The organism is Streptosporangium sp. NPDC049248 (assembly GCF_040678965.1).
In the GTDB taxonomy this organism is placed as follows: Bacteria; Actinomycetota; Actinomycetes; order Streptosporangiales; family Streptosporangiaceae; genus Streptosporangium; species Streptosporangium fukuiense.
This window is the reverse complement of sequence record NZ_JBFAQY010000002.1, coordinates 231518-346860: the sequence shown is the minus strand read 5'-3', so window position 1 is coordinate 346860 and position 115343 is coordinate 231518. Positions and strand designations below refer to the sequence as shown.

Annotated in this window: 75 protein-coding genes and 1 pseudogene (2 of these 76 running past the window's edge); 42 read left to right on the top strand and 34 right to left on the bottom strand. The window is 71.6% G+C overall.

Annotated features, from left to right (window positions below):
• Positions 1 to 497: the 5' portion of a hypothetical protein gene (locus AB0K21_RS05360; protein ID WP_343963153.1), read on the bottom strand. It extends 496 nt beyond the left edge of the window; 497 of the gene's 993 nt are visible here — the first part of the coding sequence; the start codon lies at positions 495 to 497; the stop codon falls past the left edge of the window.
• 324 nt (positions 498 to 821) lie between these two features.
• Between AB0K21_RS05360 and gntD the strand changes: the two genes are divergently transcribed.
• The 6 genes from gntD (at position 822) to AB0K21_RS05330 (ending at position 28082) form a co-directional block, all read left to right on the top strand.
• Entirely contained in the window at positions 822 to 1850 is a 1029-nt protein-coding gene (gene gntD, locus AB0K21_RS05355) for a guanitoxin biosynthesis L-enduracididine beta-hydroxylase GntD (RefSeq protein ID WP_343963151.1), read from the top strand.
• Between the two features lie 41 nt (positions 1851 to 1891).
• A complete protein-coding gene (locus AB0K21_RS05350) occupies positions 1892 to 11488 on the top strand; it encodes an amino acid adenylation domain-containing protein (RefSeq protein WP_364147991.1) in 9597 nt (3198 codons plus the stop codon).
• 32 nt (positions 11489 to 11520) lie between these two features.
• A complete protein-coding gene (locus AB0K21_RS05345; RefSeq protein ID WP_364147988.1) occupies positions 11521 to 23946 on the top strand; it encodes an amino acid adenylation domain-containing protein in 12426 nt (4141 codons plus the stop codon).
• Positions 23947 to 23948: 2 nt separating this feature from the next.
• Positions 23949 to 25319 (top strand): serine hydrolase domain-containing protein, encoded by a 1371-nt coding sequence (locus AB0K21_RS05340; RefSeq protein ID WP_343977592.1) that lies wholly within the window; start codon positions 23949 to 23951, stop codon positions 25317 to 25319.
• A 7-nt stretch (positions 25320 to 25326) separates the two neighbouring features.
• A complete protein-coding gene (locus AB0K21_RS05335; RefSeq protein WP_364147985.1) occupies positions 25327 to 26601 on the top strand; it encodes an MFS transporter in 1275 nt (424 codons plus the stop codon).
• Between the two features lie 152 nt (positions 26602 to 26753).
• The gene (locus tag AB0K21_RS05330; protein WP_364147982.1) at positions 26754 to 28082 is read left to right on the top strand and encodes a glycoside hydrolase family 6 protein; all 1329 of its coding nucleotides are present in this window, start codon (positions 26754 to 26756) and stop codon (positions 28080 to 28082) included.
• A gap of 133 nt (positions 28083 to 28215) precedes the next feature.
• Here AB0K21_RS05330 and AB0K21_RS05325 read toward each other — a convergent pair whose 3' ends face one another.
• Entirely contained in the window at positions 28216 to 28719 is a 504-nt protein-coding gene (locus tag AB0K21_RS05325) for a MarR family transcriptional regulator (RefSeq protein WP_343977583.1), read from the bottom strand.
• A gap of 79 nt (positions 28720 to 28798) precedes the next feature.
• Between AB0K21_RS05325 and AB0K21_RS05320 the strand changes: the two genes are divergently transcribed.
• Both AB0K21_RS05320 and AB0K21_RS05315 read left to right on the top strand, forming a co-directional pair.
• Positions 28799 to 29221: a DoxX family protein gene (locus tag AB0K21_RS05320; RefSeq protein ID WP_343977580.1), complete on the top strand. Its 423-nt coding sequence runs from the start codon at positions 28799 to 28801 to the stop codon at positions 29219 to 29221.
• Between the two features lie 96 nt (positions 29222 to 29317).
• Positions 29318 to 30133 (top strand): hypothetical protein, encoded by an 816-nt coding sequence (locus AB0K21_RS05315; protein ID WP_343977578.1) that lies wholly within the window; start codon positions 29318 to 29320, stop codon positions 30131 to 30133.
• On the opposite strand, the gene AB0K21_RS05310 is transcribed toward AB0K21_RS05315, so the two are convergent.
• From AB0K21_RS05310 to fxsA, 3 genes are all read right to left on the bottom strand, one after another.
• A complete protein-coding gene (locus AB0K21_RS05310; RefSeq protein WP_364147978.1) occupies positions 30069 to 32054 on the bottom strand; it encodes a tetratricopeptide repeat protein in 1986 nt (661 codons plus the stop codon). The two genes, AB0K21_RS05315 and AB0K21_RS05310, sit on opposite strands and share 65 nt — an antisense overlap.
• Positions 32051 to 32929, bottom strand: coding sequence for an SIR2 family protein (locus AB0K21_RS05305; protein WP_343977574.1), 879 nt, complete (start codon positions 32927 to 32929; stop codon positions 32051 to 32053). Before AB0K21_RS05305 ends, AB0K21_RS05310 begins: the two co-directional genes overlap by 4 nt.
• 78 nt (positions 32930 to 33007) lie before the next feature.
• On the bottom strand, positions 33008 to 33184 hold the full coding sequence (gene fxsA / locus AB0K21_RS05300) for an FxSxx-COOH cyclophane-containing RiPP peptide (protein WP_343977571.1): 177 nt from the start codon (positions 33182 to 33184) through the stop codon (positions 33008 to 33010).
• A 279-nt stretch (positions 33185 to 33463) separates the two neighbouring features.
• Between fxsA and fxsT (AB0K21_RS05295) the strand changes: the two genes are divergently transcribed.
• Positions 33464 to 36001 (top strand): FxSxx-COOH system tetratricopeptide repeat protein, encoded by a 2538-nt coding sequence (fxsT, locus tag AB0K21_RS05295; protein WP_364147974.1) that lies wholly within the window; start codon positions 33464 to 33466, stop codon positions 35999 to 36001.
• A 76-nt stretch (positions 36002 to 36077) separates the two neighbouring features.
• Here the strand turns inward: fxsT (AB0K21_RS05295) and AB0K21_RS05290 are convergent, their stop codons facing one another.
• Positions 36078 to 38552, bottom strand: a complete 2475-nt coding sequence (locus tag AB0K21_RS05290) for an FxsB family cyclophane-forming radical SAM/SPASM peptide maturase (protein WP_364148382.1) — start codon at positions 38550 to 38552, stop codon at positions 36078 to 36080.
• 229 nt (positions 38553 to 38781) lie between these two features.
• Here AB0K21_RS05290 and AB0K21_RS05285 point away from each other — a divergent pair, with 229 nt between their 5' ends.
• Positions 38782 to 40029: an FxsB family cyclophane-forming radical SAM/SPASM peptide maturase gene (locus AB0K21_RS05285; RefSeq protein WP_343977565.1), complete on the top strand. Its 1248-nt coding sequence runs from the start codon at positions 38782 to 38784 to the stop codon at positions 40027 to 40029.
• Complete coding sequence (locus tag AB0K21_RS05280) at positions 40026 to 41330, top strand: HEXXH motif domain-containing protein (protein WP_364147970.1); 1305 nt, start codon at positions 40026 to 40028, stop codon at positions 41328 to 41330. The genes AB0K21_RS05285 and AB0K21_RS05280 overlap by 4 nt, the downstream gene beginning before the upstream one ends.
• Before the next feature lie 11 nt (positions 41331 to 41341).
• On the opposite strand, the gene fxsT (AB0K21_RS05275) is transcribed toward AB0K21_RS05280, so the two are convergent.
• Positions 41342 to 43873 carry an FxSxx-COOH system tetratricopeptide repeat protein gene (gene fxsT / locus AB0K21_RS05275; RefSeq protein WP_343977561.1) on the bottom strand — a complete coding sequence of 844 codons (2532 nt, stop codon included), beginning with the start codon at positions 43871 to 43873 and terminating at the stop codon, positions 41342 to 41344.
• A gap of 203 nt (positions 43874 to 44076) precedes the next feature.
• Between fxsT (AB0K21_RS05275) and AB0K21_RS05270 the strand changes: the two genes are divergently transcribed.
• The 3 genes and pseudogenes from AB0K21_RS05270 to AB0K21_RS05260 all read left to right on the top strand — a co-directional run.
• Positions 44077 to 44235, top strand: coding sequence for a hypothetical protein (locus tag AB0K21_RS05270; protein ID WP_343977558.1), 159 nt, complete (start codon positions 44077 to 44079; stop codon positions 44233 to 44235).
• A 210-nt stretch (positions 44236 to 44445) separates the two neighbouring features.
• Positions 44446 to 45336: an SIR2 family protein gene (locus AB0K21_RS05265; RefSeq protein WP_245651495.1), complete on the top strand. Its 891-nt coding sequence runs from the start codon at positions 44446 to 44448 to the stop codon at positions 45334 to 45336.
• Positions 45333 to 47066: pseudogene (locus tag AB0K21_RS05260) on the top strand (hypothetical protein); the annotation flags it as partial. The gene AB0K21_RS05265 and the pseudogene AB0K21_RS05260, both read left to right, overlap by 4 nt.
• Positions 47067 to 47169: 103 nt before the next feature.
• On the opposite strand, the gene AB0K21_RS05255 reads toward AB0K21_RS05260, so the two are convergent.
• The 5 genes from AB0K21_RS05255 to AB0K21_RS05235 all read right to left on the bottom strand — a co-directional run bounded on the left by AB0K21_RS05255 (position 47170) and on the right by AB0K21_RS05235 (position 53899).
• The gene (locus tag AB0K21_RS05255; protein WP_343977555.1) at positions 47170 to 48639 is read right to left on the bottom strand and encodes an MFS transporter; all 1470 of its coding nucleotides are present in this window, start codon (positions 48637 to 48639) and stop codon (positions 47170 to 47172) included.
• A gap of 452 nt (positions 48640 to 49091) precedes the next feature.
• A complete protein-coding gene (locus AB0K21_RS05250) occupies positions 49092 to 50756 on the bottom strand; it encodes a hypothetical protein (protein ID WP_364147966.1) in 1665 nt (554 codons plus the stop codon).
• Positions 50757 to 50820: 64 nt separating this feature from the next.
• Positions 50821 to 51771 (bottom strand): sugar kinase, encoded by a 951-nt coding sequence (locus AB0K21_RS05245; RefSeq protein WP_343977549.1) that lies wholly within the window; start codon positions 51769 to 51771, stop codon positions 50821 to 50823.
• 7 nt (positions 51772 to 51778) lie between these two features.
• A complete protein-coding gene (locus tag AB0K21_RS05240; protein WP_343977546.1) occupies positions 51779 to 52720 on the bottom strand; it encodes a pseudouridine-5'-phosphate glycosidase in 942 nt (313 codons plus the stop codon).
• Between the two features lie 123 nt (positions 52721 to 52843).
• On the bottom strand, positions 52844 to 53899 hold the full coding sequence (locus AB0K21_RS05235; protein WP_343977543.1) for a putative sulfate exporter family transporter: 1056 nt from the start codon (positions 53897 to 53899) through the stop codon (positions 52844 to 52846).
• Positions 53900 to 53969: 70 nt separating this feature from the next.
• Here AB0K21_RS05235 and AB0K21_RS05230 point away from each other — a divergent pair, with 70 nt between their 5' ends.
• The 8 genes from AB0K21_RS05230 to AB0K21_RS05195 all read left to right on the top strand — a co-directional run bounded on the left by AB0K21_RS05230 (position 53970) and on the right by AB0K21_RS05195 (position 66595).
• Entirely contained in the window at positions 53970 to 54896 is a 927-nt protein-coding gene (locus AB0K21_RS05230) for a LysR family transcriptional regulator (RefSeq protein WP_343977540.1), read from the top strand.
• Between the two features lie 249 nt (positions 54897 to 55145).
• Entirely contained in the window at positions 55146 to 56660 is a 1515-nt protein-coding gene (locus AB0K21_RS05225) for an NAD(P)/FAD-dependent oxidoreductase (RefSeq protein ID WP_343977537.1), read from the top strand.
• A 73-nt stretch (positions 56661 to 56733) separates the two neighbouring features.
• On the top strand, positions 56734 to 57441 hold the full coding sequence (locus AB0K21_RS05220) for a response regulator transcription factor (protein WP_343977534.1): 708 nt from the start codon (positions 56734 to 56736) through the stop codon (positions 57439 to 57441).
• Positions 57438 to 58826 carry a HAMP domain-containing sensor histidine kinase gene (locus AB0K21_RS05215; RefSeq protein ID WP_343977531.1) on the top strand — a complete coding sequence of 463 codons (1389 nt, stop codon included), beginning with the start codon at positions 57438 to 57440 and terminating at the stop codon, positions 58824 to 58826. The genes AB0K21_RS05220 and AB0K21_RS05215 overlap by 4 nt, the downstream gene beginning before the upstream one ends.
• A gap of 447 nt (positions 58827 to 59273) precedes the next feature.
• Positions 59274 to 61313 carry a hydantoinase/oxoprolinase family protein gene (locus AB0K21_RS05210; RefSeq protein WP_343977528.1) on the top strand — a complete coding sequence of 680 codons (2040 nt, stop codon included), beginning with the start codon at positions 59274 to 59276 and terminating at the stop codon, positions 61311 to 61313.
• On the top strand, positions 61310 to 63172 hold the full coding sequence (locus AB0K21_RS05205; RefSeq protein WP_343977525.1) for a hydantoinase B/oxoprolinase family protein: 1863 nt from the start codon (positions 61310 to 61312) through the stop codon (positions 63170 to 63172). The genes AB0K21_RS05210 and AB0K21_RS05205 overlap by 4 nt, the downstream gene beginning before the upstream one ends.
• Positions 63173 to 63308: 136 nt before the next feature.
• A complete protein-coding gene (locus AB0K21_RS05200) occupies positions 63309 to 64505 on the top strand; it encodes a bifunctional glycosyltransferase family 2/GtrA family protein (RefSeq protein WP_343977522.1) in 1197 nt (398 codons plus the stop codon).
• Positions 64502 to 66595, top strand: a complete 2094-nt coding sequence (locus AB0K21_RS05195; protein ID WP_364147959.1) for a glycosyltransferase family 39 protein — start codon at positions 64502 to 64504, stop codon at positions 66593 to 66595. The genes AB0K21_RS05200 and AB0K21_RS05195 overlap by 4 nt, the downstream gene beginning before the upstream one ends.
• A 308-nt stretch (positions 66596 to 66903) precedes the next feature.
• On the opposite strand, the gene AB0K21_RS05190 is transcribed toward AB0K21_RS05195, so the two are convergent.
• Complete coding sequence (locus AB0K21_RS05190) at positions 66904 to 67722, bottom strand: helix-turn-helix transcriptional regulator (RefSeq protein WP_343976503.1); 819 nt, start codon at positions 67720 to 67722, stop codon at positions 66904 to 66906.
• A gap of 160 nt (positions 67723 to 67882) precedes the next feature.
• On the opposite strand from AB0K21_RS05190, the gene AB0K21_RS05185 reads away from it, so the two are divergent.
• Together AB0K21_RS05185 and AB0K21_RS05180 are read left to right on the top strand one after the other, a co-directional pair.
• Positions 67883 to 68608 (top strand): alpha/beta fold hydrolase, encoded by a 726-nt coding sequence (locus AB0K21_RS05185; RefSeq protein WP_343976506.1) that lies wholly within the window; start codon positions 67883 to 67885, stop codon positions 68606 to 68608.
• Between the two features lie 123 nt (positions 68609 to 68731).
• On the top strand, positions 68732 to 69385 hold the full coding sequence (locus AB0K21_RS05180) for a TetR/AcrR family transcriptional regulator (protein WP_343976509.1): 654 nt from the start codon (positions 68732 to 68734) through the stop codon (positions 69383 to 69385).
• 35 nt (positions 69386 to 69420) lie between these two features.
• Here the strand turns inward: AB0K21_RS05180 and AB0K21_RS05175 are convergent, their stop codons facing one another.
• From AB0K21_RS05175 to AB0K21_RS05125, 11 genes are all read right to left on the bottom strand, one after another.
• Positions 69421 to 69690, bottom strand: coding sequence for a hypothetical protein (locus AB0K21_RS05175; protein ID WP_343976512.1), 270 nt, complete (start codon positions 69688 to 69690; stop codon positions 69421 to 69423).
• Positions 69691 to 69757: 67 nt separating this feature from the next.
• Positions 69758 to 70609, bottom strand: coding sequence for a helix-turn-helix transcriptional regulator (locus tag AB0K21_RS05170; RefSeq protein WP_343976515.1), 852 nt, complete (start codon positions 70607 to 70609; stop codon positions 69758 to 69760).
• Positions 70610 to 70721: 112 nt separating this feature from the next.
• On the bottom strand, positions 70722 to 70946 hold the full coding sequence (locus AB0K21_RS05165) for a hypothetical protein (RefSeq protein WP_030908087.1): 225 nt from the start codon (positions 70944 to 70946) through the stop codon (positions 70722 to 70724).
• A gap of 118 nt (positions 70947 to 71064) precedes the next feature.
• Positions 71065 to 72090, bottom strand: a complete 1026-nt coding sequence (locus AB0K21_RS05160; protein WP_343976522.1) for a phosphotransferase family protein — start codon at positions 72088 to 72090, stop codon at positions 71065 to 71067.
• Positions 72091 to 72204: 114 nt separating this feature from the next.
• Positions 72205 to 73941, bottom strand: a complete 1737-nt coding sequence (locus AB0K21_RS05155) for an acyclic terpene utilization AtuA family protein (protein ID WP_343976525.1) — start codon at positions 73939 to 73941, stop codon at positions 72205 to 72207.
• Positions 73942 to 73975: 34 nt separating this feature from the next.
• Positions 73976 to 74788 carry an enoyl-CoA hydratase-related protein gene (locus tag AB0K21_RS05150; protein WP_343976528.1) on the bottom strand — a complete coding sequence of 271 codons (813 nt, stop codon included), beginning with the start codon at positions 74786 to 74788 and terminating at the stop codon, positions 73976 to 73978.
• Positions 74789 to 74846: 58 nt separating this feature from the next.
• Positions 74847 to 76874 (bottom strand): biotin carboxylase N-terminal domain-containing protein, encoded by a 2028-nt coding sequence (locus AB0K21_RS05145; RefSeq protein WP_364147952.1) that lies wholly within the window; start codon positions 76872 to 76874, stop codon positions 74847 to 74849.
• Between the two features lie 2 nt (positions 76875 to 76876).
• Positions 76877 to 78409, bottom strand: coding sequence for a carboxyl transferase domain-containing protein (locus tag AB0K21_RS05140; protein WP_343976655.1), 1533 nt, complete (start codon positions 78407 to 78409; stop codon positions 76877 to 76879).
• Between the two features lie 47 nt (positions 78410 to 78456).
• The gene (locus tag AB0K21_RS05135) at positions 78457 to 79116 is read right to left on the bottom strand and encodes a TetR/AcrR family transcriptional regulator (RefSeq protein ID WP_343976535.1); all 660 of its coding nucleotides are present in this window, start codon (positions 79114 to 79116) and stop codon (positions 78457 to 78459) included.
• Between the two features lie 424 nt (positions 79117 to 79540).
• Positions 79541 to 81412, bottom strand: coding sequence for a protein kinase (locus AB0K21_RS05130; protein ID WP_364147948.1), 1872 nt, complete (start codon positions 81410 to 81412; stop codon positions 79541 to 79543).
• 186 nt (positions 81413 to 81598) lie between these two features.
• Positions 81599 to 82960, bottom strand: a complete 1362-nt coding sequence (locus AB0K21_RS05125; RefSeq protein WP_343976541.1) for an FAD-linked oxidase C-terminal domain-containing protein — start codon at positions 82958 to 82960, stop codon at positions 81599 to 81601.
• Between the two features lie 291 nt (positions 82961 to 83251).
• On the opposite strand from AB0K21_RS05125, the gene AB0K21_RS05120 reads away from it, so the two are divergent.
• Positions 83252 to 86032: an immune inhibitor A domain-containing protein gene (locus AB0K21_RS05120; protein ID WP_343976544.1), complete on the top strand. Its 2781-nt coding sequence runs from the start codon at positions 83252 to 83254 to the stop codon at positions 86030 to 86032.
• A gap of 85 nt (positions 86033 to 86117) precedes the next feature.
• Positions 86118 to 87056: a diacylglycerol kinase family protein gene (locus tag AB0K21_RS05115; protein ID WP_343976547.1), complete on the top strand. Its 939-nt coding sequence runs from the start codon at positions 86118 to 86120 to the stop codon at positions 87054 to 87056.
• Positions 87057 to 87181: 125 nt separating this feature from the next.
• Here AB0K21_RS05115 and AB0K21_RS05110 read toward each other — a convergent pair whose 3' ends face one another.
• Positions 87182 to 88771, bottom strand: a complete 1590-nt coding sequence (locus tag AB0K21_RS05110; protein ID WP_364147943.1) for an NERD domain-containing protein kinase family protein — start codon at positions 88769 to 88771, stop codon at positions 87182 to 87184.
• Between the two features lie 366 nt (positions 88772 to 89137).
• On the opposite strand from AB0K21_RS05110, the gene AB0K21_RS05105 reads away from it, so the two are divergent.
• From AB0K21_RS05105 to AB0K21_RS05045, 13 genes are all read left to right on the top strand, one after another.
• On the top strand, positions 89138 to 89536 hold the full coding sequence (locus tag AB0K21_RS05105) for a phage holin family protein (protein WP_364147941.1): 399 nt from the start codon (positions 89138 to 89140) through the stop codon (positions 89534 to 89536).
• Complete coding sequence (locus AB0K21_RS05100) at positions 89533 to 90189, top strand: DUF3618 domain-containing protein (protein ID WP_343976557.1); 657 nt, start codon at positions 89533 to 89535, stop codon at positions 90187 to 90189. The genes AB0K21_RS05105 and AB0K21_RS05100 overlap by 4 nt, the downstream gene beginning before the upstream one ends.
• 403 nt (positions 90190 to 90592) lie before the next feature.
• A complete protein-coding gene (locus AB0K21_RS05095) occupies positions 90593 to 91162 on the top strand; it encodes a hypothetical protein (protein WP_343976560.1) in 570 nt (189 codons plus the stop codon).
• Between the two features lie 9 nt (positions 91163 to 91171).
• Positions 91172 to 91642: a VOC family protein gene (locus tag AB0K21_RS05090; protein ID WP_364147938.1), complete on the top strand. Its 471-nt coding sequence runs from the start codon at positions 91172 to 91174 to the stop codon at positions 91640 to 91642.
• 103 nt (positions 91643 to 91745) lie between these two features.
• On the top strand, positions 91746 to 92999 hold the full coding sequence (locus AB0K21_RS05085; protein WP_343976566.1) for an acyl-CoA dehydrogenase family protein: 1254 nt from the start codon (positions 91746 to 91748) through the stop codon (positions 92997 to 92999).
• Positions 92999 to 93826 carry a CoA ester lyase gene (locus AB0K21_RS05080; protein ID WP_343976569.1) on the top strand — a complete coding sequence of 276 codons (828 nt, stop codon included), beginning with the start codon at positions 92999 to 93001 and terminating at the stop codon, positions 93824 to 93826. The genes AB0K21_RS05085 and AB0K21_RS05080 overlap by 1 nt, the downstream gene beginning before the upstream one ends.
• Before the next feature lie 4 nt (positions 93827 to 93830).
• On the top strand, positions 93831 to 94268 hold the full coding sequence (locus AB0K21_RS05075; RefSeq protein ID WP_343976572.1) for an HIT family protein: 438 nt from the start codon (positions 93831 to 93833) through the stop codon (positions 94266 to 94268).
• A gap of 317 nt (positions 94269 to 94585) precedes the next feature.
• On the top strand, positions 94586 to 95785 hold the full coding sequence (locus AB0K21_RS05070) for a histidine kinase (RefSeq protein ID WP_343976575.1): 1200 nt from the start codon (positions 94586 to 94588) through the stop codon (positions 95783 to 95785).
• 224 nt (positions 95786 to 96009) lie between these two features.
• On the top strand, positions 96010 to 96771 hold the full coding sequence (locus AB0K21_RS05065) for a LytTR family DNA-binding domain-containing protein (RefSeq protein ID WP_343976578.1): 762 nt from the start codon (positions 96010 to 96012) through the stop codon (positions 96769 to 96771).
• Positions 96768 to 97253 (top strand): hypothetical protein, encoded by a 486-nt coding sequence (locus AB0K21_RS05060; protein ID WP_343976581.1) that lies wholly within the window; start codon positions 96768 to 96770, stop codon positions 97251 to 97253. Before AB0K21_RS05065 ends, AB0K21_RS05060 begins: the two co-directional genes overlap by 4 nt.
• A 49-nt stretch (positions 97254 to 97302) precedes the next feature.
• Positions 97303 to 98802, top strand: a complete 1500-nt coding sequence (locus AB0K21_RS05055) for a cation acetate symporter (protein WP_343976584.1) — start codon at positions 97303 to 97305, stop codon at positions 98800 to 98802.
• 168 nt (positions 98803 to 98970) lie between these two features.
• On the top strand, positions 98971 to 99330 hold the full coding sequence (locus AB0K21_RS05050) for a DUF485 domain-containing protein (protein WP_364148377.1): 360 nt from the start codon (positions 98971 to 98973) through the stop codon (positions 99328 to 99330).
• Complete coding sequence (locus AB0K21_RS05045) at positions 99327 to 101000, top strand: cation acetate symporter (RefSeq protein ID WP_343976589.1); 1674 nt, start codon at positions 99327 to 99329, stop codon at positions 100998 to 101000. Before AB0K21_RS05050 ends, AB0K21_RS05045 begins: the two co-directional genes overlap by 4 nt.
• A gap of 70 nt (positions 101001 to 101070) precedes the next feature.
• On the opposite strand, the gene AB0K21_RS05040 is transcribed toward AB0K21_RS05045, so the two are convergent.
• Positions 101071 to 101994 (bottom strand): aldo/keto reductase, encoded by a 924-nt coding sequence (locus AB0K21_RS05040; RefSeq protein WP_364147931.1) that lies wholly within the window; start codon positions 101992 to 101994, stop codon positions 101071 to 101073.
• A gap of 102 nt (positions 101995 to 102096) precedes the next feature.
• Here AB0K21_RS05040 and AB0K21_RS05035 point away from each other — a divergent pair, with 102 nt between their 5' ends.
• Positions 102097 to 103194, top strand: a complete 1098-nt coding sequence (locus tag AB0K21_RS05035) for an alpha/beta hydrolase family protein (RefSeq protein WP_343976595.1) — start codon at positions 102097 to 102099, stop codon at positions 103192 to 103194.
• 148 nt (positions 103195 to 103342) lie between these two features.
• Positions 103343 to 104716, top strand: coding sequence for an aldehyde dehydrogenase family protein (locus AB0K21_RS05030; protein WP_343976598.1), 1374 nt, complete (start codon positions 103343 to 103345; stop codon positions 104714 to 104716).
• 28 nt (positions 104717 to 104744) lie between these two features.
• Here AB0K21_RS05030 and AB0K21_RS05025 read toward each other — a convergent pair whose 3' ends face one another.
• The 8 genes from AB0K21_RS05025 to AB0K21_RS04990 form a co-directional block, all read right to left on the bottom strand.
• A complete protein-coding gene (locus AB0K21_RS05025; RefSeq protein WP_343976602.1) occupies positions 104745 to 106244 on the bottom strand; it encodes a wax ester/triacylglycerol synthase family O-acyltransferase in 1500 nt (499 codons plus the stop codon).
• A gap of 268 nt (positions 106245 to 106512) precedes the next feature.
• Positions 106513 to 107751, bottom strand: coding sequence for a sulfite oxidase (locus AB0K21_RS05020; protein ID WP_364147926.1), 1239 nt, complete (start codon positions 107749 to 107751; stop codon positions 106513 to 106515).
• A 90-nt stretch (positions 107752 to 107841) separates the two neighbouring features.
• Positions 107842 to 109527 (bottom strand): DNA polymerase/3'-5' exonuclease PolX, encoded by a 1686-nt coding sequence (gene polX / locus AB0K21_RS05015; protein WP_343976608.1) that lies wholly within the window; start codon positions 109525 to 109527, stop codon positions 107842 to 107844.
• Positions 109528 to 109594: 67 nt separating this feature from the next.
• Complete coding sequence (locus AB0K21_RS05010; RefSeq protein WP_364147923.1) at positions 109595 to 110263, bottom strand: cupin domain-containing protein; 669 nt, start codon at positions 110261 to 110263, stop codon at positions 109595 to 109597.
• A gap of 18 nt (positions 110264 to 110281) precedes the next feature.
• On the bottom strand, positions 110282 to 111121 hold the full coding sequence (locus AB0K21_RS05005; RefSeq protein WP_343976614.1) for a PmoA family protein: 840 nt from the start codon (positions 111119 to 111121) through the stop codon (positions 110282 to 110284).
• On the bottom strand, positions 111112 to 112143 hold the full coding sequence (locus tag AB0K21_RS05000) for a Gfo/Idh/MocA family oxidoreductase (RefSeq protein WP_343976617.1): 1032 nt from the start codon (positions 112141 to 112143) through the stop codon (positions 111112 to 111114). Before AB0K21_RS05000 ends, AB0K21_RS05005 begins: the two co-directional genes overlap by 10 nt.
• 43 nt (positions 112144 to 112186) lie before the next feature.
• Positions 112187 to 113554, bottom strand: a complete 1368-nt coding sequence (locus tag AB0K21_RS04995; protein WP_364147920.1) for a glycoside hydrolase — start codon at positions 113552 to 113554, stop codon at positions 112187 to 112189.
• An 82-nt stretch (positions 113555 to 113636) separates the two neighbouring features.
• Complete coding sequence (locus tag AB0K21_RS04990) at positions 113637 to 114650, bottom strand: LacI family DNA-binding transcriptional regulator (protein ID WP_343976623.1); 1014 nt, start codon at positions 114648 to 114650, stop codon at positions 113637 to 113639.
• Between the two features lie 179 nt (positions 114651 to 114829).
• Here AB0K21_RS04990 and AB0K21_RS04985 point away from each other — a divergent pair, with 179 nt between their 5' ends.
• Positions 114830 to 115343, top strand: partial view of an extracellular solute-binding protein gene (locus tag AB0K21_RS04985; RefSeq protein ID WP_343976626.1) — the beginning only. Its footprint extends 782 nt past the window's final position; only the first 514 of its 1296 coding nucleotides appear in the window; its start codon is at positions 114830 to 114832; its stop codon lies off the right edge, out of view.

The following is a 115343-nucleotide window of genomic DNA, read 5'->3' as shown; positions in this document are numbered from 1 at the left end:
TGGACCAGTCGCACGGCGGCGTGCCTCTGCTGCACGGTCAGTCCCGAGGTCACTCCGACGAGTGCCGCGTAGACGGCGTTGGCCGTGCGCTCGCGCCGGGAGAAGTCGGTCCGGCCCTTCAGCCACTGGGAGAGCACGACCAGGAGGGCGAAGGTCAGGTAGATGATCCCCGCGGCCGGCCGGTAGAAGTAGTCGGTCGTCTGGGTGACGAACTTGCCGACCTCATCGACGAACAGCCCGAACCCGACCCCGCCGAGGACGGCACCCCAGGTCCGCGCGGCCTGGCCGAGGAACGCGAGCGTGACGCCCATGCCCACCGTCATCAGCAGGCCGCCCCACAGGACGTGGGCGATGTGCAGGCTCCCTCCGCCGAGCTGGGGATAACCGGCCCGTTGGAGATAGGCCCTGGTCAACAGCACCGCGCTGATCCCGGATATCGCGAAAACCTGCAGATGCGCGGCGGCGCTGGTCACCCGGGTGAGGCCCGATAGGCGCAATGTAGTTCTCCCTAATGCTGCCGATGGCGTTCTGGGAAACTGCCGGCCGCGAAGGTGACGGCCTCGGCTCCGGAGATGCCTGACCTACGGTGTCCCGCGTCGGCGGATCGACAGGGCGGCGACCTGGAAAAGGCCGGTCCGGAGGATTAGAACCAAATACAACGTTAGCACGAAGCCCGCTCTGACTGCGCTGTTTAGCCCCTAAGTCAAAGACGTTGAACCCGGCCCCGGCATGTCGGAGGCTCGATTAGGGCCGGGGGCGAATGGCCGCCCCGGGCACGGTGATTCCGAGGAACCGATTGCCGTTGGCAGAGGGAGTTAAGCGTGCTGTCAATACATCTGCTGGACGACGACGTCATGGTGATCGAAGAAATCGTCCGGGATCTCTCCCAGCGTTACCAGACCGTCGAGTCCGCTGATTTCCAGCGCGAGAGCCGGACGTATGCCGAGGAACTTCCGCGACGTCTCCGCAGGGCGCTCAACGAGTTCCGCCTCGCGGAGCCGTCCGGAATCCTGCTGATCTCCGGGCTTCCGGTGGACGACGCGAGCATCGGCCCGACCCCCGCGGACTGGAAGAACAAGCCGGTGCCCTCGCCCACCATCGGGCACGACATCGCGTTCTTCCTCATCGCGTCCTTGCTGGGAGACCCCATCGGATGGGCCACGCAGCAGGGCGGCTACATCATGCACGACGTCTTCCCGATCAAGGGCTACGAACACGAGCAGATCGGCTGGAGCAGTGCGGAAACACTCGTCTGGCACACCGAGGACGCCTTCCATCCGTTGCGCACCGACTATCTCGGCCTGCTGTGCCTGCGCAATCCCGACGAGGTCGAGACGACCTATGCCGACGTTTCCGACGTGCGTATCGACGATGCCGCCAGAGCCATTCTGTCGCAGGAACGCTTCTACATTCTTCCAGACGACTCGCATCGCCCGGAGAATCGGGCCGCGGTGACCGACGAGGATACGAAGGTCGCGGATCTAAGGAAACGCAGTTACCGGCAGGTCGACCTGGCCCTGGACACTCCCGAGCCTGTCGCGGTCCTTTTTGGCGATCCTGACGACCCGTATATCCGTATCGACCCGCACTACATGGACGGGATCCAGGAAGAGGACGCGGGTAAAGCGCTTGCCGCATTCGGGACGGCGCTGGACTCCGCGATGACCGGGGTCGTCCTCAAGCCGGGTGACATCTGCCTCATCGACAACTACAGGGCCGTCCACGGGCGCAGCCCCTTCAGCGCCCGCTTCGACGGGACGGACCGCTGGCTGCGCCGTCTGAACGTGGCGAGGGACCTGCGCAAGTCCAGGGAGTTCAGGCTGGGCGCCTCCTCCCGCGTCATCTACTAGCCGAACCGTCATCGGACACGTCCTCGAAGGCAGGAGTCAGCGTGACCCACGACGCACCGTACGTACCCGCGCCCGAGGGCGCCGCCACACCGCCGTTCGGTAAGGGTGCCGAGTCACCGGGGGACCGGTGCCTGCTCGAACTGTTCGCCGAGCGGGTGCGCCGTGCCCCCCGGGCGACGGCCGTCGCCTCGGCTGGGGAGACACTCGACTACGGGCGGCTCGACGCGCGGGCCAACCAGCTGGCGCACCACCTTCGCGCCTGCGGCGTCGGCCCGGACACGCTCGTCGGCGTCTTCGCGGAGCGCGGCGTGGAACTCGTCGTGGCGCTGCTGGGAGTGCTCAAGGCCGGCGGCGCCTATCTGCCGCTGGACCCGGACAACCCGGCCGGCCGCCTGGCCTTCGCCATCGGAGACGCGGGCGCGGCCGCCGTCGTGACCCGGGCGCACCTGCGAGCTCGGCTGCCCGCGACGGCCGCGCGGGTGGTCTGCCTGGACGACGAGGGGCCGATGATCGCGGACCGGCCGGTCACCGCGCCCGACCGCCAGGCGGGCCCGATGAACCTGGCATACGCGATCTACACCTCCGGCTCCACGGGCCGCCCCAAGGGCGTGCTGGTCGAGCGGCGGCAGCTCGCGAGCTACCTGGCCTGCTGCGAGCGCGACTACCCGGGGCTGGCGGGGGTCGCGCTGCTGCACTCGTCGATGTCTTTCGACCTGACGGTGACCGCGCTGTGGGGCACCCTCGCCGCGGGCGGCCGGATCGAGGCCGGCGAGCTGGACGGCGGCTCCGGAGACCGGCCGTCGTTTCTGAAGATCACCCCCAGTCACCTGTCGATCCTGGAGAACCTGCCGGAGGACCGCTCGCCGACGGCGGAACTGGTGATCGGCGGGGAGGCGCTCCAAGGCGAGGTGCTCGACCGGTGGCGGGCACGGCACCCCGGGGTGGCGGTGGTCAACGAGTACGGCCCGACCGAGGCGACGGTCGGCTGCGTCTCCTTCCGGGTCGAGCCGGAGGCGGGGCCGCTCCGGGGGCCCGTCGCGATCGGCCGTCCGATGCGCGGCGCCCGCGCCTACGCGCTGGACCGATCCCTGCGACCCGTCCCGGAGGGCGTACCCGGAGAGCTGTACGTGGCGGGCGCCGGGCTGGCCCGCGGCTACCACGGCAGGCCGGGAGCGACCGCCGAGCGCTTCGTCGCCGACCCGTACGGCGGGCCGGGCGAGCGGATGTACCGCACCGGAGACCTGGTGCGGCGCCTGCCGGGAGGGGACCTGGAATACCTGGGGCGCACCGACGACCAGGTCAAGATCCGGGGCCACCGCGTCGAGCCGGGCGAGGTCGAGTCGGCGCTGGCCGGACATCCCGCGATCGCCCAGGTCGCCGTGGTGCCCTCCGCCGAGGGCTCGGAGGACACGCGCCTGCTGGCCTATCTCGTCCCGGCGGGCGAGGCGGCCCCGGCGGCGGCCGAGCTACGCGGGTTCCTGGCACGGACACTCCCCGAGCACATGATCCCCTCGGTGTTCCTCACCCTGGACAGGCTGCCGCTGGCGGCCAGCGGCAAGCTCGACCGCGGGGCACTGCCCGCGCCGACCCGGCAGGACGGCACGGACGGCGGCCACCGGCCCCCGAGCAACGACGCGGAGAGGGCGATCGCCGGCATCTGGGCCGAGGTGCTGGGCGTCGAGCGGGTCGGTGTCGAGGACGACTTCTTCGAACTCGGCGGGAACTCCCTGCTCGCCTTCCGGGTGCTCCCGCGGATCAGGGCGGCACTCGGCGCCGAACTTCCCGCCCGTGCCGTCTTCAAGCTGCGCACGATCGCCGCGCTGGCGGCGTCGGTCACCCCGGCCGCCACCGCCACCGGCACCGGCACCGGGACCGACGGTGCCGTCGTGCCGGTGCCCCGCACCGGGGACCTGCCGCTCTCCTTCGCGCAGCGGCGGTTCTGGTTCTTCCACGAGTTCGACCCCGAGGCCGCCGACTACAACGTCCGGTTCGGCTACCGGCTGCTCGGCGAACTCGATCCCGCCGCGCTGGAGTCGGCCCTGCGCGAGTTCGTCGCCAGGCACGAGTCGCTGCGGACGACCATCTCCTCGACCGGCGGCGAGCCGGTCCAGATCGTCCACCCCGCGAAGGACCTTCAGGTCCCGCTGACCGTCGTGGACGCCTCCGGGCTCGGCGAGGAGGAACTGGAACGCCTGCTGCGCCGGGAGGTGAGCCTCCCGTTCGACCTGGGACGCGGCCCCGTGCTGCGGATGACGCTGCTGCGCCGTGCCGAACGCGAGCATCTGCTGGTGCTGGCCGTACACCACTCGGTGATCGACGCCTGGTCCATGAACGTGCTCGCCGACGAGCTGAGCAGGCTGTACGGCGCCGCCAGGGAGGGCGGCCGGGCCGAGCTGGCGCCGCTGGCCGTGCAGTACGCCGACTACGCCGTCTGGCAGCGCGAACGCTGGACGGAGGAGGCCATGCGGGACCAGCTCGGCTACTGGCGGGAGCAGCTGGCCGGTCTGTCCCCTCTCGAACTGCCCACCGATCGGCCGCGCCCGGCGGTGCGCTCCTCCGCCGGAGCGGCACACCGCTTAACCCTGCCTCCCGGGCTCACCGCGGCGCTCAACGGGCTCGCCGCGCGCAACGACGCCACGCTGTTCATGACGCTGGTCGCCGCCTGCCAGGTACTGCTCGCCCGCTACTCCTCCCAGCGGGACATCGCGGTCGGCACCCCCATCTCCGGGCGCGACCGCCCCGAGCTGGAACCGCTCGTCGGCTGCTTCATCAACACCCTGGTGCTCCGGTCGGCGGTCGACGGCAGCCTGTCCTTCACCGACTTCCTCGGCCGGGTGCGCGAGACCGTGCTCGGCGCCTTCGGCAACCAGGACGTCCCGTTCGAACGCCTGGTGGACGAGCTGAGCGACGGCCGCGACCCGAGCCGGACCCCGCTGGTCCAGGCGATGGTGGCGCTGCAGAACGTACCGGAGAGGCCACTGGAGTTCGCCGGCGCGCGCACCGAGGGCTTCCGGCTCCCGCACGTGTCGGCGATCTTCGACCTCACCCTGGAGTTCGTCGAGCGTGACGGGGCGCTGGACGTGATGATCGAGTACAGCACCGACCTGTTCGACCGGGAGACGGCCGAGCGGATGGCCGGTCACCTGGAAGTCCTGCTGGCCGCGGTGACCGAGGACCCCGACCGGCCGCTCGCCCGGCTGCCCCTGCTGACCGAGGCCGAGCGGCGGTCCCTGGCCGGATGGAACGGCCGGGTCAGGGACCGCCGCTCGGACCTCCCCGTGCACCGCCTGTTCGCCGAGCGGGTCCGGCGGGCACCGGACGCCGTCGCGCTGGAGTGCGGGGAGCGAAGGTGGACCTACGCCGAGCTGGACGAGCGCGCGGGCCGGGTGGCCCACCGCCTGCGCACCCTCGGCGTGGGTCCCGGCGTGCCCGTCGTGGCGTGCGCGGAGCGCGGCCCCGAGCTGGTGGCGGGGCTCCTCGGCGTGCTGAAGGCCGGAGGCGCGTACGTGCCGCTCGACCCGGACACCCCACACGCGCGGCTGGCCTACGTGGTGGCCGACACCGGAGCACCGGTCGTGCTGGCCGACGGCGTGACGGAGGTCCGGGCCCGCGGCCTGGACGCCGCGGTCGTGCCGCTGGACGCGGGCGGCCCCGGTGAGACCCGCCAGGTGATCACCGAACCGGATGTCGCCGTGGCCGGCGGGGACCTGGCCTACATCGTCTACACCTCCGGTTCCTCGGGCCGTCCCAAGGGCGTGATGGTCGAGCACCGGAACCTGTCCGACCTGTGCGCCTGGCATGTGGCGGAGTTCGAGGTGGTCAGCGAGGACCGGGCCTCGCAGGTCGCGTCGCTGGGATTCGACGCCGCCGTGTGGGAGGTCTGGCCCTACCTCTGCGCCGGGGCCCGGGTGGCCCTGCCCGACAGGGAGACGCTGGACGACCCCGCCGCGCTGGTGGACTGGTTCGCCGGGATGGGCACCACGATCTGCTTCCTGCCCACGCCCCGGCTGGACTCCGTCCTGGACGAGCCCGGCTTCGCCGCCACCGCACTGCGCGCGGTCCTGACCGGCGGGGACGTGCTCCGCCGCCGCCCGCGCCGGGGGGCGCCGTACCGGCTGGTCAACAACTACGGTCCGACCGAGGTCACGGTCGTCGCCACCGCGGGCGACGTCACCTGGCAGGACGCCGGCCGGGCCGGGGGGTCGCCACCCATCGGCTCGCCCGTCGCGGGCACCGCCGCGTACGTCCTGGACGGCTACGCCAACCCGGTGCCCGTGGGGGTCGCCGGTGAGCTGTACCTCGCGGGCACCGGTCTCGCCAGGGGCTACCTGAACCGGCCGGACCTGACCGCCGAGCGGTTCGTCGCCGACCCGTTCGGAGCCCCGGGCAGCCGGATGTACCGCACCGGGGACCTCGTCCGCCGGCTGCCCGGAGGGGAGCTGGAGTATCTCGGCCGCACCGACCAGCAGGTGAAGATCCGCGGCTTCCGGGTGGAGCCGGGGGAGATCGAGAGCGCGCTGCAGAGCCACCCGGGCGTGGCCGGCGCCGTCGTCGTGGCCACCGAGGCCAGGCCCGGCCACGAGCGCCTGGCACTGACCGGATACGTGGTCCCCGCCGGTGACGCCGAGCCGGATCCCGCCGACCTGCGAGCCTTCGTGGGCACGATGCTGCCGGACCACATGGTGCCCGCCGCGATCGTCGTCCTGGAGGAGTTCCCGCTGACCGTGCGGGGCAAGGTGGACCGCGCCGCCCTGCCGGTCCCCGGCGCCACCCGGGACCCAGGCGGCGGCTATGTCCCGCCGGGCGACTCGGTGCAGCGGGAACTGGCCGGGATCTGGGCCGAGGTGCTGGGCGTCGACCGGGTCGGTGTCGAGGACGGTTTCTTCGCCCTCGGCGGCGACTCCATCCTCGCCATCCAGCTCGTGTCCAGGGCGAGGAGGGCGGGGCTGCGGCTCACCTCCAGGGACCTGTTCCACCGGCAGACGATCGCGGCGCTGAGCCCGCACGTGACCGAGGTGCGAAGCCCCGGGAACACGGAGGGCACAGAGGGCACAGAGGGCGCGGGAACGGGCGGCCGGGCACCGCTGACCCCCATCCAGCACTTCCTCTTCGAGAGGTTCACGGTTCCCGAGGTCTTCAACCAGTTCGTCACCGTGGAACTGGCGGACGACGTCGACGAGACGGTCCTGCGGGCGGCGGTCGCGGCACTGGTCGAGCGGCACGGCGCGTTGCGGTCGCGCTTCGAGTTCACTCGGGGAGAGTGGTCGCAGCGTGTCGTGGCGGCGGGGGACGAGGTGATCCTGCGCGGGGCCGACCTGTCCGGCGTCGCCGACGCCGAACTCGACGCCGCCGTCGAGCGGGAGACGGCGGCCGCGCAGGCCCGTGTCGACTTCGGCGACGGGCCGCTGATCGCGGCGGTACTGCTCAGCACCGGTCGCGGGCCGCGACTGCTGCTGACCGCACACCACCTCGTGGTGGACGGCGTGTCGTGGCGCATCCTGCTGGAGGACCTGCGCACCGCGTACCGGCAGATCCTGCGGGGGGAGAGCGTCGACCTCGGCCCCGGGACGACCTCGTTCCAGGACTGGAGCCTCCGTCTGGCCGGGCACGTCCAGGCCGGGGGCTTCGACGACGAGCTCGGCCACTGGGCGGAGGTGAGCCGGGACGAGGCCGCGGCGGTCCTCCCCCTCGACGGCCCCCCCGGCGGACGCGGCCCGAACACCGTGGAGACCGTCCGCGAGGTGTCCGTCGAGCTCGACGAGACCACCACCCGGGCGCTGCTCCGCGAGGTTCCCGACGTCTACCGCACCGAGATCACCGACGTGCTGCTGGCCGCCCTGGCCCGGGTCGTGTCCGGATGGGCCGGGCGCGACCGCGTCCTGCTCGGCCTGGAGGGCCACGGACGGGAGGAGATCTTCCCCGACGTGGACCTCACCCGCACGGTCGGGTGGTTCACCAGCTACTTCCCCCTGGCGCTGGACGTCCCCCGCGAACAGGATCTGGGCGGCCTCCTCAAGTCGGTCAAGGAGCAGGTGCGGGCGGTTCCCCGGCGCGGTCTGGGGTACGGCGCGCTGCGTTACCGGGACGGGTCCGCGCTCGCCGGCGATCCCGTCCCCCAGATCTGCCTCAACTACCTCGGCCGGTTCGACACCGAGACCGGGGACGGGGACCTCTACCGGGAGATCTCCGGCATCGAGCTGTTCCAGGATCCGCGCGACAACCGGCCGCACGTACTCGACGTCGTCGGCTCCGTCAGGTCCGGCCGGCTCCAGGTCGCCTGGTACTACTCGCCGAACCTGCACGAGCCCGCCACCGTCGAGCGCCTGGCCCACGAGTTCGCCGCGACCGTGGAGCGGATCGTCGGGCACTGCGCGGAGCCGGGCGCGGGCGGCCGCACCCCCTCGGACTTCCCGCTGGCCCGTCTGGACCAGGCGAGCCTCGACGCGCTGGTCGGCACCGGCCGTACGGTGGCGGACGTCTACCCCCTCACCCCCACCCAGAGCGGCATGCTCTTCGACTGCCTGATGGCACCCGGCTCCGACGTCTACACGGCCCGGTTCGAGATGGTGGTCGAAGGGGTGGCCGCCCCCGAGGAACTCGGCGAGGCGTGGCGGCTCGTCGCGGAGCGGACCCCGGTGCTGCGCACCTCCGTCGCCTGGGAGGGGCTCGACCACCCGCTCCAGGTCGTCCACCACAGGGCCCGGCTGCCGATCGCCCATCACGACTGGCGTGACCTGCCGGAGGAGGAGCAGGGAGCGGAGCTGGAGCGGCTGCTCGCGCGGGACCGGCAGGCCGGGCTGGACCTCGCCGCGTCCCCGCCCACCCGGCTGGCGATCATCCGGCTCGACGACACCCGGGTGCGGGTCGTCTGGACCCTGCACCACATCCTGCTGGACGGGTGGAGCGTCCACCGGCTGCTCGCGGACGTGCTCTCCTGTTACGCCGCGCGCCGCGAGGGGCGGGCTTGGCGGCCGGCCGCCCGCCGCCCCTTCCGCGACCACGTCGAGCGGCTGCTCGGCCTGGACGACACCGACGCCGAGGCGTACTGGCGCGGGGCGCTCGCCGGGTTCACGGAGCCGACGCCCCTGCCGTACGACCGGCCGTCCGCACCGGACCACCGGCCCAGGGCGGCAGGCCGGGTGAACGTGAAGCTGCCGGCCGAGGTCTCGCGGCGGCTCGCCGAACACGCCAGGAGCGGCCGGCTCACGCTCAACACCCTGCTGCAGGGGGCCTGGGGGATCCTGCTCTCCCGCTACGGCGGCGAGCCGGACGTCTGCTTCGGTGCGACGGTCTCCGGCCGTCCCGCGGACCTGGCCGACGCGGAGTCCATGATCGGCATATTCATCGAGACGCTGCCGGTCCGGGTCGCCGTGGACGAGCGCCGCGCACTGCTGCCCTGGCTGCGCGAGCTGCAACAGGAGCAGGCACGGGCGCGCGAGTACGACGCCGGGTCGCTGCCCCAGGTGCGCTCCTGGAGCGAGCTGCGGCCCGGTGCCCAGCTCTTCGAGAGCGTCGTGGTCTTCGAGAACTACCCGGTCGACCACGCCCCGGCCGACGCCGCCGGCCTGCGGCTGCGGGACGTCGACGCCGCCGAGGTGAACGGCCACCCCCTCAACCTGGTCGTCTATCCGGGTGAGGAGCTGTCCTTCGTGCTGCTCCACGACGAGACGCTGTTCGAGGCCGCGACCGTACGCCGGCTCGGCGAGAACCTGGCCGCGCTGCTGGAGGAGATCGCGGCCGACCCGGAACGGACCATCGGGGCGCTGCCCTCGCAGACCCGGCGCGAACGGCACCGGATGCTGGTGGAGTGGAACGACACGGCCCGCGACATCCCCGCGCGGTGCGTGCACGAGCTGTTCGCCGAGCGGGCGCGCGCCGTTCCCGACGAGCCGGCCGTGGTGTCGGAGGGGGAGAGCCTCGGCTACGCCGAGCTGGACGAGCGCGCCGACCGGCTGGCGCGCCACCTGGCGTCCCTGGGAGTGACCGCGGAGTCACGGGTGGCCGTCCTGCAGGGGCGCACGGCCGACGCGCTGGTCTCGATGCTCGCGGTGCTCAAGGCCGGCGGCGCCTACGTCCCGCTGCACCCGAGCTACCCGCCCGACCGGCTGCGCTGGATCCTGCGGGACACCGCGGCGGTGGCCCTGCTGACGGACCGGGCGGCGGTCTCGACGACCGGCGGGCTCGGGACGCGGGTGCTGGTGGTGGACGGAGACGACGGAGACGACGGAGACACGACCCTGGACGGTCCCCCGCTCGCGGGCCCGGCCGCCGCGGCCGACCCCGACCGGCTGGCGTACGTGATGTACACCTCCGGCTCGACCGGGATCCCCAAGGGGGTGGCGGTCACCCACCGTAACATCGTGAGCCTGGCGGCGGACCGGCGGTGGCGCTCGGGAGGGCACGAACGTGTTCTCTTCCACTCCCCGCACGCCTTCGACGCGGCCACCTACGAGATGTGGGTCCCGCTGCTGGCCGGCGGCCGGGTGGTGGTCGCCCCGGGCGAGCTGGACGCCCGGAGCCTGCGGCGCCTGGTCGCCGGGCACGGCGTCACCGGGATGTTCCTCACCGCGGCGCTGTTCAACCTCTTCGCCGAGGAGTCGCCCGAGTGCTTCGCCGGGCTGCGCGAGGTGTGGACGGGAGGCGAGGCCGCCTCGCCGACGGCGATATCGCGGGTGATGGCGCGCTGCCCGGGGACAGAGGTGCACAACGGCTACGGTCCCACCGAGGCCACGACCTTCGCCGTCTGCCGGGAGATGACGCCGGAGCTCGCCGGGGCCGGTGCCGCGCCGATCGGCCGCCCGATGGACAACACGCGCGCCTACGTGCTGGGCCGCGATCTCGCCCCGGTACCGCCCGGCGCCCCCGGCGAGCTGTACCTCGCGGGAAGCGGTCTGGCCAGGGGCTACCTCGGCAGGCCCGCGCTCACCGCCGAGCGGTTCGTCGCCGATCCGTTCGGCGCCGGAGGCCGCCTGTACCGCACCGGGGACAGGGCCCGCTGGAACGCGGACGGCGACATCGAGTTCCTCGGCCGGACCGACGACCAGGTGAAGATCCGCGGGTTCCGCATCGAGACCGGCGAGGTCGAGGCCGCGCTGCGGGCCCGGCCGGACGTGGCCGAGGCGGTGGTCGTCGCGCGTGAGGAGGCGCCGGGGCGCGGGTACCTCGTGGGCTACGTGGTGCCGGTCGAGAAAGGCACGCGGCTCTCGTCCGAGGACCTGGCCCGGTCGCTGGCCGAGCGGCTGCCCGCCTACACGGTCCCCTCCGCGTTCGTGTCCCTGGACCGGCTGCCGCTGAACGCCAACGGCAAGGTGGACCGGCGGGCGCTGCCGGACCCGGAGAGCAGGGGAGCCGTGCGCGCCGCCTACGCCGCCCCGCGCACCCCGACCGAGGAGGCCCTCGGCCGGATCTGGGCGGAGGTGCTCGCGGTCGAGCGGGTCGGGACACACGACGACTTCTTCGACCTGGGCGGCGACTCCATCGCCAGCCTGCGGGTGACCTCCAGGGTGCGGCGCGCGTTCGACGTCGAGATCTCCCCGAGGGAGCTCTTCACCGCCCCGACCATCGGTGCCCTGGCCGAGGTGGTGCAGGAGCGGATCCTGGCGTCCTTCGAACGGGTCGCCCAGAGCCAGGGCTCGTGAACAGGCCAGTGGAACCCGGACGGGAGAACACATTGAACGCCCCCTCTTCGCGTGACGGCCGGGTGGCCGCACTGCCCGACCACCTGCGCGAGGCGATGCTCCGGCGGCTGGCCGGCGAGGCCCCCGCCTCCCCGGAGCGGGAGGAGATCCCGCGGACCCCCGCGCGGCGGACGTCGCCGCAGTCACCGGCCCAGCAGCGGCTCTGGTTCAGGTACGAGCTGGACCCCGGAAGCGCCGAGTACATCGTCCCGCTGGTGCTCCGGCTGACCGGTGACCTGGACCTGGACGTGCTCAGGGGTGCCGTCGACCGCCTGGTGGAGCGGCACGAGTCGCTGCGCACCACCTTCGACTCGGTGAACGGCCACGGCGTGCAGACCGTACAGCCGGCCGCCGAGGTGCCGATCCAGGTCACGCGGGCACGCGTGCCCGCGGACGGCGACCGCGAGGCCCCGGTGCGCGACTGGCTGCTACGGGAGGCCAAGCGCCCCTTCGACCTGCGCCGGGGCCCGGTGTTCCGGGCCGGACTGCTGCGGCTCGGGCCGGACGAGCACGTGCTGGCCCTCAGCACGCACCACATCGTCACCGACGGCTGGTCCATGGGCGTGTTCGCCGAGGAGCTGAACGCGCTGTACGCCGCGGGGGTCGCGGGCGAGCCGTCTCCGCTTCCGCCGCTGCCCCTGCGTTACGCCGACTTCGCCTCCTGGCAGCAGGACCGGGTGGCCGGTACGGCACTGGACGGCATGCTCGCCCACTGGAGCGAGCGGCTCGACGGGCTCGCCCCGCTGGATCTGCCCACCGACCGGCTGCGGCCGCCGGTCAGGACCTCCGCGGGCGCGGCCCATGTCTTCGAGGTGCCCCCGGCCGTGCTGTCGCGGCTGAGGGAGACGAGCCGAGAGCACGGCGCCACCCTGTTCATGACCCTGGTCGCCGCCGTGCAGATCCTGCTCGCGCGCTACTCCGGGCAGCGGGACGTCGCGGTCGCCACCGCGACCAGCGGCCGTGGCAGGGTCGAACTGGAGAGACTGATCGGTTTCTTCGTCAACACCCTGGTACTGCGCTGCCAGGTCGACGAGTCCCTGCCGTTCACCGCCTTCCTGGGCGAGGCGCGCTCCACGGTCCTGGACGCCTTCGACAACGACGAGGTGCCCTTCCAGCGGCTGGTGGAGGTCCTGCGGCCCGAGCGCGACCCCAGCCGGCTCCCGCTCGCCGAGGTCGCGGTCAACCTGCAGAACGCGCCGCGCGGGGCCGTCGAGCTGCCCGGCCTCCGGGTGGAGGAGATCCCTCCGCCGGTGCTGGTCGCGCCCATGGACGTCTCGTTCGACTTCTACGAGCGTGACGGCGCGCTCGTCACCCACCTCGGATACAGCACGGACCTGTTCGACGCGGCCACCGCCGGGCGGATGGCCGGTCACCTGCTGACACTCCTGACCGCGATCGCGGACGACCCGGACCGTCCGATCGCCGACCTTCCACTCCTGGACACCGCGGAACACCGCCTGCTGACCGCCACCTGGTGCGGCGAGGGCGGCGGCCCCGCGCCGCGCACGGTTCCCGAGCTGTTCGCCGAGCAGGTCGCGGCCGATCCCTCGGCGGTCGCCGTCGTCCACGCCGGGCGGAGCGTCACCTACGGCGAGCTGGACGGGCGGGCGGACCGGCTGGCCAGGCTGCTGGCCGGGCGGGGCGCGGGTCCCGAACGGATCGTGGCCGTGGCCGTTCCCCGGTCGGCCGAGACCGTCGTCGCGATCCTCGCCGTCCTGAAGAGCGGCGCCGCGTACCTGCCGCTGGATCTCGACCACCCGGCCGAGCGCGTCCGGACGATGGTGGAGGACGCCGCTCCCATCCTCATCCTGGCCACCGCGGAGGTGGCGGAGCGGCTGCCGGAGGGTGTTCCCCTGGTCACGCTGGACGAGCCGGACACCGAGGCCCCGCTCGCCGAGCGGCCCCGGCCGCTCCGCTCCGACCCCGCGCATCCCGCCTACGTGATCTACACCTCCGGTTCCACCGGGCGCCCCAAGGCGGTCGTGGTGCCCCACACCGGCCTGTACGACATGGTGCTCACCCAGCGCGAGCGGCTGGGCGCGGGGCCGGGGACGCGGGTGCTGCAGTTCGCGTCCTTCAGCTTCGACGGAGCCTTCTGGGAGCTCATGCTCGCCCTGCTGTCCGGTGGCACGCTGGTGGTCGCCACCGCGGAGGAACGGGCGCCGGGAGCTCCGCTGGCCGAGCTCATCGGCTCCGAGCGTCTCACCCACCTCACCCTGCCCCCGACCGCGCTGACCGTGCTGCCCGCCGACGCCGTCCCCGAGGGGACGACCTTGGTCGTCGCGGGCGAGGCGTGCCCGCCGGGCCTGGTGCGGGACTGGTCGGCCGGGCGGCGGATGTTCAACGGCTACGGGCCGACCGAGTCCACGATCGGCGCCACCATGACGCGGGCGCTGACTCCGGACGACGCCCGCACCGGGACGGTGCCCATCGGCCGCCCGTTCCGCAGCGTCCGCGCCTACGTGCTGGACGACCGGCTGCGTCCGGCGCCCGTCGGCGTCCCCGGTGAGATCTACCTCGCCGGGCCCCGCCTGGCCCGCGGCTACCTGCGCCGTCCCGGGCTGACCGGCGAGCGGTTCGTCGCCGACCCGTACGGCCCGCCGGGCACCCGCATGTACCGCACCGGCGACCGGGCGCGCTGGCTGCCGGGAGGCGAGCTGGAGTACGCGGGCCGCGCCGACGACCAGGTCAAGATCAGAGGTTTCCGGGTCGAGCTCGGCGAGGTCGAGGCCGTCATGTCCGGGCATCCCTCGGTGGACACGGCGGCGGCGGCCGTCAGCGGCGGCACCCGGGGCGCCCCGCGTCTCGTCGGCTATCTCGTCCCCGCCGCCTCCGGCGGACCCGACCCGGCCCGGCTGCGCGCCTTCCTGCGGGCGAGGCTGCCCGAGCACATGGTGCCCTCGGCGTTCGTCACGCTGGAACGCCTGCCGCTGACGGTCAACGGCAAGGTGGACCGGCGCGCGCTGCCCGAGCCCACCGGCGACCGCGAGGCAGGGACACGTTACGTCGAGCCCCGCACCCCCGCCGAGAGGATCCTCGCCGAGGTCTGGTCGGAACTGCTCGGCGTGGACCGGGTGGGAGCGGACGACAACTTCTTCGACCTCGGGGGCGACTCCATCCTGGGCCTGCGGGTCGTGGCCCGCGCCCGCGAGGCCGGGCTGCGGGTGACGGCCAGGCAGACCTTCCTGCGCCAGACCGTCGCCGAACTGGCCGCGGAGGCGGTCGCCGAGGAACAGCCGCGCGCCGAGCAGCGGGCGGTGTCGGGAGAGGTCCCGCTCACGCCCGTGCAGCACTGGTTCTTCGAAAACCTCGCCGACAGCGTCGACCGGTTCAACCAGGCGGTGTTCGTCGAACTCGACGAGGAGCCCGACGAGGCGGCGTTGCGCGCCGCCCTGGCCGCGCTGCCCGCCCACCACGACGCCCTGCGCCTGCGTGCCGAGCACGACGGTGGGCGGTGGCGGCAGCACAACGCCGCCGCCGAGGACGGCGAGCCGCTGCGGCGGATCGACCTGTCCAAGACCGGCGCCGCCGACCGGGAGGAGCGGATGCGTGAGGAGATCCTGGCCGCGCAGCAGGGGTTCCGGCTGGATGTCGGCCCGCTTTTCCGGGCGCTGCTCTTCGTGCTCGGCGACGGGCACCGCCCCCGGCTGTTCCTGACCGCCCACCACCTCGTGGTCGACGCCGTCTCCTGGCAGATCCTGCTGCCGGACCTGGAGACCGCCTACCGGCAGGCCGAGGCGGGCCAGGACATCCGGCTCCCCGCCAAGACGACCTCCTTCCTGGAGTGGGCCCACCGTCTCGCGGATCACGTGGCGGCGGGCGGCCTCGACCACGAGCTGGACCACTGGGCCCGCCTGGACGAGGTCGCGGCCGGGGCCGCCGCGCTGCCGGTGGACGTCGCCGGAGAGCGCGGAACCGGCGGGCACGGCGGGCACGGCGGGCACATCGAGAACACTGTCGCGTCCGCGCGTACCGTGACCGCGAGGCTGAGCGCGGAGAGCACCCGGGCGCTGCTGCGCGACGTGCCCGAGGTCTACCGATCCCAGATCAACGACGTGCTGCTCACCGCGCTGGGCAGGGTGCTGTGCGAGTGGACCGGCGGCGACACCGCCCTCGTCGAGATGGAGGGCCACGGCCGCGGCGACCTGTTCCCCGGTGTCGACCTGTCGCGGACCGTCGGCTGGTTCACCACGGTCTTCCCCGTCGCGTTGCGCCTTCCGTCCGCGCCCGGCTGGGGGGAGACGCTCAAGTCGGTCAAGGAGCAGCTTCGCGCGGTGCCGAGCCAGGGGCTGGGATACGGCGCGCTGCGCTATCTCGGCGTGCCCGGCGGCCGGCCGCCGGGCCGCGTTCCCGAGGTGGGGTTCAACTACCTCGGGCGGGTCGAGGCCGGATCCGGCGGCCGGGGCGGGCTGCTGCGCGGGCGGCTGCCTCACCCCGGCGCCGAGCGGAGCCCGGGGCAGGTCAGGCGGCACCTGCTTGAGATCACCGGGCTCGTCGACGGCGACGAGCTGGAGTTCCGCTGGACGTACTCGGCGGCCGTGCACCGCGGGGAGAGCGTCGAGGCGCTGGCGGAGCGGATGATGTCGGCGCTGGAGGAGATCGTCGAGCACTGCGCGGAGCCGGGCGCGGGCGGCTGCACCCCCTCGGACTTCCCGCTCGCCGGGCTGGACCAGGCCACGGTGGACCGGCTGGCCGGCGACGGCAGGGGAATCGAGGACGTCTACCCGCTGACGCCCATGCAGCACGGCATGCTCTTCCACTCGCTGGCCGAGCCCGAGTCGGACATCTACGCCGGCCACTACTCGATGGTCCTGGAGGGGGTCACCGATCCGGTGGCGCTGGCCGAGGCATGGCAGCGGGTCGTCGACCGCACGCCCGCCCTGCGTACGGCGGTGATCTGGGAGGGCGTCCCCGAGCCCGTGCAGGTGGTCCACCGCGGGGTGCGGCTCCCCGTCACCCACCACGACCTCCGGGACCTGCCGGAGGCCGAGCGGCGGCAGGCGGTGCGGCGGCTGTGGGAACGCCGGGCCGAGCGGCGGCTGGACCTGGCGGTCGCGCCGCTGGCCAGGCTGGACCTCGTGCGGCTGTCCGAGACCGAGGTGCGACTGCTGTGGGCGGCCCACCACATGACACTGGACGGCTGGAGTTCCTCGCACGTGCTGTCGGAGGTGTTCGAACAGTACGCCGCCCTCACCACGGGGCGGACCGGCACGGTGACGCGCCGCCCGCCCTACCGGGAGTACGTCGGGTGGCTGGCACGCCAGGACCAGGCCGAGGCGGAGCGGCACTGGCGGGGGGTGCTCGCGGGCATGACCGCGCCGACCCGGCTGCCGTTCGACAGGCCGGTGGCGCGGGCCCACGGGGCGCGTTCCTCCCGGGAGGTGCGGCTGCGGCTGCCCGAAGAACTGTCCGGGGCGCTGTACGAGTGCGCCAGGGACGCCCGGCTGACCGTCAACACCCTGCTGCAGGGCGCGTGGGCGCTGCTGCTCTCCCGCTACGCGGGAGAGCGGGACGTCTGCTTCGGCGCGACGGTCTCCGGCCGGCCGGCCGGGCTCGCCGGTTCGGAGTCGATCATCGGGCTCTTCGTCGACGTGGTGCCGGTCAGGACGGAGGTGGACGGCACCGAGCGGGTGATGTCCTGGCTGCGGCGCCTGCAGGACGCGCAGGCCGCGTCCCGCGAGTACGAGTACCTGTCGATGGGGCGGATCCACGCGTGCGCCGAGGTGCCCAGGGGCACCAACCTGTTCGACAGCGTCGTGGTCTTCGAGAACTACCCGTACGACGCCGACGCGGCGGCCGGGCACGGGCTGCGCGTGCGCGACCACCGGGGCGAGGAGCAGACCAACTACCCGCTCACGCTCACCGCCCACGCGGCACAGGAGCTGACCCTGGCGCTGGGGTACGACCCCGCCTCGTTCGACGAGCCGACGGTGGAGCGCATGGCGGGGCACCTGGAGACGGTCCTCGCCGCGATCGTGTCCGCCCCCGAGAGCCCGGTGGCGGACCTGCCGATGCTCACCGCGCCCGAGCGGGAGCGGTTCCTGGGGGAGTGGAACGGACCCGCCGTGGAGTTCCCGCCCGCCGGCTGCGTCCATGAGATCTTCACCGCGCAGGCCGGGCGTACCCCGGACGCCGTCGCCGTCAGCTGCGGTGACAGCGAGCTCACCTTCGCCGGGCTGGAGGAGCGGGCCAACCGGCTGGCCCACCGCCTGGTGGAGCTGGGGGCGGCCCCCGGCGTGCCGGTGGGGGTGTGCGTCGAGCGCGGCGTGGACGCCGTGGTCGCGCTGCTGGGGGTGCTGAAGGCGGGAGGCGCCTTCGTGCCGCTCGATCCCGGCCACCCGCCCCGGATGCTGGCGGCCATGCTGGAGGACGCGTCGGCCCCGGTCGTGGTGACCCGGCGGCGGCTGCTGGACCGGCTGGCAGGGTCCCCGGCGTCCTTCGTCTGCCTGGACCGGGACCGGGCCGTCCTCGACGGCCTGCCCGCGTCGCCGCCGGACGTCGCCGTGACCCCGGCGGACCTGGCCTACATCGTCTACACCTCGGGATCCACCGGCCGCCCGAAGGGGGTGATGGTCGAGCACCGCAACGTCCACCACATGGTGCGCGCCTGGGACGCCCGCTACGGACTGTCCGGGACGCGGCCTCGGACCCTGTCGGTGTCGAGCCTGTCGGTGGACCTGTTCTTCGGCGACTTCCTGCTTTCGGCCCTGTTCGGCGGGACGATGGCGGTGTGCCCCGCCGAGGCGGTGGCGGACCCGCCCGCCCTGCTGGAGGCGGTGGCCGGCACCCGGGCGGAGATCCTGGTGACGGTCCCGTCGCTGGCCAGGGCACTGGTCCAGGAGGCAGGGCGGCGCGGCGTGCGGCTGGATTCGCTGCGCGTCCTCATGGTCGGCTCGGAGGGCTGGCCGGTCGGCGACTCCGAGGAGGTGCTGCGCGGGGTGGGGCCGGACACCGTGGTCGTCAACGCCTACGGTGCGACCGAGACGACGGTGGACTCCACGGTCTTCCAGCTGGGCGGCGATCCGGTGGGTGAGGCGGCGTTCGTCCCGATCGGACGGCCACTGGTCAACACCCGCGTCTACGTGCTGGACGGGGAGACGCGCCCGGTGCCGCTCGGCGTCGCCGGAGAGCTCTACATCGGCGGCGACGGGGTGGCGCGGGGCTACTGGAACCGTGCCGAGCTGTCCGCGGAGCGGTTCCTGAACGACCCGTTCGCCCCCGGCGGTACGGGCCGGATGTACCGGACGGGAGACCTGGTGCGCCGCCGCGCCGACGGGAACCTGGAGTTCCTGGGACGGGCGGACGACCAGGTCAAGGTCAGGGGCTTCCGGGTGGAGCTGGGCGAGATCGAGTCGGCGCTGGCCCGCCACCCAGGCGTCGCCGCCGCCGCGGTCGCCGCCTGGGAGGATGCCCCCGGCCGCGTCCGGCTGACGGGCTACGTGGTGCCCGAGGGCGAGCCGGCGGACGCCCGGGAGCTGAGGACGTTCCTCAGCGGGGTCCTGCCGGGACACGCCGTACCTTCGGGGTTCGTGACCCTGGAGGCGCTGCCGCTGAGCCCGAGCGGCACGCTGAACCGCCGCGCGCTGCCCGACCCCGGCAGGGGGGCCGACACCGGTACGGCGTACGTCGCCCCCCGCGACGCGACCGAACGCCTGCTGGCCGCGATCTGGGCCGAGGTGCTCGGCGTGGACGCCGCCCGGGTCGGGGTGGACGACAACTTCTTCGACCTCGGCGGCGACTCGATCCTCAGCATCCAGATCGTCTCGCGGGTCCGGGCCGCGCTCGGCTCGGCGCCGCCGCCCAGGCAGCTCTTCGACACGCCGACCATCGCGACGCTCGCCCCCCTGCTCGGCGACACCGACCCGGGCGCCGACCCGGACGGCGGCCGACGCGAGATCGAGGTGGTGGACCGCGACGACGACCTGCCGCTCTCCTTCGCCCAGCAGCGGCTGTGGTTCCTCGACGCGTTCGAACCCGGGGGCACCGGATACAACACGGCCCTCGCCCTGCGGCTCCGCGGCGAGCTGGACGCCGGTGCGGCGCGGATCGCCCTGCGGCGGCTGGTAGGGCGGCACGAGTCGCTGCGCACCACGTTCGGCGACGCCGGGGGACGGGGCACGCAGACGATCCACCCGCCCTCGGAGGCGGCCTTCGAAGCGGCCTTCGAGACGGTCGACCTGGAGGGGGCACCCGCGGGCGAGCGCGAGGCCGCGATGTGGCGGCGGCTCGAACAGGAGGCGTCGCGCCCCTTCGACCTGCGGCGCGGCCCGCTGTTCCGGGCCGTGCTGATCCGCCTGGACGCCGCCGACCACGTGCTGGCGCTGCTCATGCACCACATCGTGACCGACGGGTGGTCGATGGGGGTGCTCGCCGGGGACTTCGCCGCCTTCTACTCCGCCGAGACGCGCGGCGAGCGGCGCGAACCCGCGCCGCTCCCCGTACGGTACGCCGACCACGCCGCCTGGCAGCGGGAGCACCTGGAGGGGGCGGCGCTCGACGGGCATATCGGCTACTGGAAGCGGCGGCTGGACGGGCTCGCCCCGCTGGCACTGCCCGTGGACCGGCCGAGGCCCGCCGTGCGCGCCTCCGCCGGCGCGACGCACACGGTGGAGATGCCGCCCGAGACGGTGGACCGGCTGCGGGCCGTGGCGCGCGGACACGACGCCACCCTGTTCATGGTGCTGACCGCCGCCACGCAGGTGCTGCTCGCGCGCTACTGCGGCCAGCAGGACGTCGCGGTGGGCACGGCGACCTCGGGCCGCAACCGGGCCGAACTGGAGGGGCTGGTCGGTTTCTTCGTCAACACCGTGGTGCTGCGCTCCCTGGTGGACGAGTCGTCGTCCTTCGGAAACCTGCTCTCCCAGGTCCGTGCGACGGTGCTCGACGCGTTCAGCCACGACGACGTGCCGTTCGAACGGCTGGTGGAGGTCATGCGGCCCGAGCGGGACCCCAGCCGCACCCCCCTGGTCGAGGTCATGGTGGTACTGGAGAACACCCCGGCGCGGGGCATGGACCTGCCGGGGCTGCGCGCCGAGACGCTGCCGGTCACGAGCGCCGAGGTCAGCCACGACCTGATCGTGAACTTCTACGAGCGGCGGGGCGCGCTGACCGTGGCCGTCGCCTACAGCACCGGCCTGTTCGACGAGACCACGATCGAGCGCATGACCAGGCACCTGGTGATGCTGCTCGACGCCGTGGCGAAGGATCCGGAGCGGCGGTTGTCGGAGGTTCGCCTGCTGACCAGTGCCGAGCGCGAGCGGTCGCTGGTGAAGTGGAACGACACCGGCAGGGAGATCCCGCAGGCCGACCTCTCCGGGCTCTTCGAGGACCAGGCCGCCGCCACCCCGGACACGACCGCGCTGGCCTGCGGGAACCTCACGCTCACGTACGCGGAGCTGAACGCGCGCGCCAACCGGCTCGCCCACCACCTGGGCTCGCGGGGTGTCGGCCCGGAGACACTGGTGGGGCTGGCCTTCCCCCGGATGGCGGACCTGGTGGTGGCGGTGCTCGCGGTGCTCAAGGCGGGCGCCGCCTACCTGCCGCTGGACCTCGAACACCCGCCGGAGCGCGTCGCGCTCCTCCTTGAGGACGCCGGCCCCGCGCTGGTGCTGACCGCCGGAGCCGAGATCCCGGCCGGCGTCTTCGAGGGGGTGCCCCGGATCCTTCTCGACGACCCCGAGGTGCTCGCCGCGCTGGACGGCTGCCCCACCACCGATCCCGTCGGCGGATTCCATCCGGACAGCGCGGCCTACACCATCTACACCTCGGGCTCCACCGGCAGGCCCAAGGGGGTGGTGGTCTCCCGGGGCAACCTGCGCAACTTCCTGGTGGACATGCGGGACCGGTTCGGCCTCGGCCCGCGCGACCGCCTGCTGGCGATGACGACGGTCGGGTTCGACATCGCGGGCCTGGAGCTGTTCATGCCGCTGATCAGCGGCGCGGCGGTGGTACTGGCCGGCCGCGAGCTGGTCCACGACCCCTGGCGGCTGCGGCAGGTCATCGCCGAGGAATCCGTGACCGTGATACAGGCGACGCCCAGCCTCTGGCGGGCGGTGGCCGGGGAGGCCGGCCAGGTCCTCGCGGGCGTGCGGGTCCTCGTCGGCGGTGAGGCGCTGCCGGCGGACCTGGCGGGGACACTGGCGGCCTCGGCGCGGTCGGTGACCAACCTGTACGGGCCGACGGAGACCACGATCTGGTCCACCACGGCGGCGGTCGAGGCGGGGAACGCGGTGGCGCCCCCCATCGGAGTGCCGATCGCCAACACCCGGGTGTACGTGCTGGACCGGCTCTGCCAGCCGGTGCCCCCGGGCGTGCCGGGGGAGCTGTACATCGCCGGGGACGGCGTGGCCCGCGGCTACCTGGGCCGGCCCGCGCTGACCGCCGAACGGTTCGTCGCCGACCCGTTCGGCCCCGCCGGGGCGCGGATGTACCGTACCGGGGACATGGTCCGGTGGCGGGCCGACGGCGTGCTGACCTTCCTGGGCAGGGTCGACGACCAGGTGAAGATCCGGGGGTTCCGGATCGAGCCCGGTGAGATCGAGAGCGTCCTGCTCGGCCACCCGGGCGTCGCGTCCGCGGCGGTGGTGGTCAGGGAGGACCGGCCGGGCGACCGGCGGCTGGCCGCGTACCTGGTGCCCGCGGGGGACACGCCGCCGTCGGTCGCGGAGCTGCGCGACCACGCCAGGCGTTCGCTGCCCGGTTACCTGGTTCCCGCCTTCTTCGTCCTGCTGGAGGAGCTTCCGCTGACGTCGAGCGGGAAGGCCGACCGGCGCGCGCTGCCCGCTCCCGAGGGCGACGCGGGCGCCGAGCGTGTCGCCCCGCGCGACGCGGCCGAGCGGCTGCTCGCCGGGATCTGGGCCGAGGTCCTCGGCGTCGAGGCGGCCAGGATCGGCGTACAGGACAACTTCTTCGACCTCGGCGGCGACTCGCTGCTGACCATGCAGGTCATCCACCGGGCCAGGCACGCGGGGCTGCGCCTCTCGCCCAAGGATCTCTTCCTGCACCAGACCGTGGCGCGGCTCGCGACGGCGGCCGGGCCGGGGGAGACGGTCGGCCCGCGGGTGGACGGCCCGGTACCCCTGACACCCGGCCAGCGCGAGTTCGTCGAGACCAGGGGGGCCTCCCCGCACCTCCTCGCCAGGCCGGTCCTCGTCGAGCTGGCCGAGGGGACCACGGAGGAGGGACTGCGCGCGGCCCTGACCGCGTTGGTGGCCCGGCACGACGCGCTGCGCTCGCGCTTCGGGCACGCGGACGGCTCCTGGTGGCAGCGGGCCGCGCCGCCGGCCGCCGCCGGAGACCCGCTACGCCGGTTCGACCTGCGTGGCGAGGCCGGGGTGGGAGAGGAGGCGGAGTCCGGCCTGCGGGAGGTCGTGGACAGGTTCGCGGCAGGCGAGGCGGCCCGCGGCCTCGATCCGGCAGGGGAGCCGCTCCGGGCCTCGCTGCTGGACTTCGGGCCGGGCCGGCGGTCGTGGCTCTGCCTCACCGTCCACCCGCTGGCGGCCGACACCCGGTCCTGGCGAATCCTGCTCGACGACCTGGAGCGGGCCTACCGGCAGTCGGTGGCGGGAACGCAGGTGGACCTGGGGCCGGAGCCCTCCTCCTTCCAGCACTGGGCGGGGCTGCTGGCCGGGCACGCCGCGGCGGGAGGGTTCGACGAGGAACTGGCCTACTGGACCGCGCTGCCCGACACCGCGCTGCCCGACACCGCGCCGCCCGAGGGGCCGGGTGAGGCGCCGCCGGTCGCGGGAGAGGTGTCCGTCTCCCTCGGGGAGGGCGAGAGCGGAGCGCTGCTGCGCGCGGCGCCCGCGGCGTTCCGCGCCGGGACCGGGGACGTACTGCTCGGCGCGCTGGGGCGGGTGCTGTGCCGCTGGACGGGCGCTGACCGGGTGCTGGTCGAGCTGGAGGGGCACGGCAGGGAGGAGATCTTCGACGGGGTCGACCTCTCCCGCACCGTCGGCCGGTTCGCCGGCACGTTCCCTGTCGTGCTCGGGGGCACGCCCGGCGGTGCCCCGCCCGACTGGCCCGCGATCGTCAGGGCCGTACGTGGTCGACTGCGCGCCGTTCCGAGCGCCGGTCTGGGCTATGGGGCGCTGCGCCACCTCGCCTCGCGACCGCCGGGAGGGGACCGGCCACGGGTGGCCTTCGCCTTCCACGAGCCGGTCGACCCGGGCGAGAGCGTTCTCTACCGCTCGTTCCACTCCCCGCCGCCCGCCCGCCGGGCGGAGCCGGTCGCGCCGGGCATCCGGCCCCTGGAGATCACCGCCTACCTGGCGGACGGCAGGCTGCGTTTCGACTGGCGTCACGTGGTCGGCGTGCACGACCGGGCCACGGTCGAGCGCCTGGCGGAGGACCTGCTGGAGGCGTTGCGCGCGGTCGCCGCACACATCGATCCGGCCGTCGGCCGGGCGGAGAGGGAGTGAGCGTGGACGTCGACCTTCCCGCCCGGCTGGCCCGACTGGCCCGCGAGCACCGTGTGCCGGGGGCGCAGCTGGCCGTGCACCACGAGGGTGAGACCGTCACCGCCGAGACCGGCGAGGAGACGTACGCGGCCGGCGAGCCGGTGACCCGGCGGTCCGCCTTTCCGCTCGGCTCGCTCACCAAACCCTTCACCGCGACGCTGGTGATGACGTTGGCGGCCTGCGGCGACATCGATCTCGACGCCCCGCTGGCCGAGTACGTGCCCGAGGTGGGGGCCGGACGCGGCGGGCCGGGCCCGAGGATGACGGCGCGGCGGCTGCTCAGCCATACCAGCGGGCTGGCCTCGAACCTCGACGAGGGCGGCGACCACTCCGGGGCCCGGCGGCGGTGGGTGGCGCGCCACTGCCGCGAGTCCGGCACCGCGCACCCGCCGGGGACCGTCTTCTCCTACTCCAATATCGGCTACATCCTGGCGGGCCACCTCGTCGAGGTGGTCACCGGGATGAGCTGGTGGGAGGCGATGGAGGCGGTCCTGCTGAAGCCGCTGGACATCGCGCCGGCGTTCGTCGTCGGGCCGCCGTCGGGGTTCCGGCCGGTGGTGGACGGCCACACGGTGCGGCAGCCGGGGGACCGGATGCTGCCGGTCACCTGGCAGACCCTGCCGAAGGTGGCGGCGCCGAGTGCCGGGCTCGCCCTCGGGGCCGCCGATCTGGTCACGTTCGCACTGATGCACCTGGCCCACCCGGCGCTCCAGCCGGTGCTCGACCGCGACTCCGCCCGCGAGATGCGCCGCGACCAGCTCGCGGGGGTGACGGCCGGCCCGTTCGGCATGGCCGACTCCTGGGGGCTCGGCTGGGCGGTGTACCACGACGCCGGGCCCGACTGGTTCGGGCACGACGGCACCGGGGAGGGGACCTCCTGCCATCTGCGGTTCGAACCGGCGGGCGGGACCGTCGTCGCACTGACCGCGAACGCCGCCACCGGACCGGCGCTCTGGGAGGACCTGCTGGCGGAACTCCGGTCGGTGGGGCCGGCCGTGGGAGGCCGCGGCCTGTCGGCGCCGCCGGACCCGGCCCTGCGGACGTCAGGACCACCGGAATGCGTCGGCCGGTACGTCAACGGGGAGATGGAGCTCACGGTCGTCGCGGACGGTGCGGGCGGGCTCCGCCTGACGACGGGCGAGGCCGAGCGGTTCGAGCTGACCTGCTTCGAGGGCCTGCGCTTCACGATGCGGGAAACGTCCGGTGGCCGCACCACCTACACCGGCCGTTTCCTGCGTGACCCGGAGACGGGAGGGATCGATCTCATCCAGGTCACCGGACGGCTGGCCAGGCGGGCGCGCGACGAGAACGACGCCCCCGGCGGGGAAGGCTGACGCCGCGATGAGCACCGCGCAGGCAGGTGCCGGTGACGTGGCCGGTGACGTGGCCGGCGGGCCGATCCGCCTGTCCCGCAACCGTGACTACAACATCCTGTGGACCAGCCAGCTCTTCTCCGAACTGGGCAGTGAGATCACCTTCGTCTCCTTCCCGCTGCTGATCCTGGCCATGTCGGGCTCTCCGCTGGAGATGGGCCTGGCGTCGTCGGTGCTCGCGGTGGCGCACATGGTGGCGAACGTGCCCGCCGGGGTGGTAGCCGACCGGTGGGACCGTAAGAAGGTCATGCTGCTGTGCCACGGTGCCCGTGCCCTGGCGATGGGCAGTGTGGTCGTGGCGCTGCTCCTGGACACCTACGCCTTCCCGCACATCCTGCTGGCCGCCGCGGTCGAGGGCTTCTTCAGCTCTGTCTTCCAGCCGGCCGAGCACGCCGCGCTTCCCCAGGTGGTGCCCGAGTCGCAGCTGCCGCAGGCGGTCGCCCGCAATACCGCGCGCCCCTTCATCGCCACCCTGCTAGGTCCCGCGCTGGCGGGTTTCCTGTTCACCCTGCACCACACGGCGCCCTTCGGCGCCGACGCGATCATGCTCGGCCTCTCCTTCGTCACGCTGCTCCTCCTGCGCCTGCCGCGGCGGGCGGCCCCCGTCGCGCTCCCGAGGGAGGGGGCGGCCGTGGGCGGCGTCGCCGAGGGGATCCGCTGGGTGGCGGGACACCGGGTCATCAGGGCGACGCTGGTGTGGATGGTCTCCTCCAACCTTGTCTTCAGCGCGCTCGTCATCATCGTCCTGGCGATGTCGGGGGAGGGGGTGAGCGCCGGCGAGGTGGGCCTGACGATGGCGTGCATCGGTGCGGGGGGCCTGCTGGGCGCACTGGCCGCGGCCCGCCTGCACGCCGCCCTTCCGCCGGTCCTGACCATCGTCGGCTTTCCGCTCGTCGCCGCGGTGATGACCGCGGCGATGGCGCTCGTCCCGAGCGGCATCCTCCTCGGGGTGCTTCTCGGCGGTGCCGCGTTTCTCGCGCCGGTCGCGAACACCACGGTTCTGACCTACCAGCTCACGGTCACCCCCGACCACCTGCGCGGCCGCCTGTCCGGCATCGCGGGGCTCTTCTCCGGTGGGGCCGGCGCGCTGGGACCGATGGCCGGCGGCTTCCTCATGACGGCCGGCGGCGGCCCGGTCGCCGTGCCGGTCTGCGCGGCCGGCCTGGCCCTCGTCGCGCTGGGTACGCTGCTCAGCCCGACACTGCGCCGGTTCCCCGTGTTGGCACCCACCGATCGGATGTGAGCCGCGAGATTGAAACTTTCATCCACTGTGACGGGTGTTCGCACAGGTCAGCGCGTCCTGATGTGAGCGGGCAGGGGCGCCTGCTGTATGCGGGGGCGGTCGGCCGCCTATGGTGGGAGCGCTCCCATGCATCCCCCCTAAGGAGTCGATCCATGCCAAGAAGGTCAGTTCTGGCCACGCTCTGCGCGGCTCTGGTGATCGCGTCAGGTGCCGCGGTCGCCGTCGCCTCCGGCGCCTCCGCGGCCGACTCCCCGTTCTACGTCGATCCGGAGACCGGCGCCGCCAAATGGGTCGCGGCCAACGCCGGGGACTACAGGGCGCCGGTCATCCGCGACCGGATCGCCTCCGTGCCGCAGGCCCGCTGGTACACCACCACCAACACCTCCACCATCCGCGGCCAGGTGTCGTCGTTCGTCGGGGCCGCGGCCGGTGCGGGCAAGATCCCCATCCTCGTCGTCTACAACATCCCCAACCGTGACTGCAGCGGTGCCAGCACCGGCGGGGCGCCCAACCACACGGCCTACCGGCAGTGGGTCGACGAGCTGGCCGCCGGCCTCCAGGGGCGCCCGGCGTCGATCATCCTGGAGCCCGACGTGCTCCCGATCATGACCAACTGCATGAGCTCCGCCCAGCAGCAGGAGACCAACGCCTCCATGGCGTACGCCGGCAAGAAGCTGAAGGCCGCCTCCTCCTCGGCCAAGGTCTACTACGACATCGGGCACTCGGGATGGCTGTCGGCCTCCGACGCCGCGGCCCGGCTGAACGCCGCGGACGTCGGAGGCAGCGCGGACGGCATCTCCGTCAACGTCTCCAACTACCGGTGGAGCTCCACCGAGGTCGCCTATGCCAAGAACGTCATCTCCGCCACCGGCGTCTCCCGGCTCCGCGCGGTGATCGACACCAGCCGTAACGGCAACGGCCCGCAGGGCAGCGAGTGGTGTGACCCGGGAGGCCGGGCGATCGGCACCCCGAGTACCAACGCCACCGGCGACCCGGCGATCGACGCGTTCCTCTGGATCAAGTTGCCGGGCGAGGCGGACGGCTGCATCGCCGGGGCGGGGCAGTTCGTGCCGCAGCGGGCCTACGACCTGGCCATGGCGGCTCCGCAGCCCACCCCGACCGTCACTCCCACCATCACCCCGACCCCCACCCCGACCGTCACGCCGACCGGCGGCAGGGCCTGCACGGCCACCTACAAGCTGGTCGGCTCCTGGCAGGGCGGTTTCCAGGCCGAGGTGACCGTGAAGAGCAGCGGCGCCCAGGCGATCACGGGCTGGACGGCGAGCTGGTCGTTCCCCGGTAACCAGAGCATCACCCAGCTCTGGAACGGACAGCACACCCAGAGCGGCGCCGGTGTCTCGGTGCGGAACGTGTCCCACAACGGCAACCTCTCCTCGGGCGCCTCGACGTCCTTCGGGTTCACCGGCAGCTGGTCCGGGACCAACGGCGTGCCCGCCTCGGTCAGCTGCACCGCCGCCTGACCCGGTGGTGCGGCCCTGAACCCGGTGCGGCTCGCACGGTATGCCCCCCGTGCGAGCCGTACCGGATTCTCGCGTCTTCCCCGGGGTTCCGCGGCCGAAAGCGAGAACCGGGGGTCTGGGCCCGCCCCGCGCGCTAGCCTGGTCTTTTGCCCGGCGGGGAGCCGCGGAGCGGACCGGCCGGCGCCGCCTCGATGGCCGCGACGGCCTTCGTCATGATCCGCCGCATGGTCTCGACCTCCTCGGGGGTGAGCCGGTCGATCAGGAAGGCGCGGACCACGGCCACATGCCCCGGGGCGGTCCGCTCCAGGCAGCGCGAGCCCTCCTCGGTGAGCACCGCGAACACGCCCCGCTCATCCGAGGGGCAGGTCGTCCGCGCGACGAGTCCCCGCCGCTCCAGCTGTCCGATCTGGTAGGTGAGACCACTCTTGGAAATGATCAGCCGGCGGGCGAGCTCGGTCATCCGCAGTCGCCCGTCGGGGTGTTCGGAGAGTCTCGCCAGGATCTCGTACTGGGCGTGGGTCAGACCCGAGTCGACTTTCAGCTGATCCTCGACACGGCGCTCCAGCAGATGCGTCGCGGACAGGTAGGCCATCCACATGGCCATCTCGCTCTCGCCGAGCCATCTCGTCTCGCTCACCAGAACATCCTATGGCTTGTTCAAATTTGAACTAACCACTATGGTTCAGTTCAAATTCGAATGACAACGAGGAGTCATCATGCTTGACCAAGTGCGCCCCTACGCCCTGCTGCTGGCGAGGGTCGGCATCGGCGTGGTCTTCCTGGTCCACGGGCTGCAGAAGTTCGTGACGATGGGGCTGGCCCAGACCACGGCCTTCTTCGACTCGCTGGGCATCCCGCTGGCGAACGTCGCGGCTCCGGCGGTCGCCGCCCTCGAAGTCGTCGGCGGCGTGGCGCTCATCCTGGGCGCGGCCCTGCCGGTCTTCGGCACCCTCCTCGTGCTCAACATGCTCGGCGCGATCGTCTTCGCCCACGCCGCGGCCGGCTTCTCGGTGAGTGAGGGCGGCTACGAGTTCGTCCTGGCCCTCGCCGCCGGCACCCTGGCCATCGCCTTCAGCGGCGGCGGTGCCCTCGCCGTCGACGGTCTCCGTCAGGGGCGCCGCCGGCCGGTCACGGTCTAGGACCCGTCCGCCGGGCGGAACATCGCGCGCCATGAGGTCCGGACCGCCGACAATGGGCATAGCTGTTTCGACGGTGCCGAATGGCTGGGGGTCGATGTGCGGTGGCTGCGAAGAATCGGCAGCGATTTCAAGGCTCGGCAGCACATCGACGCGTACGCTCTCACGATCGTCGTCTTCGGTTTCGCGTTCCTGTCAATCGTCAGCGACGCGCTGGACGACGACCTCAGATGGGCGGTCCTGCTCTCGGGAGTGGGATTGCTGCTCTACCGGATCACCCTTCCCGCGGAGCCCGCCGAATCTCCCGACGGGCTGCTGAACGACCGGTCGGTGTACGACAGCGCACCGCTGTCGTCGCTGCTCGCCCACGCGCGTGACGTCCGGGTGTTCGCCCCCTCCGCGGTCAACCTGCTCTCCGCGCAGACCTGCGAGATCATGCGCAACACGGTGCTCGCGCGGGAGAGGGGACGCGTCAGGATCGTCATCCTCGACCCCCTGGAGAAGGGGGCGGTCCAGCAGACCGCGAGGCAACTGGACGACTCGATCGAGTTTCCCGTCCAGAGGCTTCCCGCCGCGTTGGAGAGCACCATGGAGCGCCTCCGCCTGATGAGCGGCTGGAAGACCGTGGGCGAGTTCGAGTACCGACTCCTTTCCTACAGCCCGGGATTCAGCCTTGTGCTTCTCGACCCGGAGACCCCGCGGGGCCGGGTCATCGTGGAGATTCACGGTTTTCACAATCCCTCGACCTCGTCGCGCATGCACCTGGAGCTGACCCGCGGCCGCGACGAGCGCTGGTACACCTACTGGGTGGAGCAGTTCAACCACATATGGGAGGCGGCGAGATCCGATGTCACGCCGTTCTCCGGAGAAACTCCTCAGCCTGCTTCCGGAGATGCGGTGGAAGCCCGGGAGTGACCGCGTCGAGCGCCCGCGAGGCGAACTCCTCGGCGGTCGCGTGCTGACCCAGCAGGGCATAAACGCGCGCGGCCCGCAGCAGGACCGGCCCGCTGTCCGACTCGTCGGCGGTCGCGTCGAGGATCTCCTGTCCCGCGGCGTCGAACCGCTGGGCCAGGGCGAGGGCCAGCGCCCTGGCGGCGATCGTGGTGGGCCGCTGGTGCCGTCTCACCCGATCCAGGTCGCGCAGGGCCTCACCGGGCCTTCCGAGATCGGCGAGGATCTCTCCGCGCAGCGCCAGCGCCTCGGCGGGGGGTTCGCCGGCCAGCGCCACGGCGCCGTTGAGAAGGGCGAGTGCGGCGCGCGGCTGTCCCAGATGCCACAGGGCCTCCCCGAGCGCCAGTTGCGCGGGAAGGTCGTTGGGAACCCAGGAGAGAGCGGCCCGCAACTGCTCCACCGCCCTGGCGTACTGGCCCTGGGCCAGCCAGAGCCGTCCCTCCGCGGTCAGCGCCGAGGCCACCCCGTTGAACCGCTGGAGCGTCGCGAACACGTCGGCCGCCTCCTCGAGGAGGCGCCGCGCACTCTCCACCTCGCCTCCCACCGCCGCGACCTCTCCCAGGACGACCAGGGCCTCGGCCCGCACCCACGTCTCACCGGGCCCCGAGGCGCGGACCGCCTCCTCCGCGAGGCCGCGGGCCGTCTCCCAGCTCCGCCTGGCCAGTGCCGCCCGTGCGTCATCGAGGTAGGTCGCCGGGTGCTGCGACTGGCGCACCGAGCCGATCAGGCGGTCGTGCTGCAGCTCGTACCAGCGGATCCCCAGCCGGTGCTCGCCCCGCAGCAGGTGACGGTCCTCCAGCGCCTCGGCGATGGCGTTCGGCATGCCCGCCGTCTCACGGAGGCCCTCGTAGACGGTGTTGCGCGTCCCGTGCTCGGTGACGAAGGTCCTGCGCAGCCAGGAGCGGATCTCGCTCGACGTGACCCCCGACTCGGCCGCGACCTGCGCCAGCATCCGCTCGCAGAAACCGGTCAGGAAGTGGTCGACGTTCACGTGCAGGTTCACGTGCTCGGCGGTGATCTCGTGCAGGCCCGGCGGCAGCGAGTCCCACAGCGCGGAGCAGACGACCTGCAGCTGGACGGGCTCGACGGTGTTGAGCGTCACCGTGGTGGTCTGCCCCTCGTCGTTGAGGAAGGGGACGGTGCGCAGGTCGTCGACGAGTCGTTCGGCGGCCCCCGGGGCGAAGGACCGGCCGGTGCGCTCAAGGGGTCTCGTCGTGGCGTCGAGCGCCGCCGCGCGCGAGAGCGGCAGCAGCTGGAACCGCGCCCGCGAACCCCGGCCCAGCGGGCGCTCGTACGGCAGCACGGAGGCCAGATACTCCTCGCGCAGCGAGAGCAGCAGGTGGAGCCCGTCGTGCTCCTCGACGGCCCTCGCGAGCTGGCGCAGCAGCGCGTGACGCTCCTCCTCCCGGTCGGGCGGGCCGCCGAACAGCTCCTCCGCCTGGTCGACGGCGACCAGGGTGGGCACCGGGTCGCCGTACCGGTCCACGCGTTCCGGGCGCCGGGCCAGGAAGTCCGAGACCGTCAGCCCGGCCAGCACGGACAGCGGCTCCTCCGGCGCCCAGGACGACAGCAGCGCCAGCACGTACGGGTTGCCGGTGACCCTCGGGCGCAGCGAGACGATGCCGCGGGGCGACACGCGGGCCACGGGCAGGACGTCGGCGCGTTCGGGCTCGACGCGCGGCAGGACACCCGCCTGCAGCAGGGACGTCTTGCCGACCCCCGAGGCGCCGAACAGCACGGTGAGACCGGTGGCCTGCCAGATGGTGGCGATGTCGCGGCCTTCGCGCTCCCGCCCGAAGAACAGCACGTGCTCGTCGCGGTCATAGGGGCGTAGCCCCACGTACGGCTGGGTGGCCCTGTCGACCCTGTGAACCGCGTCCGTCATGGTGCCCGTCCCATTCTCCGCAGGAGTTCCGCGCAGAACTCCGAGGCGGTCCCCAGGAAGATCGAGATGTTCCAGCCGTCGAGATAGTGGGCGATGTAGCGCCTGGCCTTGCTCTCCGCGTCGCTCGCCGATCCGTTGACCTCGGGCATCAGCTGTACGCTCACATGCCGCCGCTTGTTACTGCGCGGCGTGCTGCGCATCAGGCCGTGGAACAGCACCCGAAACGTCCAGTCCTGCAGGCTGTAGCCGATGAAGAGCAGTGGCCGGGCGGTCATCGCCCGCAGGATCGGGGTCGGCAGTGGCTGCCTCCCGCCGGTCGCGACGACGTCCACCATGTTGACGAGGTAGGTCAGGTAGTCGGCCTCGGTCAGCACCAGCGACGCCGGTTCGGACCAGCTTCCGTGCAGATGGTAGACGAGGGGACATTCCACCGTCGGCTCTGGCAGGACAGGCGTGGCGGCGGGATCGGCCTCCCACCAGGGGGAGACGGCGACGTGGGGCTCCTTGCCCTCGGCCCGCAGCGCCTCGGCCAGGAAGTCGTCGTAGTTCGTGGTGAGGAACGTGGTCACGGGGAAGCCGGCCAGCACTCGGTGCGGCTCTTCCGGATCGCCGGGAGCAGGTCCCCCGTGAGAGCGGAGAAGCCTGCAGACCCCCTCCTTGAGATCCACCGGATCCCGCACCACCGCCGCGCCGTACTGCATCACGCGGGCGAGATTGCCCGGGTCGGAGAACGGATAGCCGTAGTGGAGGGCGTACCGGTTACTCAGGGCGGCACCGGTGGGGAGCGTCCCGGCGCAGGCACCCGCTCCGAGGAAAGGGGTGCAGTCACCCCTGTGGAGCTGGTCGATCAACCGTTGCCAGTCGAGATCGTCCACGGTCCCACCATTGTTGTCGACAGAAAGTGCCAGTCTCGCACTCCAATGTCGCACATTGGTGGGTTATCACCAAGGTTTCTATATGGAGGAGTCGAATCCGGCCACCGGCCCCGCGTCCCCGTCGGCGGTTATTCGCCGACGGACCAGGTCCAGGATGGAATCGCCGATTTTGTCAAGATCGGCCAAGTTCAGACCCGTCAGGTCGATCAGACCTTCGCCGGAATCGATGTTAGCGGTGGCGGCTTCCTCGCTCATGCGGACTCCCTTGCGCCCACGGCGAGACGCACGCGTCCCCGGATCTCCGAGCGTCCTCGCCTACGCCTTGATGATTACATCCTTTCGGTGTTCAGGCGAGTACTCGGGAAGATAATTTGGCGGGTGGAACTATATAGTTGACCGGAAAATAGACGTTTTAGGGTGTGACAGAGATCCGCTGTTGAGGTGTGGCAATGAGACTCTGACCCCTTCGCTTATGCGCTTGCGGAGGCCCGGAGCCATAAGCTGATTCCCAATCGGGCGAGTGGAGGCCGTCGCGTGCCCATTTCACAGTCTTCGGGGACTTCCCGCCTGCCGGGACGCCAGCCCCAGATCTGGGGCAGGGTCCCCCAGCAGAACAAGAACTTCACAGGTCGTGAAGGCCTCCTCGACAAGCTTCACACCGGTGTCACGTCCGAGGTCACCGCCGTGGTGCCGCACGCCCTTCACGGGTTCGGCGGCGTCGGCAAGACCCACGTCGCGATCGAGTACGCCTACCGCTTCCGGCACGAGTACGACCTGGTCTGGTGGATACCCGCGGACCAGCCGATGCTGGTGCGCTCCTCGCTGGCCGCGCTCGCCCCGCACCTGGGCGTGCCCTCCTCCGCCGCGATGGGAGTGGAGGACGCGTCCGCCGCCGTGCTGGACGCCCTGCGCCGCGGTGACCCGTACTCCCGGTGGCTGCTCATCTTCGACAACGCCGAGCAGCCGGAGGACATCAACGACATCATCCCCCGGGGCCCGGGACACGTCCTGATCACCTCACGCAACTACGCCTGGCAGAGCGTGGTCGACACCGTGCCCGTCGACGTCTTCAGCCGGGCGGAGAGCGTCGAGTTCCTCACCAGGCGGGTTCCCGGCTCGACCAGCCAGGAGGACATGAACCGGCTGGCCGAGCAGCTCGGCGACCTCCCGCTCGCGCTGGAGCAGGCCGGAGCCCTGCAGACGGAGACCGGGATGTCCGTCGAGCAGTATCTCCGGCTGCTCGACGAGCAGACGGCCCAGCTGCTCGACGCCAACAAGGCGTCGGACTATCCGCTGTCCATGACGGCTGCCTGGTCGCTGTCGGTGTCACAGCTCAAGGCGAAGCTGCCCGAGGCCGTGGAGCTCCTGCGCTGCTGCGCCTTCTTCGGACCCGACCCCATACCCCGTGACGTGTTCGGGGCACTTCCCGACGACCTCGCGGCCGGGTCGCGTCTTGGCCCGCTCCTCGACAATCCGATCCTGCTGAGCCGGGCCATCAGGGAGCTGGGCCGATACGCCCTGGCGCGGATCGACTCGGAGAACCGGACCATCCAGGTGCACCGGCTGGTCCAGGCACTGCTCCGTGCCGAGCTGGGCTGGGAGGAGCACGTGTCCTTCCGGCACGAGGTGCACCTCATGCTCGCCGCGGCGGCGCCGGGCCTTCCGGACGACACCGTCCTGTGGCCGCGCTACGCCGAGCTGCTCAGCCACATGACACCCGCGATGGTGGAGGCCGGTGAGGATCCCCGCATCCGTCGCTTCGCCCTCGACGTCGTGCGCTACCTCTACTCGTCCGGGGGCTACCAGTCGGCCAGCGACCTGGTCAAGGGCTTCATCGCCAGATGGCGGGCCGACAGCGGGGACGAGGACCAGCACGTGCTCTCCGCGCAGCGGCATCTCGGCATCGTCCTTCGCGAGCTCGGCGACTACCGGGCCTCCTTCGAACTCAACCGCGAGACCCTGACGCGGATGAGGAGGGTCCTGGGACCCGACCACGTGGAGACCCTCCTGCTCACCAACAGTCATGGCGGGGACCTGCGGATGCGAGGTGACTTCACGGCGGCCCTGGCGCACGACAGGGAGTCGCTGCGGCGGCACCAGAGCGTGTTCGGCCCCCAGCACCACCGGACGCTGCGCGCCATGAACAATCTCGCCATCGACTATCTGCTGCTCGGCGACTACGAGAAGGCGTTCGAGCTGCAGGAGACCACCTACAGGCTGCACCGCCGTCCCGACTCGGGATCCAGCAAACAGAACATCCTCACCTCGGGCAACGGTCTCTCACGTATCGTGCGGCTCAGAGGTGACTACGCCGAAGCCTGTGACCTCGGCGAGGACGCGTACGAGTTCGGGGTGCAGGAACTCGGCCCGGACCATCCCTGGACCCTGCGCACGGCGAAGGATCTGTCCATCGCCAAACGGCGGGTCGGGCAGATCGACGAGGCGTTCGACCTCGCGCAGGCGACGTACGAGCGAGAGGAGCGCATCTTCGGGCGTGACCACCACGACACGCTCGCGGCGGCACTGTGCCTGGCCAACGCGCAACGCACCAGAGGTGAGATCGCCGAGGCGCTGGAGCTGCTGCGGGACGCGACGGCTCGCTATCCCCGCATGTACGGCGACGAGCACCCCTTCACCTTCGGCTGTGACATGAACCTGGCGTTGCTGCTGCGGGTCAACGGGCAGATCGAGGAGGCGAGCCGGCTCGATCTGAGCTCCCTGGAGGGTTTCGACCGCACGCTCGGCCGCGAGCACCACTACTCCCTCACCTGTGCGATCAACCTCGCCAGCGACTTCGCGGCACAGGGGGACGCCCCCAGTGCCAGGCGGCTGGGGCAGGAGACGCTGGCCCAGCTGCGCGAGTTGCTGGGGGTGGACCACCCGCTCACTCTCGCCTGCGCGAACAACCTGGTCATCGACCTGCGGGCGGAGGGGGCCTTAGAGGAGGCCCAGGCGCTGGAGGCCGACACCTTCGAGCGCTACCAGCGGGTGCTGGGCAACGACCATCCGGACACCAGGGTCGCCATGCGCGGTGAACGGCTCGACTTCGACTTCGACCCGCCCGCTCTCTAGACCCTGTCGCCTGGATCTCCTGCCCGCCGCGGACGCCCGGCCGACACTCGCCACGGCAGGATCCGGCGGGCAGGGCCTAACCGTTGCGTTCGAGCCAGCGCGCGTAGTGGTCGTCGGCGCGTGCGCGGCCCAGGGCCCGGGCGCGGGCCGGCACGCTCTCCTGTGCCCAGCGGTCCAGGCGCAGGGCCATTCCGGTCGCGAAGTTCTCGCCGGCCGGGGTCAGCCGCCCGCTGCCGAGCAGGGTGCCGGTCACCAGGCGAGCCGCCTCGCGCCAGCGGAAGAACTCCGAACTCGCGCGCAGGGCCGCCTCCCCGGTCTCCAGGTGGCGCTGGCGCATCCAGAAGCCGGCCACGCCCAGGAAGGCGTAGGCCCCCTGGAGCAGGCCGGGGACAGGACGGGGATCCTCGCGCCAGGGAGCGTAGTAGCGCCTGCCGTCGTCGGGAAGGGTCAGCGGGATCAGGTCGAGCAGGGCCGAGAGCTTCGCGTGCTGCGTCTCGTGGGTCAGGGTGACCGCGAACGTGGAGGCGTCCGGCGGCGTCGACAGGGCCACGCAGCCGTACGTCTCGCCGGATGTCGAGCTCGACTGGCCCCGGGCCGGGGCGACCAGCGGGGTGAGGACCGTGATCGCCGTGACGACCTCATCGGCCACGGCGCGGTGGTGGCGCACCAGCAGATGCCACGCCTCCTCCAGCGTCGACTGCCAGCGCTCGGTCTCGGCCTCGGTCAGACGCCCGCCGATGTTCGTGGTCTCCGGCATCCGGTACGGGTCGAGGTCGTCGATGACCAGGTGCAGCGGCACGCCGTCCACCTCGGTGGAGAGCGATCGCAGGCCTTTCCACCCGGGGGCGTCCCGGCCGGGGTCGCGCGGGACGGTGACGATGGTCCCGTCCGCGGTGACCTCGGCACCGCCCTCGGCACACTCCACCGTGGCCCACGAGACGGTCGGCGACAGGATCGCCTGGCCCAGGGAGGGCAGCGTGACGACCCCCTCCACCGCGGGTACGTCGATGTCGCAGGCCGTGCCCGAGCGGATCGCCGCCGCGGCGGCGAGCGCGGCGAGCTGCCCCGGTGCCGCGTCCTCGGCGTGAGCGTCGAGCATCTTGACCGTCCGCCGCGCCCAGGCGCCCACCGAGGGATGGCGCAGAACGGTGTCGACGGCGCCGGGATGACGGCGCTGTACCGTGGCGAGCAGGTCGTAGGCACGACGGGTGACGGCGGCGTCCGGATGGCCGTTCGCGCGCGCGGCCTCCAGCACTCCCCGTACGAGAAGCACGTGCTTGCTGTGCTGCGCCGCGGAGAGCCTGGCGACCGCGGCGGCGCCGCCACCGCCGGCGGCGAGCTTGGAGAACACCCCGGCCGTGATCCGGTGCTCACGCAGGTTCATCGTGTCCCTTCCCCGTCGTTTCGATCGAGCCGGCAGATCGGCCTCGACAGTGCTCTTGACGTGCTTGATGAGTCGGAGCAGGTCGGGGGAGTAGACGGAGGGGTTGGCGAAACCGTGGCCGGAGCGGTAGCGGTGGGCGTACAACCCCCCTCCGCAGATCCGTGACACCGGGCAGGCCCGGCAGGTGGGACACAGGGCCAGTTCGCCGATCTGGCGGGCGGCGATCGAGGGAAGGAGCAGGGCGTCGTCGAAGGAGTCACGTGTCACGTGCAGCCCGGTCTCGGGGGCTCCCTGGTAGGCCGACTTCAGCACGTCCGACTGCTCGATGCCGCCGTCGGTCTCCACTACCACCATCCCCGCGGGGGACAGGCCTATCTGCTCGCTCGACGACGAACCGCCGAGCAGCACCTGGATGATCTCGCCGAACATCCGGACCCGGGTGGGCCTGCGTGCCGCGCCGTACCACCGGTCGAAGATCGGGATGAGCCAGTCCGCGTACGGTGTCGTCTCCTCGTGGGGAAGCCGGCCGGCCGGGGGCGCCGACCAGTTGCCGTGCGGGAGCAGGAAGTCGACGGCCGGGGGATCGAAGGCGAGGAGCGCCTCGTAGACCCCGATCGGGTCGTTTCTGAGGTCGACGGTGCACAGCAGGCCGCTGAAGAGATGCCTGAAGGTGGGCGAAATCAGCAGCCGGAGGGCTCGGGACACCTCGGCATGGCTGCCGCGGCCGCCTGCGCGCCTGCGGCTGCGGTCGTGCATCGTCTCGTCACCGTCGAGGCTCACCCCGACCCGGATGTCCAGTTCGTCGAGGAGTCGCAGGTAGCTCTCGTCCAGGCGCAGCCCGTTGGTCTGCAGGCTGGCCCTGACCCGGGTGCCGGCGGCCGCCGAACGGATCCGGGTGACGGTCTCGCGGATCGCCTCGGGGCCGGCGAGCAGTGGCTCGCCTCCGTGCAGGATGATCTCGATGTCGCGCAGGCCGTGACGGTGGGCGTGCTCGGCGATTCTCGCGGCGATGGCGGCGACGATCTCCCGTGACATTTGTTTCGGGCGTGTCAGCCACGACGAATCGGCCATTTCGTACATATAGCAATATTTGCAGGCGAGATCGCACCTACTGTGGATCTTCAAGATGAACTGCCGGAACGGCGTCGGTCTCCAGCCGTCGGCCATCAGCCTGCCGATGTCGAGAGTCGACGGCCACTCGCGCACCGCTGATCAGCCCCCTGATGAGACCACGTTATGTGATGCCCGAAAGATGCTTCCACGATAGATGATGGCCGACCGCCGTTCCAGAGACGGATGAAACCCTTCGGCCATGTCGCGGAGCCCACTGTTTGTAAGCCTGGAACTTGACTATTTGGGCAAACTCATGCCAGATAGGAAATGGCGCAAGAGAGGTGTGCCGCGTTTGCCTGAGAAACTTGACCCCATAATCCCGTCACCCAGAAGCGTGTTCCCGGCGACGCTCGATGTCAGGGGATTGCTGGAATCAGGGTGGCGACCGGCGGCTTTCCGGCAGTTCATTTTGAAGATCCACAGCAGGTGCGACCTCGCCTGTCGCCACTGCTACGTCTACGAGATGGCGGACCAGTCCTGGAGGGCACAGCCGAGGCGCATGTCGGAGGCGATCGTCGACCGTACGGCGAAGCGCATAGCCGAGCACGCGTTCACCCACGAGCTGGCCGAGGTGGAGGTCGTCCTGCACGGCGGTGAGCCCCTTCTGGCCGGGCCGGATCTCATCTCCTACGCCGTGCGCGCCATCAGGGGGGCCGCCGCCGACGTCGGGACCCGCGTCCACGTCGGCGTGCAGACCAACGGGCTGCGCCTGGACGAGAGCTATCTGCGGCTCTTCGACAGCCTGGAGATCCGGGTCGGGGTGAGCCTGGACGGCTACGCGGAGGGTCACGACCGGCACCGGCGCCACGCGGACGGCAGGGGAAGTCACGCGAAGGTGGCGGCCTCGCTCCGCAGGCTGACCGGCGGTCCCTTCCACCACCTGTTCAGTGGCCTGCTGTGCACCATCGACGTCCGCAACGATCCGCTGGCGACCTACGAGGCGCTTCTGGAGTTCGATCCCCCGGCCGTCGACTTCCTGCTCCCGCACGGCAACTGGTCCACCCCGCCGCCCTTCCGCGTTCCGGAGGCGGGGGTGACGCCGTACGCCGACTGGCTCATCCCGATCTTCGACCGCTGGTACGGATCGGTCGCCGACCAGACGGAGGTCCGGCTGTTCCGCGAGATCATGCGCCTGCTGACGGGAGGCGCCTCGCGCAGCGAGACCGTGGGACTCTCACCCGCCCGGATGGCCGTCGTGGAGACCGACGGCAGCATCGAGCAGTCGGACATTCTGAAGTCCAGCTACCACGGGGCGGCCGCGACCCGCCTGCACCTGCTCCGCGACTCGTTCGACGCCGCGCTCACCCACCCGTCCATGGCGGCCAGGCAGATCGGCGAGCTCGCGCTTGCACCCGTCTGCCTGGCCTGTGACATCCACTCGGTCTGCGGCGGCGGGCTGTACGCGCACAGGTACAGCGAGGCCGCCGGCTTTCTGGGACCTTCGGTCTACTGCCCCGACCTGTACCGGCTGATCACCCATATCCGCACCCGGCTCGCGCGGGATGTCGCCAGGCTGAAGGGAAGCCGATGAGGCACGGTTCGCAGCAGGTGTCCGACAAGACGTTTCTCACGCTGGCGGCCGGTGAGGGCGGTGCCGGCGCCGTGGCCGAGCTGCGGGCCGCGCAGCGCGCCAGGAACAGGGTGCTGGTGCGAGCTGTCGTCGGCGAGGCGCGGTCGGCCGGGCATCCCGGCGCCGATCTGGCGATGCGCGCCTACGGCCTGCTGGCCGAACTGGAGGGGCAGGCGGACGAGGAGGTCGAGCGCCTGCTGAGGTATCCGGCGGTGGGGGCGTGGGCGTGGCGGACCTACCGGTCCCTGCGGAGCGGGGACGACAGCCGCGACGATCCCGCGCAGCTGGGCGCACTGGCCGTGGTGGTCGCGGTGCGGGCCCGGGTCCGGTGCCGGGTCCGGTTGCCCGTCCGCGACAGCACGATCATGCTGCCGTCCCTGGGGCGTCTCACTCTCCCCACCGGCGCGCCGGCCACGGTCGACGTCGAGGTGCGGCCGGACGGGGACGGCGCCGAACTCGACGCAGGGGGCCTGACGGTCCGCGTCGCCCCCCCGGGCGACCGGCCCGGCTGGCAGGCGCTGCGCGGCTGGTCGGTGATCCCGGGGTTCGACCTGGTCGTCGACGACCTCGACCCGTACCGGTGGCCCGTGGAAGGGGTCGCCGAGCCGCGGCTCGGCCGCGAGCGGCTCCGCGCGTGGCGGGCGCACCTGGACGACGCGTGGCGCGTCCTGACCGCCCACCACCGGCACGTGGCGGAGGAGGTGAGCTCCACGGTGTCGGTGCTCACCCCCGTCAAGGCGCCGGACAGGGGGCAGAACAGCGCTTCGACCCGCGAGGCGTTCGGGACCGTCGCGATGTCCGACCCGTGGCACGGCCTGGGGCTCGCCGCCACGCTCGCGCACGAGATCCAGCACGCGAAGCTGACGGCGCTGACCGACGTGATCCCGCTGACCCTGCCGGACGACGGCAGACGCTACTACGCGCCCTGGCGGGACGACCCGCGCCCCGCCTACGGCCTGCTGCAGGGTTCGTACGCCTATCTCGGGGTGGCGGAGTTCTGGCGGAGGCAGCACAGGTTCGAGCGGGACGCCGAGGCGTTCCGGGCACGCGTGGAGCTCGCCCGGTGGAGGCGGGGCGCCTACCAGGTCACCGGCACGCTGCTGGCCAGCGGGAGCCTGAACGAGCGCGGAGAGGAGTTCGTGGCCTGCATGAGGAGAACCCTCGAAGAGTGCGCCGCCGAACCGGTGGACGACCTCGCGGAGGCACAGGCCCTCCGCGAGGCGGAGCGGCACCTCGACGCCTGGCGGAGGCGCAACACCTGACCTCGGCGTGGTCAGATCGGCGGGGGGTCGAAGTCGCAGTCGATGCGTCGGCCCTCACTCGCGAGGATGGCGTCGGGGTGGCCGGCCTCCAGGGGGCGCTCATAGTGCCGCATCGTGTCGTGGTACAGCAGCTCGGCCTCCTTCTCCGCGCCGGCGGCTCTCAGATCGAGGACGAGGTTGCCGGCGCAGGCCAGGCTCAGGAAGTGGTTCTCGCCGAAGAGCTTCTGCAGCCTGTTCAGCGTCTCCCTGCCGAGCTCGCACGCCTGGGTGAACTCTCCCAGGATCGCCAGGTCCGTCTGGAGGCTGATGGCGCACGTCAGCGGGTAGTGGTGATCCCTGCCGACCTTGGCGATCAGGCCGCGCACCGCCTGCTCGTTCAGCCGGCGGGCCGTTTCGACCTCGCCCCGCAGGCGGTGCAGGATCGCCAGGTTGCCGCCGCAGGCGAAGCCGTAGGGGTGCTCCTCGCCGAACACCCGGGGATACAGCGCGACCGTCCTGTTCGCTATCGCGAACGACTCCTCGAGCTCGCCGGTCACCCGCAGGGAGTTGGACAGGTTGATCGCGGCCGCCATCGTGTCGGCGTGCTCGTCTCCGAAGAGCCGCTGGAGCCGGGTGTGCGTGTCACGCGCGAGGTCCAGCGCCTCGGAGATCTCTCCGGCCCGGCGCTTCGCGATCGACAGGTCCTTGGCCGTCAGCAGGGTGAAGTGATGGTCGAGCGTCAGCTCCTGGACACCGTAGGCGTAGGCCTCCTCGCCCAGGTCGCAGGCCTCGGTGTAGTCGCCGCAGAGCCGTACCGCCCTGGCCAGGCCGTTCCAGGACAGCAGCAGGGTGCTCTTGCCGATGCCCCCCATCGCGTCGCTCATCTCCAGGTATGTCTCCTGGTGCAACCGTCGTGCCGCCTGGTAGTCACTGGTCAGCGCGTAGTCGAGGGCCAGGCTGTTGAGCACGCGCAACGTGGCGGGGTCGCTGGGCCCCCGGTTGGCGATGTGGGCGTCCCGGGACTCGCCGTCCAGCTTGCGGGCGGCGGCGAAGTCGCCACGGGCCCGCAGGGAGGCCCCGTACCCGTTGGTCGTCAGGAGCGTCTCGCGGTGGTCGGGGCCGAGGATGGCGCGCATGTCGTCGAGGGTCTGGTGGTCGACCTCGTAGGCCGCGGCGTACTGGCCGAGCGCCCGCAGGACATTGCCCAGGTGCCGGTGCGCGACGAGCACGTCCAGGTGCTTCGGCCCGCTGACCTCGCTCCATCTCCTGATGAAGCTGGTGAGGAAGGAGTGGGCCGACTGGTAGTTGCCCGACATGTACAGGTAGCGGACCACGTTGAGGGCGAACTGCCTGGCCGCGGGGTCCGTGCACTCCTCCAGACCGGAGGGGGTGACGTGCGCGACCAGCTCCTCGAAGCTGCGCCACCTGTCGGTCTCGTCGGGGTCGTTCGGGGCGCTGCCGGCCAGCAGCACGTGCACCTCGTGCCGGATGTCCGTCTGATCCTCTTCGGGCAGGTCGTCACGGAGCAGCGCCTGGATCAGCCGGTGAACCTGGATCGTGCGGGTGGTGGGCTCGATCCTGGCCAGGGCGAAGCGTCTCAGCTCGCTCAGCGCCGTGGCGAGCAGGATCGGATCAGAAAGGATCTTGCTGAGCCGGGGGACGACGGCCTTGTTGCCCCTGCGGAAGACGTCGCGCGGAATGGGCTCGGGGCCGAAGAAGGCACAGCACCGCAGGAGCGTGATGGCCTCGGGAAGGCGGTCCTGCAGGAGCGACACCGACACCTTCCAGGCCGCGGTCATCGACAGCGGATACCCCGGTGCCCTGTTGACGCCCAGCAGCCTGCTCGCCTGCTCGCCGAGCTGCTCCAGGTACTCGTCGACGGACATGCCGGTCTCGTACTGCAGCGCGCCGGCCTGCTCCAGAGCCAGCGGGAGATCGCCGAGCTGCTCGGCCAGCCGCGAGGCGTCGTCGTCGGGAACCTCCCGGCGCAGGCGTTTCTTCAGGAACGCCACGCTTTCCTCGCGGGTGAAGACGTCGACCTGGAGGGTCTCGAAGTGGTCCTCCCACTTGGGGTTGCGCGAGGTGATCAGGACGTGACCCGGCCCGCGCGGGATGAACTCCTCGACCTGTCCCGGATCCTCGGCGTTGTCGAAGATCAGCAGCCAGCGGCGGTAGGGGTTGCCGTTCTGCAGTGTCCTGCGCACGGCCTCGGCGGCCTCCTCGACACCGGTGGCGGAGGCGGGAGGCAGCCCCAGGTGGGGCGCCATCGCGGCCAGCGCGGACGGCACCAGCACGCGCTGGTCGGCGGGGATCCACCAGACGAGGTCGTAGTGCGACCGGTAGCGGTGGGCGTACTCGATGGCCAGGTGTGTTTTGCCGACACCGCCCCACCCCTGCAGTGCCTGGGGCTGGGGCACGACGGCGGTGACGGTGCTGATGCCCTGGCGGAGCCTGACGAGCAGGTCGTCCCGCCCGGTGAAGTTCCTGTTGCGGGGCGGCACCTTCTCCCAGACCTCGGGCTGCCGTTCCGGCACCGTGTTCGCCGCGTGTGAAAGCTCCACCACCTCGGGCCTCCGTTTTTTTAGCCAAAGGGATCGTACGGTCATCCTAAAGGTTGATTCGGCGGGTGGGGTATTACAGAATCGCATAGTAAGAAGAAAACGGCCTGGAGGCTTTCGAAAAGGACGTCGTTTCGCATTTTTTTAGGACGTCCCAAAACCCGGGTGGTGGTCGAGGCCGGATCCGGAGCGATGTAAGGGGAGCACGCATGCGCGATGACGGCTCAAGATCAAACATTTTCGTCGACCTCGGCGGCCTCTCCCTGGAGATGCTCGGTGAGATCGAGGACCACTCCCTGCGGAGGGCGCTGGAGCCGTTGTTTCTGGAGACGGCGGAGCCGACGGCCGGATTCACCAGCTCGATCTGAACGGTCACCCTGCCGTTTCGTGCGGGTCACGGCAGAAAGGTGATCGTGAATCATTCGCCTGCTCCGGGCGTGCCGTCGGGACAAACGTCGGCGAGACAAGAGGTGCCTTCCCTCGCCGGAGGGATTGACCATGCCAATAGAGTCGTACGGCATCGAGTCCATGATCCGATTGGACCTCTTGCCCGTGAGGTGGTGCCCTGCGTGCATGACATGGGGGAGGCCGAGTGGGAACGCCTGCTCGACCAGTTGAACAGCGGGGACTGCACGCCGTTCTTGGGGTCCGGGGCGTGCGTGGGCACTCTGCCGACCGGGACGGCGCTGAGCCGCGACATGGCGCGCCGATGGGACTATCCGTTCGACGACGACCATGATCTCCCGCGGGTGACGCAGTTCGCGGTGATGCGATATGGGGATTCGGTATATGTGAAGAGACGGATCTGCGACGAGCTCGACGCCGGGGGCGCGCCCGACTTCCTCGACCCCCTGGAACCGCACGGTCTGCTCGCGAGTTTCCCGCTTCCGGTATATCTGACGACGAACTACGACGACTTCATCCTGCGCTCGCTCGAAGCCGTGGGAAAAAGACCGAATGTGGCTGTATGTCCATGGAACAAAGGGCTGGCCTACGCCGAGGATCTGTTCAGCAGCGAGGCGGGCTGGAATCCCAGGCCCGAGGCTCCGCTCATCTACCACCTGCACGGCAGCCTGCAGGATCCGGCGTCGATAGTGCTGGCGGAGGACGACTATTTGGAGTTTCTCACCAACCTCGCGGTGGACGGTGTCGCGGGCGGCCAGCGGATGCTGCCCACCTCCATTCTCGCGGCGCTGACCAGGAGGCCCCTGCTGTTCATCGGATACAGCCTGCAGGACTGGACGTTTCGCGTGCTTTTCCATGGGTTGTTGAAAGCCGTTCCCGGAATCAACCGCCGCAGGCACGTGAGCGTCCAGCTCGCCCCCTCGCTCGCCAGCACGAAGGCGGACGTGCTGGAAGTCCAGCGCCAGCTGGCCAGATACTACGAAGACTGGCGGATCTCCATCTTCTGGGGGACGGCGGAGGAGTTCTGCCGTGAGCTGCGCCGGCGGATGGGACCGGTGCCGTGACCTCTGACGTGACCTCCGACCTTGTCCGGCCGGACGAGGCCGGCCAGCCGTACGTCGGCCTGCGGGCCTTCCGCCGCGAGGACCGAGCCAAGTTCTTCGGCCGCGACAGGGAGGCGTACGAGGTCTCCGACCTGTGGCAGGCCGGGCGCCTGACCGTGCTGTACGGACCGTCGGGCGTGGGCAAGACCTCGCTGATCCAGGCGGGCGTGCTCCCGCTGCTGGACATCGGCAGGACCGACGTCCTGCCGATAGGCAGGGTGTCGCACGGTTCGCCCTTCCCCTCGGCCGCGCTCTCCCGGCACAACCCGCACGTGTTCGCGCTGCTGTCGTCGTGGTCTCCCACCGAGACGCCCACCCGGCTGGCGGGGCTGACGATCCGTGAGTTCCTCAGCCGGCGCCCGCCGCGCCAGGATCCCTACGGCGACCCGGTCCTCACTCTGGCCGCGATCGACCAGGCCGAGGAGCTCTTCGGGGACTTCGCCCACCGCCAGCCGTACCGGGAGTGGTTCATCGGCCAGCTCGTCGAGGCGCTGGACGACGACCCGAACCTGCGCCTTCTCATCTCGATCCGCGAGGACTACCTCGCCGCGATCCTTCCCCACGAGCCGAAGCTGGCGGGCATGGCCAGGAGCCGCTTCTCGCTGACCGCCCTTGACACGGCCGCCGCGGTCCGGGCGACCGAGGGCCCGCTGGAGGGAACGGGACGCTCGTTCGCCCCGGGCGCGGCGCGCGGCCTGGTCGACGATCTCCGCATGATCAGGGTCGGCAGGGCACTGGGCGAGGAGGTCGTCGCCGACGCCAAGGTGGTCGAACCCGTCCAGTTGCAGGTCGTGTGCTCGGCCATGTGGCATTCCCTGCCCGAGGACGTGCGGGTCATCTCCCTGGACCACGTCCGCAGGTTCGCCAACGCCGATCGCTCCCTCACCGGCTTCTCCGAGCGGATGATCGCCGAGGTGGCCCACGACCACTTCGGTGACGACGTCGCCGAGCTCAGGAGCTGGCTGCGCCGCTGCTTCATCACCGAACTCGGCACCCGCGAGGTCGTCTACCAGGGGGAGACCGTCACCGCCGGCATGCCGAACGCGGTGGTCAGGGCGCTGGTGGACCGCCACATCCTGCGTGAGGACATCAAGGCGGGCACGCGCTGGTGCGAGCTGTCGCACGAGCGTCTCATCCAGCCGATCCTGCAGAACGACCGCCTCGTCGTGCAGGCCGAGAGCCGGGCCCTTCCCGACGACTACCTGCGGGCCGCCGAGCTCTCGTTCCGCGACGGGGAGTTCGCGCTGGCCGCCAAACAGGCCGAGGAGGCCCTGGAGCGGTGTGGCGACAACACCAGGATCCGCGCGGAGATCGAGTCCTTTCTCGGCAACGTGGCGCATCGGCGGGAGGACTTCGAGAAGGCCGTGTCGCACTACCGCACCGCCGCGGTCCTCTTCGAGACACTGGGGGCGACGTCGGCCGTCGGCGGCCTGCTCGCCGGGATCGGCCGGCTGCGGCTGGTCCAGGGGCGCCCCTCGGTCGCGGTGCGGGAGCTGTACTCGGCGATACGCCGCGTCCCCAACGACATGAGCATCCAGACCGAGCTCGCCTGGGCGCTCTGGTACGACGGCCATCCCGATGCGGCGCGTGACGTTCTCAACGACGTTCTGGGAAGGGAGGGAAACCTCACCGAGGCGTTGCGGGCACGGGGCGAGATCCTGGCCGGGCTCGGCCGGGCGGAAGCGGCGTTGCGCGACCTGGACCGGGTCAGGCCGCTGCAGTGGCCCTCCACCCGGGCCGCCCACGCCCTCGCGCTGGCTCTGCTGGGGCGCTTCCCCGAGGCGAGGCGGGAGATCAGGGCTGTGCTGGCCGAGGGGGGAGATCACGGTCCGGTGCTGCTGTATGCCGCCCGGATCGAGGCTCTGGCCGGCGACGCCTCGGCGGCGGCCGATCTGGCCCGGAGGGCGGGGACGGCGCGGGCGCCCACCCTCCCTGCCCATCTCGCTGCCGAAGCGGCTCGGTTGGTCGCCACGTCGTGAGCACCCGCGTGGCCGCGTGGGCCCCGGTCGCCCGGACCTCCCTGGCCGTCCCGGCGATGCCGAGTCGCGCGCAGAGGTTCAGCAGCGCCGCGAGCGTCACCACCAGGGCGACGCAGAACATCAGGCCGGCCAGGACGACGGCCGCCATCCGGACGCCCGCCACGGCGACCAGGGTCCCGCCGAGGGGGGCCGCGACGCACACGGCGCTGTACGTGACGAGCCGGTGCACGCTCATCACACGCCCGAGCCTGCTCTTGTCGACGGTGTCGACCTCGAAGGTCCTGATGGCCACGTTGCTGAGCGCCCCGGTGCACCCGGTCAGCAGTATCGCGAGCCCGAAGAAGATCGGCCCGGCACCGTACGCCGCGATGAGGAGCGCCAGCACCCAGATCCACAGCTGGGCGAAGAGCGTGGAGTTTCTCGGCTTGAGCTTGAGGTAGGGAGCCAGGCTCGATCCCGCCACCCCGCCCATCCCCCCGGCGGCCAGTACCAGGCCGACCTCGTAGGAGGGCAGGTTCGCCGACCCGGCAATGAAGATCATGATGAGCGCGTTGATCATCAGATTGGTGACCATGGTCAGGGCCATGGCCTTGCGCAGGAACGGGTGCCTCGCCAGTTCGCTGAAGCCGTCGGCGATCTCCCGCAGCAGGTGCCGCCCCGCCAGGCTTCTGAGCCCGTCGACGAGCCCGCCGGCGATCTCGCGGATCGCGTGCGACCGAGGCCGGCGCCCTCTCCCGCCGCCCGTCACGCTCAGCGGGGACAGCAGCGCCAGGAAGAACAGCGCGGAGTTCACCGCGAAGGACGCCACCTGCATGATCCCGAAAAGCCACCCGCCCAGTGGCCTGCCCGCCAGCACCGCGACGTGCGAGATCGTCTCGCTCCTGGCCATCGCGACGGAGACCTGCTCCCTCGAGACGAGGGACGAGATCAAGGCCGTCTCCGCCAGCGAGTAGACGACCCACAGCGTGCCCTCCAGGAAGGCCGCCACCAGCAGGTGCGGGAGCGACGGCCAGTCGAGGGCGAGGGCGAGGAACACGCTGAAGACGGCCAGCCCCCGCAGGGTCTCGGTGAGGAGCATGAGCGAGCGCGGGTTCACCCGGTCGGCCAGGACGCCCGCCGGAATGTAGAAGATCAGGACCGGAAACGTCAGGGCGAAGCTGGTCCAGCCCGCCTGCACCGGAGATCCGGTCAAGGCCAGTGCCAGGAGGGGATAGGCGACGCTCACGGCTCGTGATCCCACGGTGGAGAACGTCAGTCCCAGCCAGACACGGGCGAATTTTCTCATCGGCTAGTTCGAAGTCGCTCTCTAATCCCTGGCCATATCACGACTTAGCCGCCCGCCGTCCCCGTTCGCGTCCCTGGGGACACTTCACAAGGCGACGGAGGATAGAGCTATCCCGACTCCCACCAGATGGCGTTTCCTTACGAAAGGTCGCAGGATTCAACAACAACGAGAGCCCGTTTCGGTGAAACGGGCCCCAGCGGTGTCGCTAAGTCACTTGAGTCCCAAAAGCATAGCGCCGAAAAAGAGCAGCCGGGAAAGGTTGGTCATTCCCATGCCGAGAAAAGGGACGTTTCGGAATCCTTGGTGGAAATTACAGGTCGTCGACGGCGCTCGGCGGCCGAATCGACGCGACCGCTGAGCGGCCCCCGGGAATGGGGGCCGCCTATACCGGTTTCGGTCACCGCGGACGGCCGGTTCTCGGGGGCGGAAATCACCCCGAGGAGGCCGGAGGTTCAGGCGGGCAGCTGGGCGTCCAGGCGGTAGCCGTCCACGGTGACGTAGACCTGGTCACCCGGCCGGGCGTTCAGGCGCATCAGGACGGGCTGCAGGGAGTCGAAGACAGGGTGGTCCCGCCAGACCAGGACCACCGCGTTGTCACCGGGGCCGGTGACCGAGAGCAGCGTGCCCGGACGCATGCCCAGCCGGGTGGCGTACCCCTCGGGTACGGCCACCGGACCGCCCCGCAGGTGGTCGCTGGTCACCTCGATGCGCTGCCAGCGGCTCGGGTCGGCCGACGGGCTCGCGGGCGGGTGCAGCGGAGCCCGCTGGCTGGTGATCAGGTGCGGCCGGGTGTTGCCGCCGGACAGGGCCGACAGCGTGGCCAGGGCGGCGCGGGGATCGATGCTGCCGGTGTTCACCTGGGGTATCGGCTGGCCGCCGCGGTGGTGGTGGCCGTTGGCCCCCGGAGTGCGGCGAGGCAGCTGCCTGGTCGCCTCGGAGGCGGCCTCCTGGGCAGGTGTCTCCTGCCCGCTCGCGGCGAGGGCGTCCAGCCAGGCCTGGGCCGAGTGGGCCCGGATGCCGAGCTGGTGCTCCATGAGCGCGACCGCGTCGGTGTCGATCGGCTTGTTCGCCAGGAGCTGGCGGGTCCTGTCGCGCAGGCCGCCCAGATCGCCCACGACGAGCCAGTCGTCCTGGAGCCGCCGATCGGGCATGAGCGTGACCAGCACCCGCCAGAGCGGGGTCTGGAGGGTGGGGACCTCGATCGGGTGCGCGGGATCCGCGCCGATGAGCTGGTCCTTGGTGGCGGCGGCGCCCAGCCACTCGGTCAGCCCGAACATGTGCCCGGTCAGCGGTGCGGACTCCGAGGAGCGCAGCCAGAGCAGGATGCGCTCCTCGGCGGTGCGCTGGGCCGCGGAGAGCGCGTCGCGGTCGGCGTTCAGCTTGTGCGCGAGCGCACGCAGGCTGATCGGGTCGACCGCGAAGAGCCGTTCCACGGCGACCGCGCGCTCCAGCGGGCTCCAGTCGCGGAACATGTTGTCCACCAGGCGCACCAGCGGATAGTCGCTGAGGCGTACCGGGGGGGTGGCGGCGGGGGGGTCGGCGGCGGGGGCGACCGGCTCCGGGGCCGGCGACCGGTGCTGCTCCTGCGGCGCGGGCGGCTGGGCCGGGATCGATGGCGCGGGCGTCTGCGCGGGGGTCTGCTCCGGCACCTGGGGCTGAGCCTGGGCGGCCGGCGCGGCCTGCTCGGCGAGCCCCGGGATGTGGCTGAGCACTTCGCGGAACATGGCGGTGACCAGGACCTCGGGAGAGGCGGGCAGCGCGGGCCCGCTCAGGTCTCCCGCGGTCAGGCGGCGCAGGCGGCTCCAGCCGCCCAGCCCGGTGATGGCCAGGCGCGCGGGCTCCGGCCAGCCTGGCAGGGTGGGGTCGACCGTGTGCACGTGCAGGGCGGGCAGCACGTCGCTCAGCGGAAGGTGGTCCCAGCGCGACAGCGAGAGCCGGGCCAGCCTGTCGCAGACCCAGTCGAGCCCGGCGGAACCGAGGGCCTTGGGCAGGGTGACCGAGGACCACCAGCCGGCGGGCAGCCGGGGGTCGGCCAGGGCTTCGGCGACTTGCTGGGGACGGCTCCAGCGCAGGGCTGGGACCAGATCACTCAGGCAGATCGATGACTCGGCATCCATCGGCGGACCGCAACCTCCCCAAAGTGACGCGTGTGGCTAATGGTGCAGCTTACGCCGCAAGCTATCAATTGGTGTTAAGAGGGTAAAGCTCGTTCGTACCCAACTCCGACGGAAGGATACGCGGACGGCCCCCCAGTACCGTCACGGCCTCCGCTCCGGCGCGGCGTCCGGCGTCCAGCGCGGCCTCGTCGTCGGCCCCGCTCAGCAGGGCGGTGAGCAACCCCGCGGCGAACGCGTCCCCCGCCCCAATGGAGTCAATCACCTCGGTGGTGAGTGCGGGAACCCGGGCGGCCAACTTTCCGTTCCTGGCCATCAGCGCGCCGCGGGAGCCGAGTTTCACCGCCGCCGCGCCGTAGCGCAGGCTCAGAGTCTCCGCCGCGCCCTCGGCCGAGGTCTCGCGGGTGAGCAGCAGAGCCTCGTCCAGATTGGGGATGATCAGCTGGGCGGTCAGGGTCTCCTGGATGAACCGCTCGACGCCGAACGAGCGCAGGAATCCGGTCGAGGCGGGGTCCACGCTGATCGAGACGCCGCGCCGGGACGCCTCGGCCATGGCCAGCCGGGAAAGCTGGAGCCCTGGCTCGGCGAACAGCGTGTATCCGGACAGGTGGAGGTGGCCCACCCCCTCCAGCAGGCTCTCGTCCCAGTCGCCCGTGCCGATGTGCCCGCCCGCGCCCCGGTTGGTGAGCATGGAACGCTCCCCGGTCACGTCGACCATGGCGATCACCACGGCCGTCGGCCGGTCGGGGTCGACCCGCAGGTGCGGCCGTACCCCGAAGCGCCGCAGTTCGGCGGCGTGCCAGTCGGCGGTGTCGAAGCCGACCCGGGTCAGGATGCGGGTGTCGGTGCCCAGCCGGGCGGCCCAGGAGGCCGTGTTGGCCCCCGAGCCGCCGGGCCGCAGCACGATGTCGGCGGCGGTGTCCGTGCCGACGGCCAGGCCGCTCCTGGCCGGCCCGCCGTGCAGCGCGACGACGTCGGTCACCACGTCGCCGATGACCAGTAGACCCGTTCCGGTCATGGTTTCCTCAGTTTCCCCGGCTCCAGGAGGCCGCGATCTGCCCGGCGAGGCGGACGTTGCCCCGCACCGCGGCCAGGTTCGCCTCGAGCGAGGCGCCGGCGGTGCCGCGTACCAGGTAGCCCAGGAGGAACGGGGTGATGGCCTGGCCGGTGACCTTCTGTTCCTCGGCCGCCGCGAGAGCCTCGGCGAGCACCCGGTCGTGCAGTTCGGGGTCGAGCTGCTCCGACAGCGGCACCGGGTTGGCGACGATCAGCGCGCTCTCCGGGCCGCCCAGCGCGTCCTGGGCCCGCATGATGTCCGCGGCCTCGGCCGGGGTCTCGATCCGCCAGTCGATCGGCTCGCCCGAGGTGTGCAGGTAGAAGCCGGGGAACTCGTCGGTACGGAACCCCGAGATCGTGACGCCGCGGGTCTCCAGCCGCTGCAGGGTGGCTTCGACGTCCAGGATCGACTTCACGCCCGCGCAGACCACGGTGATGCGGGTCCGGCTCAGCATGTCGAGGTCGGCCGACTCGTCCTGACTGTCGGTCCACCCGCGGTGCACCCCGCCGAGACCGCCGGTGGCGAAGATCCGGATGCCCGCCCTGGCGGCCAGGAACGAGGTGGCGGAGACCGTGGTCGCACCGCTCGCCCCGAGTGCGGCGGCGGCGGGCAGGTCGCGGAAGCCCAGCTTGCGGAGTCCGGGCTCGCCGGCGATGCGCTCCAGCTGGCTCTTGTCGAGACCGATGCACGCCACGCCGTCCAGCACCGCGATCGTCGCCGGCACCGCCCCGGCCTCGCGGACGAGCTGCTCCAGCTCCACCGCGACCTCGAGGTTGCGGGGCTGGGGCAGGCCGTGCGAGATGATCGTGGACTCCAGGGCCACGATCGGGGCGCCCTGTTCCAGCGCCTCGGCCACCTCGGTCGAGGGGCGCAGCAGGCCGCCGGTGAGGGACTGTCGGGTGGTACGCATGAGCTGGTTCTGTCTCCTTGTCCGAGGTCGTAATCATTGCTTGCTTTTGGAACGGTGTAAACGACACCGTCTTCCCCAAAAAGAGCACGTTACGGCGGTTGCCGGGAGACGTCCACTTAAAGATCAGCTAATGAGTAGGACTCCGATCAGTGAGATCCCGCCGATGATGGCCGTGGCGATCCCGCCCAGGAGCAGTGACCGCCCGCCCCGCACGAGCTTTCGGAGATCGACACCGGTGCCCAGGGCGAAGAGCGCCGCCGCGAGCAGCGTCGCCGTCAGACCGGGGATGGCCCGGGTGACCTCGGATGGCACCAGGCCCAGGCTGCGCGCCGCCACGGCCACGACGAACCCGGCGACGAACAACGGCACCACCGGCGGCCGGCCCGCCGCCCGCCCGCTCTCCGGAGGCTCCGTCGAGGCGGGGCGCAGAGCGGCGGAGGTGAGGCCGACGATCGGGGCCAGCAGGACGACCCGGACCAGCTTGACGGCCACCGCGCTCACCAGGACCCCCGCGCCGGCCGCCGCGCCGATGGCGGCGACCTGCGCGACCTCGTGGACCGAGGCGCCGGCCCAGATGCCCAGCTGGTGCGGTGTCAGGCCCAGGGATCCCGCGAGCAGCGGCAGTGCGACGATCGAGGCGCTGCCGTACAGGACGACCACGCCGACCGCGGACGCCACGTCGTCGTCATCGCTTCCGGCGACCGCGTGCATGGCGGCCACCGCCGCCGCCCCGCAGACGGACACGCCGGTCGCGATCAGCAGGGACCTGCGCGGGCTCACCCCGACCCGGCCTCCGATCCACCGCGTCGCCGCGAACGTGACACCGGTCGCCGCCGCGACCACCGCCAGCACCGGCCAGCCGAGCGCCAGCAGCTCCGGCAGCGCGATCTGCAGCCCGAGCAGCACGATCGCCAGGCGGAGCACCCGGCGGGAGACGAACCTCAGCCCGGGGGCCAGCGAACGGTGCAGGCCGCCGAGGTTGGTGAGCGCGACCCCGAGTGCCACCGCGATCACGGCGGCGCTCACCTCGGGAACGATCCGGGTGGCGGCCGTGGCCAGCACCACCGCGACGGCCACCGCCCCGAGCCCCGGCGCGAGCGTCCCGAGCGCTGTCTCGGCGGACCCCGGAGGGGAGTGCCGGGTAGGTCCCGGTGAACGGGCGGGCGGGGAGGAGGGCATTGTCCGAGTGTCGGCGCGGCCCGGCGGGGCCGGTACCCGTCGTCTTGCTGGTAGGTCATAGCCTGGGGCTATGAGTGAGCTGCCCGACATCGAATCCCTGCGCCTGCTCGTCGATGTGGAGCGCCTGGGCAGCCTCGGCCAGGCGGCCAGGGCGGCGGGCGTCGCGCAGCCGTCGGTGAGCAAGCGCATCTCGCTGCTGGAACGACGTCTCGGGCTGGAACTGCTGGAACGCACCCCGCGCGGCTCCGTTCTCACCCCGCAGGGCGCGATGGTCTCCGCCTGGGCCGCGCAGGTGCTGGCGGCGGCCGAGGAGCTCATGAGGGGAGTGGAGGCGGTACGGCACGGCCGGGCCGCCCACCTGCACATCGCCGCCAGCATGACCGTGGCCGAGTATCTGCTGCCGCGCTGGCTGGGAGAGCTCCAGAACCGTGAGCCCCAGGTACAGGTCGGCCTGGACGTGCAGAACTCGGCGGAGGTGGCGAAGCTGATCGGCGGTGAGATCGAGCTCGGCTTCGTGGAGGGCCCCTCGGTGCCGCCGGGGCTGGCGTCGCGGGTGGTGGCCACGGACCGGCTCGTGGTGGTGGTCGCGCCGGGCCATCCGTGGGCGCGCCGCCGTACCCCGCTGCGCGCCGCCGAGCTGGCCGCCACCCCGCTGGTCGTGCGGGAGCGGGGATCGGGCACCCGCGAGACGCTGGACGTCGCGCTGACCGGCTACACCGTCGCCTCCCCGAGGCTGGAGCTCGGTTCCAACGCGGCGGTCAAGGGGGCCGCCCGCGAGGGCGCGGCCCCCGCCGTGCTCAGCGGCTACGCCGTGGAGGCCGAGCTGGCCACCGGCCGCCTGATCGAGGTGCCCACCAAGGACATCGATCTCGCGCGCCGCCTGCGGGCGGTCTGGCGCCGCGGTCGCACCCCCAGCGGCCCGGCCGCCACCCTGCTGAGAATCACCCTCTCCGCCGCCGGGCGGCCGGAGCCCCCGGCCCCGCCGTCCGCCCACTGACGTCCGGGGCGGACGCCCCTTCCTGCTTCGGCTCGTTGTGCGGGCGCGGGTGCGGCTCGGTAGGGTCGGGGTGTTCCGCGACGACCAAGCGGGGCATGTTTCTCCGAACGCCGCAGGGCGTGCCGTGTCCGCGCGGGGAGGCTTCGGGACGTCCGGGCCGGTGAACCGCGGACCGGCAGATCCGGCCGGCAGGTCGGGTGCTGGAATCCCCGGCCCTCAAGCCGCGGGAGGACGTCAAAGGGAAGTCTCGTGCTCCGCTCTCGCTATGAAGCAGTGATCGTCGGAGGCGGCCACAACGGCCTGGTCGCCGCCGCCTACCTCGCCCGCGCGGGCCGGCGCGTCCTCGTCCTGGAGCGCCTCGACCACGTCGGTGGTCTCGCCGTGTCGGCGCGGGCGTTCCCCGGGGTCGACGCGCGGCTCTCGCGCTACTCGTACCTGGTCAGCCTGCTGCCCGCCAAGGTCGTGGCCGACCTGGGGCTCAGGGTCACGCTGCGCCGGCGCCGGTACGCCTCGTACACGCCGGTGGGGGAGAGCGGGCTGCTGGTCGACAACGGCGACGCCGCGCGGACCGCCGCCTCCTTCGCCCGGATCACCGGGGGCACCGGTGAGCTGGACGCGTGGCGGCGCTTCTACGGGATGACCGCCGACGTGGCCGGCAGGGTCGCGCCGACACTGCTGGAGCCTCTCGCCGACCGCGCGGCGATGCGGCGCCTCGTCGGCGACGAGGCGTGGCGCGACCTGTTCGAGCGGCCGATCGGTGAGGTGGTGGACGAGCGGTTCGCCGACGACACCGTACGCGGGGTGGTCCTCACCGACGCCCTCATCGGTACCTTCGCCGACCCCTCGGATCCGGGCCTGCTGGCCAACCGGTGCCTGCTCTACCACGTGATCGGCGACGGGACCGGCGACTGGAACGTCCCCGTCGGCGGCATGGGCGCGGTCTCCGGCGCGCTCGCCGAAGCCGCCCGCGCCGCGGGGGCGGAGATCCTGACCGGTGCCGAGGTCCTCGCGGTCGACGCCTCGGGCGAGGTCGCCTTCCGCGACGCGGGCGGGGAACACGCGGTGGTGGGCGAGCGGGTGCTGGCCAACGTGCCGCCCGCCGTGCTCGCCCGGCTCCTCGGCGGCACCGAGCCCGCCCCCGAGGGGGCCCAGCTCAAGGTCAACATGGTGCTGTCCCGGCTGCCGCGGCTGAAGGACCCCGCGGTGGACCCCGAGGCCGCGTTCAGCGGTACGTTCCACATCAACGAGGGCCGCGACCAGCTCGCCCGCGCGTTCGCGGAGGCGTCGGCCGGGCGGATTCCCACGCTGCCCCCGGCCGAGGTCTACTGTCACTCGCTGACCGACCCCTCCATCCTCGGCCAGGGGTTGCGGGAGGCCGGAGCCCACACGATGACGCTGTTCGGCCTGCACATGCCGGCCAGGCTGTTCCGCGACGACCCGGCCGGGGCGCGCGAGGCCGCGCTGCGCGCCACGCTCGCCTCGATGAACCGGGTGCTCGCGGAACCCGTCGAGGACTGCCTGCTGCGCGCCCCGGACGGCGGTCTCTGCCTGGAGGCCAAGACCCCGGTCGATCTGGAGACCGAGGCGGGACTGCCGGGCGGCCACATCTTCCACCGCGACCTGTCCTGGCCGTACGGGGAGCCGGGGCGCTGGGGCGTGGAGACCGACCTCGAGCGCGTCCTGCTCTGCGGCGCGGGTGCCCGGCGCGGCGGTGGCGTCAGCGGCATCCCCGGCCACAACGCCGCCATGGCGCTGCTCGGCTGAGCCCGTCCGGCCTGGGCGAAGACGGCCTGAGGTGTTCATCGGGTTCTCATGATGAGCGTCTAACGTGAGGGCCATGGGTGACGGTGAGGCGGCGCGGGTGCTGGTCGTGGACGACGAGCCCGCGCTCAGGGAGGCGTTGCAGAGCAGCCTGGAGTTCGAGGGCTACCGGGTCGGCGTGGCCTCGGACGGCCAGGAGGCGCTGGAGACGCTGGAGCGGGAGTCGTACGAGCTGGTCCTGCTGGATGTGATGATGCCCCGGCTGGACGGGCTGACCGCCTGCCGCAGGCTCAGGGCGGCGGGCAACCACCTGCCGGTGCTCATGCTCACCGCCCGCGACGCCGTGGGCGACCGGGTGTCGGGCCTGGACGCGGGGGCCGACGACTACCTGGTCAAGCCGTTCGAGCTGGACGAGCTGCTGGCGCGCGTCAGGGCGCTGCTGCGGCGCGGCGCGCTGAGCGCGCCCGCGGCCGCGGACGACGCCTGCCTGGCCTTCGGCGACCTGCGGATGGACACCGCCAGCCGCGAGGTCACCCGGGCGGGCGAGCGGCTGGAGCTGACCCGTACCGAGTACCTGCTGCTGGAGCTGCTCATGATCCATCCACGCCAGGTGCTCACCCGCGAGCAGATCCTCAGCGAGGTGTGGGGCTTCGACTTCGAGCCCTCCTCCAACTCCCTCGACGTCTATGTCATGTACCTGCGCCGCAAGACCGAGACCGGCGGGCGTCCCCGGCTGATCCACACGGTCCGGGGAGTCGGCTACGTGCTGCGGAACTCGGCGTGAACGGTCGCCGTTCGCTGCGCTCGCGGCTGACCCTGCTGGTGGCGGCGGCCGTGGCGCTGGCGATCGCGGTCTGCGCGGTGCTGTGCTGGTTCGTCGTCAGGGCGGAACTGCTGCGACAGGTGGAACGCTCCCTGGAGGTGCCGAAGGGGCCGCAGGGCGTCGAGTGGATCGAGTCGTACTGCGCGGGGGGGCCGGCGGGGCCGAGGGAGAGCAGCGAGCACAGGCCGCCGTTCCGCATCCCGTCGGTCCAGCTGATCTACACCGGGGGCGGCAGGTGTGTCGTGGGCACCGCCCCCGTCAAGGTCACCCCCGCCGACCTGGCCCTGACCCAGGCCCCGCCCGGCACGAGGAGGTTCAGGGACGGGGTGACCGACGGCGGCGAGGAGGTCCGGGTGATGACGAGGAACGTCGGGCCCGGTATCGCGATCATGGAGTCCCGGTCGCTGGAGGAGGTCCAGGCCACCCTCGCCGCCCTGGCCTGGATCCTGGCCGGGGTCACCGCGCTCGGCGTGTTCTGCGCGGCCTCGGCGGGGCTGCTGGTCTCCCGCACCGCGCTGCGCCCGGTCGGCCGGCTGACCGAGGCCGTCGAGTACGTCGCCAGGACCGAGGACCTCGACACCAGGATCCCGGTCGAGGGCACCGACGAGATCGCCAGGCTCGGCGTCTCCTTCAACGCGATGACCGCCGCGCTGGCCGGGTCCCGCGAGCGCCAGCGGCGGCTGATCGCCGACGCGGGACACGAGCTGCGCACCCCGCTCACCAGCCTGCGCGCCAACATCGACCTGCTGCTGCGCAGCGAGAACACCGGGCGGCCGCTCGACCCCGCTCCCAAGCACAGGCTGCTGACCAACCTCAAGGCCCAGTTCGAGGAGATGTCCACGCTCGTCGGGGACCTGCTCCAGCTCTCGCGTGCCGAGGACGAGCACGAGCCGTACGTCGAGGTCGCCTTCCACGAGGTCGTCGAGGAGGCGGTGCGCCGGGCCCGGCTGCGTGCCCCCGACACCCCGATCGAGGTGGAGCTGCGCCCCTGGTACCTGCGAGGTGATCAGGCCGCCCTGGAGCGGGCCGTGGTGAACCTGCTGGACAACGCGGTGAAGTTCTCGCACGGGCGGGAGGGGCCGGTGCGGGTGAGGCTCCGGGACGGCGAGCTGACGGTCAGGGACCACGGCCCCGGCATTCCCCGGGGGGAGCTGCCGTACGTGTTCGACAGGTTCTGGAGGTCGTCCTCGGCCCGCAGCATGCCCGGGTCGGGGCTGGGGCTGGCCATCGTGGCCAAGGCGGTGCGCGACGCCGGGGGAGAGGTGGAGCTGGAGAACGCCGAGGGGGGCGGCACCCTCGCGCGCGTCCGCCTGCCCGGCTCGTTCGCCCGGCCCGCCGGGGCGTGAGCCACGGCTCACCCGTGGCGACCTGCGCCCGGTACGACAGGACCCGCCCCGACGTTCCGGGGTGGCTCGACGCGGTGCGGCACGGTCGCCGCCGGCGCCCGTGGACCCGATCGCCGGCTGGTTCCGTGAGCCGCCCCGGCGACGTCGATTTCCATGAATTGTGTGCAATCTCTTGTCATTGGATGATCACATCTCCATCATGGTGGCAGATCAACCGGAGGAATGTACACATATCTACGGATGGCTGCCCGTACGGGCGGATCCTCGGAGGGCGGTACGCCCCTGAGGCCGAGCCGACCGCGCGGAACGGGGTCCCCGAACTCTGCGACCGCCCCGGGAAGCGTGCCCGGCGCGCGGTGAAGAGGTCCACGGCGGGCCGCTCGGTCCGATCGGCGAGGAGATCACACGGCTCGTCACGGTGGGGACCATTCGACCAAGGAGCACGGCATGCACTACCGGCTCGGGGTGGACGTCGGAGGGACGTTCACTGACATCCTTCTCATCGACCCCGCTACCGGGCGCACCTTCCGCGCCAAGACCCCTTCCACCCCCCACGACCAGTCGGTCGGCGTGCTGGCCGGTATCGAGAAGGTCCGCGCCGAGGCGCGGATCCCCCTCTCGGAGATCGGCCAGCTCCTGCACGGGACCACCGTCGCCACCAACGCCATCCTGGAGGGCAAGGGCGCGCGGGTGGGCCTGGTGACCACCGCCGGATTCCGGCAGGTGCTGCAGATCGCCCGCTCGTTCGTTCCCGGAGGTCTGGCCGGCTGGATCATCTGGCCCAAGCCCGAGCCGCTGGCCGCGCTGGAGGACACGGTCGAGGCGGTCGAGCGGGTCGCCTCCGACGGGTCGGTCGTCACGCCCCTTGACGAGGACGCGCTGCGTGCCTCCCTCGGGCGCCTGCGCGGCGTCGAGGCACTCGCGGTCTCCCTGATCAACTCCTACGCCTTCGACGGCCACGAGCGGCGGGTCGCCGAGATCGCCGCGGAGGAGCTGCCGGGCGTGCCGGTCTCCATCTCCTCCGCGGTCCTGCCCGAGCTGCGCGAGTACGAGCGGACGATCACCACCGTCGCCAACGCCTACGTCCAGCCCCAGGTCGCCAGGTACCTGGACAACCTCGCCGGCAGGATCGCCGAGGGCGGTGTGACGGGCTCCCTGAACATCCTGCGCAGCGACGGCGGCCTGGCCTCCGCCTCCGCCGCCGCGGGCAGCCCGGTCAACCTGCTGCTGTCCGGACCGGCCGGCGGAGTCGCCGGCGCGACCTGGGTCGCCGAGCAGGCCGGCTTCCCGGACTTCCTCACCTTCGACATGGGCGGGACCTCCACCGACGTAGCCCTCGTCCAGGGCCTGCGCCCGCGCGTCGGCCGCGAGACCAGGGTCGGTGACCTGACCGTCCGCTCGGCCTCGGTGGACGTGCGGACCGTCGGCGCGGGCGGCGGCTCCATCGCCCACGTCCCCGAGCTGACCCGGGCGTTGCGCGTCGGCCCGCAGTCCGCCGGTGCCGACCCGGGCCCCGCCGCGTACGGCAGGGGAGGGGAGGAACCCACCGTCACCGACGCCAACGTGGTGCTCGGCTACCTGCCCGCCCGGCTGGCCGGTGGCGAGATCGTCCTGGACCGGGAGCGGTCGCGCGCCGCGGTGGCCGGGGTCGCCGAGGCCATGGGCCTGCCGTCGGTCGAGGCCGCGGCCCAGGGCATCGTCGACATCGTCAACGAGAACATGTTCGGCGCGCTGCGCCTGGTCTCCGTGCAGCAGGGCTTCGACCCCCGTGACTTCGCGCTGGTCGCCTTCGGCGGCGCCGGCCCGCTGCACGCCAACGCGCTGGGCCGGCTCACCGGCTCCTGGCCGGTCGTCATCCCGCCCTCGCCGGGCGTGCTCTGCGCGTACGGCGACGCCACCACGTCCCTGCGCGACGAGGCCGCCCGCACCTACATCAGGCGCTTCTCCCAGCTCACCGACACCGAACTGGGCGAGCTGCTGACCGAGCTGGCCGAGACCGCGGCACGGACACTGGAGGCCGAGGGCGTCGACCGCGCGGACCAGAGCGCGACCTATCACGTCGACGTCCGCTACCACGGCCAGGGATTCGAGATCCCGATCCCGCTGACCCCGGACACCGGGCTCGACGCCCTCGGCAAGGCGTTCGACGCCGAGCACGAACGACTCTTCTCGTTCCTGCTGGACAACGAGCACGAACTGGTCAGCGCCCGCGCGGCCGTCAGCGGGCCGCGCCCCAACGTCCAGGCCGTCTCGCTGGCCCCGGGCGGGGAGGACCCCTCGGCGGCCGTCACCGGAACCCATGAGATCTGGGTCGAGGGCGGCTGGACCGAGGCCGCCGTCCACGACCGCTCCGCCCTGCTCGCCGGGAACGTGGTGCGCGGCCCGGCGATCGTCGTCGAGATGGACTCCACCACCCTCGTACTGCCCGGTCACGCCGCGACGGTCCACGAGAGCGGCAGCCTGCTCATCCGTCCCCTGGAGGCATGATGGCCCAGATCATCGAGACCGCCACCGTGCCGCTCGCCGCGGTGGACGTCGACCCGGTGACCCTCGACATCATCGAGAACGCCCTGCGCAACGCGCGTCACGAGATGGACGAGGTGCTCTTCCGCACCGCGCTCTCTCCGGGCATCCGGGAGCAGCACGACGAGTTCCCGCTGATCGGCGACCCGCGGGGCCGCATGGTCGTCGGACAGTTCGGCCTGTCCATCCCGGCACTGCTCGACGGCTTCGACGGGACCATCGAGGAGGGCGACGTGCTGCTCACCTCCGACCCCTACTCCTGTGACGGCGCGATCAGTCACGCCAACGACTGGCTGGTCGTCATGCCGATCTACGTCGAGGGCCGGGTCGTCGGCTGGGCGTCGATGTTCGGCCACATGTCCGACGTCGGTGGCAAGACCGCCTGCTCCATGCCGACCGACGCGCGCACCATCTTCGAGGAGGGCGTGGTCATCCCGCCCTTCAAGCTCTACTCCCGGGGCGTGCTCAACGAGGACGCGCTGCGCATCATCCTCAACCAGGTACGCCAGCCCGACTGGAACCGCGCCGACCTCAACGGCCTGATCGCGGCCTGCCGCACCGCGTCGCGGCGGATCCAGGAGCTGTGCGCGCGCTTCGGGGCCGAGACCTACACCTCGGCGCTGGAGGCGCTGCTCCAGCGCAACCACGACGCGATGAGAATCCTGCTGGCGACGCTGTTCGAGGACGGGGAGACCCTCACCTTCTCCGACTACATCTGCGACGACGGGGTGGGGTACGGGCCGTACCGGCTGACGTTGTCGCTGACCCGCACCGGAGAGAAGGTGCTGCTCGACTTCTCCGGCAGTGACCCGCAGGCCCAGGGGCCGATCAACTACTACATCAACGAGAACCTCGCCCGGATGTTCTTCGGCATCTACCTGATCACCGTGGCCGACCCGCAGATCCTGTGGAACGACGGCTTCTACCCGCTGGTGGACGTGCGCATCCCGGAGAGGAGCTTCTGGAGGCCCGAGTACCCGGCCGCGCTCAACGCCCGCAACCACGGCATCGGCCGGATCTTCGACCTGTTCGGCGGGCTGCTCGGGCAGAAGACGCCGGAACTGCTGAACGCCGCGGGCTTCTCCTCCTCCCCGCACTTCATGTACTCAGGGCACAAGACCGGTACGGGAGAGTGGTTCCAGCTCTACTCCATCGGCTTCGGCGGCATCCCCGGACGCCCGATCGGCGACGGCCCCGACGGGCACTCGCTCTGGCCCTCGTTCACCAACATCCCGTGCGAGTTCCTGGAGTCCTACTATCCCCTGCGCGTCGAGCGCTGGGAGACCGTCGCCGACACCGGCGGGGCGGGGCTGCACCGCGGCGGCAACGGTGTGGACGTCGCCTACCGGTTCCTGGAGCCGGGCACGATCGCCATCCACGACGACCGCTGGCTCACCTACCCGTGGGGTGTCAACGGCGGTGACCCCGGCGCCCGGGGACGCAAGTGGATCGAGCGGGCCGACGGGACCGTGGAGGTGCTGCCCAGCAAGGTGCACGACGTCCCGGTCGCCCCCGGAGACCTGCTGCACTTCGTCACCTGGGGCGGCGGCGGGTGGGGCGACCCGCTGGAGCGCGATCCGGACCTCGTCGGGCTGGAGGTGCGGCGCGGTCTGGTCACCCCCGGCGGCGCCCGCCGCTACGGAGTGTCCTGCGACGAGGCGGGAACGGTGGACCTGGAGGCGACGGCCGGGCTCCGCGAGTCCCTGCGCGCCTCCAGGCCCGAACCCGCGGTGTTCAACATGGGGCCGCCGCTGGAGGAGGTCCTCGCCCGCTGCGAGGAGGAGACCGGCCTGCCCGCCCCCCGCCCGCCGCTACGGGTGTGAACACGGAGCCTTCCGGCGTCGCCGGGAGGCTCCGTCCTTTTCTCACCCGGTGTTAATGGCCGGCTCAGGATCACTCAAGATCACCTTATGACCCTGAGGCCATGACAGAACCGAGCCGCCGTCACCGGGGGGCAGCGTGAAGCAGGCGACAGCGCCGGCGCGCACCCGAACGGTCGAGATCGTGGTCCCCGTCCACAACGAGCAGCGGGTGCTCGGCGAGAGCGTCCGCCGCCTGCACACCTATCTCACGGAAACCTTCCCCTACGGCTTCCGCATCACGATCGCCGACAACGCCAGCACCGACGCCACCTGGCGGATCGCCGTCGACCTCAGCCGCGAGCTGTCCGGCGTGCGCGCCCTGCACCTCGACGCCAAGGGCCGGGGCAGGGCGCTGCGCAGGGCGTGGTCGGCCAGCGACGCCGACGTGGTCGGCTACATGGACGTGGATCTCTCCACGGACCTGGACGCCTTCCTGCCGCTGGTGGCCCCGCTGCTTTCCGGTCACAGCGACCTGGCCATCGGCACCCGGCTTTCTCGGGGGTCCAACGTCGTCCGCGGGCCGAAACGGGAGTTCATCTCGCGGACGTACAACCTGCTGCTCCGCTCGGCGATGGGGGCGCGGTTCTCCGACGCGCAGTGCGGTTTCAAGGCGGTGCGCACCGAGGTCGCGCAGGCGCTGCTCCCCGCGGTCGAGGACGAGGAGTGGTTCTTCGACACCGAGCTGCTGCTCCTGGCCGAGCGGCACGGTCTGCGCATCCACGAGGTGCCCGTCGACTGGGTGGACGACCCGGACAGCCGCGTCGACATCGTCAGAACCGTCAGGGACGACCTCAGGGGGATGGCGAGGGTGGCGCGGAAGACGCTGTCGGGGGCGGCCAGGATCCCGGTCCCGCCTCGGGTGCGGGCGGCGCGGCTGCCCGGGGGCATGGCCCGCCAGCTGCCGAGCTTCGCCGTCATCGGGGTGATCTGCACCCTGGCATACCTGGCCCTGTTCGTGACCCTGCGCCTGGTGACGCCCGCCGCCGTGGCCAACGGGGTGGCCCTGCTCGTCACCGCGGTCCTCAACACCGCGGCCAACCGGCGTTTCACCTTCGGCCTCACCGGCCGCACCGGAGCCCTCCGCCACCAGCTCGAAGGCGGCCTGGCCTTCCTCGTCGGCCTGCTGCTGAGCACCGGCGGCCTGGCCCTGCTCGACCTCGTGGCACCCGCGGCGTCCACCGCCGCGGAGGTCGCCGCGCTCGTGGCGGCCAACGCCGTCGCCACCCTCGTACGCTTCCTGATGCTCCGCACCTGGGTCTTCAATCCCCGCCGCGCCAAGGAGAGCACCCGATGAGCACCCACACCTCGCCGGCGGCGGGGCCCGACGCACCGGCGCAGCCTCAGGGCGGCAGGCACGCCGCCGGGCCGGGACGCGCGGGCCGGGACGGCGGACTCGGCGGCGTCGCGCGCCGGGTGTCTCTCGGCCGGCCCGGCGACCCCCGCTGGGCGCGGCCGGGCCTGTGGGGTGTGCTCGCGCTGGCCGCCGTCCTGTACGTCTGGGCGCTGGGGCGCAACGGCCACGCCAACGAGTACTACGCCGCCGCGATCCTGTCGGGCACCCGGAGCTGGAAGGCGTTCTTCTTCGGAGCCCTGGACGCGGGGTCGTTCATCACCGTGGACAAGCCACCGCTCGCGCTGTGGGTCATGGGACTGCCCGCCAGGATCTTCGGGTTCGGCACCTGGAGCATGCTCCTGCCACAGGCCGCCGCCGGGGTCGCCGCCGTCGCCGTGCTCCACTCGGCGGTGCGAAGAGCCATGCCCGGCGGGTACGGCCACGCCGCCGCACTGGTCGCGGCCCTGGCGATGACGCTGACCCCGATCACCGTGGCCATCAACCGGGACAACAACCCCGACACCCTCCTCGTCCTGCTGCTGGTGCTCGCGGCCTGGTTCTGCCAGGAGGCGGTACGCACCGGCCGGATGCGCGCGCTGGTCGTCTCGGCGGTGCTCGTCGGCCTGGCGTTCAACACCAAGATGCTCCAGGCCTACCTGGTGCTCCCGGCCTTCGCCCCGCTCTACCTGGTCATGGCTCCGGGGACGTCGCTCCGCCGTCTCGGACACCTGCTCGCCGCGGGTGCCGCGCTGGTGGTCTCCAGCGCCTGGTGGATGGTGATCGTGGACCTGTGGCCCGCGTCGGACCGCCCCTATGTCGGCGGCAGCACCGACAACTCCGTCCGGGACCTCGTCATCGGCTACAACGGCCTCGGACGGATCTTCGGCAGCGGCGGGGGGCGGGGCGGGGGCGGCATGGGGTTCGGCGGCGAGGCGGGCGCCTGGCGCCTGTTCAACGACATCATGGCCGGGCAGATCTCCTGGCTGCTGCCCTTCGCCGTGATCGCCCTGGTCGCCGGGCTGGCCCTGACCGCCCGCGGCCCGCTCCGCGACACCAGGATCGCCCTGCTGCTGTGGGGCGGCTGGCTGGCGGTCCACTACGTCGTGTTCAGCTTCTCCAGCGGCACCTTCCACCCGTACTACTCCACCGCGATGGCCCCGGCCGTCGCCGCGCTGACCGGTCTCGGCGGGGTGCTCGGCTGGAGGGCCTACCGGCGCTCCAGGGCGTGGTCGTGGGTGCTGCCCGCGGGGATCGCGGTCACCGGGGCGTGGGCGTTCACCGTGCTGCGCCGCAGTACGGACTTCGTGCCCTGGCTGGCCTGGACGGTCGCCGCGATCACGGTGACGGCGGTCGCCGGGCTGCTCCTGGCCCGCCTGGGGCCGCGGCTCCGGCTGCGGGTCGCCGCCGTCGCGCTGGCCGCCGGGCTGGCCGCCGGCCTCGCCGGTCCCGCCGCCTACGCGCTGACCCCGCTCGGCTCGGCCGTCAACGGCACCAACCCCACCGCGGGTCCCGCGGGGAGCGGCGGCTTCGGCGGCATGCGGGGCGGCTTCCCCGGCGGCGCGAGAGAAGGGGGTCCCGAGGGCGACGGCGGACCTCCCGGTGGCACACCGGGACAGAACTCGCAGCAGGGGACGACCGGCGACGCCGTTCCGGGGGCGCGCTACGGCCTCCCGGCCGACGGCGTACGTGGCGGTGGTCCCGACGGTGCCATGGACCAGCAGATGATCGAATACCTGAGGAGGAACCTGGACGGCGCGACCTGGCTGGTGGCGGTGAGCGGCGCGCAGGGCGCCTCCTCGGTCATCCTGTCGACGGGGCTGCCCGTCATCGCGATGGGCGGCTTCACCGGGAGCGACCCCGCCATGACCGTGGACCGGCTCGACGGGCTCGTCTCCTCGGGGCGGCTCAGGTACGTGATGACCGGAGGCGGCCAGGGCGGGCCCGACGGGGGCGGGTCCCAGGTGACCGAGTGGGTGCGGGCCAACTGCGCGGCGGTCAAGGCGTCGGAGTACGGCGGCTCCACCGACCGGTCCCTGTACCGCTGCGGCTGAGCCCGCACGCCGGCCGTCCGGGACGGACCGCCTCCCGGGCGGCCGGTGCCGGTTTCCGAAGGCGCCCGCACCGGACGTCCGAAGTCCTCTGCGCCGGATCCGCCTCAGGCCACCGGCTTCTGTACGGGTCCGGGCGACGTCCGGCACGGCACCGGGCAGGTCTGCCGTTTGGACCGCGGTCGACCCGCCGTCCGCCGCGGCCACCGGTGTCCGTGCTGAGATTGGGGCGCGGCCAGGCGAGGAAGCAGGGCGCCTCGGCGATCTCCTCGGGCTGGGCCACCCGGCAGAGCGGCTGAGCACGGACGGGGTCATGTCCGCGTGACGGACGCGAGGAGCGCCAGCTTGTCGGCACTGTCGGTGCCGGGGTCCGGGTGGAGGACGACGAGCGTCTGGCCTGTCGCGCCGCTGACGCCCAGCCTCTCCCGGTTCAGCCACAGGCCACCGACCTGGGGGTGGTCGATGCGCTTGGGGGTGCCTTCGCACGTGTTCACGTCGTGGCGGGCCCAGAGCCTGCTGAAGCGAGGGCTGGCGAGGGAGAGCTCGCCGACGAGTTCGATGAATCGGGGGTCGTCCGTGTCGGTGCCGACGGACTCGCGGAAGCCGGCGACCATGCCCTGCGCGGCGTCCTCCCAGTCCGGGTAGAGGGCCTGCTCGGCGGGGTCGAGGAACACGTCCCGCAGGCGGTTGCCCCCCGCCACGAGTCGCGGCGACAGAGCGGTCGCCGGCGCGTTGGCGGCGAGGACGTCGAAGTAGCGGCCCTCCACGTACGCGGGGAGCGGAAGCGCGACGACGAGCTTGGCGACGCCCGGCGGGACGGTCTCCTTCCGGGGCCGCCGTCGCCGCCGAGGTTTTCCCGCCCCGAGGCGTAGCAGGTAGGCCGTCGCGTTGTCGTCGAGCAGCAGCACGCGGGCGAGGGACCCGAGGACCTGCGCGGAGGGGTTGCGGTCGCGGCCCTGCTCCAGGCGCAGGTAGTAGTCGGCGCTGATGCCGGCGAGCATCGCGACCTCCTCCCGTCGCAGGCCCGGCACGCGCCGTACGCCCACGGAGGGGATGCCGGCCTGTTCAGGAGTGACGAGCTCACGGCGGGCGCGCACGTAGTCGCCCAGCAAGTTGGATTCGTCGCTCATGTCCCCACGGTAGTTCGCGCACCCTCGTGCGTGCCTGGTCCTGTCACCCCCAGGATCGCGGGGGCTCTGGCTCCGTCAGCGGGTGAGCGGAAACCTCACTTCCGTAATGAACACCGGCGAAATCGGCCGGGGATCCCTTCTGCGAGCGAGGAGTTACACCATGTCGACATATTTGCTGGTACACGGGGCCTGGCACAGCGGGCAATGCTGGGAGCGGGTGGTCCCGTTGCTGGCGTCGGCCGGGCACCGGGTGGTCGCGCCGTCGCTGACCGGCCACGGCGACAAGGCGCATCTGCTCGGCCCCGAGGTAGGGCTGGACACGCACGTCGACGACATCGTCAGGCTGATCACCGAGGCGGACCTCACCGACGTGATCCTGGTGGGCCACAGCTACGCCGGGCTGGTCATCTCGTCCGCCGCCAACCGGATCCCGGATCGGATCGCCCATCTGGTCTATCTCGACGCGATGGTCCCCAGGGACGGCGAGAGCGCGGTGGATGTGCATCCCGTGACCCAGGACCTCATCGACCGCGCCGCGGAGTCCGAGGTCGGCTGGCGGGTCCCGCCGATGCCCGAGCTGCCGCCGCCCCTGGGCCTGTTCGGGGTCACCGACCCGGCGGACGTGGCGTGGCTGCGGACGATGTTGTCGGATCAGCCGGTGCTCTGCCTCCGGCAACCGGTCCGGCTGGACAATCCGGCCGTGCGCACGATTCCGCGGACGCACGTTCACTGCGTCGTCGGCGTACCGGAGGGCATCGAGCGGCGGCCCGTCCCGGCGATACAGCCCAACGGCAGCCCGGCGCAGGTGTGGGAACTGGAGACGGGCCACGACTGCATGATCACCATGCCGGCCGAGCTCACCGAACTGCTGCTCAAGCTCGGCTGACCCGCCCACCCGGGCCGCTTCCGGTCCCGCTCTCCTCGCCCGTGCGACGGGGGTGAATTCATTGACTGATTGACCAATCAGTAGTATGGAGGCGGTGTGCCCGCGCTGCTGTAGTCTTGCGCCGTGCACAGCGGAGGAGGAGCGCGCAGCAGCCGCGCCGACCAGGCCGACCAGCGCCGAGCGGAGCTCCTTGAGGCCGCCAGGCGGGTCGTGCTCGAGCGCGGGCTGGCCAGCACCCGTGTCGCCGACATCGCCAAGGCGACGAACGTGAGCGGTGGCCTGATCCACTACCACTTCGCCACCAAGGACGATCTCATCACCGAGATGCTCCGCAGCACCAGCGACTCGGAGATCCAGCGGCTGAAGGAGATCGTCGCGGGCCCCGGCACCGCCGTCCAGCTCCTCGACCGTGTCCTGCGCTTCTACATCCCGGCCTCCCGCTCCGACCAGAGCTGGATCCTCTGGGTCGACGCCTGGGCCGTGGGAGTGCGCGAGGAGCACGTCCGCACCATCCTGCTGGAGCTCGAGGGCGCCTGGATCGAGATCCTCAGCCAGGTGATCTCCGCCGGCGTGGCCTCGGGCGAGTTCACCTGCGACGACCCCCTGGGCTCGGCCGAGCGGATCGACGGCATGCTCGACGGCCTCGTGGTCCGGTACACCCTGCACACCGGCAACATGTCGCGGAGCCGGATGCTCCATCACGCCAGGGTCGCCGCGGCCAGGGAGGTCGGCCTGCGCCTCTCGGACTTTCCCGACGAGCCGGCCGAGGCTCCGTAGCGGCGGGCGGACGGGGAGACCCCGGGGCCGCCGGGTCAGACCTGGGGGGTGGGCAGGGCCGCGAGGAGGAAGGCCAGTCGCGCCGCGGCGCCGTCGATGTTCTCGCTGGTGCCGAGCCGGTAACCCCACGAGGTGATGAAACGGCCGTCCTGGGAGCAGGTCACGGTCTCGGCCAGGGTGCTGCTGAAACGGTTGCGGACGTACACGTACGCGGGATCACCGAACGAGATCCGCTGTACGGAAAGGTCGGCGTGCAGCCGTATCGCAGCAACGAACCTCTCCAGACAAGACAGCGTGTCCAGCATCGTGCGTCACCTCCGTCTCGACAGAGAATTGCACGATCTTGGGATGCTAATCAAGCAATTGCGGTGTTTAGTCCCTTGACTGCCCGGAGAAATCGTTGAGTACTCGGACGATCACCGATCTGGCGTCCTCCCCGAAGACCGCGACCTCGTAGAGTTCCTCGAAGGTCCGCGCGTAGAAGGCGACGTCGTCCGGGTCGCGGAGAAGCAGGTCCCTCGTCCTGGTCGGCACCGTGACATGGGCGTCGTCGTACATCCAGAAACCGTTGAGCGGCGCCGAGGGCAGGGGGGCCTCGAAGGGGATCACGCCGAACTCCACGTTCGGCAGCGCGGTCACCGCCAGTAACCGGTCGAGCTGCCCGCGCATCACGTCCAGCGGGGCCAGCCGGTAGCGCAGCACCGCCTCGGGCAGGACGAACCTGAACCGTCTGCTCTGGTCGTAGAGGATGTCCTGGCGCCGCATGCGGACCCGGATGGCCGCGTCGATCTCGTCGGGGGACCGGTAGAGGCGCTTGATCCGAGTGAAGATGCTCCGGGCGTACTCGGTGGTCTGCAGCAGGCCGATGACCACGCCGGGCTCGAACACCCGCAGCAGCGTGGTCCGTGCCTCCATGTCGAGGACGTCCTCCTGCAGGGCGGCCAGTCCGCCGCGGTGCCGCTGCCGCCAGGAGTCCTGGCGATCCGGGAGCCCCAGCACCTGCTCCACCAGCTCCTCGACCACCTCGGGGGAGGCGTCCGTGGCCCGCGCCCACTGGACGATGTCGTCCTCGGTGACGGTCTGGCGGGCGTTCTCGATCCGGGAGACCTTGGAGGCCTGCCAACTCAGCCGCTCGGCCAGTTCCTTGCCCGACAGGTGGGCGGTCTCCCGCAGGTGCCGTAACCGCGCGCCGAGTTCGGTTCTGGCCTGTTGGAACCCGCCCACACGATCTCCCTGGCCGCTCTCGCCCGCCTGCTCCTCCCGCGGGTTCACGTCACCCCCCGCGTGGTGCGCACGACGCTAGACCCGAGCATGTGGATCAAGCCAGAGAGCACTCCTAATCGTGACCAATATTTACAGAAAGTACTCGGCGCGCGATGTCCACGAGCAACTCGCGGGGCACCTCGACGGCGGTCTCCCCCTCCAGGACGTGGCGCAGGTCGGCCAGCGCCTCCGCGTCGGTCACCCGAAGGCCCTGCACCACGACGGTCCCGCGATCGGTCTCGTAGAGGGAGGGGCAGGCGCCCGCTTCGGAGGTGGAACCAAGGAACCGGAGGCGCATGACTGAATCCTTCCCCGAGCAACACTCTTGGAGCAATTGCGAGCAATCCTAGAGTTTGGAAGGTTGCATGAAGGTTTCAAGCACCAGATAACGCACATTCCACTTATTTCGCCTTATGTCACATGAACGTGCGGGCGCGGGCGAACAGGTTCAGCGTGGTCGCGTGGAGCAGGTCCCCGAGTTCCCTGGGCGCCTTGCCCGCGCACGCGCGAGCGTGTGTGCCCTCCAGCACGATGCCGAGCTTGAAGCAGGCCATCACCGCGTACCAGTCGACGGCGGACAGATCGCGGTCGGACAGGGCCGCGTAGCACTCGACGAGCTCGGTGGCCGGGGCCAGCCCGGTGACGCCGCCGGAGATCACGCCCACGCCGTCGGAGGTCGGCCAGGTCGCCAGCAGCCACCCCAGGTCCAGCAGCGGGTCGCCCACCGTGCACATCTCCCAGTCGACGATCGCGGCCACCCTGGGCCCGTCGCAGGCGAACATGAGGTTGGCCAGGTGGTAGTCGCCGTGCATGATCCCCGGAGTGAACTCCTTCGGCCGGTTGCGCTCCAGCCAGCCGGCCGTCTCCGCCAGTCCGGGGATGTCGGGTCCCGGATATCCGTCCAGGGCCCCGTAGCCGTCCAGTTCGCCCATCCAGCGCGGTACCTGCCGCTCCAAAAACCCCTCGGGGCGGCCGAACCCGTCGAGCACGCCGTGGTCCACCCGCCCGAGGTCGGCCAGCGCCGAGGCCGCCTCCAGGCCCATCCGATGCCGGATCGCGGGATCGCTCGCGTGCGGCTCGGGCAGCCCGACCGTGGGGTTGAAACCCTGGACCGGTTCCATCAGGTAGAAGACCGCGCCCATGACGCTCTCGTCGGTACAGGCCGCGACGAGGCGCGGCGCCGCCACCGGCGTGTCGCGCAGCACGGCCAGCACCCTCGCCTCCCGGCGGAGTACCTCGTTGCTCCTGGCGCGCGGGTGCAGCGGCGGCCTGCGCAGCACGTACCGAGATCCACCCCGCTCGAAGCGGACCATGACGTTCTGCGTTCCGCCCGCCACCGGCGCGACCCGCTCGAACGGCCCGCGGGGCAGCCCCTGCGCGTCCATCCACGCACCGAGCACGCCGAAGTCGATCACGTTGACGTCGATGTGCGTGGCCGTCATGCACCCTCCTCAACCGAATTATATTCTAGTCAGGGTGAATCTATGATCCCCGCCCGCGACGGTCAATACCGTCCGCACCGCGACGGCCGTTACGATCGGGGGATCACACGGGGATCACAGCAGGCGCCGCGGGATGTCGGTGAGTACGGCGCGGAGTTCCTCGCCGAGGGCCTTGGCCTGGGCGTCGAGGCGAGGGCTGGCGGCCACGCCCCGGCCGAGGAGGCCGTGGACGACGAAGTTGAGGGCGAGCAGGTTGGGCAGCTCGAAGCGCTCGACGTTCAGTTCCGCGGTGCAGGGCAGGAGCTCGGCCAGGCGCTCGACCGTCAGGTGGTCCTCCAGCCAGCCGAACTGCTCGGGGGTGCGGACCCAGACCCCCAGGTTGGCGTTGCCGCCCTTGTCGCCGGACCGGGCACCCACGATCGAGCCCAGCGCGGCTCGCACCGTCCCGCCGTCGCCGTCCGCGCCCCACGGGCCGCCCGGTGCGGCCTCCTCCGGCGCTCCGGGGCGCGTGACCGGGGGAGGGGGCGCCTGCCCGGACCGCTCCCGGCCACCGTCCCCCGACGCGTCCGGTGCGGTGGGGAGCTCGTGGCCGTCGAGCCAGACGCGGGCCCGCACCGCCTTCGCCGGGACGAGCGTGGGCCAGTAGACCCCGTACGGCGAGGCGTCACCGGGAGGGGTCAGCCCGTAGAAGCCGGGGTAGCTCGCCAGGCCGGTCTCGACCACGGCGGAGGAGAAGGCGCGTCCGGCCCTGCGCCGGTCGGCGTCCATCACGGTGACGCGCAGCAGGGCGGTGCCCGCCAGCGGGGTGAGCTCGACGTGGACCTCGTCGAACGACTCCCTCGGCACCCGGGCCCAGATGGCCTCCTGGGCGAGCCTGGCCTTGGCCTCGACGTCCAGGCCGGTCAGCACGAGCGTCATGGTGTTGCGGTAGCCCGCCAGGTAGTTGACGGCGACCTTGAGCGTGCTGGGCGGGGCCTCGCCGCGTACCCCCGAGACGCGGACCCGGTCGGGACCCTGCTGCTCCAGCCGGATCGTGTCGAAGCGCGCGACCACGTCGGGGCCGAGATAGCGGGGGGAGGCGATCTCGTACAGCAGCTGCGCGGTGACCGTGCCGACCGAGACCAGCCCCCCGGTCCCCGGGTGCTTGGTCACCACGCTGGAGCCGTCCGCCTCCAGCTCCACCAGCGGAAACCCGCAGTGCGCCAGGTCGGGCACCTCGTCGAAGAACGCGTAGTTACCGCCGGTCGCCTGGCAGCCGCACTCGATGACGTGCCCGGCGACCACGGAGCCGGCCAGCGCGTCGAGATCGCCGGGCCCCCATCCGTACCGCCAGATTCCCGGCCCTGTGACCAGGGCCGCGTCCGTGACGCGGCCGGTCACCACCACGTCCGCCCCGGCGGACAGGGCGGCGGCGATCGGGCGGCCTCCCAGGTAGGCGTTGGCGGTCAGGGCGGGCGCGGGCAGCGGCTCGCCGGTGTCGGCGTTCGGCGCTCCGCCCAGGTCGTGGCCGGTGAGGTCGTCACCGGTGACGTGGGCGACCCGCGCCGGCAGCCCGAGGCGCGCCGCCAGCTCGGTCACCGCCCCGGCGCACCCGGCGGGATCCAATCCACCCGCGTTGGAGACGATCCTGATGCCGCGCTCCAGGCAGGTCCCGAGGACCTCCTCCAGCTGCTTGAGGAAGGTCGGCGCGTAGCCGGGGCGGCCCCTGAGCCGGTTCCCGGCCAGGATCAGCATGGTCAGCTCGGCGAGCCAGTCGCCGGTGAGCACGTCGATCGGGCCGCCCTCCACCATCTCCCTGGCGGCCGACAGCCGGTCGCCGTAGAAGCCGGAGCAGTTGGCGATACGCAACATCGGATCTCCTCGGGCGGGTGTCCGGCAGGCGGTGTCAGCCCACCTCGGGGACGGGGATCCAGGACGCGGGCCGCTTCTCCATGAAGGCGGCGATCCCCTCCTGCCCCTCGGCGGAGGTGAAGCGCCGGGCGGACAGCTCGGCCATCTGGCGCATGCCCTCCTCGACACTCAGCTCGGGCACGGTCCGCACGAGCTGCTTGGTGAGAGCGAGCGACTCGGGGCCGCCGCGCAGCAGCATGCCGGTGTAGTGGGCGACGGTCGCGTCCAGCTCCTCCTCGGGCACGGCGCGGGTGAGCAGCCCGATCTCCCTGGCGCGGGCGGCGTCGAACGTCTCCCCGGTGAGCAGGTACTCGGCGGCGGCGCGCGGGTCGAGCCGCCGCAACACGGTCACCGAGATCATCGCGGGCACCACGCCGAGCCGCACCTCGCTGAAGGCGAACGACGCCGAGTCGGGGGCGATCGCGAAGTCGCAGGCCGCCACCAGACCGAGCCCCCCGGCCCTCGCGGTGCCGTTCAGCCTGCACACGACCGGCTTCGGGCTCTCCCAGATCAGGCTCATGATCTCCGGAAACGACGCGGTCACCGGCGCCTCGTGCGCGCCGCGGGGGGGAACCCGCTGCTCCTTCAAGTCGGCGCCCGAGCAGAACACCGGCCCGGTCCCGGTGAGCACGATCACCCGGACGCTCTCCTCGGCCAGCGCCCGGTTGAGCCGGTCCTCCAGGTCGCCCAGCAACCGCACCGACAGGGCGTTGCGGTTGCGGGGGGAGTCGAGGGTGATCGTCGCCACCCCCCCGGACACCTCCCCGTGCACCAGGCGCTCCACCGGCCAACCCCCATCGGTTCTCATCTGAATCCTTCCAGCCGCAAGACCCCGTACTCCGGCTCCGGAGAGCCCGGGGAGGGGATCAAGTCTGCCCCTCGATCACGACCAGCACGAACCCGGCCTCGACCTGGCGGCCCGGCGTCACGTTCACCGCCGCCACCGTGCCCGGCGCGGGGGCGGTGATCCGGTGCTCCATCTTCATGGCTTCGAGCACCACGACCACCTGCCCTTGCCCGACGCTCTCGCCGGGTTCGACGTCGATCCGCAGCACGGTGCCGGGCATGGGGGCCAGCAGGGAGCCGGGTGGCACCTGCTCCACCGGTGCGGGCAGGCGCTCCAGCGGGGTGAGCCGCACGGAACCGAGCGGGGAGTCCACGTGCGTCACGCCGTCGTAGCGGGCCACGGCGAACCTGTGCCGCACGCCCGAGGTCTCCAGTACGACCAGCGAGGGCGTCGCGCCGACCAGGACGGTATCGGGGAACCCCTCGGCGCGCAGGCCGTCCCTGGTGATCCGATAGGAGATCTCCGCCTCCGCGAACGCGGTGCGCTGCGGCTGCGACACCACGTTGCGCCATCCGCTCGGCAGTCCCGCCTGCACCGTCGCCGCCGCGCGGTTGGCCGACGCCCGCGCGAGCGCGGCGGCGAGGGCGGACAGGCGCACGGCCCCCGGCTCGGCTCCGGCGGTCCGCCGTCCGGACGCCGACCCGGTGAGGCCGTGCTCGGTCAGGAAACCCGTATGGGTCTCCCCGGCGAGGAACGCCGGATGGCGCAGGACCTCGACCAGCAGGTCCCGGTTGGTGACGGGGCCGTGGATCCGCGCGCCCGCCAGCGCGAAGGCCAGCCTCCGCACGGCGTCGGCGCGACTCGCGCCGTAGGAGATGACCTTGGCGAGCATCGGGTCGTAGTGCACCCCGATCGCCGAGCCGTCCTCGACGCCGGAGTCCAGCCGCAGCCCGTGCCGCCCGCCGGGTACGGGCGCGAAGCGGGAGTCCACGCCGGGGATCTCCAGGCGGTGCAGGGTGCCGCTCTGCGGGAGCCAGTCGAGGGCCGGGTCCTCGGCGTACAGGCGAGCCTCGACGGCGTGCCCGGACGGCTCGGGCGGCGCCGCGGGCAGCCGGGCGCCCTCGGCGATCCGCAGCTGCAACTCGACGAGGTCGACACCGTAGAGGCACTCGGTCACCGGGTGCTCCACCTGCAGGCGGGTGTTCATCTCCAGGAAGGCGACCGTGTCGCCCCTGACGAGGAACTCGACGGTTCCGGCACCGACGTAGTCGATGACCCGCGCGGCCGTGACCGCCGCGTCGCGCAGCCGCGCCCGTGCCGCCGGGGAGATCGCCGGGGAGGGGGTCTCCTCGATCACCTTCTGGTGCCGCCGCTGGATCGAGCACTCCCGCTCGCCCAGCGCCCACACCGTCCCGTGCCCGTCGGCCAGGATCTGCACCTCGATGTGCCGGGCGCCTTCCAGCAGGGGCTCGACGAACACGGTGCCGTCCCCGAACGCGGACGCGGCCTCGGCGCGCGCCGACTCGACCGCCTCCGACAGGTCGCCGGTCAGCCGCACGACGCGCATCCCGCGCCCGCCGCCCCCGGCCGACGCCTTCACCAGCAGGGGAAGGGGGCCGCCCATCGAGGTGAACACGGCCTCCAGGTCCCGTTCCAGGTCGTCCGCCGAGTGGCCGGGACCCGTGGTGAATCCCGGCAGCACCGGGACCCCCGCGGCCGCCATCAGCTCCTTGGCCTCGATCTTGGAGCCCATCGCGGCGACGGCCTCGGCCGGCGGACCGACCCAGGTCAGGCCCGCGTCCGGCACGGCCCGTGCGAAGGCGGCGTTCTCCGACAGGAAGCCGTAGCCGGGATGGACCGCGTCCGCCCCCGATCTGCGGGCCGCGTCGATGATCTTCTCTGTCGACAGGTAGGTGTCGGCGGGTCTGACACCGCCGAGCCGCACCGCGTGGTCCGCCTCGGCCACGTGCGGGGCGTCGGCGTCGGCGTCGGAGAAGACCGCGACGGTCTCGATGCCGAGGTCACGGCAGGTACGGAAGACGCGGCGGGCGATCTCACCCCGGTTCGCGACGAGCAGGCGGCGGATCGGCGAGGCGGTCACGGGCATGATCACATCCGGAAGACGCCGAAGCCCGCGGGCTCCGGGGCGGGGGCGTTGTGTACGGCGGACAGGCACAGGCCCAGGACCGTCCGGGTGTCGCGGGGGTCGATCACCCCGTCGTCGTAGAGGCGGCCGGAGAGGAAGAACGGCAGCGACTCGGCCTCGATCTGCGCCTCGACCATCCGGCGCATCGCCGCGTCGCCCTCCTCGTCGTAGACCTGCCCCCGGGCCTGGGCCGCGGCCCTGCCGACGATGGACAGCACCCCTGCGAGCTGGGCGGGCCCCATCACCGCGGACTTCGCGCTGGGCCAGGAGAACAGGAAACGAGGGTCGTAGGCCCGGCCGCACATGCCGTAGTTGCCCGCTCCGTACGAGGCGCCCATGACGATCGTGAGGTGCGGGACCGTCGAGTTGGACACCGCGTTGATCATCATGGCGCCGTGCTTGATGATGCCGCCCTGCTCGTAGTCCTTGCCGACCATGTAGCCGGTGGTGTTCTGCAGGAAGACCAGCGGTGTGCGGGCCTGGTCGGCGAGCTGGATGAACTGCGCGGCCTTCTGCGCCTCCTCGCTGAACAACACCCCCCGGGCATTGGCCAGTATCCCGATCGGATAGCCGTGCAGGCGGGCCCACCCGGTCACCAGGCTCCCGCCGTACAGGGGTTTGAACTCGTCGAACTCGCTGCCGTCCACGATCCGCGCGATCACCTCGCGCGGGTCGAACGGGATCTTCAGGTCCTCGGGCACGATGCCCAGCAGTTCGTCCTCGTCGTACAGCGGTTCACGCGCGGTCCCGGCGGAGGCGCCGAGCCTTCGCCGGTTCAGGCCCCTGACGATCTGCCGCCCGATCCGCAGCGCGTCATGCTCGTCGGCGGCCAGGTAGTCGGCCAGCCCGCTGACCCGGGCGTGCATCTCGGCACCGCCCAGCGACTCGTCGTCGGACTCCTCCCCGGTGGCCATCCTGACCAGCGGGGGCCCGCCGAGGAAGACCTTCGCGCCCTTCTTGACCATGACCACGTGGTCGCTCATCCCCGGTACGTACGCCCCGCCGGCGGTGGAGTTGCCGAAGACCAGGGCGATCGTGGGGATCCCGGCCGCCGACAGGCGGGTCAGGTCGCGGAAGATCCGGCCGCCGGGGATGAAGATCTCCTTCTGGGTCGGCAGGTCGGCCCCGCCGGACTCCACCAGATTGATCAGCGGAAGCCGGTTCTCGAAGGCGATGTCGGCCGCCCTGAGCGTCTTGCGCAGCGTCCACGGGTTGGACGAGCCGCCCCGCACCGTCGGGTCGTTGGCGACGAGCACGCACTCGACGCCCTCGACCACCCCGATCCCGGTGACCACGCTCGCCCCCACGGGGAAGTCGCTGCCCCAGCCCGCCAGCGGTGAGAGCTCCAGGAACGCCGAGTCGGGATCGACGAGCAGCTCGATCCGCTCCCTGGCCAGCAGCCTGCCCCGCGCGCGGTGCCGGTCGACGTACTTCTCGCCGCCGCCGGCCACCGCTCTGGCCTGCTCGGCGTCGAGCTCGGCCAGTTTGGCGAGCATCGCCTCGCGCCGGGCCAGGTAGTCGTCACCGGAGGTGTCCAGCCGGCTCACGAATCCGCCTCCTTGATTGACGTCGGCGTCATGTTGCCGCCTTGGCTCGCGGGCGTCAGGCCGATGGCCCGGGCCCAGAGCGTGGAGAGCATGACGACGGCGGTCCGCTCGTCGGCGTGCTCGCCGAGGTCGAGCCAGACGTGGGCGAAGTGCTCGACCATCCCGCCCAGCATCACGGCGGTCAGCCGGGGGTCCAGCGACGGATCGGCCAGGCCCTGCTCCTGCAGGCGCCGCAGCCCCTCCGCGCCGCGCCGCACGAAGACCTCGCGCAACTCGAGCAGCAGGCCGCGGAACCCCTCGTCGGCGATCGCGACCTGCTCCAGCATCCTCACCAACCGGGAGTTGGCCGCCCAGGCGCGCAGGTAGAGCAGGTTGGCGGCCTCGATGCGGGCGTACGGGTCGTCGGGAGCGGCGGGCCCGACCACGCTGGCGGTGAACATCTCGCCCACCACGGTGGCCGCCACCTCACGGAACAGCTCCTCGCGCGAGCCGAAGTAGGTGTAGAAGGTGCCGTGCGAGACGCCGGCGCGCGCGCAGACGTCGTCGACGCGCACGGCGTCGTAGCCTCGCTCCTCGAACATCTCCCGTCCGGCCTGGACGAGCGCCGCCCGCGTGCGGCGGCCCCGGCTGCTGAGCGTCTCAGACTTGACGATCACGTCAATTACGGTAGCCCACAACCGGTACTCCCGCCAGGGGCCGAGCCTGATCGGGGGAGGCGGCCGTTCGGCCCACGTCCCGGTGATCTCACGGAGTCGCGCCGAGGGAAAGCCGTGCCCGGATTCCGGGCGGCCGATACGGAATGGGGGCAGAGGAAGAAGGCGCATCTTCCACCCGGTTCGGGGAGGCGGCAGCGCATGGAAGACACGTCAGGCGGCATGTCGAAGGCCGCGGCCGACCTCCCCCTCGGCATCGCCGCGCATCGCCGTCGGCGCCGGCCCGTGAGCGGTCCTCGAGGCCGCGGCCGGCCGGGAAAAGGGCTGGGCGAGCCCCGCGCTCCGCCCCACGGGGATGCCATGCGGGCCGGTTGGCCCGCGCGTCGAGCGGTGGAACCGGTCGGCGCGCTGTGATCCGCTGTGCCCCTCAGCCGCAGTGGCTCCAGCCGCTCTTCCACGACAGCGACCCGTACGTGCCGCCCCAGATGACGCACTTCTTGGCCGCGGACAGGCGTACGGGGCCCGCGTAGACGGTGAACTTGCCGGGGTTGCTACCGCTGGAGCCGCCCTTCACCTGGAGTATCGCGTTCATCGAGATCTTGGCGGGGATCACGTACTTGGACATGGTGACGACGCAGTTCTTACCCGCGGCGGAGCTGTAGAGCAGGTAGATCGTCGCGACACTGCCCAGGGCCTTGGAGTTGACGACCTTGTAGCCGCTGCCGCAGACGCCGGTGGCCGTGTAGGGATTGGGTTTCCGGGGGGTGGGCTTCGGACTCGGCTTGGCCGTCGAGGTCGGTGGCACGATGGCGATGGGCTTGGACGTCGGCTCGGGAGCCGATGAGGGGTTGACGATGCCGCTCGGCTCCGCCGAGCCCGGCAGCTCCGCCCGCGGGGTGGGCTTGGCGGTGGTGGCCGCCGGGCTGGAGGCCCGGGAGGGGGGCGTGCTCGGCTTCCCCGTCGGCGCTCCCGCGGCGCGGCTCGGATTCTCGGCCGGCCGGGATGACGGCCGCGCGATCCGCCGGGACGGGTGAGGCGTGCCGGTGAGGAGTTCCCTGTCCTCCGGAGGCAGGGAAGACTCCTTCCCCGCCGTGGGCGGATCGCCGGGAACGGTCGTCGAGCCGGGACCCGGGGTCTCCGCCGCGATGGACGCCGCTCCGGCTCGCGCTATCGCGGCCTTCTCGTCGTTCCGCAGGGCCACCACGGTCCCGGTGGTCACGCCGAGCGCGGCCACGACCGCCACCCCGGTGAGCAGGAGCCCCACGGGTCCGCGCGGCTTCCTCCCACCCGGCTCCCCGGCCCGCCGGGGTTCGTCCTGTCCCGGCCCGCCGTGTCCCGGTGCGGCGCCTCCCGGTCCGTCCGGCGGTGGTCCGTCCTGACGTTGCCCGCTCTGCCGCGTGGCCGCCGCGGACACGTGACCGGGACCGGGCACAGGACTGTGACCTGGGCCGGGTACAGGGCCGGGGAGGGGCGCCGGACGCCGGACCGGGGTGGTGGAGGCGGTGCCCATCAGGCGGTTGACGAGTTGTTCGGCGGTGGGGCGCAGCGCCGGGTCCTTCGACAGGCAGGCCGCGACCAGCTCGCGCAGCTCTCCCTCCAGCGCGCTCAGTTCCGGCTCCGCGTTCAGAATCCGGTTGATCACGATGGGGATGGAGTCCTGGCCGAACGCGGGCCGGCCGGTCGCGGCGAAGACCATCGTGACGCCCCAGGCGAACACGTCGGCCGCGGGGGTCACCTCGCCCGCCCCGAGCTGCTCGGGCGCGAGATAGGAGGGGGTGCCCATCGCCACCCCGGTCGCGGTCATCCCCGGAGAGTCCAGAGCCCTGGCGATGCCGAAGTCGATCACCACCGGGCCCTCGGGACCCATCAGCACGTTGGCGGGCTTGAAATCACGGTGCAGGATGCCCGCGCGGTGGATCGCCGACAGCGCGGTGGCGGTACTGACGGCGAGACGTTCCAGGGAGGCGCCGCGCCGTGGCCCCTGGCTGTCGACCAGCTGGCGCAGGGAGGGGCCGGGGACATACTCGCTCACGATGTACGGACGGCTGCCGGCGAGGTCGGTGTGGAGCACGGAGGCGGTGCAGAACCGGGCCACCCGTTGCGCGACCGACACCTCGCGCAGGAAGCGCGCCCTGGCCTCGGGGTCGCTGACCAGTCCGTGGTGGAGGAGCTTGACGGCGACCTGCTCGCCCTCAGGCCCCCGCCCGAGGTAGACGATCCCCTGTCCGCCCTCTCCAAGCCGCCCGGTCAGCTCGAACGGCCCCAGGCGTGGGGGATCCTCCGCTGTTAGTGGTCCCACCAGATTCCCCCCGACAAAACCCGAAAAAATGGTTTATGTGGAGCAGAACGCTACCAGTGTGAGAGGTGGGGCGAACGGCCATGAGGATTCGGGGAGCCGCGGAATCCCGTGCTCGGCCTGACGGGAATCCGCGAAGATCCCACCTCTCTCCCTGCTAGGAGGGGATCCGGGAAAGCGGGAATCCGCTCAGATGGCCTTGCCGGGATTGAGGATGCCGAGCGGGTCGAAGACCTGTTTGATCCCGCGGTGGATCTCCTCGGTGACCGGCCCGGTCTCCATGGCCAGCCAGCGCTGTTTCAGCAACCCGACGCCGTGCTCGCCGGTGAGCGTGCCCCCCATCTTCAGGGTCTCCCTGAAGAGCTCGTCGGCCGCGGCCCACACCTCGGGCGGCGGTTCGCTCAGGGCCCTGTCGAAGACGAAGACGGGGTGCAGGTTGCCGTCGCCCGCGTGGGCGACCGTGGTGATCAGCACGTCGTGCTTGACCGCGATCGCCTCGATCTTCTCGATCATGTCCGGCAGCAGGGAACGTGGTACGCACACGTCCTCCACCAGGCACTTGCCCAGCCGTTCCTTGGCCTCGTACGCCATCCGCCGGACCTCGATCAGCTGCGCGGCCTCCTGCGCCGACGACGACACCGCCACGAAGGCCGCGCCGTTGGCGGTGCAGAGTTCGGCCATGCGTTCGGAGACGGCCGGGCCGTCCACCGCGTCCGACTGCGCGATCAGCATCGCCCGGGTCGACTCCTCCAGCCCGATGTTCCGCCAGTCGTCGATGGCCTTGAGCGTGTTCCGGTCGAGCAACTCCAGCAGGGACGGCTGGCATCCGGCCGCGATGATCGCGGAGACGGCGGCGGCGGCCTCCCTGAGGGAGGTGAACTCGGCCGCGATCGTCGCCGGGTAGACCGACGGCGCCCTGCGCAGCCGCACCGTCGCCGCGGTGATGACCCCGAGCGTCCCCTCGGAGCCGACGAACAGGCTGGTCAGGTCGTACCCCGTCACGCCCTTCACGGTGCGCCGGCCGGTGTTGATCACTCGCCCGTCCGCGAGCACGACCTCCAGGCCGAGCGCCGAGTCGCGGGTCACGCCGTACTTCACGCACCGCAGGCCGCCCGCGTTGGTCGCCAGGTTGCCGCCGATGGTGGAGATCTCGTAGGAGGAGGGGTCGGGGGCGTACATCAGCCCGTGCTCGCGGGCGGCCCGGTCCAGGTCGGCGGTGATGACCCCCGGCTCGACCACGGCTATCTCGTCGTCGGGGGACAGTTCCCTGATGACCGCCATCCTGTGCAGCGCCAGCACGACGCACCCCTCGACGGCGGTCGCCCCGCCGGCCAGGCCGGTACCGGCCCCCCGGGGCACCACGGGAACCCGGTGCCGGGTGGCCCATCTCATTACGGCGACCACATCGTCCCTGGTGTGCGCGAGCACTACGGCCAGTGGTTTACCGGGCTCAAGAAAGGTTCGGTCCCGGGCGTAGGAGTCGGTCACGTCGGAGTCCGTCAGCACCTTCTCCGGTGCGAGCGCGGCGACGAGTTCGGAGATAGCGGTCACAAGTGGACTGTACGGCCTGGCCCCGGGCGGGCGTTCGGCGGTACGCCGAACCCCCGTACGCCAATTCCGCACCTCATAGGGCCTTTGGCGGCGATTCCAGGCGGCATGGAGCCGGACTGTAGTGAAAATCACCACCATTCTCAGCAAAAGACACTTTATTTCATTTTTGCAACATCATTTGGTGCCCTGACTCTTGCTTTACCTTCTCGTCTAACGTCCCGGTTCGGTGCGCTCATCCGGCGCGCCGGAAATGTCCGCGCCCGGTAAACCCAGGCGCAGGGAGGGGACACGTTGTCGGGCAGACTCAGCAGAGGAGGCGCTCCCCGGCGCCTTCTCGCGATCGTTCCCGTGCTCGGCCTGGCCGTCACGGGACTGGCTGTGGGCGGTGCGTCGGCCGAGAGCGACTCCTCGGTCGCGCGGTACCAGCCGACCGCGGCCGACTACTACATCAACTACGCGCCGCCCAGGGACGAGCCGGAGGTCGGCGACCCGGCCGTGCCGTCGGCCAAGGCGCGCAAGACCGGTCCGTCCAGGAAGATCGACCAGAAGTACTCCGAGGGCAACCCCGTCGCCGCGCGGGTGCTGGCCGCCCGCGAGGCGGAGGCGATCAGGACGGGGCTCAACCCCGCCGATCTCCTTTTCAAGAAGGCGAAGACCCCCAAGACGGCCAAGCTCCTCACCCTGCTGGTGGAGTTCAACGACCAGGCGAACGACGACTTCTCCGGGTTCTCCCGTCCGGCGAGCGTGACCAGCGAGGACCCGGCCGAGTGCGTCACCGAGCCGCCGGGCACGCGGCTCAACGGCCCGCTGCACAACAAGATCCCCAATCCGGCCACGCTGTCCCACAAGGACAACAACAGCTTCTGGGTGCCGGACTTCAGCCCTGACCACTTCAACAAGATGCTCTACAGCACCGAGGGCATCACCCAGCGGGTCCGCACCGACCTGACCGACCCGCGGGACGGTCGCAAGGGCATAGACATCTCCAAGCACACCATGAAGAACATGTACGAGGAGATGTCCAAGGGCGCCTACACGGTCACCGGGCAGGCGAGTCCGTGGATCAAGGTCCCGCACTCCGAGGCCTACTACGGCGCGCGCGCCTGCGGCCAGCCGGTACAGGACATGAGCGGCCACCCGGACAACCCGCGCGGAGCCGGCCAGCTCGCCATCGACGCGGTGAACTCCCTGGCCGCCGCCGACCCGAACTTCCCGTGGGCCGACTACGACCTCGAGGACGTCGGTGACGCCGACGGCGACGGGAACTTCGCCGAGCCCGACGGCGTGATCGACCACCTGGTCCTGGTCCACGCGGGCAAGGACAAGTCCTCCGACGGCGGCGCCGAGGGCACCTACGCGATCTGGGCGCACTCCAGCGCGGTGGCCGGCGGCTACCAGGTGCCCGGCAAGAACGTGAAGATCTCCAACTACATCGTGCAGCCCGAGGACTCCGGCGTCGGCGTCTTCGCCCACGAGTACGGCCACGACCTGGGCCTTCCGGACCTCTACGACACCAGCGGCCAGGCGTCCTCCGCGGTGGACTTCTGGGACCTGATGTCCAGCGGATCGCACAGCGGCCCGATCTTCCAGTCGATGCCCACCCACATGAGCATCTGGAGCAAGTGGGTCCTCGGCTGGGCCAACCCCAAGGTCTTCAACCCCGGTGACCGCGCCCGCGCGGTGACGGTCGGCCAGGCCTCGCGCACGCCCAAGCTCACCGAGGACGGCGTCCGGGTGAACCTGACCAGCTCGCCGGTCACGATGATCGAGCCGCACAGCGGCACCAAGACGCTCTGGTCCAACTTCGACCAGGAGTGGGCCAACGTCAAGATCGCCCGCGACGTTCAGGTGCCCGCGGGGACCGACCTGAAGTTCTGGCTCTGGAACAACTACGAGATCGAGGACGACTGGGACTTCGGCTTCATCGAGACCTCCGTTGACGGCGGCACCACCTGGACCCAGCAGAAGGTCTACACCGACGGCGGCGCCCTGGTCTCCACCGACGACGACTACACCGACCCCAACGGGAACCTCGCCGCGTTCGGCGACAAGAAGTACGGCCTCACCGGCGCCACCGACGGCTGGCGGCACGACTACGTCGACCTCACCCCCTTCGCGGGCACGACCGTCAAGCTGCGCCTGACCTACAACACCGACGCGGCCTACACCCCGCGAGGCTGGCACGCCGACGACTTCGCCCTCACCAACGGCGCCCAGACCGTCTGGAGCGACGACCTGGAGGGCGGCCTCAACGGCTGGACGGCCACCGGCGGCAGCTTCAACAACACCAACGGCCAGGGCTGGGCCCTCAACGACGGCAAGCGGGAGGTCTCCCGCTTCTACCTGGCCGAGTGGCGCAACCTCGACGGGTTCGACAAGGGCCTGCAGTACACCTACACCACCAACTACTCGCGTGACGGCGCGTGGAAGGTGGAGAAGGTCAAGTACAACGCCCCCGGCATGCTCGTCTGGTACCGCGACTCGAACTACACCAACAACTCGGTGGCCAACAACCTCGAACTGGCGCCGAGCATCGGCTCCAAGGGCAGCCTGATCCTGGTCGACTCCCACTTCGACCCGCTGCGGCGGACCGGCGTGGCGGCCACGAAGGATCCCACCACGCTCAAGAACATGTCGGGACGCGTGCAGAGCTCGAACGCCGCCTTCTCCTTCGCCAAGACCTACCCCTTCACCGATTGCATCGAGGGGCCGGACGAGCCCTTCAGCACGTACTGCACCAAGGTGGACGGGCTGAAGGGAGTCTCGGAGTTCACCGACGCCAAGACCTGGTACCCCGGCTTCGAGGCGCGCGGCACCAGCCTGTACTACCGGGACTTCGACGCCTCGGTGGTCGTTCCCTCCAAGGGCGACCAGATGTACAGCACCCGGGTCGTCAACGCCGACGGCACCCCCGCCAACGACTGGTACGGGACCGACATGGGCGGCGGCCACGTCCTCGGCTCCGGAAACCCCGGTGACGAGGGCAAGGCGCTGGGCGTGAAGCTCAAGCTCGTCACCCCGCTGCCGGGTAACCTCGGCGCGATCGTTCAGGTCACCCCGCCCAAGGAGTAACCCCCCGCAGGAGTATGGCCCCGCCGTCACCGACGGCGGGGCCATACCATTTGAACGGGCGAACACCCGATCGGATAGGGGCAGCGTGGGAGAGCTTCGAAGCAAGGCCGAGCACACCGAGGCCATCAGGACCGAGGGCAGGGTCTGCGTGGTCGTCAACACGCGCTCGCGCCGAGGCCGGCGCCACTACCCGGAGGTGGTCCGCGCGCTGCGGGCCGCGGGGTTCGGGGCGATCCGCTTCTTCCCGGTGGTCGATCCCAAGCGGCTGCGCGCCACCCTGGAGGAGGCCCTGGCCACGGGGCCCGACCTGCTCGTCGTGGGGGGCGGCGACGGCACGCTCAGCTCCGCCGTCAAGCACGTCGCCCACCGCGACGTCGCCCTCGGCGTGCTGCCCCTGGGCACCACCAACAACTTCGTCCGCAGCCTCGGCGTCCCCCTCGACCTCGCCGGAGCCGTCGAGGTGCTGCGCACCGGCAAGGTCGCGGACATCGACCTGGGCATCGCCGGAGACCGCGAGTTCGCCAACCTGGCCAGCTTCGGGGTGTCGGTGGAGGTGGCGGGGAAGGTCAGGCACGGGGTGAAACGCCTTCTCGGCCGCGCGGCCTACCCGCTCACGGCACTGACGATCCTCCCGGGCCACCGGCCCTTCCGGGCCTTCCTCACCGTGGACGGCCGCCGCCACGAGCTGCTCACCCACCAGCTCAACATCGCCAACGGCCGCTTCCACGGCGGCTGGCAGGTCGCCAAGGACATCAGCATCGACAACGGTCGCCTGGTCGCCTACCAGCTCGGCTCGGGCAAGCGTCTGCGCCTGCTGGTGGAGACCATGATCCGGGCCGGTAGCGGCCGCTGGCGCAGCCTCGCGGGTGGTCCCTTCGTCGTGGGGCGCGAGATGCACCTGGAGACCGACCCGCCGCTGGCCGCCGACGTCGACGGCGAGGTCCGCCTGATGACCCCGATCACGATCCGCACCGTCCCCAACGGGCTGCGGGTGATGGTCCCCGAGGACTTCGTCGACTCCTGAGCCGCGTTGAGCGTCGCGACCGTGCCATCAGCCCAGCGTCGTCGATCCTCGCCGGCGCACCGGGGGAGGCGGCCATGTGCCGGGCTGCGGGTTGACCCCTGCCCCGCCGCGGGCCCGGTTCGCCTTCACGGCTGTTTTCCGGTGATCCGCCGGAATCTCATCCTGAGCCTGTCGAGCAGTGGTTTCTGTCCCGGCCCGCTCCCGCCACGGGGGCTCTCCTCGCGCCCGCCCCCGTTCCACGCGGGCGCGTGGGCGTCTCGCGGCTCGCGCCGCTCCGGGCGCTCGGGGGCCGCCACGCCGGTGTTCGCCGCGTCGGGGGCCTGGGGACGGGGGGCCGGTGCGCCGGAATCCGGCGCGGTGAGGGCCGGCGGGCGGGGGCGCCGCGCCCGCCGCAGGTCGGACAGGGCCTCGGCGGCGTCCGGGCGCTTGTGCGTCGCATGGTCGCGCATGCGCCGGAGCAGGTCCATGATCTCGGCGGACGCCTCACTTGAAGCGGGTTCGGCGTCGGGATTGGCCGGTGGGAGCTCCCCGGTCAGCAGTTGGAAGGCGATCACCCCGGCCGCGTACACGTCGGAGGCGGCGGTCATCCGCTCGGGCATGGCCTGGCACTCGGGGGCCGCGTAATGGGTGTCGAGCACGTTGGGTAGCTCGTTGGCGACGGTGTGCGCGCGGGGGCCCGGCTTGGCGTAGTCGAACCCGGTGAGCATCGCCCGGCCGTTCTCCGTCACCAGCACGCACGCGGGACTGAGCGCCCGGTGGATCACGTTGTTGGCGTGCACGTGGGCCAGGCCCAGCAGCATGTCCTCCACCACGTCCAGCCGGGCGGCGGTGGAGAGTGTGCGGGGGGAGGCGGTGAGGTGCAGGTGCAGCGCCTGACCGTGCACGTCGTCGAGGACCAGTACGAACCGGCTCTCGTCGTCGATGGCGAAGAAGTCACGGGCGCGCACCACGCACGGGTGCGCCGGGATCCTGGTGAGAGCCTGGTAGGCGTTGGTGATCAGCCGTCGTTCGGCCGCTCTCGGCTCCTCCTCCGCCAGGGGGTCGGCCCGGTAGACGCGCAGCAGGACCGTCTCGCTGCCGGGAACCGTCGCGTTGATCGCCCGGTACTCGGTGACCCGGTTGTCGCCGCCCAGCTGTTCCTCCACCTCCCAGCTGCCGAAACGCGGCGGCGCCGTGGAGCGTCGCACGCTCCCGTTGAGCGCCTCGATGATCGCGGTGCCGTACGGCGCGGTGTCCGTGGTGTGGCCGCGCCTGACGCGGGAGACGTCACTGAGCGTGCCGACAAGCCCGGCCAGGTCGGTGACGTGGCGGGAGTCGCGGCCGGCCGGGTCGACCAGCTCCGCGTCGGCCCCGGTGAGCACCACCAGGCTGTCGACGTAGACCCGGTCCAGCTCGCGCCGCTCCTGGGTGAGCAGTCCCTTGAGCGCGCGCCCGTTGCCGCGCAGCTTGGCGACGGGGGAGCCGAACGCCTCCCGCCGCAGCGGGAACCAGCGGTTCCCCGCGACCTCGATCCTGCCCCGGGTGCCCTTGACGTCGATGACGCAGAGTGAGTGGCCGGTCAGGACGATCACGTCCACCTCGAAGGTGTCGTCGCCGCGGGGCACCTCGATGTTGTGCAGCAGCAGCCAGTCCGGTGGGGCGCTGTCTCGCAGGTGTGCGATGACCCGTCGCTCGGCGTCGTTGACCGGGCTTCCGCCGCCGACGATCTGTGCCATCTCTAGCGTGCCGCCTTCCTGATCGTGCTCATCGTGTCACGCAGTATCTCAAGAGGCTCATCTTCGCCCGTACCTTTACTTTTCCACCACTCGGACACGCGGGCCTCCCTATGATCATGGCCTAGTCCTGGCCGGGAGACGTGATCGGCGTGTTCGGCACGTCGGGCGGCCGTCGGATCCCGGGTGGCAGGCGGGGTGTCGCGGCCGGTCGGGAGGCCGAACGCCCTCCTCGCCCGCCGCGGCTCCCGCGGGCCGTGGTGATGGGGCGGTGTTACCCCTGTGGCTTCCGTGGGCATCGCCGCCGGGCCGATGTTTGCCGCGGTGGGACAGGGTAGGCGTCCTTTCCTGTAAGGGAGGAGGCAGTCCATGGTCAACACCAAGGAGTCACTGCCGACGTCCGAGCTGATCCGGCAGATGTCGGAGCAGGTCTCGCGTCTGGTCAGGGACGAACTCCGCCTGGCCAAGGCGGAACTCACCGAAAAGGGCAAACACGCGGGAATCGGCGCCGGGCTGTTCGGCGGGGCAGGAGTCGTGGCCCTGTTCGGGGCAGGCTCTCTGGTCGCCGCGGTGATCCTGCTTCTCGCGTACGTGATGCCCGCCTGGGTGGCCGCGGCGGTCGTGGGCGTGGTGCTGCTGGCCTTGGCCGGTGTGCTCGGGCTCTCCGGCAAGCGCCAGGTCGCCGAGGCGGCCCCGCCGACCCCCGCGCGGACCATCGAGAGCGTCAGGGACGACATCTACGCGGTGAAGGAGAGGGCCCACCGATGACCGAGACAGACCCGGGGGGATCCGACCGGCCCCGGGCCGAGGCTGGAATCACCGGATCCCGAAGGAAAAGGGTCGGTGCCCCGATAACGCCGGAGGAGAGGGAGTCGCTGAACATCCCGCCGAAGCAGCCGTACGGCACGCCCGGCGGGGATCTCGACGTCCCGGAGTCCGAGCGCGACGGCACGCCCCGGCCTCCGAGCGTGGCCGCCGGTGCCACCCCCCACGCCGACACCGCCGACACCGGTGTCGGCGAGACGAAGACCGGCAAGATCATCAAAAAAGACGAGAACGACGTGGAAACCGTGCGGCGGGATATCGAGGACGCCCGCCGCGAACTTGGCGACACTGTGGAGGCACTGGTGCACAAGACCGATGTGAAGGGCCGTTTTCAGGAGACCGCCGCCCATGTGGGTGAGGACCTGCGCAGAGCGAGGGCGGCGACCGCCACCACCGCCACCGAGATGGTCGAGCGGGTGAAGGAGGCGACTCCCGAGGTCGTCGGCCGGGTCAAGGAGGCGACCCCCGCCGAGATCAAGGAGGCGGCGGAGAAGGTCACGGCCGAGGCGGGCAAGCGCCCCGTTCTGACGGTCGCGGCGGTGGCCGCGTTCGCCCTGGTCGTCTTCCGGATGCTGCGGAGAGGAAGGAAGCGGTAGCCGTCCGGCGACACCGGCAGGGCCGTCCCCGACGACTCACGGAGGGCGGCCCGAAGCCCTCGGAACCACCCTGGCGGGGCCGACGAGGTGACGCGAACCGCCGGATCTCCGGAGATCCGGCCAATAGCCATGCGCTCAGGCGAGCCAAACTCAGGTCTGCCGGGGTAATCTGACCGTTTCCGGGCGGGCGGCGGACCCCCTCCTCTCCGCCTGCCCGGACCTTCCCGCCGCCGATGTCCCGCGGAACCGCCTTCGCTCCGCCCGGACCTTCGCAGCGGCCTGCACCGACCAGGCCGTATTTTCATAGCGAAAGGCGAAGTATCCGGACTCAGGCACATGTGTGGCCGAGCGCATGTAGCGTTCTCGGGCAGGACATGTTCTCGGGGGACACACGGGAGGTCTCATGCGCCACGCTCTCGGGATCGCCGCAGGCCTCGCGCTCATCGCGGCGGCCCTTTCCCCGCTACCCCAGGCCCAGGCCAGTTGTGTCAGCGCGGCCAGGAAATGCCAGGCCAAACCGCTGATCGGTATCGAGGTGGCGGCCAGGGCCACGTCCCCGGCGGCCTCGGGCGGGCAGGTCTCCTACACCCTTGACTACGCCATGACCCTGACCCCGTCCTTCGCCCCCTACTGGGGCACCTTCTGGGTGGGGGGCCGCTTTCCCGCGGGGCGGGGCCCCAGCAGGGCGGTGCTGCTCGACGCCACCGGTAAGCGGGTCGCCGTCCTGCGCTGCCGCGAGCACTCCGACGGTGTCTGGTGTGCCGCGGGCAGCCACATCCCGCACCGGGGGAGAGTGGTCCTCACCGCCCGTACCGGGGGCAAGGGCGTGACCAGACTCGGTTTCGACAGTTTCGAGGAGCTCGACCGCAAGGAGTCCGAGCGGCGCTTCAGCCGGCGGGAGGCGCGCGCGCGATTCTGCAACCACCGTTTCACCGCGACCGTCACCACCGTCACCACGACGCCGGACTCCTGAGGAGACGAGTTGGGCGCCGCACTGACCGATGTGCACCACCTCAAGATCTGGGTGAGCGACCTGGCGCGGAGCCGTTCCTGGTACGAACGCGTCCTGGGGCTGGAGCACCACACCAGCTTCGAGGACGAGGACGGCGTGATCAGGGGCATGAGCTTCGAGGTTCCCGGCGCCGCCTCCCAGATCGCGCTGCGCCAGAACCCGGACCTGGCCAGGGCGCTCTTCGACGCCGATCCCTTCGCGCTCCAGGTCACCTCCTCCGGGCTCGACGCCTGGGTCGCCCACCTCGACGACCTCGGCGTCCCGCACAGCCCGATCATCAGGGCCTCCTCCGGTCACGCGCTGGGCTTCGTCGACCCCGACGGCGTCCAGATCCGGCTGTACGCCCCGGACGAGGAGGTCCACGCCACCCAGGTGGGCCCGGGGGGCGTCTACCGATCAGGACCGGCCCCAGGCTTCGCTCCCGGGCGGGACCGAGCCTGAGACACCCGCCGCCGGAGCGGCGGCAAGCCCCGGGCAGGGCCTTCCCGTGGTCGCCGGGGGTTCCGACGGGGGTCCGTGGCCCCGGCCGGGGCGATGCGAGATCATGTCCCTGCGGCACCTGGTGAAGTACCTCCAGCAGGCCAGGACCGGCCCGCTCACCCCCCTGCGGGACCGCTTTCCCCGAAAGGACCTCGTGATGGACTTCGAACTCAACGAGGAACAGCAGCTGTTCCGCCGGACCCTGCGGGAGTACGTCGACAAGGAGATCGTGCCGGTCGCCCCGGAGTGGGAGCGGACCGGCCGCTACCCCACGGAGATCGTCGAGGGCTTCCAGCGGATGGGACTGTTCGGGATCACGATCCCCGAGGAGTACGGCGGGCTGGCCCTGGACCGGGTGTCGTTCGCCCTGGTCTTCGAGGAGATCGCCCGCGGCTGGATGGGCGTGGCCGGGGTGCTCGGCTCGCACTCCCTGGCCGCCTGGATGATCGCCACCCATGGTACGGAGGAGCAGAGAAGCGCCTATCTGCCGGACCTGGCCACCGGTGTCCGCCGTACCGGCATCGCGCTGACCGAGCCGGCGGCCGGCACCGACCTGCAGGGCATCCAGACGCGGGCCGTCCGTGACGGCGACCACTATGTGATCAACGGCACCAAGACCTGGATCACCAACGCCCGGCACGCCGACCCGATGCCCGTGCTGGTCAAGACCTCCCTCACCGATCCCGCGCACCGGGGCATGTCCATCATCCTGGTCGAGGCGGGAACTCCCGGCTACACGGTCAGCCGCGACCTGCCCAAGCTCGGCTACAAGGGCACCGAGACCTGTGAGATCGTGCTGCAGGACGTGCGGGTCCCGGCCTCGGCGCTGCTCGGCGGGGTCGAGGGGCGGGGCATGCAGCAGGCGCTTTCCGCCCTGGAACTCGGCCGGGTCAACATAGCGGCCCGTGCCGTCGGCGTCTCCCAGTGCGCCTACGACGCCGCGCTGAGCTACTCGCGCGAGCGCCACGCCTTCGGCCGGCCCATCTCCGACTTCCAGGCCATCCAGCTCAAGCTCGCGGACATGGCCACCGACATCCAGGCGGCCCGGCTGCTGACCTACTGGGCGGCGGTCCGCTCCGAGAACGGCGCGGTGAACTCCGAGGCCGCGATGGCCAAGTACTTCGCGTCCGAGGTGGCGCTGCGCACCACCATGGAGGCGATGCGGATCCACGGCGGGTACGGCTACTCCCAGGAGTTCGTCCTCGAACGCCTCTACCGTGACGCGCCCCTGATGGCCATCGGTGAGGGCACCAACGACATCCAGCGGATGGTCATCGCGAAAGCTCTCATCTCGGGTACCGCTAAAGTCGGATGGTGATGCGATCTGCCCTTTATGTCCCAGGTGACCAGCCCGAAAAACTCGCCAAGGCGCTCGGCAGGGGAGCCGACAGCCTGATCGTGGACCTTGAGGACGCGGTCCTGCCCGTGCACAAGGAGGCGGCCCGCGCGGCCGTCGCCGCGTGGCTGCGCGGGCTCGGCCCCGACACCCCCGAGATCTACGTACGGATCAATCCCGGCGCGGCCGGACACGACGACCTTCGGGCGGTCGCCCTGCCCGGGGTGCGCGGAGTCTGCGTGGCCAAGACCGAGTCGGCCGCCGAACTGGAGGCCGTCGACGCCGTGCTCGCCGCCGCGGAGGCGGCCCAGGGACTGCCGGGCGGCTCCATCGTGGTGTGCCCCCTGCTGGAGAGCGCCGCCGCGATCCTGGCGGCCCCGGAGATCGCCAGGGCGCCCCGTGTCTCGCGCCTGCAGATCGGCGAGGCCGATCTGCGCGCCGACCTCGCGGTCGAGACCGGCCCCGACGAGCGCGAGCTGCTGTGGGCTCGCTCCCAGGTCGTCCTGGCCTCGGCGGCCGCCCGGCTCGCCCCGCCCCTCGCCCCGGTCAGCACCGACTTCCGCGACCTCGACGCCCTGCGCGTCTCCACCCTCGCCCTGAAACGCCTCGGTTTCCGCGGCAGGGCCTGCATCCACCCCGCCCAGGTGGCCGTCGTCAACGAGGTCTTCACCCCCTCGGAGGAAGAGCTCGACCGGGCTCGTGACCTGATCGCCCGCTTCGAGGCATCCGGATCAGGTGTCGTCACCGACGCCAGGGGCCAGATGGTCGACGAGGCGGTGGTGAGGGCCGCCCGCCGCCTCCTATCCTGACGTGATGCCAGGTGAACGGTGTCTGTTCTGCGCCATCGCGACCGGAGAGCACCCGGCCCACGTCGTTCTCGCGGACGGCGTGGCCGCGGCCTTCCTGGACACGCGCCCGGTCTTCAAGGGCCATGTCCTGGTGGTCCCGCTGACCCACGTCGAGACGCTGGCGGACCTGCCGGTGCCGATGGTCGGCCCGTTCTTCGAACGCGTCCGTGCCGTCGCCGCCGCCGTAGAGTCGGGCCTGGCGGCGGCCGGCACGTTCGTCGCGGCGAACAACCGCGTCAGCCAGAGCGTCCCGCACCTGCACGTCCACGTGGTCCCCCGTAACCGCAAGGACGGCCTGCGCGGCTTCTTCTGGCCCCGTACGAGATACGACGACCCCGCCGAGGCCGAGACCTACGCCCGCCGCGTCCGTGAGGCCCTCGGCCCCGCCCCGCCGGCCTCCTGAACGACCCCTTCCGGCCTCGGGGGCGGTGGCGAGGGGTTTCGCGGGTACCCGTCCGCGTCGCTCGCCGGAGCGGGCTTCCCGAGTGGGTCCGCCCGGGACGGGGGCTTGTCCGGAGAGCGAGGGCCGGTCGTCCGGGGAGGCCTGCCACGCTATTTGATCTACATCGTAAAGGCGCTCGGGACGGCCGCCGGCCGCACACCACAGGAGGGCCGGATCGCCGCCAGGTGGAGCTCGTCCCCGTTCTGACCGGATACGGAAGGTCGGTGTGATCCGCATGGGCCGGGCGCGGGTGGGGCCGGGCGTATAAGGTCCGGAGCGTGGAACCCGTCATCGCCGTGTTGCTGGTCGTCGCCCTGATCGGGGTACCCGCCCTGGTGCTGTGGCGGGTGTTGCGAGGACGCAGGGAACTGGGCAGCAGCCCGGCCGAGCGGGCCACGTTCGAGACCCTGCACACCGCCTCCCTCGCCGCGCCGCCGCTGCGGGCCGGGCTGACCGAGGCGGGGGCGCAGAAGGCGTCCCGGCACCTGCGGGAACTGCTGGGCTCCCCGGCGCTGGCGGTCACCGACGAGGAGAGGCTGCTGGTCTACGACGGCGAGGGCGACGACCATCACGCCCGCGAGGCGTTCACCCACGCCGCCAAGACGCTCACCGGGGGCCGGACCCGGGTCCTCGGCCCCGAAGTCGTCTGGTGCGATCTTCCCGAGTGCCCGATCAGGTTCGCCGTGGTGGTGCCGCTGACCACCGACGGGCGGGTGGTCGGTTCCCTGGCCGCGTACGGCGGGCACGCCTCCGCGGGGCTGGTCAGGGCCGCCCACGAGGTCGCGAACTGGGTCGACTCGCAGCTGGAGCTGGCCGAACTCGACAGGTCCAGGACACGCCTGATGGAGGCCGAGGTCCGGGCGCTGCGCGCGCAGATCTCCCCGCACTTCATCTACAACTCGCTGACGACCATCGCCAGCTTCGTCCGTTCCGATCCCGACCGCTCCCGTGAGCTGTTGCTGGAGTTCGCCGACTTCACCCGCTACTCCTTCCGGCGGCACGGGGAGTTCACCACGCTGGCCGAGGAACTGCGTTCCATCGACCGCTACCTCACCCTGGAACGTGCCCGCTTCGGCGACCAGCTTCAGGTGACGCTGCGCATCGCCCCGGAGGTGCTCGCGGTCGCGGTTCCGTTCCTGTGCCTGCAGCCGCTGGTGGAGAACGCGGTCCAGCACGGGCTGGAGAGCAAGCCCGGGATAGGGCGCATCTCGATCGTCGCGGAGGACGCCGGGGCGGAATGCCGGATCAGTGTGGAGGACGACGGCGTCGGCATGGAACCGGACCGCCTGCGCCGCATCCTGGCCGGTGACGCCGACGAGCGCTCGGGGGCGGGAGGAGTGGGGCTGGTCAATGTGGACGAGCGGTTGCGCCAGGTCTACGGGGACGAGTACGGCCTGGTGGCGGAGACGGCCAAGGGGGCGGGTACGAAGGTCAGCGTCCGCCTGCCGAAGTACCACCCGGGTGTCTCCGTCCGTTGAACCGTGCCCGCTCGGCCGCCCGGCTCGCGGTCAGGTTCCCTCGGTGCTCTGCCCGTCGGCCCGCCGTGCCGTCCGCCGGTCGCCCGCCCGGCCGCCGGGCTCTCCAGCGTGACCGGCCCTCCGAATCCGATTAAGTCTTCCCCCGGAATATGAAAAAGTTGACAGGCGATGTCTAATTCATCACCCTCTAGAAATTCCCGCGTGAACGACCTGGAGGAGTGACCGTGACCGGCCTGCGTGTCCTTGCGGTGGACGATGAGCTTCCCGCGCTGGAGGACCTGGCCTACCTGCTCCGGGACGACCCCCGCATCGGAGAGGTCTCCCTGGCCAGGGACGGGGCCGCCGCGCTGCGCGTTCTGGACCGGGCGATCGCCGACGGGCGGCCGATCGACGCGGTCTTCCTCGACATCCGGATGCGCGGTCTGGACGGGGTGGTGCTCGGCCGCCTGCTCTCGCAGTTCGCCAACCCGCCCCGGGTGGTCTTCGTGACGGCCTACGAGGAGCACGCGGTGGACGCCTTCGAGATCAAGGCGGAGGACTACCTGCTCAAGCCGGTGCGGCCGGAGCGGCTGGCCGAGGCCATCCGGCGGGTGTTCGTCTCGGCGGAGCTGCCGGAGAGCGAGGGCGCGGGCCGTGCCGACCCCGACACCATCCCGGTCGAACTGGGCGGTGTCACCAGGTTCGTGGCCAGCACCGAGGTCCGCTACGTCGAGGCGCAGGGTGACTACGCCCGCCTGCACACCGCGGGCGGCAGTCACCTCGTGCGCATCTCGCTGGCCACGTTGGAGGAGCGCTGGTCGTTGGCGGGTTTCGTCCGGGTGCACCGCAGCCACCTGGTCGCGGTCAAGCACATCGACGAGTTGCACATCGACTCGGGCCGGTGCGTGGTCCGCATCGGCGAGACCGAGATACCGGTCAGCCGCCGCCACACCCGTGAGCTGCGCGACCTCCTGGTCCGCCGGGCGCGCAAGGGCAGGCAGGAGTGAGCCGGGACCCGGGGGCCAGGGAGGAGGCCGAGCCGCGCCGGTGGATCACCGACCGGTCGCGCAAGGATGCCGAGCGGTCGCGTAAGGAGCCCGACCGCTCACGCAGGGAGTCCGAGCGGCCGCGGCGCGAGGTGGTGACCAGCCCTCGCACCATGGCCCCCCGCCATCCCCGCTACCCGGTCACCCGGGAGATCGACGAGCAGACCCGGCTGGGTGAGATCTACATGCACTCGCTGGTCCGCACCCAGTTCCGGCTGGCCCTGTTCGTCTGCACGGTGCTGGGCTGCGTGGTGGTGGGGCTGCCGCTGCTGTTCCTGCTGGTGCCCGAGTTGCACGCGGTCCGCCTGCTGGGGATCCCGCTGCCCTGGGCGGTGCTGGCCGGTCTGATCTACCCGGCGTTCGTGATCGGTGCCTGGCTCTACGTCCGGCAGGCGGAGCGGAACGAGCGCCACTTCGCCGAGCTGGTGGACAGGGCCCGTTGACCCCCCTTCAGGGCCGGGAGCCCGAGGTCTCCACACCGGGAGGCGTCAGATGAGCACCGCGTACGGTGTGACGGCGGTCGTGCTGGTGGTGCTGGCCGCGGTGCTGATCGGCGCCTTCGGGATCCGGCTGTCGCGGACCACCTCCGACTTCTACGTCGCCTCCCGCACGGTCTCCCCGCTGTGGAACGCCTCGGCCATCGGCGGGGAGTATCTGTCGGCGGCGAGCTTCCTGGGCGTCGCCGGGCTGATCCTCACCTACGGCGCGGACATGCTCTGGCTGCCGGTCGGCTGGACGGGCGGTTATCTGGTGCTGCTCGTGCTGGTCTCGGCTCCGCTGCGCCGTTCGGGCGCCTACACGCTGCCGGACTTCGCCGAGGCGAGGCTGGAGTCGATGGCGGTGCGGCGGATGGCGGGGGTGCTGGTCGTGCTGATCGGCTGGCTGTACCTGATGCCGCAGTTCCAGAGCGCGGGCCTGGTCCTGCGGGCCATCACCGGCGCCCCGGAGTGGGCGGGGGGCCTGCTGGTGGCGGCCGTGGTCGCGGTGAACGTGATGTCGGGGGGCATGCGGTCGATCACGTTCGTGCAGGCCTTCCAGTACTGGCTGAAGCTCACGGCCCTGGCCGTGCCGCTGGCGTTCCTGTTGCTGGCGTGGCGGAGCGGGGGAGCCCCGGGGCTGAGCGAGCGGGATGTGGCGACCTGGGCGTTGCCGCTCTCCAGCGGCAGGGAGTACGGCCTCTACTCGACCTACTCGCTGATCCTGGCCACGTTCCTGGGCACCATGGGGCTGCCGCACGTGCTGGTCCGCTTCTACACCAACCCCGACGGCCGGGCCGCCCGCCGTACGACGCTGGTGGTCCTGTCGCTGCTCGGGGGTTTCTACCTGCTGCCGGCCGTCTACGGCGCGTTGGGCAGGATCTACGTCCCGGAGCTGGAGGGCAGTGACACGGTGGTGCTCACGCTGCCGGGGCGGCTGATCGGCGGTGTGGCCGGTGACCTGCTGACGGCGTTGGTGACGGCCGGGGCGTTCGCGGCGTTCCTGTCGACCTCCTCCGGGCTGACGGTCTCGGTCGCCGGGGTCATCGGGCAGGACATTCTCAAGGGAGGGGTGCGGTCGTTCCGGGCGGCGGCGGTGCTCGCCGTGATCGTTCCGCTGGGCCTGGCGGTCCTGGCCCGTTCGCTGCCGGTCGCCGACGTCGTCGGCCTGGCGTTCGCGGTGGCGGCCTCCTCCTTCTGCCCGTTGCTGGTGCTGGGCATCTGGTGGCGGCGGCTGACTCCGGCCGGGGCGATGGCGGGGTTGCTCGTCGGTGGCGGCCTGGCCTGCGGCGCGGTTCTGATGACGATCGGAGGGGGGCCTTATCCCGGTCTGGTGGGTGCCATGCTGGCCCAGCCCGCCGCGTGGACGGTGCCGATCGCCTTTCTCGTCATGGTGCTGGTCTCGCTGCTGACGCCGGGACGTATCCCGCCGAACGTGGCCCGTACGATGGTGCGCCTGCACACCCCGGAGATCCTCAACCTGGATCGGGGTGACTGGCGGCCCCGCTCCTCCTGACGGGTCCGGCGAGCCGCCCGGCCGGGGTCTCTTCGGCGGCGACCGTTCGTCGCGCGGGACAGACCTTTCACCGCAAGCCGCGTCCAGCTGAACGCGACGCGGCGGCGCCTCGGCGAAGAGTTCGCGAGCGGGTCTCCACGAGGGGTGGCGTCTCCTCCTACGTTGTCCGTGATCCAGATCACATTTGTGGGAGGTCTTGTGACCGCCAGGCAACATGACTCATCGGTCTACGAAGAGATTCAGGCCGGTGAACAGTTCCAGGAGTTGAAGAGGCGTTTTCGGGCCTGGGCGTTCCCGATGACCGCGGCGTTCCTCGGGTGGTACCTGCTCTACGTCGTCCTTTCCGGCTGGGCGCGTGACTTCATGGGCACGAAGGTCCTGGGCAACATCAACGTGGCGCTGATCTTCGGTCTGCTCCAGTTCGTGTCGACGTTCGGGATCGCCTGGGCCTACTCCCGTTTCGCCGAGAAGAAGCTCGACCCGCTGGCTGACGAGATCCGTCACCAGGCCGAGGGGAAGACCGAATGAGCCACCAGACCCTGTCCACGATCCTGTTCCTGCTCTTCGTCGCGGGAACGCTGGGGATCACCTTCTGGGCCAGCCGCAACACCAAGGACGCCACCGACTTCTACGCCGGTGGCCGGTCCTTCAGCGGTGTGCAGAACGGCCTCGCCATCGGTGGCGACTACATGTCGGCCGCGAGCTTCCTGGGCATCGCCGGGATCATCGCGCTGTCGGGCTACGACGGCTTCCTGTACTCGATCGGCTTCCTGGTCGCCTGGCTGGTGGCGCTGCTGCTGGTCGCCGAGCTGATGCGCAACTCCGGCAAGTTCACCATGGCCGACGTGCTGGCCTTCAGGATGAGCCCCCGTCCGGTCCGTACCGCGGCGGGTGTCTCCACCATCACGGTGTCGATCTTCTATCTGCTGGCCCAGATGGTCGGCGCGGGCGCGCTGGTCGGTCTGCTGCTCGGTGTCACCTCGCCGACGGGCAAGGCGCTCACGATCGTCGGTGTCGGCGTCCTGATGATCGTCTATGTGGTCGTCGGCGGGATGAAGGGCACCACCTGGGTGCAGATCGTCAAGGCGGTGCTGCTCATGGGCGGTGCCACCCTGGTCACCCTGCTGGTGCTCGGCCACTACGGTTTCAACCTGTCCGGCCTGCTCGGCGACGCCGCCGCGCAGAGTGACAAGGGTCAGGCGTTCCTTGAGCCCGGCCTGAAGTACGGCACCGAGGCGCAGGGCATCGCGGGCAAGATCGACCTGATCAGCCTGGGCCTGGCACTGGTGCTCGGCACCGCGGGCCTGCCGCACATCCTGATCCGCTTCTACACGGTTCCCACCGCGCGGGAGGCACGTAAGTCGGTGCTGTGGGGCATCGGCATCATCGGCGTCTTCTACCTGCTGACCCTGGTGCTCGGCTTCGGCGCGGCGGCGCTGGTCGGCGGCCAGGCGATCACGGCGCAGGACAAGGCGGGCAACACGGCGGCGCCGATGCTCGCCGAAGCGGTCGGCAAGGCCATCTTCGGCGACGTCGGAGGCACGATCCTGCTGGCCGTCATCGCGGCGGTCGCCTTCGCCACGATCCTGGCGGTCGTCGCCGGGCTGACGCTGGCGTCGAGTTCCTCCTTCGCCCACGACCTGTACGCGCACGTGTTCAAGCGCGGCAACGTCACCGACCGGGAGGAGGTGCTGGTCGCCCGGATCTCGGCCTTCGTCATCGGCGCGGTCGCCATCGGGCTCGGCATCCTCGCCCAGGGGCAGAACGTGGCCTTCCTGGTGGCGCTCGCCTTCGCCGTGGCGGCCTCGGGCAACCTGCCCGCGATCCTCTACAGCCTGTTCTGGAAGCGGTTCAACACCGCCGGCGCGGTCTCGGCCATCTACGGTGGCCTGGTCTCCGCGCTGGTCCTGGTGGTCTTCTCGCCGGTCGTCTCGGGCAGTGCCACCGCGCTGTTCCCCGACGCGAACTTCGCCTGGTTCCCGCTGAGCAACCCCGGTATCGTGTCGATCCCGCTCGGTTTTCTGGCCGGGTTCGTCGGCGCGCGCCTCAGCAAGGAGTACAGCGCGGGCAAGTACGCGGAGATCGAGGTCCGTTCGCTCACCGGCATCGGCGCCGAGCAGGCCACCTCGCACCAGCCTGTCGGCGGGGTCCAGCGGCTGCCCGGTACCGACCCTGAGCTGGAGCCCAGTACCGACTAGGTTCCGATGTGGCACAGCCTGAATTTGACCGGGGCCCGGCCGCACCGCGGCCGGGCCCCGTCGTGTCCTTCTAGCGGGACGCCTCGTCCAGCAGGGCCAGCTCGTCCTCGGACAGCGTCAGGTCGGCGACCGCGAGCAGCGGCCGAAGCTGCTCGACGTTGCGGGCGCTGGCGATCGGCGCGGCCACCGTGGGCTGGGCGGCCAGCCAGGCGAGGGCGACGGTGGCCGGGGCGGCTCCATGGGAGGCGGCGACCTTGTCCAGGGCGTCGAGCACCCTTGGCCCGCGCTCGGAGTGGAGGTACTGCGACGCCTGGCCCGCGCGGGGGCTGTCCACCGTGATCCCCGGCCGGTACTTGCCGGTCAGGAAGCCGCGGGCCAGGCCGAAGTACGGTGTGCTGGTCAGCCCGGCCTCGGCCACCACGTCTCGCAGTGCCCCCTCGTAGTCGCGTTCGAGAAGGTTGTAGTGCTGTTGCAGCACCCCGTACCGCGCCAGGCCGTCCCGTTCGGAGATCTCCAGTGCCTCCGCGAGCCGTTCGGCGCTGTAGTTCGAGGCGCCGATGTTCCGTACCTTGCCCTCGGTGACCAGGTCGTCGAACGCGCCGAGGGTCTCCTCCAGGGGGGTGGCCGCGTCGTCGATGTGGGCCCAGTACAGATCGATGTAGTCGGTACGCAGCCGCCGGAGCGAGTCCTCGACCGCCGCTCGGATGTTGGCCGCCGACAGCCCGGCGCGGCCGTTCAGTGAACCCACCTTGGTCGCCACCACGATCCGGTCACGGTTGCGGCGGGAGGCCGTCCACTCGCCGATGACGGTCTCGGACTCACCGCCGACGTGTCCGGGCGCCCACGCGGAGTAGACGTCCGCGGTGTCGATGAAATTGCCGCCCGCCTCGGCGTAGGCGTCCAGGACCGCGAAGGAGTCGTTCCGGTCCGCGGTCCAGCCGAATACGTTGCCGCCGAGACAGAGAGGAAACAGGTTCAGCTCAGAAAAGCTCATGGGCTAACTCTATTTCTCGAGTAATCGCGCGGGTACGGGGCATCGGTGACAGCCGTCGGAGCACTATTATGTGCGGCGTCAATAAGACTGTCGGAGGCTCCCATGGCACCCGGTTCACGGTTACGCGGACTCCTCGTCGGTGCTGTGATCGCGGGCGGTCTTTTCGTCCTGGCGGTGGCCGCCGCGATCGCCCTGATCTCCAACCAGCGCGGGACCGTCGCGGACCCGCCGGCCCCTTCCACCTCGGAGCGGCCCCGCACGCCGGACGCGTCCAGGAGACCGGGAGGGGGTCTCGACGGTGTTCCCGACGGTGTTCCCGACGGTGTTCCCGACGGTGTTCCCGACGGTGTCGAGGTGGTCGGGGAGAAGCGGTCCGGTGGCCGCCGGATGGACCTGACCCTGCGCTCGGCGGCCCTCGACGACGTCACCCGGGTGCGGCTGCTGCTGCCCAAGGGCTGGTCCAGGGACGCGGGCAGGACCTGGCCGACGCTCTGGCTGCTGCACGGGGGGCTCGACGACTACGCGGGATGGTCGAAGTCCGACGTCGAGAGGTTCACGGAGAACGATCAGGTCATCGTGGTCATGCCCGACGGCGGCAAGTGCGGCAGCTACTCCGACTGGTACAACGGCGGCGAGGGCGGGCCGCCCAGGTGGGCGACCTACCACCTCAAGGAGCTGCTTCCGCTGCTGGAGAGCAGGTACGCCGCGGGCAGGGAGCGGGCCATCGCCGGATACTCCATGGGCGGCCAGGGCGCGATGCTGTACGCGGCGGCCGGTGGTTTCAAAGCCGCGGCCTCCTTCAGCGGCGCGGTGCACATCCTCATGCCCGGGGTCGACCTGGCGGTCATGCTCGGCACCACGGCGGGCTGTTTCGGCACCGACTGGAAGCGGATCTGGGGTGATCCGCGGGAGAACCGCGAGGTGTGGGAGCGGCACGACCCGTACCATCTGGCGGACAGGTTGCGCGGGGTCCGCCTTTACCTGGCCTCGGGCGACGGCGGCAAGAGGGACGGTGAGCTCTTCGGGGACATCACCGAGGAACTCGCCAACAAGGCGACACTGGCCTTCGCCGGTCGCCTGCAGTCGCTGGACATTCCCTTCCAGCCCCACTTCTACTCGGGGCGCCACAACATGACCTACTGGAACCGGGAACTCCGCCGGGCGCTGCCCATGCTCCTGGAGGCTGTCGGAGCCCGATGAGCCCTTTGCGGCTGCTCCCGCCGACCGCGAGGACGGATATTGGACATAAGGGGGCATAAAGGAAGAGGGGAAGGTCGCCCGAACGCTTCGCCGTCCGGCGGCGATGTTTCTCCGGGAGGCACCGACGGCGATTCTCCGGGAGGCACCGATGGCGATCGCGACGATCAACCCGGCCACGGGCGAGACCCTCAGGACGTTCGACCCGATCGGCGAGGAGGAGGTGGAACGGCGGCTGGCACTCGCCGCCTCCGCGTTCCAGGAGTACCGGGCGGTCGACTTCAAGCAGCGGGCGGTTTGGATGCACGCCGCCGCCGGCCTGCTCCGGGCCGAGCAGGACCGGCTGGCACGGCTGGTGACCACCGAGATGGGCAAGACGCTGGCCGCCGCCCACTGCGAGGTGGACATGTGCGTGCGGGAGATGCGCTTCTTCGCCGACCACGCCGAGGAGTTCCTCGCGGACGAGTCGGCGGACGGGCCCGCCGTGGGCGCGCGGCAGGCGTACGTGCGCTACCAGCCGCTGGGCGCCGTCCTCGGGATCACCTCGTGGGACTTTCCCCTCTGGCAGGTGGTCAGGTCCGCCGCGCCCGCCCTGATGGCGGGCAACGTCTGCCTGTTCAAGCACGCGCCGAACGTGCCGCAGACGGCGCTGCACCTGGGCGGGCTGTTCGCCAGGGCCGGTTTTCCCGAGGGATGCGCGCAGGTCCTGCCGATCGAGCCCGAGCAGGTCGAGCCGTTGCTGCGCGATCGGCGCGTGGCGGCCGTCACCCTCACCGGGGCCGACCGGGAGGGCCGCCCGGTCGCCGCGATCGCGGGCTGGGAGATCAAGAAGACGGTCCTGGAACTGGGCGGCTCCGACCCCTACGTCGTCATGCCCTCCGCCGACCTGGGCGAGGCCACCGCCGTCGGGGTCACCTCGCGGGTGCGCAACAACGGCCAGTCCTCCGTCGCGGCCAAGCGGTTCATCGTGCACGAGGAGGTCTACGACGACTTCGCCGGGCTGTTCGTGGCGCTGATGGAGTCGCTGCGGCTCGGCGACCCCGCGGACGAGGCGACGGACGTGGGACCGCTCGCCACCCGGCAGGGCCGCGACCACGTCGAGTCACAGGTCGCCAACGCCGCGGGGCTCGGCGCCCGGGTGCTCTGCGGGGGAGTGAGCCCGGATCGGCCCGGCTGGTTCTACGAACCGACCGTGATCACCGGCATCACCTCCGAGATGCGGGTGTTCCACGAGGAGGTCCGCGGCCCGGTGGCCGCGCTGTACCGGGTCGCGGACATCGACGAGGCGATCGCCCTGGCCAACGCGACCCCCTTCGGGCTCGCCGCCGCCGCCTGGAGCGGCGACGTGGCGGAGCAGGAACGCCTCGTCTCCGAGATCGAGGCCGGCATGGTGTACGTCAACGGGATGGTCTCCGCCTACCCTCAACTGCCGTTCGGTGGTGTCAAGGGCTCCGGGTACGGGCGCGGGCTGTCGGCGTACGGCATCCGGGAGTTCTGCGGCGCCAAGACGGTCTGGATCGGCTGATCGCCCGCCGCGTCTCGGCGCGGGGCCCTCAGGCGGGCACCATCTGCCTGGCCGGGAGGCTGCCCACCGGGGTGAGCCGCCCGGCGGGCTCGATCTGCTCCATCAGCTCGTCCATGGCCTCCTGCAGGTGGCCCATGAGCCGCCACACGTCGGCCACCCGGTCCGGGCAGGACAGGATGCCGAAGTCGAGCGAGCCGTCGTAGGAGAAGCAGGTGATGTTGACCCCGCCGCTCACGTCGGTCAGCACCGACATGGGGTGGTAGGCGAGCACCCTGGCCCCGCACAGGTACAGCGGGAGCTGCGGTCCCGGCACGTTCGAGACGATCAGATTGATCGGCGGCAGCATGATCGAGGCCAGCCGGAACACCGTGGAGGTCGCCAGCGCGGTGACGGCCGCGGGCAGCATCGACGACAGCTCGCCCAGCCAACCGGCGGGGGAGCCGGCGAACCGCCGCTTGGCGGTGTGCATCGTCCGCGCCATGACGCGCAGGCGCTCACGGGGACAGGCCAGGTCGGTCGGGATGGGGGTGACCATGACGGAGATCTGGTTGCCGACCACGTCCTGGGCGCTCGCGGTGCGGACCGCGACCGGGACCGCGGCGATCAGCGGCCGATCGGGCAGCGCGTCGCGCTCGCGCAGCCAGGCGCGCAGCGCCGAGGCGCACAGCGTCATGACCACGTCGTTGACACTGGCCCCCGAGCTCCTGGCCACCCGTTTGACGTCCGCCAGCGGGATCGACCCGTAGGAGAAGCGCCGCTCGGGGCCGATCGGGCCGTTGAACGGTGTGCGCGGCGCCGTCAGCATGGGCAGTTCCGGCAACTCCCGCCCTCTTCCGGTGATCATCCGGGTGGCGGCGGCCACCTGCCGGGCACCCGGCAGCGCCGAGGCCAGGGGCATCGTGTCGAGTTCGGTCGCCATGCGACCCAGCGAGTACAGCGTTCTGGCGGGCTGCATCACCGACCTGGCCACGGCTCCGGCGAGCATGCCCGCCAGACCGGGGGCGGTGGTCCGCGGCGTGGGCGCGGGCCGCTCGACGACGCGAGGCTCGGGCGTCAGATCCAGCAGCGCGGCGAGCGTCTCCGCTCCCGAGACCCCGTCGATGGCGCAGTGGTGGACCTTGGCGTACAGGGCGACCCGGCCACCGGTCAGTCCCTGGATGAGATGCATCTCCCAGAGCGGGCGGCCCCGGTCGAGGCGCCGCTCGTGGATCCGGGCCACCTCCTCGGCGAGCTGGGCGTCGTCGCCCGGCGCGGTCAGGGTCACCTCGTGGACGTGGCCGGCGACGTCGAGATCGGGGTCTTCCGTCCAGTACGGCCGGTCGAGGTCGAACGGCACGGTGGCCAGGCGGAGCCTCAGCGCCGGGGCCAGGTGCACCCGCTCGCGGAGCAGCCCGATCAGGCACTCGCGGGTGACGGCCCCCGCCCGGGAACAGGCCGGGTCGAGGATGGCGAGCCCCGCGACATGGGCCGCCGTGGTCGCCGACTCTGCGTGAAGGAACTGCGCGTCGAGCGCGGTCAGCTGGCGCATCGGTCGAGCCTCCTGGCGGAAGATGGGAGAACACGTATTGCCATCATCAGGTCGGCACGTTTCCCTCTCGTTTCCTCCGTGGGACCGCGGATGTCTTTCCGACGAGGTCCGGAGGCCCAGCCGATCATCGCGTTCGGTGATATTCCCATTTCACTCGGTAGTCACGCCTGTCGGATGGAGGTGTCCCGGCGGTTCTTTCCGAAGGTGATACCCGGGTGCGGGCATCCGGAGCCGCGGGCCGGGCCGTCCGGCCCGATCGGGCTCCCGGTCAACCGCTCACCACGGTCACGGGGTGGCGGACGACGGCGTCGAAGAGGTAGCCGAAGTCGTTGTGCGTGGTGTGCGACGGCTGGACCGCGCCGGTCTCGTCGGTGGCGCGGGCGAGCAGGAAGTGCCGGCCGGTCTCCGCGGGTTTCCAGGTGACCTGCCAGCGGGTCCAGGTGGATGCCACATGCGGTCCGCGCAGCGGAGCGCGCTGCCAGGTGGCGCCGCCGTCCAGGCTCACCTCCACGTCGGCGATCCGGCCGTTGCCCGACCACGACCGCCCGCGCAGCAGGTAGGGGCGCCCGGCGACCAGGGTGGCGTTCCAGGGCAGCTCGAAGGCGCTCCTGACCCCCTGCGTGGTCAGCGGGGCGCCGCCCTGCGGCGGGTAGGCGTCGCCGAACATCCGGTAGAACTCGGTGTTCCAGGGCGAGGACAGCGGCGAGGTGGACACCTCGATGTCGCCGACCCACTTGACCGAGGCCAGGCCGATCCAGCCGGGGACGACCAGCCGCACGGGGTGGCCGTGGTCGGGCGGGAGCGGCTCGTCGTTCATCTCGTAGGCGAGGATGACGTCCCGCAGCGCCTTGGCCGCCGGGATCGGGCGGCGTACCCGGCCGTGGTCCACCCCGTCGGCCACGTAGGCGGGGTCGAGTCCGCGGGCCATGACGTCGACGGCGTCCGGGGTGATCCCGGCCCGTTCCAGCACCGTGGCCAGCGGCACCCCGCGCCAGCGGGCCACCCCGATGCCGCCGAGCCGCCACGGGGTGCCGGCGACCTCCTGGTGCTGCTGGGTGGTGAAGAGGCTCCGCCCGTTGCCCGCGCACTCGATCGCCACGTCGCGCGTCACCGAGGGCATCGCGAGTAGTTCCTCGTAGCCGAAACTCCGGGGGGCGCTCAGGCCCGTGCCGTGCAGCCGCAGCCGCCAGGTGGCCGCGTCGACGATCGGGGTGGAGGTGTGGTTGCGGACGAAGAACCGGTCGTTGGGCACGTGGAACCCGACGTCGCCCATGGCGTCCCAGCGCATCTCGGCATTGGTCTCGTGCTCGACGAACAGCTCCGGCGGCAGCGGCTTGACGATCCCCGAGGCGGACGGGTCGTCGCCGGCCCTGTCATCAAGGTCCTTTTCGTCGAGGGTCCTGCCGTCGACGGTGGCCAGTCGGAGCCGGTCGGGGGCCTCCTGTGGAGTCCGCCCGGCTCGGGCGCGCCGGCGGACGGCCTCGTCGTCGAGGTTCTCGTACGGCATCCGGCACCGCTCCTCTCTACACCTATTTCCTACCAGTAAACTATGTAATATGCGATGGGTATCACGCCCTCGCCGCTCTCAATCATCCCCTCAACGACCGAGGAAAGCCAGCAGCCGCTCCAGGGGCCAGGTGTTGATCACGTCGTCACCGGTGAGCCAGCCGCGCTGGGCGACACCGATGCCGAACCGCTGGTTGTCGAGATGGGGAACCGCGTGGGCGTCGCTGTCGATGGAGAATCTCACGCCGTGGTGCTGTGCCAGCCGCACCAGGTCCGAGGGGAGGTCGGAGCGGTCCGGAAAGGAGTCGATCTCCATCGCGGTGCCGGTGCGGGCCGCGGCGCGGAACACCTCGTCCCAGTCGGCGTCCACCGGTCCTCGGGCGCCGATCCTGCGGGTGGTCGGGTGGCCGATGATGTGCACGTGGGGGTTCTCGCACGCGGTGACGAGGCGCCGGGTCATCTCCTCGCGGGACTGGGTGAAGTGCGAGTGGATGCTGGCCACGCACACGTCGAAGCCCGCCAGCACCTCGGCCGGCCAGTCGACCGAGCCGTCGGGGGCGATGTTCAGCTCGCTGCCGTGCAGCAGCCGCATCCCCGGGTATCTCTCCTGCAGCCGGCGCAGCCGCTCGCGCTGCTCCAGGGCCTTGTCCAGCGTCATCCGCTGCATCGCCAGGTCGGGGGCGTGGTCGGTCACCGCGTAGTAGGAGTAGCCGCGAGCGTGGGCGGCGGCGACCATGTCCTCCAGCGAGGCGATCCCGTCGGTCAGGTCGGTGTGGGTGTGCAGGTCGCCCCGCAGATCCTCCAGGGTGACCAGCTCGGGCAGTTCACCGGCGAGTGCGGCGGCGATCTCACCGGTGTCCTCGCGCAGGGTCGGTGGGATCCACGCCATGCCGAACGCCTCGAAGACCTCCTCCTCGGTCGCGGCCGCGATCACCCGCTCCCCCTCGAAGAGGCCGTACTCCGACAGCTTCCAGCCCTTCTTCACCGTGATCTCCCGCAGGTGCACCGTGTGCTCCTTGGAGCCGGTGAAGTACATCAGCGCGGCGCCCCACGACTCGGCGGGGACCAGGCGCAGGTCGACCTGGACACCCTGGGCGGTGCGGATCGAGGTCTTCTTGTCGCCCGAGGCGATGACCTCCGCGACGTAGGGCTGGGCCTTGAAGTCGTCCATCAGCGACTCGGGGCCGACCGCGAGGATGTCGACGTCGCCGATGGTGTCCTTCATCCGGCGCAGCGACCCGGCGTAGGCGATCCGCTCGGCACCCGGCAGCGAGGCGATGACCCGCTCCGCCAGGTCCATGGCGACTCCGGTGTGCATCCTGGCGCTGTTCTCCGCCAGGTTCTCGACCCCCTTGAGCAGGTTTTCCACGGTCTTGGCGCCGAAGCCCCTGACGCCCTCGAGACGCCCTTCCCCGATGGCCTTCGCCAGGGCCTCGGGGGAGTCGATGCCCAGTTCCTGGTAGAGGAAGACCGCCTTCTTCGGCCCGAGCGAGGCCACCCGGGTCAGCCGCCGCACTCCCTGGGGAACCTTCCCCCGCAGATCGTCGAGCTGGCGGAAGCTGCCCCGCTCCAGGTACTCCTCGACCTTCTTGGCGATCGCCTCGCCCACCCCCGGCACGCCTCGCACGGGCACGGCCGTGATGTCCTCGGGAAAGCCCGCGATCGCCTTGGCCGCCTTCTGGTAACTGCGGACCCGGAACGCGTCGCCGCCGGTCATCGCGAACAGCTCGGCGTACTCCTCCAGAGCGGCCGCGACGTCGTCGTTAGCTCGTGCCATGGGGCCAGCCTAGAAGATCGCACCGACAGTTCCCGCTCCCGGCGGTCCGCCGCGCCCCCGGCCGGCCTCAGGCCCCGTCCCGACCGGGAGGGTCCGCCGGGTAGGTCAGCAGGTGGCCGCACATGCCGTCGCGGGGCACGGAGGGCATCGGGGTGACCGCCGCCTCGCGCAGGTGGGCCAGGTCGCCGGCGCGGAGCGCGGCCAGCCGGGCGCCCGTCGTCTCCGCCGCGCGCAGCGGGCCCTGGCGCCAGCGGGACTCGAAGGCGTCCAGGTGGGGGCCGACGAGGCGGGCGGCGGCCTCGAGGAAGGCGGCGAAACCGGGGCGGCCCGCGGCACGGAGCCGCAGGAACCCCTCGACGGCCAGGTCGCGGCGCTCGCGCGGGGCCGACCGCGCGGCCCCGGCGTACCCGGCCGGATCGGCGAGGACCTCGGGGGGAAAGGTCAGGACGGCGTCGCCGGCCTCGGGCAGGCCGCTGTTCTGCATGAGGACCACGATGCGCAGCTCACCGTCGTTGACCAGGCGATGGACGGTGCCGGGGGTGAACCAGACGACGGAGCCGGAGGCCAGCGCCGTCTCCCGGTAACCCTCCCAGGTCAGGGTCTGCACGCTGCCGGAACCGGCCACCACGGCGTACGCCTCGGCGCACAGGGTGTGCAGGTGCGGCGAGCCGCCGCGCAGGCCGTCGGCGGCGGGCCAGTCGTAGACGGTCAGATCGCTCACGCCGGTGCCGAACACGGGTGCTCCCTGGGTCTCTCATGCCGGTGCCGGACACGGGTGCCGCCGGACGTACGCCTCCAGCCGGGGGCGGTCCCACGCGCCGGTGGCCACGACCATCCGGTAGCGCAGCCGCAGCGTCGCGCCGGGCGGCAGGATCAGTTCGCGATGGAACGCGATGGACGGGTTGACCGCCGCGAACGGCGTCGTGCGGACGAACCAGACGGTGGGCTGGGCGCTCTGGAACAGCAGGGTGGAGGAGCGGTCGACCTCGTCGTGGGTGCCGCTGTAGGCCAGCCACGCCGACTCCCGGCCCATCATCTCCGGCCCCTCGCCGCCTTCGGCGATCACCTGGCCGTGCTCGAAGGAGCGAGGCCCGCGCCAGAACAGGCCACAGTACCCGGCCATCGGGCGGCCGGAGGTGGTGGGGCTGCCGAAGACCAGATCCCTTCCGCGTACGTTGGTGATCGCGGTGGACAGCTCCAGCGCCCACGAGTCGTCGCCGACGTCGCCGACCTCGAAGGTCCGCACCTCGTCCACCCAGTGCTCGCCGCCCTGGGTGTGCCAGGTCAGCCGCTCCACGCCGGGGGCGGGGAACTCCTCGTGCCGCATGGTCCCGTTGTTCGGCAGGTCCACGTATCCGGCGGCCTCGCGGACGTAGCTGCCGCCGCCCCAGAAGTTCTCCCCCGACAGGTCCGAGACGGTCAGCTGCAGGCCCCGGTGCCAGCGGTGGTCGTGCGGTCGGTAGGCGCTGACCACGTCGCCCGCCAGGGTCCTGATCGGGTGGAAGTAGGGCTTGGGAGATTCGAACACCGGCGTTTCCGGCCGGTGGACGTAGCGCAGGATCTCGACGCCGCGCTCGGTGAAGGTCAGCTCCATGCGCGTCCGTCCAGGCGGCGGTAGAAGGGGTGATCGGGGGTGAGGTCGGTGCGGAGCACGGGCCGGCCGGTGAACGCCGAGGCGTACAGGCCGGTGATCAGTTCGAGCGACCGGCGCCCCTCGGGGCCGCTCATGGGCGGGCGCTCGCCGCGCTCGTAGGCGTCCAGCAACTCCGCCAGCTGCGCCTCGTGCGAGCTCGGCAGGTCCACCGGCGGGTTCCAGCGGGCCGAGGTGGACCTCCAGTCGGCGTTGCGGTAGCCGTACAGGTGGCGCAGCTCCACCGTCGCCTCGGCGTAGTCGAAGCGCAGGTAGCTCTCCTCGCGCCGGGACAGCACGCTGTTGACCACCGAGGCCATGGCTCCGGAGGCGAAGCGGACGGCGGCCATCGAGACGTCCTCGGTCTCGATCCGGCGGTCCAGCGTGCCGGCCATCGCGCGGATCTCCGACCACTCGCCCAGGATCGACAGCATGAGGTCCATCTGGTGGATGCCGTGCCCCATGGTGGGGCCGCCGCCCTCGGTCTCCCAGCGGCCGCGCCAGGGCGCCTCGAAGTAGGCGTGGTCGCGGTACCAGGCGGTCACGCAGAGCGCGACGAGCGGGCGGCCCAACTCGGGGGCGAGGGCGCGCAGGTGGCGCGCGCCGGAGCCGAACCGGTGCTGGGAGACCACCGAGGCGTAGCCGGGCCCCTCGGCCGAGGTGATCAGGTCGTACTCGGCCAGCGACCGGCAGGCGGGTTTCTCGATCCACACCCAGGCGCCGGCCTTCAGGCAGGCCCTCGCCTGGGCGGCGTGCAGGTGCGGCGGGGTGCACAGGTGGACGAGGTCGGGCCGCTCGGCGTCGAGCATCGCCTCCAGGGAGGGGTACGCCCGCGGGATCGCGTGCTCGGCGCAGAACGCCCTGACCCGGGCCTCGTCCACGTCGGCGGCGGCCACCACCCGCGCCCGGTGCGACTGGGCGCGCAGCGCGGGCAGATGGCAGATCCCCGCGATGCCGCCGGTGCCCACGACCGCCACCCGGATCATCCGCGTCCCTTCCAGGTGGCGGCCGCCTCCGGTACGGGGCGCGTCAACGTACGACGACCGTGGTCAGGGAACGCGGGGGAAGGGTGAGGGTGCGGTCCGGCCGCAGACCCGCGAGCGGCGTGGCCGCGAGTGAGTGATCGCCGTCGGTCAGGTAGGAGGTGGCCCGGCCCGCCCGGGTCGTGATCCTGGTGGAGACGGGCACGGTGGCGGTGTTGAGGATCTCCACGACCTCCGAGCCCCCGGCGTTGCGGAAGGCGGTGACCTTCAGCGCCGGGTCGGCGGCCGTGACGGCGAGCCGGACCGCGCCCGGCCGGATGAAGCGGCTGTAGGCGGCCAGCGCCCACAGGCGCTTGGAGACGTGGTAGGTCGAGGTGGCCTCGTCGATCTGGATCAGGCCCCGGGTGGCGCCGCGTGAGGCGCCGAACCAGAAGACGTAGCCGTTCGCCCTGCCCAGGGTGAGCGAGTCGTGGATCTGCTGGGCGACCGCGAGGCCGTCGTAGCCGCTGCCGTCGTCCCACGCCTCGTTCCAGGTGCTTCCGTTGGGCGACCACTCCGACATCCAGACCGGCCGGCCGGTGGGCAGCGGGCCGTCCACCGGGCTGACGTAGGGGTGGCCGGCGTGCGTGGCGACCCACCGCCGCGCGGCGGGGTCGGCCTCGATGGCGCGGGTGTACTCGCGCTGCTCGGACCAGCCGGCGGCGTCGCAGCAGATCACCCTGAGGCCGGCGCGGGCCGCCGTGGGGCCGAGGACCTTGACGAACTCGGCGGCCTGGTCCGGGGTGAAGCGCATCGAGGCGTACGAGACGGTGAGGTCGGGCTCGTTGGTGAACCCGAGGTCGGTGATCTTGATGCCCTCACGGGCGTAGAACCTCGCGTACTGCACCAGGTAGTCGGCGTACGCCTGTCGCCACGCCGGGAGCAGGGTGCCGCCGTCGCTGTCGGAGCCGTTGTCCTTCATGTAGCCGGGGGCGCTCCAGGCGTCGGCGTAGAAACGGTTCACGCCGTAGCGTTTGGCCTCCTTGGCCAGCCAGACCTGGCCGCCGTCCTCGCCGTCCCAGACGTACTTCGGCGGCGCGTCCGGGCCGCCGGGATCCTCGGGCTGGATGGAGGTCATCAGGTCGTACGGGCTGCCGGCCGGGGAGGAGCCGATTCCCAGGCGCAGGATGCTGAGCCCGGCGCCCTTCTCCGGGCTCAGCCAGAGGTCGAGGATCTCCCGCTGCTTGGCGGCGGGCAGCGCGCGGACCAGTTCGTTGCGGCGGAATGCCTGGGAGAAGCCGAAACCGTCGATCCGCTGGAGAACGCCGTGCTGTTCCACCCGGATCGGGGAAGCGCTTTCCTTGACGGCAGGGCCAAGCCCGAGAAGGGGGAACAGGAGGATCGGTGTCAGTAGTGCCCTGTGACGTCGTGACATGCGGGAACCCGCTTTCCGAAAGTTTCACAAGATTACCGAGACTTTTCGTGTCGATCACCGTAAATCTTTCGGATGGCGGCAGTCAACAGCCGTCAGGGCGCGCGGTGCTGTCGCGGACCACGAGGTCGGTGGCCAGCTCCACCCGCCGGGGCTCGTGCCCGCCGCGGTCGAGGCCGAGCACCATCCGGGTGGCCAGCGCGGCCATCTCCTGGAGCGGCTGGCGCACGGTGGTCAGCGGCGGCCAGGCGGAACGTGCCAACGGCAGGTCGTCGAAGCCCACCACCGACAGGTCCTGCGGCACCCGCAGGCCGCGCTGCCTGGCCGCCTCGAAGACGCCGAACGCCTGCATGTCGCTGCCGGCGAAGATCGCGGTGGGCGGGTCCGCCGCCGACAGCAGCGCGTGGCCCAGGTCGCGGCCCGAGCCGACCAGGAAGTCGCCGTACCCGATGAGCGAGGGGTCCACCGCGATCCCCGCGGTCTCCAGCGCGGCGCGGTAGCCGTCGATGCGGGCCCGGCTGCACAGCATGCCGGCCGGGCCGCCGATCATCCCGATCCGGCGGTGGCCCAGTTCCAGCAGGTGGCGGGTGGCGGCCAGGCCGCCGCTCCAGTTGGTGGCGCCGACCGAGGCGACTCCCGGCGGCGGCTCGCCCTCCGGGTCCACCACCACGAAGGGGATGGACCTGGCGGCCAGCTGGCCGTGCTGGGCGGCGCTGATCCGCGAGCCGATCAGGATGGCCCCGTCGGTGCGCCGGGTGGCGATCCGCTCCACCCAGTCCCGGCCCGGGCCCGCGTGGCTGTGCAGTACCGAGACGACCACGCCGGCGTCGACCTCGCGGGCCGCGGTCTCCACGCCGCGCACCAACTCCATCGCCCACGGGCTCTCGATCTCGGTGAAGACCAGGTCCACCAGGCCGACGGGCTCGTCGCCCTGGCCGGTCCTGCGTATGTAGCCGTGCTTGTGCAGCAGGCGCTCGATCCGCTGCCTGGTCTCGGAGGCGACCTCGGGCCGCCCGTTGATGACTTTCGAGACCGTGGGCGCGGAAACCCCGGCCTCCTCGGCGATCAGGGCGATCGTCACCCGCCTGTTGGATGGCATGCGGCGAATACTAACCGAAAACTTTCGGAGGCCCGCGGGGGGCCCGTCTTCGTTGCTGTTCGAGCTCGCTACCACGACGGCTATTGACGCGTAACCGGCAATTTACCTATCCTCCGGGTCACGAAATGTTCGGGGAACATGTGAAACTTTTCATACCCACTCCCGAAAGGGGAACCCCCATGCTGAGTCGGCGAGGCGTGGTGGCGCTGGCGGCATCGGTGCTGCTTCTTGGAGCCTGCGGTACGAGCGCGGACGATAACGGGGCGCAACCGGGCGCGAGCGCCGGCTCGGAGAAGGTCACCTTCGAGTTCTGGAACCTGGCGACGGCCGAACCGCTCAAGTCCTTCTGGGCGGATCGCGTCAAGGAGTACCAGGCGGCCAACCCGAATGTGACGATCAAGAACATCGGTATCGAGAACGACTCCTACAAGCCGAAGCTCGCAACCCTCACCCAGTCGGGGAAGGCGCCCGATCTCTACTCCACCTGGGGTGGCGGTGTGCTGAAGCAGCACATCGAGGCGGGCCTGGTGAAGGACCTGTCGTCGGAGGCCGGTGACATCCTCGGCGACTTCACCCCGGCCTCCCTGGCCGCCTACCAGTTCGACGGGAAGACCTACGGGCTGCCCACCGACATCGGCATGGTCGGCTTCTGGTACAACAAGGCGAACTTCGCCAAGGCCGGCATCTCCGCCC

Coding starts and splice junctions, on each gene's coding strand:
- AB0K21_RS05335 (WP_364147985.1), top strand. CDS start 25,327: ATGAGCACCGCGCAGGCAGGTGCCGGTGACGTGGCCGGTGACGTGGCC.
- AB0K21_RS05330 (WP_364147982.1), top strand. CDS start 26,754: ATGCCAAGAAGGTCAGTTCTGGCCACGCTCTGCGCGGCTCTGGTGATC.
- AB0K21_RS05320 (WP_343977580.1), top strand. CDS start 28,799: ATGCTTGACCAAGTGCGCCCCTACGCCCTGCTGCTGGCGAGGGTCGGC.
- AB0K21_RS05310 (WP_364147978.1), bottom strand. CDS start 32,054: ATGACGGACGCGGTTCACAGGGTCGACAGGGCCACCCAGCCGTACGTG.
- fxsA (WP_343977571.1), bottom strand. CDS start 33,184: ATGAGCGAGGAAGCCGCCACCGCTAACATCGATTCCGGCGAAGGTCTG.
- AB0K21_RS05290 (WP_364148382.1), bottom strand. CDS start 38,552: ATGGCCGACGGCTGGAGACCGACGCCGTTCCGGCAGTTCATCTTGAAG.
- AB0K21_RS05280 (WP_364147970.1), top strand. CDS start 40,026: ATGAGGCACGGTTCGCAGCAGGTGTCCGACAAGACGTTTCTCACGCTG.
- AB0K21_RS05270 (WP_343977558.1), top strand. CDS start 44,077: ATGCGCGATGACGGCTCAAGATCAAACATTTTCGTCGACCTCGGCGGC.
- AB0K21_RS05265 (WP_245651495.1), top strand. CDS start 44,446: ATGGGGGAGGCCGAGTGGGAACGCCTGCTCGACCAGTTGAACAGCGGG.
- AB0K21_RS05255 (WP_343977555.1), bottom strand. CDS start 48,639: ATGAGAAAATTCGCCCGTGTCTGGCTGGGACTGACGTTCTCCACCGTG.
- AB0K21_RS05250 (WP_364147966.1), bottom strand. CDS start 50,756: ATGGATGCCGAGTCATCGATCTGCCTGAGTGATCTGGTCCCAGCCCTG.
- AB0K21_RS05245 (WP_343977549.1), bottom strand. CDS start 51,771: ATGACCGGAACGGGTCTACTGGTCATCGGCGACGTGGTGACCGACGTC.
- AB0K21_RS05240 (WP_343977546.1), bottom strand. CDS start 52,720: ATGCGTACCACCCGACAGTCCCTCACCGGCGGCCTGCTGCGCCCCTCG.
- AB0K21_RS05235 (WP_343977543.1), bottom strand. CDS start 53,899: ATGCCCTCCTCCCCGCCCGCCCGTTCACCGGGACCTACCCGGCACTCC.
- AB0K21_RS05230 (WP_343977540.1), top strand. CDS start 53,970: ATGAGTGAGCTGCCCGACATCGAATCCCTGCGCCTGCTCGTCGATGTG.
- AB0K21_RS05220 (WP_343977534.1), top strand. CDS start 56,734: ATGGGTGACGGTGAGGCGGCGCGGGTGCTGGTCGTGGACGACGAGCCC.
- AB0K21_RS05210 (WP_343977528.1), top strand. CDS start 59,274: ATGCACTACCGGCTCGGGGTGGACGTCGGAGGGACGTTCACTGACATC.
- AB0K21_RS05205 (WP_343977525.1), top strand. CDS start 61,310: ATGATGGCCCAGATCATCGAGACCGCCACCGTGCCGCTCGCCGCGGTG.
- AB0K21_RS05195 (WP_364147959.1), top strand. CDS start 64,502: ATGAGCACCCACACCTCGCCGGCGGCGGGGCCCGACGCACCGGCGCAG.
- AB0K21_RS05190 (WP_343976503.1), bottom strand. CDS start 67,722: ATGAGCGACGAATCCAACTTGCTGGGCGACTACGTGCGCGCCCGCCGT.
- AB0K21_RS05185 (WP_343976506.1), top strand. CDS start 67,883: ATGTCGACATATTTGCTGGTACACGGGGCCTGGCACAGCGGGCAATGC.
- AB0K21_RS05175 (WP_343976512.1), bottom strand. CDS start 69,690: ATGCTGGACACGCTGTCTTGTCTGGAGAGGTTCGTTGCTGCGATACGG.
- AB0K21_RS05165 (WP_030908087.1), bottom strand. CDS start 70,946: ATGCGCCTCCGGTTCCTTGGTTCCACCTCCGAAGCGGGCGCCTGCCCC.
- AB0K21_RS05160 (WP_343976522.1), bottom strand. CDS start 72,090: ATGACGGCCACGCACATCGACGTCAACGTGATCGACTTCGGCGTGCTC.
- AB0K21_RS05155 (WP_343976525.1), bottom strand. CDS start 73,941: ATGTTGCGTATCGCCAACTGCTCCGGCTTCTACGGCGACCGGCTGTCG.
- AB0K21_RS05150 (WP_343976528.1), bottom strand. CDS start 74,788: ATGAGAACCGATGGGGGTTGGCCGGTGGAGCGCCTGGTGCACGGGGAG.
- AB0K21_RS05145 (WP_364147952.1), bottom strand. CDS start 76,874: ATGCCCGTGACCGCCTCGCCGATCCGCCGCCTGCTCGTCGCGAACCGG.
- AB0K21_RS05140 (WP_343976655.1), bottom strand. CDS start 78,409: ATGCTCGCCAAACTGGCCGAGCTCGACGCCGAGCAGGCCAGAGCGGTG.
- AB0K21_RS05110 (WP_364147943.1), bottom strand. CDS start 88,771: ATGGCACAGATCGTCGGCGGCGGAAGCCCGGTCAACGACGCCGAGCGA.
- AB0K21_RS05105 (WP_364147941.1), top strand. CDS start 89,138: ATGGTCAACACCAAGGAGTCACTGCCGACGTCCGAGCTGATCCGGCAG.
- AB0K21_RS05100 (WP_343976557.1), top strand. CDS start 89,533: ATGACCGAGACAGACCCGGGGGGATCCGACCGGCCCCGGGCCGAGGCT.
- AB0K21_RS05095 (WP_343976560.1), top strand. CDS start 90,593: ATGCGCCACGCTCTCGGGATCGCCGCAGGCCTCGCGCTCATCGCGGCG.
- AB0K21_RS05085 (WP_343976566.1), top strand. CDS start 91,746: ATGTCCCTGCGGCACCTGGTGAAGTACCTCCAGCAGGCCAGGACCGGC.
- AB0K21_RS05080 (WP_343976569.1), top strand. CDS start 92,999: ATGCGATCTGCCCTTTATGTCCCAGGTGACCAGCCCGAAAAACTCGCC.
- AB0K21_RS05075 (WP_343976572.1), top strand. CDS start 93,831: ATGCCAGGTGAACGGTGTCTGTTCTGCGCCATCGCGACCGGAGAGCAC.
- AB0K21_RS05055 (WP_343976584.1), top strand. CDS start 97,303: ATGAGCACCGCGTACGGTGTGACGGCGGTCGTGCTGGTGGTGCTGGCC.
- AB0K21_RS05045 (WP_343976589.1), top strand. CDS start 99,327: ATGAGCCACCAGACCCTGTCCACGATCCTGTTCCTGCTCTTCGTCGCG.
- AB0K21_RS05040 (WP_364147931.1), bottom strand. CDS start 101,994: ATGAGCTTTTCTGAGCTGAACCTGTTTCCTCTCTGTCTCGGCGGCAAC.
- AB0K21_RS05035 (WP_343976595.1), top strand. CDS start 102,097: ATGGCACCCGGTTCACGGTTACGCGGACTCCTCGTCGGTGCTGTGATC.
- AB0K21_RS05030 (WP_343976598.1), top strand. CDS start 103,343: ATGGCGATCGCGACGATCAACCCGGCCACGGGCGAGACCCTCAGGACG.
- AB0K21_RS05025 (WP_343976602.1), bottom strand. CDS start 106,244: ATGCGCCAGCTGACCGCGCTCGACGCGCAGTTCCTTCACGCAGAGTCG.
- AB0K21_RS05020 (WP_364147926.1), bottom strand. CDS start 107,751: ATGCCGTACGAGAACCTCGACGACGAGGCCGTCCGCCGGCGCGCCCGA.
- polX (WP_343976608.1), bottom strand. CDS start 109,527: ATGGCACGAGCTAACGACGACGTCGCGGCCGCTCTGGAGGAGTACGCC.
- AB0K21_RS05005 (WP_343976614.1), bottom strand. CDS start 111,121: ATGGAGCTGACCTTCACCGAGCGCGGCGTCGAGATCCTGCGCTACGTC.
- AB0K21_RS05000 (WP_343976617.1), bottom strand. CDS start 112,143: ATGATCCGGGTGGCGGTCGTGGGCACCGGCGGCATCGCGGGGATCTGC.
- AB0K21_RS04995 (WP_364147920.1), bottom strand. CDS start 113,554: ATGTCACGACGTCACAGGGCACTACTGACACCGATCCTCCTGTTCCCC.
- AB0K21_RS04990 (WP_343976623.1), bottom strand. CDS start 114,650: ATGCCATCCAACAGGCGGGTGACGATCGCCCTGATCGCCGAGGAGGCC.